The organism is Salinivibrio proteolyticus (genome assembly GCF_027286365.1).
Taxonomy (GTDB): Bacteria; Pseudomonadota; Gammaproteobacteria; order Enterobacterales; family Vibrionaceae; genus Salinivibrio; species Salinivibrio proteolyticus.
Genome location: NZ_CP114584.1, coordinates 57,672 through 173,014, shown reverse-complemented (window position 1 = coordinate 173,014; position 115,343 = coordinate 57,672). Strand labels below are relative to the sequence as shown.

Below are 115,343 nucleotides of genomic sequence, written 5' to 3'. Positions count from 1 at the left end.
CAGCTTGCCATGCACAAGCAAACCAGTGTCAATAAAATATACGATCCAGCCTGTGGCTCAGGTTCTTTGCTGCTGCAAGCAACCAAACATGTCGGGCCTTACGTTATTGAAGAGGGCTTCTTCGGTCAGGAAATCAACCACACCACCTACAACCTGGCTCGGATGAACATGTTTTTGCACAACATCAACTATGACAAGTTCAACATCCAACTCGGCAACACGCTGACAGACCCACACTTTGGTGACGACAAGCCCTTTGATGCCATCGTCTCCAACCCGCCGTACTCAGTAAAATGGGTAGGAGCAGACGACCCTACCCTGATCAACGATGATCGCTTTGCGCCTGCTGGCGTGCTTGCGCCTAAATCCAAAGCCGACTTTGCTTTTGTGCTTCATGCGCTCAGTTACCTTTCTAGTAAAGGCCGCGCGGCGATTGTTTGTTTTCCGGGTATTTTTTATCGCGGTGGTGCTGAGCAGAAAATCAGAAAGTATCTAGTAGATAATAACTTTGTAGAAACCGTGATTTCTCTGGCGCCCAACCTGTTCTACGGCACGACCATCGCGGTAAATATCCTGGTACTAGCTAAAAATAAGACCACCACAGATACCCAATTTATTGACGCTAGTGGGTTGTTTAAGAAAGAGACGAATAACAACCTCCTTACCGATGATTACATCAAGCAGATCATTGGGGTGTTTGATAGTAAAGAGAACATCGAACACTTTGCCAGAACAGTACCTTTTGAGCGAGTGGTCGAAAACGACTATAACCTGTCAGTCAGCAGCTATGTGCAAGCCAAAGAAACTCGTGAAGTAGTGGATATAAACCAACTCAATATCGAGTTAAAAACAACTGTCGACAAAATTACCCAGCTACGCGAAGACATTGATGCGATTGTGGCCCAAATCGAGAGCGACGAAAACGAAGGTGAGGAGCATACAGCATGAGCGTCGTTAACTTCATGGAAAACCTGCTGGCTGGAGCTGAGATTGGATGGCCTCTACTAGGTGAGGTAACTAAGTATGAACAGCCAACAAAATACCTTGTTAAAGCGAAAAATTATAGTGATGAATTTGCCATTCCTGTTCTGACTGCTGGCAAAACATTTATTCTAGGTTATACAGATGAGACAAGCGGCATTTATAACGCCTCAGAAAGTCCTGTAATAATTTTTGATGATTTCACAACCGCTAATAAATGGGTTGATTTTGATTTTAAGGCCAAATCATCGGCAATGAAGATGATTTCATCAAGTGACGAAACTAAATATTTGCTGAAATATGTTTACTATTGGCTGAATACGCTACCAAGTGAACTCGTAGAGGGAGATCATAAACGTCAGTGGATTAGCAATTATGCAAATAAAAAAATCCCCATTCCCTGCCCAGAAAACCCAAAAAAATCGCTGGAAATCCAGGCCGAAATCGTCCGAATTCTGGACGCATTTACCGAGCTGACCACTGAGCTGACCACTGAGCTTAACCTGCGCAAAAAACAATACCACTACTACCGCGACCAGTTATTAAGTTTTGAAGAAGGAGAAGTGGAGTGGAAGACGTTGGGTGAAGTGGCTGAGTATTCAAAGGAGCGTATTAGTTACTCAGAATTAGATGGCAGTAATTATGTTGGTGTTGAAAGCTTACTTCAGAATCGAGCTGGAAAAATAGACTCCACTCGAACTCCAGGTAGTGGAAATCTCACACAATACAATCCTGCAGATATATTAATAGGGAATATACGTCCTTATTTGAAGAAGATATGGTATGCAGATCGGGTAGGCGGTACAAATGGTGATGTTCTTGTGATTCACACTACTGATACAGCTATAAGTCCTCGTTATTTGTATCAAGTATTGGCGGACGACAAGTTTTTTGAATACAACATGCAGCATGCGAAAGGTGCAAAAATGCCACGCGGAAATAAGCCAAAAATCATGGAGTATTTGGTTCCAGTTCCATTTGCTAGCAATAGAGAGAAATCTCTTTCTGAGCAAGAACGCATCGTTACTATCCTCGACAAATTCGATGCTCTGACCAACTCCATTACGGAAGGCTTACCCCGCGAAATTGAATTGCGTCAGAAGCAATACGAGTATTACCGCGATTTATTGCTGAGCTTCCCGAAGCCGAAAACAGAGGTAGCCGCCTGATATGAGCAAAACACTAACCGAAGTAGCTGAGGAATTAAAAGCCAGCGACAAAAAGACACAGTTGATATATGCATTTAATGGCACAGGTAAAACGCGTTTGTCGCGCGAGTTTAAAGAGCTTATTTCCCCAAAGAACGCAGGCGAAGAAGGTGATGATGAAACAGAGCCTACGCGCAACAAAATCCTTTATTACAATGCATTCACTGAAGATTTATTTTATTGGGATAATGATTTACAAGGCGACAGTGAGCCCAAATTAAAAATTCAGCCAAACAGCTTTACTAACTGGATTCTTAAAGAGCAAGGGCAAGACCAAAATATCATTGCTAACTTTCAGCGTTATGCGAATGACAAGCTAACACCACGGTTTAATCAAGAATATAAAACCGAAGACAAAGATGGTAACGAAGTCACAATAAAAGAATTTTCAGAAGTAACCTTCTCTCTTGAACGTGGCGATAATGATCAATCTGGTAACCTGAAAATTTCCAAAGGCGAAGAAAGTAACTTTATCTGGAGTATCTTTTACACTTTATTGGATCAGGTAATTACTATTCTCAATGTGGCTGAGCCTGGTGAGCGTGAATCCAATCAGTTTGATCAGTTGGAATATGTGTTTATTGATGACCCTGTTAGCTCTCTTGATGAAAACCACTTGATTGAATTGGCTATCGACTTGGCAGAGTTAATACGGTCTAGTGAATCAGGGCTTAAATTCATTGTATCCACTCATAATCCATTGTTTTACAACGTTCTTTACAATGGCATTAAAGCCAAGAATGGGTATATTCTCAAGCGTTATGAAGACGGTACTTTCGACATGGAAGGCAAGCAAGGCGACTCGAATAAGAGCTTCTCTTACCACTTGTATATCAAACGCTTAATTGAGCAGGCCATCGAAAAAAATGAAGTTCAACGCTACCATTTTACGCTACTTCGAAACCTGTACGAAAAAGCAGCCAACTTTTTAGGCTACCCTCAGTGGTCAGATTTATTACCTGAGAACAAACAGTCTTATTCTAGGTTGGTTATGAATTTTTACAGCCATCGAACTTTATCAAACGAAGAAGTAGCCGAACCAACAGAACCCGAAAAACAAACAGTGAAGTTGTTATTGGATCATTTAAAGGATGAATATGGTTTCTGGAAGCAGGAAGAACAACATGGTTAATTACACAAAGCCCATCGCCGAATCGAATCGGTTTATCGTACTTGACAGATACCGCCAAGAATGGAAAGTCGCTGAAAGTTACCAGAGTGAAGGCGATCTCGAGCGGGAACTGATCCAGGATTTGTCCAACCAAGGCTATGAATACCTACCTGCTCTGAATAACCCAGAAGCCATGCTGACGAATGTGAGGGAACAACTGCAATCCCTCAACAATGTAGAGTTTTTAGAGGGTGAGTGGAAGCGCTTCGTTGAAACCTACTTGGACAAACCCAGCGATACCATCGTAGATAAAACCCGTAAGATCCACGACGACTATATCCACGACTTTGTTTTCGACGATGGCCGCATCAAAAACATCTACCTGGTTGATAAAAAGAATATCGCACGCAATAAAATGCAAGTGGTTAAGCAGTTCGAGCAAACTGGTAGCCATGCCAACCGCTACGATGTGACCATATTGGTGAATGGTCTACCGCTGGTGCAACTCGAGCTTAAAAAGCGTGGCGTCGCCATTCGAGAAGCGTTTAACCAAGTGCATAGATACAGCAAAGAGAGCTTTAACAGCGAGCATTCGTTGTTCAAATATTTGCAGTTGTTTGTTATCTCAAACGGCACCGACAGTCGATATTTTGCTAATACAACTCAGCGTAATAAAAACAGTTACGACTTCACTATGAACTGGGCGAGGTCAGACAACACGCTGATCAAAGACCTAAAAGACTTCACAGCTACCTTTTTGCAAAAGCACACGCTACTGAACGTCCTACTGCACTATTCGGTATTTGACGTAAGCGATACCTTGCTGGTAATGCGTCCTTATCAGATTGCAGCAACTGAACGCATTTTATGGAAAATTAAAAGTTCGTTTGAAGCTAAAAATTGGTGCAAGCCAGAAAGCGGCGGCTTTGTCTGGCATACCACAGGCTCAGGTAAAACCTTAACCAGCTTTAAGGCCGCCCAGTTGGCCACTGAATTGGAGTTTATCGACAAGGTGTTCTTTGTAGTCGACCGTAAAGATCTCGATTACCAGACCATGAAGGAATACCAGCGATTTTCACCCGATAGTGTGAATGGCTCCGATAGTACAGCAGGCTTAAAACGAAACCTGGACAAGGATGATAATAAGATCATCGTGACAACTATCCAGAAACTCAACAATCTAATGAAAAGCGAAGGCGACCTGTCTATTTATAACAAGCAGGTAGTTTTTATCTTCGATGAGTGTCACCGCAGCCAGTTTGGTGAAGCCCAGAAGAACTTGAAGAAAAAGTTTAAACGCTTCTATCAGTTTGGTTTTACTGGTACGCCAATCTTCCCGCAAAATGCATTAGGAGCTGAAACCACTGCCAGCGTGTTTGGCCGGGAATTGCATTCTTATGTCATCACCGATGCCATCCGCGATGAAAAGGTGCTCAAATTCAAAGTGGACTACAACGATGTGCGCCCGCAGTTTAAGGATATAGAAACCGAACAGGACGAGAATAAACTTAGTGCATTGGAGAACAAACAGGCACTGCTGCACCCGGAGCGAATTAGGGAGATATCTCAGTACATTCTGAACAACTATCGCCAGAAAACACATCGTCTGCAAGCGAACGGGAAAGGGTTTAATGCGATGTTTGCAGTAAGCAGCGTGGATGCCGCCAAACTGTACTACGAATCGCTCAATAAGTTGCAATCTGGTAGCGAAAGACCGCTAAAAATTGCCACGATTTTTTCCTTTGCCGCTAATGAAGAGCAAGATGCTATTGGTGATATAGCGGATGAAAGCTTTGAAGTGTCGGCGATGAACAGTAGCGCCAAGGAGTTCTTAAGTGCGGCCATTGCCGACTATAACGCATACTTCAAGACCAATTTCAGTATCGACAGTAACGGCTTCCAGAACTACTACCGTGACTTGGCAAAGCGAGTAAAAGCCAAAGAAATCGATTTGCTGATTGTGGTTGGCATGTTCCTCACTGGTTTCGATGCACCAACACTAAATACTTTGTTCGTTGATAAGAACTTGCGTTACCACGGATTAATGCAAGCCTATTCGCGTACCAACCGCATTTATGATGCGACCAAAACCTTTGGCAACATCGTCACCTTCCGTGATTTGGAAAAAGCCACTGTCGATGCCATCACTCTGTTTGGTAATAAAAATACCAAAAATGTCGTGTTGGAAAAGAGCTACACAGAATACATGGAAGGCTTTACCGATATTGTTACCGGTGAAGCTCGGCGCGGATTTATGGATGTGGTAAGCGATCTAGAGCAACGCTTTCCTGATCCGGCCAACATTGAAAAAGAATCGGACAAAAAGGCGTTTGCAAAACTCTTTGGCGAATTCCTGCGCATCGAGAATATCCTGCAAAACTACGATGAGTTTGCCAGTCTGAAGGCCTTACAAACCTTGGATATGAGTGATCCGGAGGCTGTGGAAGCGTTTAAAGCCGAGCACTATCTGGATGATGAAAAACTGGCAGAGTTGCAAACCATACGTCTCCCAGCCGAGCGCAAGGTTCAGGATTACCGCTCTACTTACAACGACATTCGTGAGTGGCAGCGCCGCCAAAAATCAGCCGAAGAAAAAGAGAAATCCACCATCGACTGGGATGACGTGATATTTGAGGTTGACCTGCTCAAGTCGCAAGAAATCAATCTCGATTACATTCTGGAGCTGATCTTCGAGCACAACAAGAAGAACAAGAATAAAACGGACTTGGTAGAAGAAGTTCGCCGCGTGATCCGCGCTAGCCTCGGTAACCGTGCCAAAGAAAGCCTAGTGGTAGATTTCATCAATGAAACCGACCTCGATCAGATTGGCAACAAAGCCAGTGTAATCGAAGCTTTTTTCTCCTTCGCCCAAGCCGAGCAACGACGCGAAGCAGAGGAACTGATAAACGCAGAAAAACTGAATGCTGAAGAAGCCAGACGCTATATAACCACTTCACTAAAACGGGAGTATGCCAGCGACGCAGGAACTCAGTTGAATGCTATTCTGCCCAAAATGAGCCCATTAAATCCGCAATATCTCACCAAGAAACAGAGTGTCTTTCAAAAGATCGCTGCATTTGTTGAGAAGTTCAAAGGTGTGGGTGGAAAAGTTTAATAGAGGATAACGAAAATTGGTGGTTTGTATTCTCACAGCATACTTCGGTATCCAGTATGCTATTGAACAACTCTCTGAGAATTGACTGTGTTACACTTACTGGCAGATCATCTATCGCTGGGAGAAGTAGCGGAAACCTGAATACATACGAAAATTTTCCCAGTTTCCCACTTCTCCCAGTTTGTAATTATGGCTAGTAGTTTCTTAGAACTATCCAGTAATGAGATCGTCTATGTGGGTAGTAAATTGGGTAGTGAATATAACAATAAGACCCCAAAAAATATATAAGCCATTGTTTTTATTTGGATAGTGAATTTTAGTTTATAAGCAGATCCAGAATATTGAGTAATCACTAGCGATTCTCAGCACTGACGTTCAGACAGATAGAGATAGCTCGAGCGCTATACATTAAGCTGCCTCTATCTGCTTACCCTATACTCGCTCAGCCATTATTTGCCCTACATTTGAGGCTCGTGGCGACAAAAGACACGCATCGGTCTCTAGCCTACCGCCAATTTCGCCGCTTGCTGCCACATAAAGTTTGGCATCGGAGTGACTAGCTCCCACGTAATATCCATCGGCTGAGAGCCGGTGTGTGAGATATAATTCACTTCGCCAAAATTCACAAATCCCATGGTACGCCCGAATTCATCTTTAGTTTGCTCACGTACAAACAAAAACAGGCGCTTCCCTATCTTTTGATGTTGAATGTAACCGTCATTCCGCAGCCAATTAATGAATTAAAATAGTGTGATCCAGCGATCATTTGCAGCTTTTAGTGTCACATATGTCTTGACCGTGATCCCCAGCTTTGATCTATTACTGTTATTTAACGGTCGCTTACTATGCCTGCTCCTCAACCCGTCATCAAACGTCTCGATCACCTAGGGCTAATCGCTGCTTTCTGTCGTGAAGTTGGCTTACCAGATATTATCGATCGTATCATTCCTAAGTACTCCGAGCACAAGGTTTCACATGGTGATGCCGTCTTAGCGATGATCCTAAATGGGCTGGGTTTTCACAGTAGAACCCTGCATATGTTTTCCGACTTTTTCGAAACGAAGCCTGTTTCCAAATTGCTAGCCAAAGACATTGAAGCGCACCATTTAACGGATGATGTCCTTGGGCGCACGCTTGATGCTTTATATGAAGCGGATGTGTCCGCACTTTATCAAGCGATTGCTGAGCATGTTGTTGATAAACTGGGACTTAAAACGGACTCTGTCCATCTTGATATCACAAGCTTTCATGTTGATGGAGAATACGCCCAAGACGACGATATCAATGCGATTAAACTGGTAAAAGGCTACAGCCGAGACCACCGTCCAGAGCTAAACCAAGTGGTCCTTGAGCTGATTTGTGAAAATCAAGCAGGCCTGCCTGTTTACATGCAAGCACTCAGTGGTAACACCAATGATGCGAAGGCGTTTTCTGAGGTCACTAAGAAGCATATTCACTGTTTAAAAGCGGCTCAAAATAGCCGCTATTTTATCGCCGATGCCGCCCTGTATACAGAAGACAGCATTCGCTCTTTGGATGAACAAAAACAGAAATTCATTACTCGTGTGCCAATGACGATTAAGTCTGCCAAAGAAGCCTTGCTGGCGCTTAGACCTGAACAGTTAACTCATATCGGTAACGGCTATTCAGGTTGCTGGATTGACGCTAACTATGGCGCAGTCACTCAAAAATGGTTGTTGGTTCATAGCGAGCAAGCGACGAAGCGAGAAGAAATAACGTTCTACAAGAACTTAGATAAAAATGCCGCCAAAGAGCTGAAAGCCCTGGGCCAACTTATGAAAAAAGAGTTTGCTTGTGCAATAGATGCCGAGCAGGCAATGGATGACTTTGCAAGCCAATGTCACCTCATTGGCTTTGCACAAAAAACCATCATTAAAGAGGCTGTCTATGCGGGTCGTGGTCGCCCTAAAAAGGGAGCTAAGCCAACAGGATATCGCTATTTTATTGATGCCACGCCTTATACCGATCTAGATAAAGTGAAACTGGCTAAGCTTAAAGTGGGTATGTTTATCCTCGCTACCAACGATACTGATAGTGCGGATCTGACCATGGCTGCATTGCTTGAACATTACAAATCCCAACAAAAAGTAGAGCGCGGCTTTCGTTTTTTGAAAAGCCCCGAGTTCTTAACGTCTTCGATCTTCTTAAAAAAACCTCAACGCATTGAGGCTCTGCTCATGATAATGACGCTTAGCCTTCTTGTTTACGCAAGTCTAGAGCACAAAATCAGAGAGCAACTTAACAAGACAGAAGCGTTCTTCCCAAGCATGGTGAAGAACAAAACAACGACTAAACCGACGGCACGTTGGGTATTCTTAAAATTTGAAGGGATCGACACACTCGAACTCGACGGTCAGAGCTTCATTACCGGTGTACGAGAACATCAACTACGATTGCTGAAACTGTTGGGTCAGTTATACGAAGCGGTTTATTCCTAAATTAGGTGCGGAAACTCGGATGTAATCTTTGCCGCGGCCTTTATCAGGGCGCGAGCTGTTTTGCGACTGCCAGTGAAAGCGTGACGCGTTAATCGCATAATCGTGATACATGGTCGTCGGGGAAAATTGCTTTTCATTTTTATCCAAGGTGACAAATAACAGTTCGATGTTTTGATCTTTAAGCGCATAGAGCCCCTCTCGTGCAGGCGGCTGCCGCTCCAACGTGGTAGCGCCAAACCCAACTAGAATTTGCTCACGCGCATATCGAGCATGAAGCCGTAATGGCACATCTGGCAAATCGCCCATACTCAGCTGCTCGTGCTTGGTTTGTGACAGTTTCCAGTCCAACACGTCCATTAATTCTGCTTTGATGCCCAGCTGCCTTAACGCGGCAAAGCTTTGCGCAATGGATGAAAAGCCAAGAGCTGGCCCTGTTTGTTGCCAAACATCATAATGACACATGAGTCGATGCCGTTCGCTACCCGTATCAGGCGCAAAGTCTGTTTGGCAAAGCTGCTTTAAAAACTCTAGATACGCATGATCATCAGTGGTTAAAATCCGCTGAAAAATCGCCTTCTTGATTGCTTTAAGTGCACTTTCATCAACAGGAGAATCATTGACCTGCAGATCTGCTTTGTACACCAATTCTGACCAGCAGCCTCGCTTGTATAGTTCGTTCAAATCAATATGCGGATACAAGGTTAGGAAGTTCGCTAGCGTCAGCGGCAGGTGGGTGTGCTGAGGATATTGCCGAACCATTGCCACTAAGCGTCTTAGCGTTAGCGACGCTTTGCGAATGTTATCCAAGACCATTTCTAGCGTGCGCTTCGTAAGCTCAATACGACAGCCCAAAGGCGCATGGGGGAAGCCTTGTTCAATCTCATGGTTAATCGCTCGAGCGCTCTTGCCCACCAGCGCCCGAAACTTGTTTGCAAAGTCATACTCGGGACGCGAATGACCGACAAAGTCGAGGACGGTGCAGCACTCTTTGCCCTCGGCTAACCGTAAACCGCGGCCTAGCTGCTGAAGGAAAATGGTTAAACTCTCGGTGGGACGCAGAAATAATAAGGTATCGACTTCAGGTATATCGACCCCCTCGTTGAAAATATCAACCACACAAAGCACATTGATCTCACCGGCGCGCAGCGATTGCTGCTTTCGCTGGCGTTCATGCCGATTGTCGCTGGTCAACACATCCGCCTTAAGCCCTTGCAGTGAAAACTGTTGAGCCATGTATTGAGCGTGTTCTTTACTCACACAAAAAGCGAGTGATTTCATACGGCTAAGATCCGTGATGATCTCGTTCATGCTGAGTAATATCTTATCCACCCGGGCTTGGTTGGAGGTATAGAGGTTAGTCAGCTGTGCAATATCATAGCGGCCACGCTGCCAAGGAATGGTCCTCAGATCGGTATCATCATCAATACCAAAATATTGGAATGGGCAAAGATGACGACGATTAATCGCCTCTGGTAACCGAATCTCAGCCGCAATAACGCCACCAAAATCCGCGAGAATATCGCCGCCATCGTGACGCTCAGGTGTCGCCGTCAGGCCCAGTAGTATTGACGGTGAAAAGTGGTGCAAAACCGCTCGATAACTGCTCGCGGCAATATGATGCACCTCATCAATCACAATGTAGTCATAGTAATCGGCCGTCAAGTTGAGCGTATCGAGCTGGTTGTTCAATGTTTGAATCGAGACAAACAACTGGCGGTAATGATCTGGCGTGTGACCACCGACCCACAGCTCACCAAAGGAGCTGTTGCGTAATACTCCCCGATAAGCCGCGCGCGCCTGCTTAAGGATTTCTTCACGATGGGCCACAAATAAAAAGTTGGCATCAGGATGGATTTTCAAAAAACGGGCAAAATCAAACGCAGAAATCAGTGTCTTACCTGTCCCTGTTGCCGCCACCACGAGATTACGAAAACGCTGATGCGTATGACGCTCAACCGTCAGCTGCTCCAGAATTTCATGTTGGTGTGGGAAAGGAGAGAGATCGAAGAAAAACGTAGTACCATCTTCTTCGCCACCACGCTGCTGCCGAAGGGCCTGATTCAGTTTTTCGGTACTTTTTACATCCCCGTCAAACCGCTCAAATTCATTCGACGCCCAATACGTTTCAAAAGTGCTGAGTGATTTATTGATAATATGGGGGATTTCTTGCGAGGTGATTTTAAGGTTCCACTCCAACCCATTCGTCAGTGCAGAATGTGAAAGGTTTGAAGACCCGATATAACCGGTGTGATAGCCGGTCTCGCGTAAAAACAAATAGCTTTTTGCATGCAGACGCTCGCGCTCGGTATTGTAGCTTAACTTCACCTCGGTATTGGGTAGACTGGCTAAATACTCCATCGCTTTCGCGTCTGTCGCGCCCATGTATGATGTGGTGATGACCTTTAACTCGCGACCACTGCGGGTAAATTCTTCCAGCTCTTTACGAAAAATTCTTATCCCCGCCCATTTGATGAATGATACCAACCAATAGATTTTGTCTGCGGATAAAATCTCTCTTTTCAGCTCTGACTCCAATGAAAGACCCGCATTACTGCCACAAAAAAGCTCACTTTGCGTTAAGCCGGTGAGTGGGAAAATATCTTGCACATAGCGCGCTAAATCAGATGCTATCGGGTTTTCAAACTCATAAAGGGCCGTCAGGATTTTCCCCTGACTCGCGAGCAGGTTATCGTCGATAATGTCTTTATCGTGGATCTGGGTTTTCAGCCACAGCAAGAATTGGTTAGATAGTGTGATTTGCTGCTCTAGGCGATCGTCACTGGCAGGCACGGCGTCGAGCACATGGTGCAAAACATGCGATAAAAAGCGAGACAACCAAACTGACGCCTCGTTGCTGGTAAGCGTCCGCTCGCCAACATAGAATCGCTCTCGATCAATACGGCTCTCAATAAGCTGCGTGACCAGCTGCTCGTAAATTCCGATCTGCTGCATTTTTTCCTTCCACGCTATAAGCCTGCATCACCTTACAAACCACGGGTTGTAGGCGCTATGAAAGGATCACTTTTCTATACTTTTCAAACAATAGCAACAAAGAGTTAAGTCACACTCTCGTCTGAGGTCTACACAAAGTGACGTCACAGGTAACAATGTGTAGACCTAAAGGCGGGCATAAAGGCTTTCAACCAATCAAAACTCAACGATATTTTTTGCTAACAACACTGGGTCTGCCTGGGGTGGACCCAATCATTTAAGCAAACCACTCAAGCGATTTAACAGTGCTTTACGACGGCTATTAGCGGCTATAAAGCGCTTAAACCTCTGTTCAAAGGACGCAGGATTATCGTGAAGCTGATAGGCCTCAAAGAGCTGATGCAAATAGCGTGATGCCGCATCATAGCCAGTGGGGCAAGTGCGATCCGCTTGCTCGTGCGCTTGCTGCCAGTAATGGTCACGCTGGTTGTAGAGATCTATTAAGGCTTGTTCTTTTTCTGCTTTTTCAAGCGCTAGTTTTTTTGCAAGTGCCTCGGCTTGTTGTTGCTCAAACTGTCTTTGTGCGGTTGCAATATAGGGAGCCACGAGGTCGGGGTTTAACCAATACTGATAAGTTTCGTCTTTGTTGGCTGGTTCTTTTCGCGTCAGTGCTACGGCTTGGTGACGAGTTAATTGGCCTCGCTCAAACAACGTGCGTAATAGTGTGTTTTTTTCCGCTTCCGTGAGCGTTTTGAGCCAATCTTCAAACTGCAACTGGGTGTGTTTGGCTGGGTGACTGGGTAGTTCATTCAGCGCCATCATAAGCGCTTTAACCCAAGGTAAGGGAATCGCATACAGCGCAGCAAAAGCCTGTAATCCTTCGCTGAGGCGCTCAAAATCGAATTGGATTAACGGTATCGCGTCAAGCTCATCATCGTCATCTACTGCTTTGAGCCACGCCAAGTACATAAGCCGCCAGTCACCTTGGATTAACTGATTGCGTAGACCGGGTAAATGCTGGAAAAAATCGTCAGCATCTTCATCATCAAAATACGCACCATACTCTTCGATAGAGAAAGTGAGTAATTGCCACTCATCGGTTTGACGAACCTTAAAACCATCGTTCGATAACCCAAGCATGGCATCGGGTATGGTCCCGGCAGGTAGTTTAATGTAGGCATCCATCGAGCCCCAGTTGGCATAGTAAAAACCGATATCGAAGTGCTTTAGCATGATCTCATATGCCTTAGCCTTTAGATCGCTAAAGTTGTAAACCACCTGGAAAGACGTTGCCGTGATATCGGCACGGCTTGAAATGGCTCTGAGGGCTTGGCGCGCGGTGCTGTCTAAATGCCCATCTAAACGCTCGAATTTATAGTATTGATATTCGCTCACAATGTCCTGCTATCCGTTAAGGTGGAATTGAAAGGTTTGTTCTAACAGCGGCTGAGCCTGAGCGGTGAGCGCAATGGGTTCGCCGTTTATACAACGCCTTGGATCCATCGTCACAAATCCCCAAAACTGCAAAAAGCGCTCAATAAATCGCGTTTCGATGAGTCCGCTTAACAACGCTTCCGGCGGGGCGTAATCGTTCGTTGGGAACGCCTTTAACACATCAGGAAAAGCAACCATCACTTCTTGAGTAAGCTGATCGATGCTGTGATGCGCTTGTATGCGCCACAACATGAATACCCAAAAGGTGCGCAAATCAACATCGTATTCAAAGCTATCTAAATACGCCCAGTTATATTTGCCGGTTGCCGCCGCCAGCATCGGCTTAAAAAAGGCTTGCACGCCCATGTCTTGATACTGTTTTTGCGCCGCTTTTTTCACATGATAACGGCCGCTGCGTCGGTAGATAATACCGCTAATTTCGGCCAGCACACGGGTATAGTGCAAGGCATTGAATTTGTCTTCGTTAAACCCAGCAAACTCGCTGATACTAATGTGGCGTTGGAATTGAGAAACTGAAAACTCAGGCAATAATTCACTGGCTTGTTTGACCAACTTAGCCGGTAAGTTGCCTTTGTTGGTTGCTTTAAAAGCACCGCCTTGCGCCATCGCATGTTCAAGCATCAGATCCAAATATCGCATCACTGGGCTGGCGGAAAGATCGGCGGGTGTCGTGATCGTCACCCACTGTAATTGATCAAACGGCGCATAAAGCCAATTGGTCATTTGCGCGGGTGTCACACCACAAAAATCGGGATGAGGTTGATTATTGCGATCCTGCACTTGGCGCTGTAACACAGCATTAAGTTCATCGATACTCATACCTGGGTTATTCGCCAGCATGGTTTCAGCGTCGTCAACGACTTGCGCATGTTGCTTAGACACGCCGCCCATACAACAACGTTTGAATTTTTTACCACTGCCACAATGGCAAGGATCGTTGCGACCGAGCTTCATTACTGTCCCCTCTTATTTGTTATAGAAACAGCGCGGTATTTTCCTGTAAACGGTGATAAATTACCAAACTGCTGCAAATAGCCGTCTGTATACTGAAAAAAAACACCTTGTCGATTCTGAGCCAAGATCCCTACAGCAACCTGCTCTCCTGAACTTAACGTACGGGTGACAGTAAGCTTTTGAATCGGTCTAAAACTCATCTTTTAGTACCTCATCAATACTCGAGGGCGCAGTGACGCGCTCTTTATGCGGCTGAGTGAGCTGATAAAGCCTGTCCAATGAGTCTAGAGTCTGCCAAAGCAACAGCAATTGGCGAAAGGAAATTTGTCCAGTCAGCTCAAACTTTTTAATCGTTGAGGCAGGCACGCAGCTTCGCTTTGCCAGTGCAGCTCGTGACAGTTTTGCGTGCTGACGCAACGCCCGCAAATAAGCTGCATAGGCTTGGCTTACATCGCTATCATCCAGTAAGGTGAAATTCATCTTCAATGACCATTGGACACTATTATATCCAATATAGCGGAAAATAAACCAAATTGGCTACTATTATATCCACCACTCCATATCTTCCATCAAGCTTTTGCTGATGAAGCACCCCCGATGTTGGATATCCAACTACTGGGGGTTACCTCATTTTTACCAGAGGGGCCTGGGCGTGCGCTTAACTCACCGCTTCAGGCTTTTTTTCGGCCACCGGTTGCTCGGCACGGCGCTTGTGTTTGCGGTATTTAGGATGGGTGATCGGAATGGCAGAGAGTAGCGTTTGGGTGTACTCGTGCTGCGGCTGATGGTAGACGGTTTCGGTCGGCCCCTCTTCTACCACATGACCAAAGTACATCACCGCCACCTTATCGGAGATATGACGGACCACCGATAAGTCGTGCGAGATAAAAATCATCGCCAAGTTCATCTCTTGCTGGAGTTTCAACAACAGATTAAGAATTTGTGCCTGCACCGATACATCCAAAGCGGAGACCGACTCGTCACAAATCAGCAGTTTCGGTTTAAGGGCGATCGCTCGCGCAATACCAATTCGCTGGCGCTGACCACCCGAAAACTCATGCGGATAGCGGTTTACCGCATCATGGGGTAAACCGACTTTGTCTAATAGCTCAAGTACCCACTGACGACGCTCTTTCGCGGTGCCAATATTGTGAATAATAAAGGGCTCTTCTAAGATCCCGCCGATGGTATGGCGCTGGTTTAGCGACTCGAGCGGGTCTTGAAAGACAATCTGCATGTCTTTGCGCAGTGGCCGCATCTGACGTGGCGATAAATGCGTGATGTCTTTACCTTCAAAGAAAATTTTTCCTTCGGTAGGCTCAAACAGCTTAAGCATGGTACGGCCAAGGGTGCTTTTGCCACATCCCGACTCACCGACCAGCCCGAGTGTTTCACCTTGTGACACCGAGAGCGATACGCCATCGACGGCTTTAATGGTATAGCCTTGACGAAGCAGGCCTTTGCCCGAGACAAAATACTGCTTCAGATTTTCTACTCTGAGGACTTCCTTGCTCATCTCGTTCTCCTGCAACTACGTGGATGATGGCGCAGCATCAAAGTCTTCCAACGGACGAATATCAATCATCTGCTTGGGTTGATGGTGACGCCCTGGCATTAATCCCAGCAAACGCTTGGTATACGGATGAGCTGGATGATCAAAGAGGGTGAAAATATCTGCCCGTTCGCGAATTTGGCCATCGTACATCACCGCCACATCGTCACATACCTCGGCGACCACTCCCAGATCGTGGGTGATAAAAATCACCGCCATGCCGGTTTCTTCTTGCAGCTCGTTAATCAAATCCAAAATCGAGGCCTGCACCGTTACATCCAAGGCGGTGGTTGGCTCATCACAAATCAAGATATCAGGCTTGCAGGCCAGTGCCATCGCGATCATTACCCGCTGACGCATCCCGCCGGACAGGTTATGTGGATACTCGTTCAGTCGCTTTTCTGGCATCGGGATTTTCACCTTAGCCAGCATGTCGAGCGCACACGCCGCGCGTGCTTTTTTGTCCAGCTCTGGGCGGTGTAGCGTCAAGACTTCATTGATTTGTCGGCCAATAGTGTGCACAGGGTTTAACGCTGTCATCGGGTCTTGAAAGATAATCGAGATCCGATTGCCGCGCATTGCATAGCGCTCTTTGGCGGGCAGAGTGACCAAGTCGGTCCCGCGGTACAAGATTTCGCCGCCCGTGACTTGCCCATAAGGCTTAGGGAGTAAGCCCATGATTGACATCGCAGTGACACTTTTGCCGCTACCCGACTCGCCTACCAAGCCGAGCGTGCGCCCGGCTTTGACCTCAAAGCTCACCCCGTGAAGTACCTCACGGGGGCCATCGTCAGTGGTAAAATTAACGGTCAAATCCTTAACCGATAGAATGACATCCTGCGTCATAATCGCCTCTACAGCTTGTATCTGTCATCAATGATGGTTACAGGTTCAAAGGCTTTACCTTCGTCCATTGCTTCTTCGGTGGCTTCTTTCATCGCTTCATCAATCCAGTATGTGCCAAGACCAATCACCGACCCGTTACTTATCATGGTTTCTGTGCGCTTGGTCATCGCGTTATCTGGGATTTGTACATAACGCCAAAAGCCTTGACGTACATATGGCACCATGTAACCCGGGGCAATCACGCTCGCCTCAGAAATCTTAGCGCGGATCTGGTGCGACAACTGATACTTCTTCTCCAGATCAAACTCCGTTTTGTACGCCATAATTAACGCGTCCAACTCTGGAGCGCTGTAATTGGTATGGTTATTGGTTTGCGCTTTATTGGCATTATCCGAGTGGAAGTATTCCCAATAGGCAGGAACTTCGGAAGTGCCCATATTGAGAAAGGCAATTTGGTGCTTTTTCTCCAACACGTATTTAAACGCCGATGAGCCATCGACCAAGTTAATGGTAAATTCCAGACCCGCTTTTTTAGCTTGTTCTTTTAAGTAAGCAATACGCGGCGTGTGGTGTTGATAACCATAAGTGATCGCAAAGCTTAAACGCTCGCCTTTGTCGTTGATACGAATGCCATCTGGCCCCACCTGATTAAAGCCGGCTTTTTCGAAATAGCTGACCGCTTTTTTAGGATCGAACGCAGGCGGTGTTGCTCCATCGTTGTCGTATTCACCATGACCAAAGCCCATCGCATGCGGCTTACGCGAGTAGTCACCACGGGTAATTTTTTTGATCATGCCATCAAAGTCAGTGGCATAGATGATGCCTTTGCGCACATTGATGTCATCCAGCAATGGCATGGCGGTATTTAGCCACAAGCCACCCGCACCAACCGGGATCTCGTTATATCCCCAATACTTAGTGATGTAGCCCTTTCTATAGGGTTCAGATTGGGTTTTGTCGTGCCAGATATCGGGCAGAGTCAAATCGAACACATCCAAATTGCCTTTTTCAAAGTGCTTCATGGCAATGTCATTATCTCGGATCACGCGCATTCGAATCTTATCGACGTTGTAGCGATGTTGATAATACGGGTTGGTATAACCCCACCAGTCATCCACGTGCTCAAAGGTGACGCTACGGCCTTTTTGCACTCGTCCTAACGCATAAGGCCCCACTGTAGGCTCGGCCTTAAAGTTATAGCGGCGCACATAGTCATCAGCGATACCATCTTGGTTTTCATCTTTGCGTGGGTTGGCATAAAAATGGGCAGGGCGTGGAACGAGACTGCCAAGGATATACAGCAAATCGTCATCGTTTTTCTCAATCGCGCTATGCACGGCAATGGTGTGCGCATCGATTTTTTCGACACCACCAATCGTGTTGGTGTAATAATCATTGTACCAAGGGGCAACGATGTCTTTGGAGCGATAAAACTGCATCATAAAGACAAAGTCATCCGCGGTGACGGGTTTGCCATCAGACCAGGTTGCGTCTGGGTTGAGCTTAAAGTAGATAGTTTTATGATCATCGCCAAACGCCCACTCGTTGGCCAAATCCGGGATCCATTCCAACGTGTCAGGGTGACGTTTCACCAATGAGGGCATTTCATCAAGGAAATAGCTACGTAGACCTGAGTTGGAGTCTGGGCCAACGGTGCGCAATGTCTGTGGAAAGCTCAATAAATGGGTACGCAGTGTACCACCACGTTTTGCCTCTGGTGAGCCAATTTTGGGGGCATCCCAGTTGGTTTGCCAATTGAGGTTTTCAGGCAACGAGGCTGCCCAACCGCTCAGGCTAAACATCGAGATTGAGGTCGCAAGGATCAGTTTTTTCATCGTGATGTCCCTATCGTGATTCACACATTGCTCACTGTGCTAATAATTAATCGTAACGGGTGAATTTTTTCGGATCGAAGGCGGCGCGCACCGCTTCACCAATAAAGGTCACCATCACCAATACCACCACCAGTGAGGTCACCACAGATGCAACAATCCATGGCGCATCCAAATTCGATTTGCCTTGCTGCAACAGCTCCCCCCAACTTGGCGTCGGTGGCATCAGCCCCAAGCCGAGATAATCCAGCGCTGTTAGCGCGGTAATATTGAGGGCGATGGTAAAGGGCGCCAAAGTAACAATCATCACCATGGTGTTGGGTAAAATATGACGGAAAAGGATCCGGCTGGTTGAGGCGCCTAGTGCACGCGCAGCCATCACATAATCGCGGGCCGACTCTTTATAGGTCATGGTGCGCATATACCAAGTGATCGCCATCCAACCAAACAGTACGTTAATCCCTACAAAGAGGGCAAAGGTCGGCTGAAGAATCGAGACCAATATCATGATCACGTACAGGAACGGCACCATCGACCAGATTTCGATAAAGCGCTGGAAAAACAAGTCAAACTTACCGCCCCAAAAGCCCATTGCACAACCTACCGCAGTGCCAATCGCATACGAGGCGGCCATGGTCAGCAATGCAAAGCCCATCGCGGTACGAAAGCCATAGACAAGGCGGGCGAGAATATCGCGTCCGATCTCATCGGTGCCAAGATAGTGTTTGTTTTCGGCACTTGGCGCGGTCGGCGGGAAGTCACCGCTAAAGTCTTGTTCCAGTGGGTTCCACGGCACCAATGGCATGATCACATAGTTGTCCCCTGCTTGTGCCTCAAAGGCTTTGGCGAGTTGACGATAGTTAGCTTCGCTAGTGCCCACTTGACCAAAATCACTCGCCAAGTGCACATCACTCAGTACCGGGAAATAGTACTCGCCGTCGTATTTGACCATTAACGCTTTACTGTTAATAAAAAACTCGGCGAACAGCGACAACACCAGCATCAAGGCAAGGATGATAAACGACCAGTAACCGCGTTTAATTTGTTTAAAGCTGCGGATTTTCTTTTGAGTTAAAGGGCTAAACGTCAACATATCAAGATCCAAACTTCACGCGAGGGTCAACCATAGCAACACAGATATCAGAGATAATGTTACCAGCCAGCAGTAAAAGCGCATTGATGGCGACAATGCCCATCACCACCGGATAGTCACGCTCCATAATCGACTCATAGCCAAGTAAGCCAATGCCGTTGATATTGAAAATCACTTCAATCAAAAACGCGCCAGTCATAAAGAACAATAAAGAGTTACCAAAATGGCTGGCTATCGGAATTAAGCTATTGCGCAGTGCGTGCTTGCGCACCGCCGAACGGAACGGCAACCCTTTGGCGATGGCTGTGCGGATATAATCGGCAGATAAGTTTTCCATCAGGTTGTTTTTCATCGTCATGGTCAGGGTGGCAAAATCACCAATCAGATAACAAATCAGCGGCAGTACCGCATGCCACATCACATCTTTAGCGCGCTCCCAAAAACTGGTCGCGTCGTAGTAAGCATCGCCCACAAAGCCTCCCATCGGGAACCACTCGAGGTGATAGCTAAACAAGGTGATCAGCAATACCCCGACCACATAGCCGGGCAAGGCAAACCCGATAAAGATCAGCACAGAGGAAGAGGAGTCAAACACCGAACCGTGTTTGAGGGCTTTGTAATAACCGAGCGGAAGAGAGATAAAATAGCTGATAAAGAAGGTCATCCCGCCGTAAAACAACGAGACGGGCAGACGCTCGGCGATCATGTCAGTGACTGGCTCGTAGTAGCGCGTCGACTCGCCCAAGTCGAAATTGGCAAGTTTACCCAGCCAATCTACATAGGCTTCCAGCACCGGCTTATCGAGTCCGTAAAAGGCGCGTAACTCGGCAATTTGGTCTTCCGATAACGCCGAGCTGTCACCAGCACGCTGCAGGCTAGAGCCACCATCGGCTTGTGCTTGCATTTGCGTCATCATCCGCTCGACCGGTCCCCCAGGCACAAGACGGGTGATACCAAAGATCAAAATGGTAATGCCAAGAAAAGTCGGCACCACCAATAACAACCGACGTAAAAAGTACGACAGCATAGTCCACTACTCCCTGTTAACTATGTTTCAGCTAACTGATGCTTGGGCAGGCGACATTGGCCTACCTTCTCACAAATGGTTTTATGCCATCCTAGGCGTAAAAACATTTATCCGTATGACACGCTTCAATTAAGTGGTCTATATTTATCTTGATTTGCCGACACAATCAACGATCTCCACTTGCACAGCGAGACTTTTTTTCTCTTTCGATACCAGCCACTTACAAAATAAAAAAAACAACATTCATTCACATGACAGTAAGATTACAGAATATGACAAACCTATCAATTGAGTGTTTGCTCTAGAAATTTACGCAAAAAAAGCGCATAAATTTCCGTAGACGCTATAAACACAATTGTCAAATTAATGTCATTTTTTGTTAACTCATGTCAGTTTAAAACTGGACCAACAGCTTTTTCGTTGAACATGTGAACGCTACTACTACTGATGCACGCATTAGGTAGATTATGCGGCGACAAGCCCAACAATGTTAAATAGTTGTATATTCTTTAAATTCATTCATATCCAGCATATCCACTCATCGCACAACCAAGCACACCCATCCCGCCTCACATGAAACTATTATCTAACAATAAATAAAAGACCAGTCATATAGACATGTTTGTTCGCAGCAAATCAAAATAAACCACCAAAATAAACGGGATAAGCCATGACAGCGCAGATAGAGAGTGTCGCTGTCACTTGTTTGACGCCTAGACGAAACATTCGGTATATCTGGCTGTCATGCGCGCTCAGGGATAAGAGCAGTACTGAAGATACGCGCTGAAGAAGTAGTCAAATGACAGGGAGCAATTAAGGATGAAGACAAGAACAACGGCACTGTCTGTTGCCATTGGTCTCGCAGTGGGATCACTTACATTCGCCTCAACCGCCATCGCGGACGAGCAACCAGAACAAGCGCAAGAGCTGCAGAAGCTGAAAGTAACGGGATCGCGTATATCACGTGCTGAAGTTGAAGGACCAAGTCCTATTACTGTAGTTAGCAGTGAGGATATCCAAGCTAAAGGCTTTAACAGTGCGCAAGACATTCTCAACAGCTTAACTCAAAATACCGGCGGTAACCTGTCGCAAACGAACTCTTTTAGTTTTACCCCAGCCGCACAGTCAGTGAACCTACGTGGCCTTGGGGCATCGCGCACACTTATTTTGATTGACGGTCGTCGCCTACCTCAATACCCACTAGCACAAAATGGCTCAACAAACTTCCAAGATATTGGCCAGATCCCCGTTGCTGCCATTGAGCGTGTTGAGGTACTTACAGATTCGGGGTCAGCCGTTTATGGGTCAGACGCTATTGGTGGGGTAGTGAACTTCATCATGAAAAAAGGCTTTGACGGTGTTTCTGTTAAAGGTCGCCATGGTCAAACGACCAGCGGTGGGTATTCAGCAGATCGTCTCGATGTGGTCGCCGGTAAAGACTTCGATTCAAAACGTGTATTCTTCGTTGGCCAATTTGCTGGCAACGATATTCTCAAGCAAAAAGACAAAAGCTGGGCCGGCGACGATAACTCAGCACGCTCGGCCTTGAGTGGTTACTCGAGCTACGGGGCAAGCTTCGTGGATGCGAGCGACAATATCACCTTACCGAGTGAAAACTGTAAAGATTTTCTCGAGGGGGACGGCGTCGCGCGTGCGGATGGAAAATGTGGTTTTAACCGAGCGTCACGTCGGACCTTAAAACCGGAAAACAAGCAAGCGGATCTAATGCTTCGTGGTGAATTCGATATTACACCTGATTTGATGGCCACGGCAGAAGCACGGTTTAACCACAAAGAAACCAACTCTACGTTTGAGCCTGGCGCATTAAAAGTCGAAACCGATGCGACTCACAGCCGAGGAGAAGGTACCTATACTCGACGCATGGTCGAATTTGGCAACCGTGAGAACAACACAGAATCGCGCTCTTACGGAATCACTGTCGGGCTCGATGGCTACGTGAGCGACTATAGCTGGGATGCTTATGCAAGCTACTCAGAGCAGAAAGTTGAAACGGATAATCCAGCCATTTTTGCCAGTATCGGCGATGCGGTGAAAAACGACGAAATCGATCTTCTTGCTCGTCTTTCTCCGGAGACCGTAGAAAAATATAAGGGAAGGTCGACCAAAAACGCACGTACTAAACTTTATTCAGTGAACTCCTCATTGGGTGGCGATTTAATTGAACTTCCTGCGGGGATGTCGAGCTTCTCGGTATACGGCGAGTGGAACCGAACTGATTATCTCGAAACCATCGATGAAAATACCAAAAACAGCCGTTTTGAAGGTTTAGGCGGTTCATCCGGTGGTGGCGACCGCGATCAGATCGGGTTGGGCGTTGAAGCCTTGGTTCCTATCATTGAAAACCTTGAAATGACACTCGCGGGTCGCTATGACCACTATTTTGACGATTCGTCAACCGGTGGCGCCTTTACGCCAAAAGTCTCTCTAGCTTATCGTCCTACTGATACTCTGCTATTGCGTGGTAGTTACGGGCTTGGGTTCCGTGCACCCGATCTGAAGCGCCTGTTCGGCGATGATACCAAGGCATTTGGTAGCGGCTTTGACCCTGTATTGTGTAAAAATGCAGGGGGCAATGGCCCACAGGATAGCGACTCAATCCCTGAGTGTGATACCCAAAGCTTCGATGTCACTTCTGGGCCAAACAAAGAGCTTGAAGAAGAAGAAAGCACCAATATTAACTTGGGTCTGGTGTGGGAACCTGTTGAAGATCTCGGTCTGACACTAGACTGGTATCGCATCAAGATGGAAAACGTGGTCACAGCACCAAGCTATCAAGATGTAATCAATGAGCCAAGTAAATATGCCGGTGCGGAAGTGAAGCGCAACAGTGATGGCGAGATCGATAATGTGATTTATGGTCCGGTCAACCAAGCGTCCGAGCTGCGCTCAGGTATCGACCTATCAATCTCTTATTCTTACGATACTCAAAATTACGGTACCTTCAGCCCTAAACTGTCAGTGACTAAGATCATTGACGCTGAATATCGCGAGAACGATGGTGAACCACTCATCGATGAAACCGACTTCTTACCTGAGTATACAGCCACATTGAACCTCGGCTGGGTCATGGGCGATTACAGCGTCAATGTCTTTGGTAAATATCGCGACAGTATGTGTACGGGTTATGCCAATCGATACTATTTCGATACCTGCCAAGACGCTAAAGATGCTGGACAGCAAACCAAAGTATCGAGCATGACAACTTGGAACTTAACGGCGACTTACGCCTTCAATGAGCAAGGTAAGGTCACTGTAGGTGCTATCAATATGTTTGATAAACAACCACCTGCAGACCCGCTGAGTGATACATCACCATTCTATGCGTATGACTATGACAGCCCTCTGGGACGTCAACTCTACGTTGAAGCCGAATATAACTTCTAACTCAAACCTGGCGCGGTTTCGCCGCGCCTTATTTCTCTGCAATTTAACAGGTAACAGATATGGTACGTAAGGGATTAAGTAACGCCATTCTCAGTTCTCTGTTGCTGACCAGCTCGTTTGCGATGGCTACTTCTACTAATGACGTTGTGTCGGCGGTAGAAAGTAAAAATAACGCAGGACAAGCATCGCAACAAAAAATTGATCAATACAGCGAACAAACCGAAGGCATGCTCGCGGAATATAAGGCGGTTTTACGTCAGCTTGACAGTATGCGTATTTATAACAACCAGCTTGATCGTATGGTGAGTTCGCAAAACAGTGAAGTGGCGTCACTGGAAAAGCAAATTAACCAGATTGATCAGACCGCGATGGAAATTGTTCCACTGACACTCAAAATGATTGATTCGCTCGATCAATTCGTGCAACTCGATTTACCGTTTCAGCTCAACGAACGCGAAAAACGCATTGCCAGCCTTCGCGAAATGATGGATCGCGCCGATGTCACAACATCCGAGAAGTTCCGTCGCGTGCTTGAGGCTTACCAAATCGAAGAAGGCTTTTCTCGTAACATTGAAGCCTACAAAGCCAGCATGGAACGTGACGGCGATGTCAAAACCTATGACTTTCTTCGTGTAGGGCGGACAGCGCTGTTCTACCAGTCACCTGATGGCGCAGAAACCGGGATGTGGAACAAGCAAACTAACCAATGGGAATCACTTCCTGAAGGCTATCGTGACGCGGTTGAGCAAGGTCTGCGTATCGCGAAGAAGCAAGCACCACCTGCACTGATTGAGCTACCTGTCTTTACAGGGGAGAAGTAATGATGAAGGGAATCAAGTATCTTCTAACCGGTATCACTGCCCTATCTTTATCGTTAAGCAGTGTACATGCCAACACTTTGGATGAGCTTCTCAACCAAGTGAAGAACGACCGTGTGACCGAGTCACAGCAAAACCGAGAGCGTGAAGCGGCGTTTTTGGCGGATAAAGAAAACCAAGCGGCACTCCTCGCTGAAGCCAAACAGCAATTGGCTTTCGAGACCCAACGCGGCGAACAACTTAAAGCCACATTCGATGCGAACGACCAGAAACTGGCGGAATTGGCAGATACCTTACGTCAGCGTTCTGGCTCACTGGGTGAAATGTTTGGCGTGGTTCGTCAATTCTCTGGTGAATTTAAAGGTATCTTCCATGCCTCGCAAAACGCTGTGCAATTCCCGAGCCGAGATGCGCTGCTGACCAAGCTTGCCGAGAGCAAAGAGTTGCCCTCTATCAATGAGCTCGAGCAATTCTGGCAAACGGTGATGGAGCAGATGATCGTATCGGGCGATACCTCGACGGTTCCTGCAACTGTGGTGTATGGCGAAGGCAGCGAAGCGAGCGATGAAGTCACACTCATTGGTGAATTTAACGCCATTGCCAACGGTAAATACCTGACTTACGTCCCTGAGACGGGAAAATTTGAAGAACTCGCCCGCCAGCCAGCTAGCAATATTTTGTCGAACGTGTCTGCATTTGAGTCAGCATCCAGTGCCTACGCGCCACTTTATCTTGATCCATCACGTGGTGTGATCCTTTCCCTACTGGTGCAAAGCCCTAACGTACAAGAGCGTATCGACCAAGGTGGATTGGTAGGTTACATCATCCTTGTCATGGGTGCGGTTGGTGTCCTCATCGCGCTGTTGTGCTACCTACGCCTATCTGTAATTGGCAGCAAGATGCGTAAACAGAAGAAGAGTGACGCAGTCTTGAAAGACAACCCACTGGGTGAAGTCATCCAAGCCTACAAAGAACACCAAGGCTCCAGCTTAGAAGACTTGGAAGCGAAACTGGATGAAATCATCATGCGCAATGCGCCTAAGATTGAACGCTTTATTGGCTCAATCAAGTTATTCGCATCGGTGGCACCGCTACTCGGCCTACTCGGTACGGTCATGGGGATGATTGGAACCTTCCAGGCTATTACCTTGTTTGGTACCGGTGATCCTAAGCTAATGGCTGGCGGCATTTCAGAAGCCTTGGTCACTACCATGCTTGGCCTCGTCGTCGCGATTCCGTTGCTGTTCCTCTACACCTTCGTACACAGTAAAGGGCGTCGATTGGTACAAACCCTTGAGGAACAAAGCGCTGGCTTTATTGCACGATATCAGGAAAAGCTTCATACAGCGGAAAGCTAAGGAGATGTCATGCAATGGATACTCTCTGAGTTAGCGTCGATTCGACACTTTCTCGGCATGGGTGGCGATGTACTGGTCGCCATCTTTGTGCTCAGCGTCTTTCTGTGGTGTGCGCTGTTAGAGCGTTGGTTTTACTTCATTTTTGTAGCACCTCGTGCGGCAAAATCGGTAGTCAGCCAATGGCAACAGCGTCCAGAGCATCGCAGTTGGGCTGCGCGAATGATACGGCAAGAACTGGTTTCAATCCGCGACATAGAAAATAAACGCGGATTACCCATTGTCAAAGTGTTGATCGCGATGTGCCCTTTATTGGGCTTGTTAGGGACCGTTGTGGGTATGATCCATGTGTTCGATACATTAGCGGTAGTAGGCACGGGGAGTCCTCGGGCGATGGCTTCAGGGATTTCTAAAGCCACTATCCCGACGTTAGCGGGAATGGTCGCCTCCTTGTCCGGTCTGTTTTTCAGCACACGCCTGGATCATCTTGCCAAAACATCAACGCGTAAGCTTGAAGACAAGCTTAAGCATGTCACCTCGTAAAAGGATTTAAGGTAGCGACATGAAACGACGTTATAGCAATGAAGGGAATGATGAAGCGGCGATCGACATGACACCCATGTTGGATATCGTCTTCATTATGTTGATCTTTTTTATCGTCACCACTTCGTTCGTCAAAGAAGCGGGTATTGACGTCAATCGACCCAGTGCGAATACCGCACAGACCGTCAGTAAAGGCAACATCATGGTCGCCGTCGGTCCTGCGGGTGATGTCTGGGTTGATAAACGCCGTGTTGAAGTCGGTGCGGTACGCGCCAATATTGAGCGCTTACGTGCAGAAAGCCCAGAAGGCGCGGTCGTCATCCAAGCAGATCAAGAAGCAAGTGCGGGTGTTGTTGTTGACGTCATGGACCAAATCAAAATGGCCGGTGTGGATAGCATCTCGATTGCAGCGAAAAGCAAGGACTAGCGTATGCGTTATTTGGCGTCGATTGTGCTCGCATTATTCGTCTCGCTGGGTTTGTTTTGGGGCATGGATAAAATCGTCAACAAAGAGCGCCATGAATTAACTGGCGACGAGACTCAGCGAATTATCGAGTTTGTGCGCATCAAACCTGATGAAAAGATCAAAGAAAGAAAGCGTGAGCTTCCAAAGCCTCAGCCACCGAAGAAGCCGCCACCACCACCGGAAATGAAGGTGACATCTACGGTGAAGCCACAGATGGATCAAGTGAAGCTTGATATGCCTAACTTGGACTTGCCGGTGAACATTTCCGGCGGTTCGGTACTGGGTCACTACAGCCAAGGCGGTGGCGGGATGGCCGGTAATCAGGGGCCAACCCCTTTAGCGACCTTCTTACCGCAAATGCCTCGCAAAGCGGCACGAGCAGGGTTAGAAAAAGGGATTGTGTTACTTGAGTTTACCGTCAATGAGCAAGGGGGCGTGGAAGACGTTCAAGTTCTTGAAGAAGACCCGCGCCGTATGGGACTCCGACGAGCCGCGCAAAAAACGGTGCAACAATGGCGGTTTAAGCCCAAGGTTGTAGACGGCAAACCCGTCAAGGCTCGGCTTTCTCAAGAAATAGAGTTTTCGATTAACTAGGACGGCCATCATGAAAAACACATTAACACGGATGTTGGCTTTAGCGCTGTTTGCTTTGAGCCTTTCAAGCGTGTCCTATGGTGCCAATAACCCGGAGCTATCGGACCGGACGTATCGCACCGTCAATAAAGTGCAAAAGTACATCGCTAACGAGGCCTATAAAGATGCAAAGGCAGAGCTTGAGAGCGCCCTTGATCGCAGTGGTAATAAGAAATATGACCAAGCCGTGCTACTTCAGCAGCTTGGTTATATTTACTCAATTGAAGATAACTACGCGAAAGCGACCGAGTACTTTGCGCAAGCGCTAAAGATTGATGCTTTGCCTGTAGCTGTCGCACAGCAAGTCAGATACAGCCTGGCTCAGCTCTATATGGTACAGGAGAAATTTGCTAACACGATTGCGCTGATGAAGCAGTGGTTTCAAATTCAACTGAGTGAAGGAGAGGAAAAGCCAGATGCCATGAGCTACATGACATTGGCGAGTGCCTATGTCCAACAAGAGCAGTTTAAGCAAGCGATCCCCGAGATAAAGCAGGCCATCGCCCTCAGCGATAAGCCGAGTGAGTCTTGGTATATGATGCTCATGTCTGCCTATTATCAAACCAATGATTTGGCAAACACTGCCAACGTCCTGACCACGTTGACCGAGCTATTCCCAGAGAAAAAACAGTATTGGAAGCAACTGTCGGGAATAGAAATGGAGCGCGGTAAGGATGGTAAAGCACTTGCAGCGCTTGAGTCCGCTTATAAGCTCGGCTTGCTCGATGAGGAAAAAGAAATCCTCAGGCTCACTGACTTTTTAGCCTATCAATCTATTCCTTTTCGTGCCGCTACGACACTGGCCAAGGAGATAGAAAAGGGCACGGTAGAAAAAACCAGTGAGCACTTAGACAAGCTTGGCCAGTATTGGCACCAAGCGAAAGAACTCACTAAAGCGATTACCAGTTATCGTGCAGCCTATGCGTTGGACGCCGATCCGAAAACCAAACTCAAGATCGCTCGCTTAATGATCCAAGACCAACAGTACAAGAACATTATTGACTTTGCGTCGGATAAACAGGGTGTTCCCTTCGATGTTGCTGCTGAGCTGGAGTACTTAAAAGGGATGGCCTACTTCGAGTTGGAGAACAACGCAGCTGCACTCAAAGCCATGCAACAAGCGGCGAAGTCGAACGAACTTAAGCCCATGGCTTCCCCTTGGATTGCATTCTTGACGAATAGCTAACCATGGCAACACCACTGCTTTTCTTTTATGCCGAGCTCCTTTTTTGCTCGGCTTTTTTTACCCTCATGGACTGAGCACAACTCCTATTGAAAAGGAAAACGACAATGAAAACTCCCGCACTCAGTGCCGCAGCGTTGGCCATGACCCTCGGCACAGCACACGGCGCTGATCACGCCGATCCCTTTTTATGGTTGGAAGAAGTTGAGAGCGAGCAAGCCCTTACTTGGGTAAAAAAACAGAATGCCTCGACAAACGACATGCTTACCCACCACCCAAGCTACTCGACCTTCTACCAAGATAGCCTTGATGTATTAAATGCCACTGACCGTCTCGCCTATCCGTCTCGTCGTGGCGACTACTATTATAACTTCTGGCAGGATGATACCCATGTCAAAGGTCTCTATCGACGTACCACGCCCGATAGTTATGCGAAAGCGAAGCCTGAATGGGAAACCGTCATTGATGTCGATGCACTCGCTAAAGCAGAAGGTGAAGACTGGGTACTTAAGGGCGTCGATTGCTATGCACCTGCCTACCAACGCTGCATGGTAGCACTCTCGCGCGGTGGCGCCGACGCCACAGTTAAACGCGAATTCGACCTCACGACCAAACAATTTATTGCCGATGGCTTTTCACTCAGCGAGGCCAAAAGCGACATTACCTGGTTGGATAATGATCACTTACTCGTGGCAACGGATTTTGGTGAAGGAACATTGACCGATTCAGGCTATCCACGCCTCGTCAAAAAATGGCAACGCGGTACCTCACTCAAAGACGCACCTGTGGTTTATGAAGGGAGCCCTCGCTCCGTCTCCGTCGGTATGTTCACATTGCGAGATGCCCACTCAAGGGTGACACTCGTCCGTGAAGGCGAAACCTTTTATCGCCAACAAACATTCTGGCTCGACAGGAACACCCTACGCCCCCTCACTCTGCCCGCTGACAGTGAGATCCTCGGCTACTTTGAAGGCGCTTTGTTCTTCCAGCTCAAGTCAGACTTTCACCAAGGCGACACCCGTTTCCAACAGGGCAGTATCCTCTCTGCTGAGTTGACTGACCTAACGGCAGAACAGCCACACTATCAAGCATTTCTTGCTCCCGACACAAAAACCAGTATCGAGTCCGTTGATTTCACGGCACGCCATATCATTGTCAGCGAGCTGAATGATGTCAGTTCACGTATTCGCGTGTTGCATAAAGACGCCAAAGGGAATTGGCAACAAAAGCCTGTTGCACTCGAAGAAAACACCCATATGCGTGTATTCAACACCTCGCCAGAGCATGATGACTTTTTCGTTGACGTATCAAGCTTCTTAACGCCGCCTTCTATCTACCGGGTAGACGCTCAGTCGCATGAGACGCGACATCTAAAATCAACGCCACCTAAATTTGACGCCAATGATTTAGTCGTCGAGCAACACTTTGCGACCTCTAAAGATGGCACACAAGTCCCCTACTTTTTGGTGGCCTCTAAAGCCTTAAAACGCGATGGTAAAAATCCAACCTTGTTGTACGGATACGGTGGCTTTGAAGTGAGTCTAACCCCCCACTACAGTGCGTTACTTGGTAAAAACTGGCTAGAAAAAGGTGGGGTTTATGTCCTCGCCAACATTCGCGGTGGCGGTGAGTATGGCCCTGCTTGGCACCTTGCGGCACTCAAACATCAAAGACACAAAGCCTACCAAGATTTTGAGGCCGTCGCAGAAGATGTGATTAACAAAAAAATCACCACACCTGCCCACCTTGGTATTCAAGGTGGCAGCAATGGTGGCCTGCTGGTCGGCGCTGCCGTGACACGTCGTCCAGAGCTCTATCAAGCCGTGGTTTGCCAGGTGCCATTGTTGGACATGAAACGTTTCAATAAGCTATTGGCGGGAGCCAGTTGGATGGCGGAATACGGCAATCCTGATACCGAAGCAGATTGGGCCTACCTTAAAACGTACTCGCCCTATCACAACCTCAGTCAGGATACAGCTTATCCTCGCGTGCTATTCACCACCTCAACTCGCGATGACAGAGTTCATCCTGCTCACGCACGTAAAATGGTGGCCAAAATGCAGGCGATGGGCCACGACGTTCTTTACTATGAAAACATGGAAGGGGGTCATGCGGGCGCCTCAAACAACGCGACCCGTGCTGCCATGTATGCCAGAACCTATACCTATCTCGCAAGCCAGCTGGCTTTACGCACCGATAGCGACTAATGCCCCTACAGGAAGAGGGTTGGTAATTTTCAGTAATCCTCTACAATTGGTTGGGTTATGCCGAGCATGTAGATGCTCGGCTTTTTTTCACCCTATTGACCCAAAGAGTGCCTGATGGAGTCTGTCTCTCGCGCAAAGCGCTTGTTTTCTACCACCCTGCCCATGCTATTCGGGGTGCTGTCACTGATGAGTTTTCAGTTAGTCGACAGTGCATTTATCGGCCAACTTGGGGTGCTTCCCCTTGCTGCGCAAGGCTTTACCTTGCCCATTCAAATGATCATTATCGGGATTCAGGTCGGGTTAGGTATTGCCACGACCGCAGTCATTTCACGCGCGCTTGGTGCGGATAAGTGCGACTACGCCAAGCAACTCGGCGGCTTAATCCTCCTTATGGGTACCTTCGGTGTCGCGGGTTTCGCCTTGCTTTTGTATGCGCTACGTCACCCGATATTAATACTACTCGATGCCCCTCAGAGCGTATTTCCGGTGATTGATAGTTATTGGATTATTTGGCTGGTCAGTGCTTGGGCGGGGGCGGTGCTGTATTTCTTTTACAGTATTGCGCGAGCCAACGGAAACACCTTGCTGCCCGGCTCCATGATGGTGGTCACCAGCCTGTTAAACTTGGTCCTCGATCCTGTGTTCATTTTCTGGCTCGATTGGGGCATAAATGGCGCTGCCGTCGCAACCCTGATCGCTTTTGGTAGCGGTGTGGTCATTGTCGCGCCACGGGTTATTCGCAAAGGTTGGATCTCGATGGCGTGGCACGATTTAGACATTGCCAAAAGCGTTAAATCCATCGGCCATATTATGGGGCCGGCGATGATAAGCCAACTGCTACCGCCCGTTTCGTCCATGCTGGCAACCAAGCTACTCGCCGGCTTTGGTCCTGCGGCAGTTGCGGCATGGGCGGTGGGATCTCGCTTTGAATTTTTTGCGATTGTATCTGTGCTCGCACTAACCATGTCGATGCCACCTATGGTGGGTCGCTTACTGGGTAAAGGTGATCTCACCGAGATCCGTCATTTGGTGAAACTGGCCTGTCAGTTTGTCTTAGGCTTTCAATTGCTGATCGCTGTAGTGACCTGGTTTGCCGCCGATCCACTCGCCCAACTCATGACAAGCGATCAGCAAGTGACCGACATTTTGCATTGGCACCTGACCCTAGTACCGTTTAGCTTAGGCGCTTTGGGCGTGTGCATGTTGATGGTCTCCATTACTAATGCATTAGGCCGTTCATACACCGCCTTGACCATCTCCGCCCTTCGTCTGTTCGCATTTTTCTTGCCATGCTTATGGTTGGGCGCGCAAATGGCTGAGTTATATGGTTTATTTGTGGGCGCTTTAGTCGGCAATATTCTCGCTGGCGCAGTGGCTTATGGTATGTATCGACGCGCAATGGTTAAGCTTATGACGCGCAAGCCCCTCTAAACTGACTTAACAGTCACCACTATCATCGACGAGATACCACTAAAAAGCCCGCCACAACAGGGCGGGCTTGTGAACACAACGCGCTTAACGCATACGGGACTAATAACCCAGCTTGGTCAGTGTCGCTTGAATATCTTTGCCTTCACCGCCAGAGAGAGTTTTCACCGCAAGGTTAGGACGGTTGGTGAAAAAGCCATCCACACCACGGTCACGATAGCGCTCAAAATCTACCGCTTGATCCACGGTGTAAACATGCATCAGCAAGTCTTTCTCATGGCTCATCTCTACCATCCAAGGCGCTGCAAGCTCCATGTAGCTAAACTGGCTTGACCATGCATCATCGTGCTGCGTTTGGATAGTGGATGGGCCCACACCGATCGCGCCATGCTGTTTGGCATAATCCAACCATTCTGCGTAGCCTTCTTTCGAAGCAACTTCTTGGCGCGCATAGTATTGGGCGTAAGACTCATCGTCTGCTTTCGGCGCACTGTCCTTGGTGGGAATGTAGCCATCACCCGCCCAAAGCAGCAAGATTTTTGGCACGGTTGGCATCACGCTTTGCAGCGTTTCAAGGCTCGATTTATTAAAAGTTTGTAGGATCACTTTGCCCTTGGCATCGTCATCTAGCCAGCCATGCTTGGTCAGATCGTCTTTCAAATCTTTCTCAATGCCAGGGAAGAACTCCGGCACCTTGGTCTCGATATACAGACCGGGCTGATGCGCACAGCCTTCAGCGATTTCACGCACTTGGTCTAAGGTGACAAGCTTCAAGCCACGGAAGCTTTCACGCGCGCGCTCTGGGTATGATTCATTAAACCAGCTACCCGCATCCAGTTTTTCCAGCTCTGCCCATGTAAAGGTATTGACCGGATCGTCGGCACGCTCAGGGTAGACCGTCTCGATATTAGTATTGCGCTTGAGGTTATCGTCATGCACAGCAATCAATTTGCCGTCTTTGGTGCGCTGCAGGTCAAGCTCGAGGTAATCGGCCCCCACTTCACACGCGAGCTGATACGCAGGCAGCGTGGACTCGGGGGCGTTGTAGGAATCACCACGGTGGGCAATAACGGCGTGATCGGCAATGCCAAGCTTTTCGCTAAGCGCACTGTCACTGGCTTGAACTGAAGAAGAGAAAGATAAGGCACTGGCCACACTCAGTGCGGCAACGGTCAAGCTCAGGGTCGCTTTTGATGTTGTATTCAACGGATACTCCTTAATGTCGTTGAAATTGGCGAGATAATTAAACGCTTGTTCAATTATCGAGACAGCATAGCAAAAGCCTGATTTAAAGAGAAAACAAACTCAAAACGCCCACGACAAATATGGGCATTCGCACGGTTAAACGGCCACTATCGACTGTTGTTGCCCGTTTACGTCTAAAACTATCGAGGTTTTGTCAAAGCGAAAAACGGATCGGCACTGTGACGGTGATTGTCAGCCCTGGCAAGGCATCTGGCGGCGTCGGTAAAGGGGAAGCGCGCTGTACCAGCGCCTTAGCCTCTTCGTCCAAACTCTCAAAGTGGCTCGAGGTTTGGAGTTTGACCGATTGCACCTCGCCTTGGCGATTGACGGTAAAGGTTACCCGAGGCGAGCCTTGCTGCTTAAGTCGCCGAGCAAATCGAGGATAGCGCTTATAGTGCGCCAAATGCGCGTGAACCCGTCGCTGCCAATTCAACTTGGCAACCTTCCCCTTTACGGTTAGCTGTCCTTGCGCTGGGCCAGTCACTTTTTCACTGTGTGTTGGCGCGTCAACATGTTTCGGCGCACTCGCCTCTTGCGCGACCGACGACGCACGTGACGTTTTGGGGCTTTCCTTTGGTTTAGGGCGAGGCTCAGTCATTTGCACCTTGTGGGTCTCAACCGTTTTTTTCGTCTCTACCGCTTTAGGCGGCTTCTTGACAGGGCGTGAGACAGACTGCGGTTGTTTTTGGACTTGCGCATTTTCTTTATCTTCAACCACAGGCGTCGCGTTTGGCGTCGGCATCACTTTTTCCGGCACCGTCTCAGATGCATGAGCAGGCTGACTGGCGCGTTGCGGTTTGCCCTCTTTCACATCGTGCTTTTCCACCTTTGGGGCAGACACGTCTGGTGCGATGACAGAAATAGCAATCGGCACCGCGGCGGGAGGCGGTGCGAGCGTGCGCGCCGGTGTCCAAAAGTACGCGATCGCCATCCCAAGGTGGAGACTGACGCTTACTGCCGCCCCCACCAACCAGCCTTTTCGCGTGCGGTCTAACTCAAAGCCTTGCGGCAACCCAGCCAATACCGTCATGAGGAACTCGATGCTGACTGCGCAATACCCACCAGCCCGACTTGCTGATAACCCGCTTGACTAAGCGTATTAATCACTTCCAACAGTGACTGATAAGGCAAGGTTTTATCGGCCCGCAAATATAAACGGGTTTGTTTGTTCGCCACCCATTGAGGCAACTTCTGACTGGCTTCCTCAAGGGAAAACGCAGGATGCTCATCAACTTGCAGCATTTGTCCAGAGCCTACAGACAAATACACAGGCTGACTGGGCGAGGCATTCGGCTTCGCCGAAGAGGTGGGTAAATCCACCGGCACGCTGACGGTTGCAAGCGGGGCCGCAACCATAAAAATGATCAATAACACCAACATCACATCGATAAATGGTGTCACATTGATCTCATGGTTTTCTTGTAGTTCATGGTCTGACGATGAAAATTGAAAGCTCATGCCTCTACCCTGCCTGTCGCCACGCAAGTTCAGTTTGCGCATTGCGCTCACTGTCGAGATCACGGCTCACCAGCACCAAAATAGCCACCGCTAAATCCCCCATTTGAGCACGATACGCAGCCAATGCACGGGTAAAATAGTTGTAAACAATCACAGCTGGGATCGCCGCGACCAAGCCAAGAGCCGTTGCCAGCAGGGCTTCAGCAATCCCGGGGGCCACCACGGCTAAATTAGTCGTTTGCGTATGCGCAATGCCAATAAACGCATTCATGATCCCCCACACGGTACCAAACAGCCCCACAAAGGGAGCCACGGACCCGATCGATGCCAGCACCCCTGTGCCGCGATTCATCATGCTAGCCTGTGCTACCTGTACCCGCTCCAACCGTGCTTGTATCCGCTCTTTAACGCCTTGACTGACTGCATCTACTTGTTCGGATAGGGCAAGCTCGGTTTGCGCCGCACTAAGAAACGCCAGCCCAGTACCCTGATGACACGATGCCGCCGCTTTGGCCGCCGCAAAGCTTTCAGCGTGAGCGCAAAGTGACACCAGTGGCGCTAAGCGGCGACGTGCACGACCGAGTTGCCACTGCTTAGTGACGAGCACAGCCCATGTCACGCCGGAAGCCGCCAGCAATATCAGCATGACCGCTTTGACGATAGGATCCGCAGCCTGATACATACCGAGCGGAGACAGTGCATCAACGGACAAATGGGTGGCCTGCGAGCCTAAAGCGGTCACCACTGACCCGCTCTCCGCAGGTGCCGTGGATTCACTCGCCTGCACATGCACCGTGATGACCAAGAGCCACAGGCCCAGTCCTATCCAATATCGCTTCATTTTGAGTCCTTATTATCCATGCGTAATACGCCATATCGGTTATCTACCCGCTATACCGCACGAATAACGAAAACCCGTAAAAATTTTTAAAATTGTTTTTCAAACTGTACTTGGATGCGCGTGTAATCATGGCTATAGAGCCAATCAACATTGCTTCGTGTTTGATGATACTGGCCTGTAATCACCGGAGAAAAACCCGCCACAGTGAGCGTAGACAGGCGCAAACTCAATACCAGCGTATGTTGAATATCACGCCGCTTATTCCCCAACATAGCGTTGTATTCTCGATAGTTACGATCTTGATAGGCATAACTAAACAGACCATCGAGTTCGGGCGTCGGCTGAAAACTCACCCCGACTCGTCCTCCTAGGCTGCGCCAGTCAAAGACAGTATCCTCACTTTGGCTATCCGTGTAGTTTCCACCGATAAAAGCTAACCAGTTGGGATGAAGCTGAGAGAACCATGTTGCAGACAAATAGGTTTCCTGCCCCGACAGCGCCTTCAGCTGTGCGCCTTGATAACGGATATCTTTGCTGACAACCGTTCCCTTAAACGTCGATGCAGGAGTAAGGATACGTAAGTAGTCAAGATTGACACCAAAGGTATGGGAGATCCAAGAGCCTCCTTGCCAAGTGCCTTCCAATAACGGACCTATTGAGAGTTGATTCGCCGCATTTTGATACCGATACCCAATCAACCACTGGGTGTCCCACTGGTTATAGGTATCGTTTTTATCGTAATCCGCACCATATGCCATACCACGGATAAAGCCATGGTGATGACCAGACACAGCCCATGTTTTTGCTGCCGAGAGCGTGGCTCCCCAGCCATAACTGGCAATCGCGTCCGGCGTTTTTCGTACGTAAGCACACCCTGCAGCCACCGATAGCAAACAGGTTTCACTGTGAGACGTTTTATTGATATTGGTGTGATACTCAGGTCCAATCGCCAACGAGCCTTGCCATGACTGACGCAAAGACAGTGCTTGTAAATAGGCCGAGACGGTTCGCTGAACACCAGCAGCGTGAGGCATACCGGCAATGCTTGTCGCGATAGCCTCAAAGTACTGTTTGGCCTCTCGGCTTTGGTAATCTTCAAATAACACGCGCGCTAATGCTAACTGCGCCAGTAAAAAATCAGGCTTAAGCTTAAGTAGAGCTTGATAGTAATGCGCGGCTTGGGCAAGGTTTCCTGCCTGCCGGGCTAATCCCCCCTTGGCATAAAGGATTAACATCGCATCGTGGCCGGGTAATGTTTGATAGTAAGGCAGCCCTTCAGCCACCCTATCCCAAGCGTGTTGCTGTATCGCTTGGTAGAGCGCTCTTCCCAATGCATTCACATCCAATGTTTCTAAAGGAACATGCCATGATGGTGTGCTGGGCAGTGCTAAATCGGCCTCTGCCAGCGCTTTGTCTTCCGACTGTTTTTGTTGTTGTCTCTGACGTTGTTCAATACGAAGGTCTGTTTCCGATTGGCTACTGAATACCAACGTGGGCGTGATCATCAAGCTAATAACGCCGACGACTAAATAAAACCGCATGCAACACCCGCAAATAAAAAGCAGAGGCACATCGCCTCTGCATCATAAAAAATAAACGCTATTTTTTGGTGCCGCCAAAGGCGGTATTAAGATCGCGGTCGGCAAAGGTTGCAATCCCAGCAAGGGCTGCGGCATCTGCACCAAAGAAATGGCCTTGTGTGTCCCCTACAACCCCTTGACCACTACGTAAAGCATGCGCGTCACCCTTAAACGCTGCAGTTTTCGCATCAATATCTGCATCAATGCTTAGTTTCATCGCAGCATTACTGATGGTGCCGCGAACGGTTTTAGCGGAAAAGTCTGCGTTAAACTCACCAATCAACGCATTATTGCCAGTAAAGCGGTTCAAGCCAGTCACTGCATAAGATGCAGTGCCCGATGTGGGCAGACTCGTTTGGGTGTTATCGCCCGCATAATACACACTGCGATCTTGGCCATTACCGGCAAAGTCTTGCGACCATTCACCAAACCACACGTCGCCCGCACCGGCCTGCGCAAAGTTAAACACTCCCGCATCCCCGGCATGTGATGTGCCATTGGTGTAAATATCGCCTTGCTTTTGGGTACTGCTGGCACGGGTTAACCCTTCAAAGTCCACCTTAAATGTCGAGGAGATACGGTTGTCATTACCAATCCCCGCCTTACCCATTGTATGGGGGCCAAAAGGCACATTGGATGTGCCGACTTCAATATTGGCGTCATCGCTTTGTGTGCCAACAATATCAGCCAAAGCAGATGTGGTAGTTAAAATGGCACTCAGTGCTATCACGACGGTTTTGTGCGGCATAATGTGACTCCTAGGTAAATGATTTCAACGTCCAGCAAATTATTTGCTTCATCCTCTTTACCGTTCAGTTCAGGCAAACCCGTAACCGCGTCGTTAAAATTTTGCTTTTAGCATCAATTTAATAGTGCGCCCTGGCGCCGGTACACTGGAACGCACCAGTGGGTCAATGTGGTAGACATCGGTTAAATTGGTCCCTACGACTTCAAGCGCGATGTGGCGTGATAGCTGATAATTGGCAAATGCATCAAACGTTAAGGTATCGTCGCGCTGGACCACCTCATCTGACTTGGCTTTAGCAAGGTACGCGCCTTTGATCCCAGCTTCTAACTGACGATTGAAAAAGCGATGGCCCAGTTGCAGCGACGTCGACCACGCTGGGGGGACTTGCGATTCTAAATATCCGCCAGGAAAACCGCCAAACAGACAATTGCGATAGTATTCTGGCTCGTCGGGGCGATAACGTGTGACGACGGAGCTCTCATCACAGACTTTATTGGTGAGCATGTAAGCGCCATTTAAATCGGCAAACCAATCACCATCATCGTAGTTCGCTTGCAGCTCCAACCCTGCCAGCGTCTGCGAATCAATATTGCTAAAGCGCAGCATGTCATCTCGCTCAATCACATTTTCAGTGAGGTGGTGAAAGTAAGCCAGTTTCAGATCACCGTGAGTAAAATGATGAATGTAGCCTAACTCGTGATTCACCGTTGCTTCGGGTTTGAGGCTGGTATACGCATTATTTAACGCGGAAAAGCTAAGCGTGCTTTCAAAGAGGCTTGGAAAGCGCAACATTTGGCTGTAGCGATAGTAAATACGGTCTTGCTGCGTGGGAGAAAATGCCACGGAGGCAAACGGTGACCAACCCTGCCCGTGATCGTGTGTTTTGGGACGCATGTTCACTTTGGTATTCAATTGATTGGTCGCACGACACGTCCCTTCAATGTAGTTGTCTGGTAATAGTCCATTAGCGGGGTCACAGGGGTTTTGCGCACGGCTATATTTACCGTTTCCATCGTGTAACCAAGCTTGTGTGCGCTCTTCAATTTGACCTTCTTTGCGCAGCTTGGCTTCTTCTTCAGCAAGATCAGCCAATATCTGGCTCTCAGGCACCCCAAAAAATTCCAAACTTTCGCGATAACGCTCTAACCTCGCCTGAATTTCAGCCTCACTCAGGAACACTCGCACTTTATAGCTGGCTTCAAGCCCCGGTGAGACAGCCTGCTGCGTGAACAGAGTATCGCCCCCTTCGGCTTGGCGCGCGGCAAGGAAGTCATCTTTAACATCAAAGCCTTGAAACTTCACACCAGCGTTAAGCGTCCATTGGGTATGTGGCTGCCAAGTGGCTTGTAAGCTGGCATCAAATTCTTGATAGGTCCCTTCTTGTGGAAAGTGCACCCAACCATCGGCTTTGTTCGCATCATAAGTGTCATCAGAACGTTGCTCTCGGTATTGATATCGTCCTGCGGCAGTCATAGATAAGGTGTCACTGAACGCAATGGTATTGCTGATATTCACGCCAATACGGCTATCTTTTGCATTAGACGCAGCAGTATTGCGCAACAGGGTGCTGTAGCCCGGTAACAGGTCATGGTTATTGGCATAGTTAGGAAACCCACCTCGGGTATTGGTATCACTGACGGTGTAGGTGGTCCATAACTTGGCCGTTAAATCAATCCAAGGGTCCTTTGGCGACCAGTGATAATCAAGGTTGTAAGCTTGGGCACGCACGCGGCTAAGTGGCCATTGCGCCATTTTATTGCCATCGACTAAGTCACCAGAGCGGCTCGCCATGATTTCACCATACTCGGCATCGGTGTAGCGCGCGCCAAGGCTCAATTGCTGCGCGCCCTCGAAAAGGAATGTACTTTTCAGCAACACAGATTCGGTTTCGCTGGACGTGTTGGGAATTTCCGCGCCCGGCAGATGGCGCAGTGCCAAGGTCTCTGGGTCGACCTTGGTCATATAGGCTTCTTTCGAATCGCCGCTTTTATAAAAACCGCTATCATGTTTGCCACCATAATAATTGCCTTTATAGCGATAAGCGTAAGCAGCCAACCATTCCATGCTTTCGTCTCGTTTCGCCAGCGCAAGACGGTAAGCATAGTCATCCCCCGAGAAAGGATTGTTGTTCTTGTTGTGGCTCATCGGCTGCCAAAGCGAAGGATCGGCGTAAGGATATTGGGGTGTGGACGGAAACCCGTCGACGTCTCGATAATCTTGCCCTGTGTATAAGGTCCCTAACGTGGGCGCAACCGCATTGTTGCTTCCTTCAATCAAGAACTCACCGCCAAAGTCTTTTCCCGGCAGCAAAATATCTTGTGCAGAGAGGGTATTGACGACCACCGCGCCGCCTGTGGATGTTTTGACATTCGCCACAGTATTGGGGCCTTTGATCACCTGCACACCACCAATTAAGTTGGGATCAATGTAGCTGCGATTCGAGACACCACGATAGCCACGCCAGACAGTCAGCCCTTGCTCTGTACCATCAATGAGGACAGGCACACGACCCGGCCCTTGAACACCTCGAATATTTGGGTCAATGCCTCCGCCGTTGCGCGCATCGCCACTGTAAACATTGGGCATACCTTTAAAGAGATCAGCCGCATCTTTACCTTTATATCGCTCAACCTCTTTTTTGCCCGCGTACACCGTTGACCGGTTGTCATCGTAAACAGCATATTTACCCGCTTCATCGCGACTAATCTCTCCTTCCGAAAACGACACATCTAGGGTATCGAGTGTCAGCGACTCTGTGCTGTCGGTAATTTGATAGCTGCCATCGGCTTGTTGGTGTGCCGTCAACCCCGTACTGGTCAGCAGGGTGTTGAGGCCTTGCTCTGGAGTAAACTGTCCGTCGAGCCCCGCACTGTAAAAACCTTCGGACAAACGCGCATCCAGATGAAATTCGATACCCGATGCCAGCGCAAAGGCTTTTAATACCGCATCAAGCTCTCCAGCGGGGATCTGGTAGGTATTTACCGTGTCTGTTTGGGCATAAACGGGGGAATAAAAAGGCACGCCCAAGGTTAACGATAGACACAATATCGATGACTGCAGTTTCACAATACGGCTCCACTTAAGTGAATTAACTAACCGATACACCGAACGAAGGAGTGAGATCCGTAAAGATGAGTGTCATTTTTTATTGGGCTGGAATAATTTGCACCCAGAGCGCAGTACGAAAGCGCAGGGCAATAGGCAGAATGGTTTCTAAATGCGCCAGCGTTTGCTGGATATTACGGGTGGAAAATACCCCCGTCACGGTTAGATCATTCAGTTGCGCATCTAAGCGCAACCAGCCTGAGAAATACCGTGAGAGCTCTTCAACGAGCGTCGAAAGCGGCATGCGTTCAGCCACGAGTTTTTGCTCCAACCAGCTCACCGCGTGAGTTTCTAAAGGCGCAAGATGCCGCACCTTATTGTCCGTGCATTGCACCGAATGCCCGGCGGGAATGTAACGCCGTTGACCCTGAAACGGCTGAATACGCGCATTGGTCGATAACAATTGTATGGCACTGAAGCGCGCAAACTGGCGCACAGCAAGCTGGCCTTGCTCCTCAACCCACACCTGACCGTGGGCGGTGAGAACCGATAAAGGCGATGCCGCTTCGAGCATCACTTCACCGCGTTCAAGGAAAATTTGTTTTTTCCCGCCTTGATAATCGACCCACACCCGCGAGTCTGTGTTTAACGCGACACGACTCTGATCCGGCAAGGTGAACTGTTTGAGCTCCCCGACTCGGCTTGCCAAGGCAACGCCCTGTTCGTAACGCTGCGCATTAGAGCGCCATGCCAATAAGCACCCTGCGCCAATACCAATGCCACCAAGCATCAAAAACCGCCGGCGCGACAGGCCACTTTGTCGCAATAATACCGAATGATGTCCCGAGACATCCTGAAGCTGGGATTGCACACCTTCCAGCGCTTGCCATGCCTTTTCATGATGAGGGTGAGCACGTCGCCACTGTGATAGCGCCTGTTTATCCTGCTCAGACACGTCGTCGGCCCACATACGGGCCATCCATTGTGCCGCTTGTTCAACCACGTGAGGTGATAACGACGACATAATGAATCACTCTTGTGCGGCGAGTACACAGGTCGCCAATGCCTTGGCGACATACTTCTCTACCGAGGAAATCGAGACAGAAAGCGCCTTTGCGATGTCTTTATAGCTCATTCCCTCGAGCTGGCGCATCAGCAAAGCCTGCCGCACCTTGACCGGCAAATGCCCTAATAACGCATCAACCGCCACCAAGGCTTCCATGGTTTGTTGGTGTTGCTCGGGCGAGCTGGCCATGCGTTCCGGCTGCGCTTGCAGATAGTCTAAGTAAGCTTGCTCAACGCGACGACGGCGATACCAATCGACGATCAAGCCTTTGGCGATATGAGTAAGGTAAGCACGCGCACTGTCTGTATCAGGCAAACGGCCAGAGTTAAGCAAACGCAAATAGGTATCTTGCACTAAGTCTGCCGACGTTGACGGGCATCCCATCCGTCGCTGAATAAAGCCCGAAAGCCAGCGCTGATGTGACACATACAGCGAGGTAACACCCTGATGTAACGCCTGCTGACTCCCTATCATTGAATGTGCTCCCTACACCAAAATCGACCACTCAATACAAACGCTAACAATTATCATTAATAATTGCGTATATGCAAGCATGTTCTAGACAGAGCCATGCTTTATCGACTCAGCGCACAGTTTGTGTCACACCGGCAATCGCGCACACATGTATCGAGTCAGTAAGTTCACGCTCTAGCGTTCAAATCCCCGCCGGTTCGTGCTAACCTGCGCGCCTCCCATCGGGAGACTACTATCTATTCGTCGATCTCCGTCAATACGATTGCGCTATGCTTTGGTATTGGCATCAGCCGGTTAAAGTGATCAATCCATGAGTCAAGGTACGCTTTATATTGTTTCTGCCCCGAGCGGTGCAGGCAAATCAAGCCTGATTTCAGCACTGCTGAATGACAACCCACGCTATGACATGAAAGTGTCGGTTTCACACACCACACGCGCTATGCGTCCCGGTGAAGAAAACGGCGTGCATTACCATTTTGTCGCAGTAGAAGAATTCAAGGCCTTAATTGATCAAGGCGCCTTTTTGGAACACGCAGAAGTCTTTGGCAACTATTACGGGACATCGCGCGTATGGATTGAAGAGATGCTTAATAAAGGCATCGATATCTTTTTGGACATTGATTGGCAAGGGGCGCAGCAAATTCGTCAACAGATGCCGAACAGTAAAAGCATCTTTATTTTGCCGCCTAGCCGCGAAGAGTTAGAGCGCCGTCTCACCGCTCGCGGCCAAGATAGCGAAGAGGTGATCGCCAAACGCATGCAAGAAGCACGTTCAGAGATCTCTCACTATGCTGAATATGACTATTTGATCATTAATGATGACTTTGATGTCGCATTAATGGATCTTAAAGCGATCCTCCGTGCAGAGCGGATGCGTCAGCCTAAACAAGCCAGCAAATATCATGCAATGATTGACGACTTGCTGGCCGACTAATCATGAATATTGGCGTTTGTTCGATTGCAGCGCACCCAGTGCTAGCAATGGACGGCCGCCTTTTGTATAATTTTCGGTCATTTTTAAGACCTGTTTATCACTACAGCTGGAGTCCTTCATGGCACGCGTAACTGTTCAAGACGCCGTTGAAAAAATTGGTAACCGTTTCGATCTCGTTCTGGTTGCGGCCCGCCGCGCCCGCCAAATGCAAACGGGTGGTAAAGATCCTCTAGTACCAGAAGAAAATGACAAGTACACCGTGATCTCACTGCGTGAGATCGAAGAAGGACTGATCAACAAAGAAGTGCTAGACGCGCGTGAGCGTCAAGAAAAGCAGGAGCAAGAAGCTGCCGAAATGGCCGCTGTTAGCACCATTTCTGGTCACCGTTAATCGCGTCATCATCAGGGAACAGGCCGTTTGTACCTCTTTGATAGCCTGAAAGAAGTCGCGAACCAATACTTGCCGGAATCGCAGCTTGAAGCGCTCCGGCAAGCGTATCTGGTTGCGCGCGATGCCCATGACGGGCAAACCCGCTCCACCGGTGAGCCCTACATCATCCACCCCATCGCCGTTGCTCGGATCCTCGCAGAAATGCGCTTGGACTGCGAAACCTTAATGGCGGCGTTGCTGCACGATGTGATTGAAGACACAGACGTGACCAAAGAGGATCTGCAACAACGCTTTGGTGATGTGGTTGCCGATCTGGTGGATGGCGTTTCCAAGCTCGACAAGCTCAAGTTTCGCGATCGCAAAGAAGCGCAGGCGGAAAACTTCCGCAAAATGGTCATGGCCATGGCCCATGACATTCGCGTCATTCTGATTAAGCTCAGCGACCGTACCCATAATATGCGTACCTTGGGTGCTCTGCGCCCCGATAAACGTCGCCGTATTGCCCGCGAAACACTGGAAATTTTTGCCCCACTCGCTCACCGCCTCGGTATTCACAATATTAAAGTGGAGCTCGAAGAGCTCGGCTTTGAAGCGCTCTACCCCAACCGCTATCGCGTCCTCAAAAAAGTGATTGCGCAAGCGCGGGGCAATCGCAAAGAAATGATCCAAAAAATCCATGCGGAAATTGAAGGCCGCTTGGAAGATGCCGGGATCAACGCGCGCGTGCTTGGCCGAGAGAAGAACCTTTATTCCATCTATAACAAGATGAAGAATAAAGAACAGCGCTTTCATACCATTATGGATTTGTATGCCTTTCGCGTGATCGTCGACGACCTCGACACCTGTTACCGCGTCTTAGGGCAAATGCATAATTTGTATAAACCACGTCCCGGCCGCTTGAAAGATTACATCGCCGTGCCGAAGGCGAACGGTTATCAATCACTGCATACGTCAATGATTGGTCCGCATGGTGTACCGGTTGAAGTGCAAATTCGCACCGAAGACATGGACCAGATGGCGGACAAAGGGGTCGCTGCGCACTGGGCGTATAAGAGCGGCGCCGAACGTCCATCCGGTACCACGGCACAAAAACGTGCTCAGCGCTGGATGCAAAACTTGATTGAGCTGCAGCAAAGCGCGGGGAACTCCTTCGAGTTTATCGAAAGCGTTAAATCCGATCTTTTCCCCGATGAGCTGTATGTCTTTACCCCGAAAGGGCGTATCGTCGAGCTCCCCGTGGGCGCCACGGCCGTTGACTTTGCCTATGCGGTTCATACCGATGTGGGTAACACCTGTGTCGGCGCGCGAGTCAATCGTCAACCGTATCCGCTAAGCCAACCTCTGAAAAACGGCCAAACCATTGAGATCATTACCGCACCGGGCGCTCGCCCGAATGCCGCATGGCTCAATTATGTGGTGACCGCTCGGGCACGGACCAAAATCCGCCAAGTGCTCAAAACTATGCGCCGTGAAGAATCAGTCACATTGGGACGTCGTTTGCTCAACCATGCGCTAGGTGAGAAGAACCTACCCGATGTCGATCCTGACCGCCTCAATGCAATTTTGACCGACCTGAAGCTAGAAAACAGCGATGATTTGCTCGCCGCGATCGGCTTGGGTGAGTTAATGAGTGTCGTGATCGCTCGCCGCCTGCTGGACGATGAAAACACGGACGCGGAACCTTCGGACGGGAAAATGCCTATCCGTGGCGCAGATGGTATCTTGGTCACTTATGCCAACTGTTGCCGCCCTATTCCGGGCGATCCGATTATCGCGCACGTCAGCCCCGGTAAAGGCTTAGTGATCCACCGTGAAACCTGCTCAAACATTCGCGGCTACCGTCAAGAGCCGGATAAATATATGCCTGTTGAGTGGGCAGACGATTTCGATCAGGAGTTCAGTACTCGTCTACGCGTGGATATGCAGAACCATCAAGGGGCGCTAGCGGATTTAACCAACACCATCGCCGCGACGGGATCGAATATTCAGGGACTGACGACCGAAGAAAAAGATGGCCGCTTGTACACCATCTTTGTTCGCCTCACCATCACAGACAGGGTTCACCTTGCCAATATTATGCGCCGCATTCGTGTGATGCCAAACGTGGTCAAGGTCAGCCGTCAAAAGAACTAGCCATGTTGCCATTTCGTGCTCAGGCTATCACTCGCCCGCCTTTTGGTGGGCGAGTTTGTTTCTCTCCTATCGTGTAACTAACGGAACCTCACCATGACACCAGAACGGTTTGAACGAATTCATCAAGTGCTTGCTCAGCGCCAGCCTGATCTCACCGTGTGTATGGAACAAGTCCATAAGCCAAATAATATCTCTGCCATTATTCGCACCGCGGATGCCGTCGGCGTACATCGTCTTCATGCCGTCTGGCCAAAAGGCAGTAAAATGCGCGCTTTGGGTGGCACCTCAGCCGGCTCTCGCAACTGGGTCGATGTACAAACCCATGATTCGACTGCCGAAGCCTTTGATGCGCTTCACGCTCAAGGCATGCAGATCTTAGTCACCAACTTATCCGACACCGCCATCGATTTTCGCAACGTCGATTACACCCGCCCTACCGCTATTGTATTAGGCCAAGAAAAAGAAGGCATCAGTCGCGAAGCGCTCGATAAGGCGGATCAAGATATCCTCATCCCAATGGTGGGTATGGTACAGTCATTAAACGTGTCAGTGGCGAGTGCTCTTATTCTGTATGAAGCCCAGCGACAGCGCCAATTAGCGGGTATGTACCAACGGGCTCACACCCGTATTCCGGACGAAGAAGTCCACAAGATCCTGTTTGAACGGGGCCATCCTGTTTTAGCACGCGTGGCCAAACAAAAAGGGCTGCCCTATCCACCGCTGGATGAACACGGGCAAATCGTTGCTGATGAGGCATGGTGGTCTGCGATGCAGGCAGCCAAACACAAACGTAGTAAATAACGGACTATTTTGATGCGATCATCCATGCTCAATGCTGTCTCAGTCGAAACACTGGCCGGTGTCGGCGCCAAAATGGCGGAAAAGCTGACCAAGCTGGGGTTGTATACGGTTCAAGATGTCTTGTTTCACTTGCCGTACCGTTATGAAGATCGCACACGCGTCTGGCCGATCGCCAGTTTGCTCCCCGGACAAACCGCGACCGTTGAGGGTGAAGTGACGCACAATGACACTGTGTTTGGGCGCCGCCGCATGCTGACCGTGCGGATCCATGATGGCAATGGTGCGCTGACGCTACGCTTTTTTAACTTCAACGCCGCGATGAAAAACAGCCTCGCCATCGGCAAACATGTGAAGGCCTATGGCGAGCTAAAACGCGGTAAGCATGGCCTAGAAATCATTCACCCTGACTATAAAGTCTTTTCTGAGCCTACCGAACTTGCGCTAGAAGAAACCCTGACACCTGTCTATCCCACCACCGAAGGGCTGCGCCAAGCTACCTTGCGCAGTCTAACCGACCAAGCGTTGGCATTGCTGGACAAAAGTGGTGTACAAGAGTTACTCCCTGAGGGCTTATATGATAGACAGCTTTCATTACGCGATGCCTTACACCTTTTGCATCGTCCGCCACCGGAGGTGTCACTTGAGGCCTTGCAAGCCGGACAACACCCTGCTCAACGTCGCTTAATTATTGAAGAATTACTCGCCCAACATCTGTCGATGCTGTCCGTTCGTCATCAAGCGCAAGCGGTCAGTGCCACGCCGTTGCCACCGAATGGGGCGCTGAGCCAACAATTGCTGGCCAACCTGCCATTCTCACCCACAGGGGCACAATCGCGCGTGGTCGATGAAATCAGTCGCGATCTGGCTAAGCCCGTCCCCATGATGCGCTTGGTACAAGGCGATGTGGGCGCGGGTAAGACGCTGGTTGCGGTATTGGCGGCGCTGCAAGCTATCGAACACGGTTACCAAGTCGCATTAATGGCCCCCACGGAGCTATTGGCCGAACAGCATGCGGTGAATTTTGCCCAATGGCTGGAGCCGTTGGGTATTCAGGTCGGTTGGCTCGCCGGTAAGCTTAAAGGCAAAGCGCGCGACGCTGAACTTGCACGGATTGCCAGCGGTGAGGCGAAAATGGTGGTCGGCACGCATGCGTTGTTTCAAGCCCATGTCGACTTTGACCATTTAGCCTTGGTGATCATTGATGAGCAACACCGCTTTGGTGTTCACCAACGCCTCGCCCTGCGAGAGAAAGGCGAGCAACAAGGGGCACATCCACATCAATTGATCATGACAGCCACCCCGATCCCGCGCACTCTCGCGATGACTGCGTATGCCGATCTCGATACCTCGATTATCGATGAGCTCCCCCCGGGACGCACGCCAATCCAAACCGTTGCCGTGCCAGATACGCGTCGCGATGACATTATTGCGCGTGTCAGTGCCGCCTGCAGTGAAGGCCGCCAAGCGTATTGGGTGTGTACCTTGATTGAAGAATCCGACGCTCTAGAAGCGCAAGCTGCTGAAGATACCGCCACCGCACTCAAAGCGGCACTTCCTCATCTTGCCGTCGGCCTTGTCCACGGACGCATGAAAGCGGCCGAAAAACAAGCCGTCATGCAAGCCTTTAAGCAAGGGGAGCTGCATTTGTTGGTCGCAACTACCGTGATTGAAGTGGGCGTCGATGTCCCCAATGCGAGTTTGATGATCATTGAAAACCCCGAGCGGCTCGGGTTGGCACAACTTCACCAATTACGGGGCCGTGTCGGTCGAGGCTCCGTCGCCAGCCACTGTGTGCTCTTGTATCATGCCCCTTTGTCTAAAACCGCCAGTCAACGCTTGGGCGTCCTGCGCGAGAGCAATGATGGCTTTGTGATCGCACAGCGCGATCTCGATATTCGCGGGCCCGGCGAGCTTCTCGGTACCCGGCAAACCGGCTTGGCCGAGTTTAAAATTGCCGATTTGGTGCGTGACCAAGCGCTGATCCCCGAGGTACAGAAGTTAGCGCACCACCTGCATCAACACTATCCGCAACACGCCGCCGCAATCATCGCACGTTGGCTTGGCCATAAAACCCATTATTCCAACGCATGATCGCCGATATCGCTCTCCCAGTGGGCCATGACCAACGCCATGGCCTCGGATTTGCTATATCCGGCTTGATTGGCCACCTGAATAAAATGCGCCAATGGCGCTTGTACATATTGCAACCGTTGATGAGGCTCAGCAGGACGCGCTTGCTGGCTGACTTTCATCCCAACGCCTCGCACTCGCTCTAACCATCCTTGCTCGGCAAGTTGCTGATAACTGCGCGAGACCGTCATCGGGTTCATCTTTAACTCTCGCGCCAGCACGCGTACCGACGGCAAGCGCTCGCCTGAGCGCAGCGCACCACTGGCGATCTGACGCTGGATTTGCTCAATCAATTGCTGAAATTTCGGGGTAGGATCGTTTTTATCTAAACAAAGTCGCATAGGCCATAGTGTGTGTATTAGTTCTATACGACAGTATGGTCGGCCTATCCGCCTTCGCGAATAGGCCGTGGAGAAAACGTGGCAACGCGCACACTAGCTTTTAGTACGCCCTTGATTGACCGGAAATGTCATCTGGATCCTCAGCCCTCCTTCGGTACGGGAAGACAAGCGAATATCGCCGCGCAGTTGTTCTACAATCCGTTTCACAATGGCGAGTCCCAGTCCGGTTCCCTCGCTACCACGAGCCGAATCACCCCGCGTGAACGGCTGGAAAAGCGACGCTTCTAGGCTCGCATCAATGCCCGGTCCATTGTCCTCAACTTCGACCCATTGGTGGGTATGATCGGCGGTACTGCCACAACGAATGCGTACCCAGCCGTTGCCATAGCGGACCGCGTTAACCACCAAGTTAGTCACGGCCCGCTTAAGCGCCACCGAGTTGGCATACAACTCGCCATACAAAGGCAGCAACTCGGTATCCATCTCGATACCCACCAGCTGTTGGCTATTCGCCACATCACGACAAATGCTCGCTAAATCTACCGGATCAGGGTCTTGCTGCTGCACCGCGCGCAGATAATCCATAAACTGGTTGATGATCTCGTTGCACTCTTCGGTGTCTTTGGTGATGCTATCGGCAAGGTACTCATCGTCCGGCGACATCATTTCGGTCGCCAAGCGAATGCGCGTCAGCGGCGTGCGCAAATCATGGCTCACCCCTGCCATCAGCAAGGCACGATCCTCTTCGAGTTTACGTATGCCTGCAGACATTTTATTAAACGCCACTGTCACCGCTTGAATTTCAGAGGCGCCTTTTGGAGCGACAGGCTCAGGAAACCGGCCTTCAGCCACATCTAACGCAGCACGCTCTAAGGTCACCAGTGGGCGATTTTGCATCTTAATAAACAGCCAACCACCTGCAATCACCAGCAACGCAATAATCAGGCTGTATTGGAAAAGGGGCGCAAAGTCATCTTGATGCAGTTCGGAAAGCGGAATACGCATCAAAAAGTCATCGATGGCGTCAAACTTTAACCACAGTACATAGCTGTCTTCACCGCTGACAAGGCGCACTTCGGTCGGCGTTCCCAGCTCTTCGCTCATCCGCGCACTGAGATAATCGATCTGCATCGCGTCTTGGTAGGCGCCTGCGGCGTCACTATTGGGGGCATGTAAGGTCACCCCAATTTGTTCCAGCAGTTGCCGACGCACGGGCTCACCCAAGTGCAGCACTTCCCCGTCTTTCAGCGTCCAATCCTCTTCCAGCATCAAGCGCACTTCAAAGGCCAGGATTTTATTGAACTGCTGCAGGCTGGGGAGCAGGGCATAATTAACGATGGTGAGATAAGAAAAAACTTGGCTGGCAATCAATAGGCCAGCCAAAATCAAAAGCGTGCGGGCAAAGTTGGTGCGCGGCGACATCCGCATCGCTTATACCTCGCCGTCAGGGACAAACACGTAGCCCAGTCCCCACACGGTCTGGATATAGCGTGGCTTGCTCGGATCGTCTTCAATCATGCGGCGCAATCGCGAGATTTGCACGTCAATGGAGCGTTCCATCGCGGAGTACTCACGTCCGCGCGCCATATTCATCAGCTTGTCGCGTGATAACGGCTCGCGCGCATTGGTCACCAAGGCTTTAAGGACCGCAAATTCGCCCGAGGTTAACGTCATCGGATCGTCATTACGGAACATCTCCCGTGTACCGAGGTTGAGGCGAAACTCGCCAAATTCGACCACCTTGGTGTCTGCACTCGGTGCGCCCGGCGCTTCAATGGTTTGGCGGCGCAAGACAGCACGGAGACGCGCCAATAGCTCCCGTGGGTTAAATGGCTTGGGCAAGTAATCGTCCGCGCCCACTTCTAATCCGACAATGCGGTCAATTTCATCACCCTTTGCGGTGAGCATTAAAATCGGTAATTGGTTGTTCGCCTGACGCAAACGGCGGCAGATAGATAAGCCATCTTCACCCGGCAGCATCAGATCCAAGACCATCAGGTGAAAGGCTTCCCGCGCGAGCAAGCGATCCATCTGTTCGGCATTGGCCACACTGCGCACTTGGAAGCCCTGCTCAGTTAGGTAACGCTCCAGTAGCGAACGCAGACGCATATCATCATCCACCACTAGGATTTTATAGTTTTCTTGCATGGTTAACCCTCATACTCAATGTGGTTATCTGCCGACAAATCAAGCAGTCATTGCTGTAATCATACCGGATTTTGCCACATTTGCGCGGATTGACACTGATGGTTCCGCCACGAAACAACGAAGAAATTGTTACCGAGTGTTGCCTCGACAAGCTTGCTCGGTTCTTGTAATTTGCTCATTGAAATTGCATCACTTATTGAGGCTTCGCGAGGGTTAAGGAGACGCTGCGTGAAAACCAAACTGGTCACCCGTGAAGGGTTTAACGCACTCAAAGCGGAACATGACCACCTGTGGCATGAAAAACGCCCAGAGATCACCAAAATTGTCAGTTGGGCGGCAAGTTTAGGCGACCGCTCAGAGAATGCCGACTACACCTATAACAAGCGCTTGCTGCGACAAATTGACCGCCGCGTCCGTTATCTGCGCAAGCGGCTGAATGAACTCACCATTGTCGACTACTCACCCCAACAAGAAGGGCGGGTCTTTTTTGGCGCTTGGGTAGAAATTGAAAACGAGGCGGGCGATATCAAACGCTTTCGGATTGTTGGCCCTGATGAGATTTACGATCGTAAAGACTACATCTCGATTGATGCGCCCATGGCGCGCGCCCTGCTCAAAAAAGCGGTCGATGATGAGGTGGTGGTCCGAACCCCTGAAGGCGAGAAGCATTGGTTCGTCAATACAATCACTTACCCAACCGAGACCGACTCACGGGAACCTTAACGACCACAAGGGTCAAAGAAACAGATTCAATGGCAGTGCTGCGGTGCTGCCGTGCTTGTTTACAAAAGGATATGCATGCACAGTCAACTGACTCAAACCCTGGCTAAAGAGCTCAATGTCTCACCCAACCAGGTCGCAACCGCCGTTGCGCTGCTCGATGACGGAAATACCGTCCCCTTTATTGCTCGCTATCGAAAAGAAGCCACCCAAGGGCTGGATGACAGCCAACTGCGCACGCTGGAAACACGCTTAGTGTACTTGCGCGAAATGGAGGCTCGGCGTGACACCATCCTAAAATCGATTGATGAGCAAGGTAAACTAACCGATAGCTTGCGTCGCGACATTTTATCGGCGGACAGCAAGAACCGCTTGGAAGATCTCTATCTGCCCTATAAACCCAAGCGTCGTACCAAAGGACAGATTGCCATTGAAGCAGGCCTAGCGCCCTTGGCCGAGGCCTTATGGCAAGACGCGTCGCACGATCCTGACACGCTCGCCCAATCCTATCTCAATCCCGAGCAAGGCATCGCCGACACCAAGGCAGCACTCGACGGCGCCCGCGCCATCATGATGGAACGCCTCGCTGAAGATGCCGCCTTGCTCGATAAAATTCGTCAATATCTCAACCAATACGCGGTGTTACGCGCAAGTGTTGTCACAGGCCAAGAAGAGGCTGGGGCGAAATTTAAAGACTACTTCGATCATCAAGAGCCGATCGCTAAAGTGCCTTCTCACCGCGCCTTGGCCATGCTACGTGGCCGCAACGAAGGCGTCTTGCAACTGGCCTTAGTCGCTGACCCAGACCAAGAATCAGACAGTAAAGGCAGTATCTGCGAAACCATGATTGCCGAGCATTACGGCTTATCCTTGGGCAGTGCGCCCGCCGATCGTTGGCGTAAGCAAGTTATCGCGTTCGCGTGGCGAGTCAAAATACTCATGCACCTTGAGACTGAGCTTATGGCCAGTTTGAAAGAGCGGGCCGAAAGCGACGCCATTGATGTCTTTGCCGCCAACCTGAAAGACGTTCTGATGGCCGCTCCCGCGGGCCCACGCTGTACGCTCGGCATTGATCCGGGTTTGCGTACCGGCTGTAAGGTGGCCGTGGTGGACGGTACGGGGAAATTGCTCGATACCGCCACCATTTATCCTACCGCTCCGCGTCACGACATAAATGGGGCGAGCAAAACGGTGCTCAATTTAATTAAACGTCATCAGGTCAACCTCATCGCAATCGGCAACGGCACCGCCTCCCGCGAGACCGAAGCGTTTGCCAAAACCATGCTGAGTCAGGCCGGCTTAGCCATTCAGACCGTCATGGTCAGTGAGGCGGGCGCCTCGGTGTATTCGGCATCGGAATTAGCTGCGAATGAATTTCCCGACCTTGATGTCTCGCTGCGTGGTGCCGTTTCTATCGCCCGCCGCCTGCAAGACCCACTGGCCGAACTGGTTAAAATTGACCCGAAATCGATTGGTGTAGGCCAATATCAGCACGATGTCTCTCAAAGTCAGCTTGCCAAAAAACTCGATGCTGTGGTCGAAGACTGTGTGAACGCGGTCGGCGTGGATCTGAACAGTGCATCGGCGCCACTCCTGACTCGTGTCGCTGGCTTAAGCCAAACCATGGCGCAAAATATTGTCGCTTTTCGTGATGAAAATGGCCGCTTTGGCGATCGTAAAACCCTGCTGAAAGTGCCGCGTCTTGGCCCTAAAGCATTCGAGCAATGTGCGGGCTTTTTACGGGTAATGGACGGTGCCAACCCGCTGGATCGCTCTGGCGTTCACCCAGAAACCTATTCTTTGGTCAAACGCATTGCGGAGAAAACCGGCAAAGCCGTCGAGGCACTCGTCGGTAACAGCCGTTTCTTGCAAAGCCTGAACGCGAAAGAGTTTGCGGATGATAGCTTTGGGGCGATCACGGTTACCGACGTGCTTAACGAGTTGGCAAAACCCGGCCGCGACCCGCGTCCTGAGTTTAAGACCGCCACCTTTGCGGAAGGCATCAATCAAGTCAGCGACCTGAAGCCCGGAATGCAACTGGAAGGCGTGGTGACCAACGTGACGCACTTTGGCGCCTTTGTCGATGTCGGAGTTCACCAAGACGGCTTGGTGCACATCTCCGCCCTATCGAATCGCTTTGTCAGTGACCCTCGCGATGTGGTCAAAGCCGGAGATGTGGTTAAAGTCAAAGTGATGGAGGTGGATGTACCACGCAAACGGATTGGCTTATCCATGCGTTTGGACGATACCCCTTCAGGCGACAGTGCGCCCCAAGGTCAAGGCGATAACCACAAAGCGGGACAGCATCGCCCATCACGCAAGGCGCCTCGTCAACCCGCCAAACCTATCGGCGGGAGCATGGCAGATGCCTTTGCCCGCGCCAAGCGCTCTTAATGACGCAAAAAAGCCCCGCTCGTCTTGGCGGGGCTTTAACGTCAATCGGCTCAACGGACCGAGCTTAAATCACAATTAATACTTCTGATGGCATATTCGCCACGGTCGCTTGCTGGTAGCGCATCGCGACCACCGCACGGGTGCGTTCAAATCTTTGCAGCTGCTCAATTTTCTCCAACACCTCTTCGGGCATTTTGAGCCCCAACGGATAGCCGTTTTCTGGTCGCGCCTCGTCTCCGGGCTCGCTACGTGTGATGGCATCAATGCGGTTAGCAACATTGGCGCCGTTGTAGTCGGCGTCTTTAAATGACTCAGGGGTATAGTCGAAAGAATAATTGGGGTGCTGCGACGGATCCCACGACGGATTACGCAGTTGCTTGTCTTGCTCCGTCGCTGGTTTTTCATGATCCAGCGCGGGCGGCTGTTTGGTCGGAACAATTTTTTCGCGCACGCGATTTTCCCGCGCAACTTGCTCAGTTGGCGGGTTCACCGATGGCGCGACAGTTGGGATACTGACGCTTGCTGGCGATATATTCATCTGATGCTACCTCCCAACATCAGCTGAAGGCCTCATTGTCAGTCCGGCCTCGTCTCCTTATATTTTAGACGACAACCGCGAGTATTGTGCCTATTGTTCCCAGCGCAGACAAAAATTGTCCTGCGTTATAGGCGGTATCATCGTTTTCCTTCACTTTGTCCGGATGGTCCATGCCCAACGCGCCATAAGTAAAGGATTCAACCGATGATTTCTCTTTAGACTTGTCAACGCCTTCAGCGTTTTTGGCTGCTTTCGCATCCTTGACGTCTTTCACCGCTGGGGTGGCCGCTGTCTCAGCGGGCTTTGTATCTTTGACCTCTTTGTCCGCATTTGGTTGCGTTTGCGGCGGCGATTTTGGCTTCATCGACTGAGGATGATAGGCCTGAGACTGCCCAACGTTGCCTACGTTCATTATGGTCTCTCCTCATACCAGAGCAAGTGACATAGTTAACTTATCGGCAGAGGAATGACAAGATTTAGTCAATTCTGCCAAAAATCGTTCAGCGCGCGCAGTCAGGGCGGCAATTGGTTGCCAGAAAGGCGGTGAGCCTGTCTACCACACCGTCAGGCTCAGTGACAAAAGGGGCATGGGCACTGTGTGCAAACACCTCACTCGGTGAATGCGGTAACCAAGCGTCCATCTGTCCCGCCACGGCGACAGGCACCAAACCATCGAGGCGACCGTACAACCGCAGCCAAGGTAAGCGAATTGACTGGCATGCTTGACGTAAATCCGCCGAAGCCAGTATTTGCAAACCATCGGCCAGAGCCTGAGGATCCGGTGCAGGTCGTGAAAACACTGCCTGCTTGAGCGCTTTAATGTCCTTCTTCGCAGTGGGCGACCCCATGGCCTGCAGCGCCATAAATCGCTCCACGGTCAAAGAAAAATCCTGCTCAAGCTGTGAGGCAAATGCATTCAGCACCGCGGGTTTAATGCCTCGCCATCCCGGTTCCGCGACAAACTTGGGTGAGCTTGCGACCGTCACGAGCCCCGTCAAACGATGGGGCGCGAGCAGGGCCGCTTGCGTGGCCACCAATCCGCCCAGTGACCAGCCCAACCAAGTTGCTTGCGCTGGTGATTCTTTAAGCAACACTTGTGCCAGTTGTTCTAAATCAAGCCCCGGCTGTGCGGGGCTCAACCCAAATCCGGGCAAGTCAACACAATGAACTCGGTAGTTTGCAGTGAGATACGGCAAGATAAGCGACCAAACAGCACTGTTCATTCCCCAACCATGAATGAGAACCAGATCGGGGCCTTGTCCGTAAGATTGCCAATCACATAACGCCATGCTTTACACTGCCTTTGTACTCTTTTTCATCAGGATGGCTATGATACCAGCAATTCATCCCCCTCGCCTTGCTGGCGTTTGGCAAAGCATTAGGGGCAAATCTTTGCCCCATCAGTGCCCCGTGTGTCGCTTATCCCTCCCTGCCGATCACACCTTGTGCTGCGATGCGTGCTGGGATAAACATCATCAGGCCTACGGGTGTCAATGTTGTGGCTTGCCGGTGCTCACCCCTCAAACACATTGTGGTCAGTGCCTCAGCCATCCACCTGCGTGGCATACGCTTACCGCGATCAGTGCCTACCTCGACCCGCTCCCTGATTTGGTTCACCGCTTTAAATATCAAGGAGACTTCGAGCTCGCCCTTCCGTTCGCCACGCTGCTCAGCGAGAAAATCGACACGCCAGCCCCAGTCTTACTGCCTGTTCCCTTACACTGGCGGCGACGGCTACAACGCGGCTTTAACCAAAGCGCCCATCTGGCATGGGCGCTACAACAGCGGCTCGACAGCCAAGTCGTCAATCACTATCTAAGGCGTACTCGCCATACCTCGCCTCAGCAAGGGTTGGATAGATCTGCGCGACTGAAGAACCTGCGCGGGGCATTTCGCTTGCACGGTGCATTGCCGGCAGAGCATGTTGCGCTTGTCGACGACGTGGTGACAACCGGAGAAACGGTCAGTCAACTTTGCCGTTTGTTGCGCCGAGCGGGTGCGAAACGGGTCGATATTTATTGTATTGCGCGGACCAAGCTCCCTTGAGATAAACCGCAGTGACCATAAATTAGCCACATTGAACAAGGGGTGATAGCAAGTAAAAACCGGAGTACACTGTACAAAACACACTGGATTAGTCAGGTATTTGTCGTGTCAGAAGTCAAAATTTCAGAAAATGCACAAAGCCACTTTGTGAAGTTGCTTGAGCAACAGCCCGAGGGCACCAATATTCGCGTGTTTGTGGTTAACCCAGGCACGCCAAACGCCGAGTGCGGTGTTTCTTATTGTCCACCCGAAGCAGTAGAAAGCAGCGATACCGAACTCAAATTCAACGGCTTCTCTGCTTTCATTGATGAGCTAAGCCTACCGTTTTTAGACGAAGCGGAAATCGACTTTGTCACCGATAAAATGGGCTCACAGCTGACGCTGAAAGCACCGAATGCGAAAATGCGGAAAGTGGCCTCCGATGCGCCTTTGATGGAGCGTGTTGATTACGTGATTCAAAGCCAAGTCAACCCACAGCTTGCCAGCCATGGCGGCCATGTTAACTTGATTGAAATCACCGATGACGCCGTGGCGATTTTGCAATTCGGTGGCGGTTGCAATGGCTGTTCAATGGTAGACGTGACCTTAAAAGAAGGGATCGAAAAGCAGTTGCTGGCCGAGTTCAGCGGCGAGCTAAAGGGTGTGCGCGATGTGACCGAGCACGCGCGTGGCGATCACTCTTACTATTAAGACGCTGCCCTTCCATCGCAAAAACAGGCCAACTGGCCTGTTTTTTTGTTGATAGGTCTCAGTGCGTGACGTCAAAAAAGCTATCTCGTCGCCAGTGGTAAACAAAGCACACCGCGAGACTGAGCCCTCGTAGCGCCATAAAAGTAAGCATCGCTAACCACAGGGCGTGATTGCCCCAATCTTGCGCTAGCCACCATGCAACAAAAAAGCCGGCGGTGGCGACGAACATCCCATTGCGCATGTCTTTACCCCGCGTCGCACCAATAAAGATACCATCGAGCAAAAAGCACCACATCGACACTAAAGGCATGGCCACTAGCCAAGGTAAATAACGCGCCGCTTGGTCACGCACCGCCTCGATGTCAGAAATCAGCGCAATGATGTGACGGCCTGCCACACCAAATGCCAGCGTGATAGCCAGGCAAATCACCAACGACCAAAACGTGCTACCTATCAATGACACCAACAACGCAGACTTGCTCTGCGCGCCAATCGCTCTACCCACCATTGCCTCCATCGCATAGGCAAAGCCGTCCATTGCAAAAGAAATCAGCATCAGAAAACTCATCAGCACCGCATTGGCGGCCACAATGTCATCACCGAGTGTCGCCCCTTGGAAGGTCATAAAGGTAAACGCCAACTGCAAGCTAAGGCTGCGTAAAAAGATGTCTCGATTAAGCTTAAGCAAGCGGCTCATCCCAGTTAGCCCGCGCTCAAACACCGACCGAACGGTCGGTAACTGACGCGATTGCCAGATACCTTTGACAAAATAGAGCCCCAACATGAGGCCGAGATAATCGGCAGCCACACTCGCTGCAGCAGCTCCTTCGACTTTCATATCGAGACCCACCACAAACAGCAAATCAAGGACAATATTGGCACTGTTAACCACAATCAGCAGCCACATCGGCTGGCGCGCATTTTGCGCCCCCAATAGCCAACCCATGATCACCAAGTTCATCAAGGTCGCCGGCGCACTAAAGATCCGAATGGAGAAGTACTGACTCGCGTAATGTTTCACCTCGGCGCTGGCATCACTAAAGTGCATCACCCCCTCTAAAATAGGCACATGCAGTGCGATCAACAGTACAGCCAGCAAGCCCGCTAAGGACGCGCCACGCACAAAAGTGGCCGCCAACTCACGGTTATCACTCGCGCCATAGGCTTGCGCGGTAAACCCGGTGGTCGCCATACGCAAAAAGCCCAACAGCCAAAAGGTCACATTTATCATGGTGCTGCCAACCGCCACACCACCTAAATACCATGCATGGTCTAAGTGGCCGATCACCGCGGCATCCACTACCCCTAATAGGGGGACGGTGATATTGGAGATCACCATAGGTAAAGCCAGCGATAAGACCCGCCAATGAAGCTCACGCTGAGTGAGAGACTGCCACATACTTCCTCGTTCTCAGTATTGGACGCCACGCTATACGTCAGAATGATGTATCATTTTTGATAAAGAACACGATTGCAGCGATAACCGGCAAGGTCAGCGGGTGGCCCTTATCGATGCAGCAGTGTACCATTGCGACAATCTAATCGACGAGCGGCCATTGCACTGCATCAGTTGCACTGCGCCAACTAGGCTCATCACCTCTGTAAATAAGGAAAGGTTATGCGTGTATTTTTTGCCTGTGTGTTGGCGGTATTGCTAGCGGGTTGCTCGAAAGTGACCAAGCAAAACTACGATCAGCTCGAAGTGGGCATGAGCTATGACGCGGTTGTGAGCCACATTGGCGAGCCTAGCCAATGCGACGACACCATGGGCTTAACCCACTGTGTGTGGGGCGGCGATGGTAAGCACATCAAAGTGTCTTTTGTCGCCGACAAAGCCACCGTACTGTCGGCGCAAGGGCTAAAGTAGGCCCTTAATAGCGCAACGCGTGGTCGGCAAGGAGCACCACAAAGGTCGCGAAGATATGCCATATCGAGAACTTAAAGGTCTGCCACGCGATGCCTTTTTGCGACTGGGTTTTCAGTCGCCAAGCGTAACCGACAAAGACCAGATTTAACGTGGTCGCCCCTACCAGATACAACCAACCACTCATCCCAGTCAGCCAAGGGAAAATGCCCACGATGACCAGCAGTAGGGTGTAAAGCAAGACCATAGTTTGGGTAAACCCTACCCCATGAGTGACAGGCAGCATCGGCACATCGGCTTTAGCATAATCATGGCGGCGATGTATCGCTAACGCCCAAAAGTGAGGCGGCGTCCAAGTAAAAATGATCATCACCAGCAGCAGCGCGTGGGCGTGAAGCTCTCCGGTCACCGCGGTCCAGCCTAGCAAAGGCGGCATTGCACCCGCCAACCCGCCAATCACGATATTTTGCGGGGTCGCGGGTTTAAGCCACTGGGTATACACCAACGCATACCCGACTAGACTGGCAAACGTTAGCCAAGCCGTGAGCGGGTTCAGCCACCAACAGGCAATGAATCCCATCACCATCAGTATCACCGCAAAGGCCAACGCGGCGCCTTGACTCACTCGTCCCTCGGCTACGGGGCGATGGCGGGTGCGCTGCATTTTCGTGTCAATTTTCCAGTCGATAACGTGATTAAACACCGCCGCTGCGCTGGCTTGCGCACCAATGCCAAACAATCCCACCAGCACCGCCGACCAAGGTGGCCAACCGGGAGTGGCTAAGCACATGCCCACCAACGCGGTGAGAAGCAACATAGCAACCACACGCGGTTTGGTCAGCTCGTAATAATCACGCCAATTGGCGCCAACCCGTGTCGAAACACTAGCGGTACGTTGAAACTGTGCCATCACGAGCTCCTTGGGATAGTGACGAGGAAAGAGATAAACGACGAGTGATCAGCAACGTAACCAACAGTGATAATCCCCCTAAGTTGTGTGCCACCGCCACACTCAGCGGCAGTAGCGCGACCACATTGGTCACCCCTAACGTAATTTGCATCGCCAGCACACCACTCACTGCCATTGCCAGCGCGCGCGCCCCAGCACGCCACAGCATCCATGCCCAAGCGAGCACTAATACAGTGACCACCATGGCGCCCAGACGATGGGTAGCATGGATGGTCACCCGCTCGGCATGGTTCAGCACGCCAAATTGATAGGTTTCGCTAAGAGGACTGACGGGATGAAAGGCGGAAGGGGTGAAAAGCTGCCACCAAGGGCTTTCGCAGATAGGTAGCTGAGTGCAGACGGTGGCGGCATAGTTGGCGGAGGTCCAGCCGCCGAGACCGATTTGTACAATCACCGCGACCAAAGCCAACGTGCCCACGCGGCGCGCGGATGACGACATCGAAAACACCGGCAATCGGAGCGCGCCTGTCGCCACCGCCAGCCAAACTAGCAAGCATACCGTGGTGAAACCACCGAGTAAGTGCGCCATCACCACCACCGGCATCAAACTTAAAGTCACGGTCCACATCCCTAGGGCGGCTTGCGCGATGACCACTACACTGAGCAAGGTGGTCAGTGGTCGTAAAGCCTGATAGTCAGGACGTCGCCAGCTGATCCACGCCAACGCAAAAATCGCCAGCCCTAAGGTGCCCGCCACGTAGCGGTGCAACATTTCATTCCATGCTTTATTGATATCAAGCGGCGCATCTGGGAAACGCGACATGGCGACCGATTGCGCGCTTTCACTGGCCGGTACTGCCAAATGGCCATAGCATCCAGGCCAGTCTGGGCAACCCAGTCCCGCTTCGGTAAGGCGGGTAAACGCGCCAAGTCCAACCACCAGCACGGCCAGTATCAGTGTCGATAAGACGGCGAGTTGGTAGCGACGCGTTGCCATAATCAGCCTACCTTCGACAATTTAAGAAGCCGTTTGAGATCACGCAATAAACCTTTGCCTTGCGCTACCCACTTCGTTTTATCGTCACTGACAGGATAGGCCAGCACCACATTGTTCATCGGATCGCTAAGGTAAATGGTATTTTTATCAAATGCTTGCTGCTGCCATGCCTGCGCCTGTTCCGTCGTCAGGGTTTGCCATGTCAGTACCTCCGGTGCGTTAGGGGTGGTACTTGTCAGTGCCACGCTAGTGACCCGATCGCGCTCTTTGCCGACCGCAATCGGAATTTGTGTTAACTGAAACAAGGCTTGCTCGCATACAGCGTCACATTGCTCTGGCACCCGATAAATCAACCGCCACTGGCCTTGCTCAGGCAACCAATTCAAGGTCGCCGGCTCAGCGAGAAACTGTCCGTAATTAGTGACCCCTTTTTCATACCAGCTTTGCTCTAGCACCAATTTCGCCACCACCACAGGCAGGACAAAAATACCAATCAATGCTGCGAGCGTCATGCGTCCTTTCACACCGCTTCCCTCTGTTTTGTTTTGTACCACCAGATGCCCGCGCCAATACTGACTGCGAGCGCCATGAGTGCCCATTGCAAGGCATAGCCATAATGTTTTACCGGTGGCATCACCACCGGCTGCCACACCGGCGTAATCCCCGCTTGCGCCAAGGCATCCCGACTCGGCGTGGTCACATCCATCAATGTTTCTGTCCGTATCAACCACTGCGTATTCAGCGTTGTCAGTTGGGCGTTAAGTACTTTTAAATCAATGCGCTGAACCCGAGCGGGCCAGGCGTGCGATGCCGTTTCCTCCTTGAGTACCACCCGCTCAGAGGGTGTATCGACAAAACCAGACAGCTGGTAGCGCGATGCCAACACGGGCACGGCCGGCAAGCGGCGCAATGCTGGCGCGGCCACCCAGCCCAATTCCACCAGCCACCATTGCGATGACTGTTGACTCGGCGATGGCTGTTGGCTCGGCACAAAAGGAAGAAAAAGGCGATAGCCAACCTGACCTTGGTGGGTCTGATTATCCAGCCACACGGCAAATTCAGGGCGAAACTGGCCGTCGAGCGCCAACCGTTGGCCTTTTCGCACCATGCCTGAAAGTGAGTTGGGGGCTTGATTAGCCTCAAACTGTGCCAAGTGTTGCGCTTTTTGCACGCCACGCGTCCATTGCCAATGACTTAACTTGACGAGTAGCGCGACCACAACCACAGTCAATATCAGAAACCCCATTCGCCGTCCTTGTTTCATGATTACCTATTGCGCTAAGGAGCGCTTATGCTGGTCAAAGCTATTCTGATTTGTTTGCTGATCTTTATTTTATTTAACTTATTTCGTGCCATTCCTGTCTTGCTCAATGGCGATCGCTCCGTGCCTTTATCTCGCTTTTTGGGCCGTCGCGTTTTATTTTCCGTCTGCATCTTCTTACTGCTTTTATTGGCGCTCTCAATGGGCTGGATTACCCCTAACCCGCGTCCTTACTGAGCTACAAGATATACACAAAGACAAACAAGCATAGCCAGACCACATCGACAAAGTGCCAATACCAAGCACTGGCTTGAAAACCAAAGTGTTGTGTCGGCGTGAAGTGGCCGCGTAATACACGTAACCAAATCACAAACAACATGATGGTGCCTAATGTAACGTGTAGGCCATGAAAGCCAGTTAATAAATAAAAGGTGTTGCCATAGACCCCAGAGTCGAGACGTAGATCCATTTCTTGGTAAGCATGGATATATTCTTCGCCCTGAAAAAACATAAACAATGCGCCTAATAACACCGTGGCCAATAGGAAGCTTTTAATTCGCCCCCGTTGGTTTTTCTCCATCGCGGTATGGGCAATCTGGAGCGTCACAGAAGAGGTCAGGAGGATAAAGGTGTTTAACAGCGGTAACCCCATCGCGGGCATCGCGGTGGTTTCAATCCCGCCCGGGGTCAACGTGAGTGGCCACTGAGCGACGAAATCTGGCCACAATACCGCGGCCGTCATCGCATTGTTACTCGCGCCCCCCAGCCACGGAACGGCGATAAAGCGGGCATAAAAGAGCGCGCCGAAGAAGGCACCAAAAAACATCACCTCAGAGAAAATAAACCAGCTCATTCCCTGGCGAAAAGAGCGGTCCATTTGCGCCGAGTACAGACCTTGCATGGATTCGCGGATCACGTCGCGAAACCAGCCGGTGAGCATAATCAAAATAAGCACGGTGCCTGCCAGCAACAGCCAAGGGCCGCTGCCACCAAATAAACCACCCACGGTCGCCCCCGCGCCAGCAGCGATTAAAAACAGCGCCACCGCACCGACAATCGGCCAAACACTCGCCGCTGGGACATAATAACGTTCAGGCGTCGCCATGAGCGCCTCCTTATTCCTCGGCGCTGGCGGTCACATCAAACAAGGTGTAAGCCAGCGTTAAGTGGTTAATGTCATCCGGCAACTCAGGATCCACGTAAAACACGAGGGGCAAAGCCGCATCCTCGCCACGCGGTAAAGGCTGACGGTTAAAACAAAAGCATTCAATTTTGTTCAAGTATTGCGCGGCTATCCCGGGTGAGACCGAAGGCACCGCTTGGCCAATGGTGTCATAGCGTGCGTTGTTCGTTGCGAGATAATTAATCGTGTGGGTCTCACCCGGGTGCACTTTCATCTGGTTGACTTGGGGCTCGAACGTCCAGCGCATCCCCGGGTTGATATAGGCGATAAACTCAATGGTCACCAAGCGGTCTTGGTCAATGCCCGCGCTGGATGCGGCGGCCTCGTTATCGGTTTTACCATTGATCCCTGTCACCTCACAGAACACGTCGTACAAAGGCACTAAGGCAAACGCAAAGCCAAACATGGCCACCGCTAACAACAATAATCGACGAGCGGAGCGGGTTGATTTAGTGGCCATCTCGCGTCTCCTCTAGATCCGGCGGTGTCTCAAAGGTGTGATACGGTGCGGGCGATGGCACGGTCCATTCTAGCCCTTCAGCGCCATCCCATGGCTTGGCAGCCGCTGGGGCGCCACCACGCGCGCACTTAACCACGACGACCAAGAAGATGAGTTGCGATAAACCAAAGGCAAAGCCACCGATGCTGACAATGGCGTTTACGTCCGCAAACTGTAGGGCATAATCGGGGATCCGGCGTGGCATCCCTGCCAGCCCCAGAAAGTGCATGGGGAAGAAAAGCACATTGACCGAAATCACTGAGCACCAAAAGTGCCACTTGGCCAAGGTTTCATTAAACATATGGCCCGTCCACTTGGGGAGCCAGTAGTAAGCCGCGGCCATAATCGAGAACACCGCTCCCGAAACCAGCACATAGTGGAAGTGCGCCACCACAAAATAAGTATCGTGATACTGAAAATCGACCGGCGTGATTGCCAGCATCAAGCCCGAAAACCCGCCGATGGTGAACAGCACAATAAAGGCAATTGCAAACAACATGGGTACTTCAAAGGTCAAGGATCCCCGCCACATGGTGGCGACCCAGTTAAAGACTTTCACCCCAGTCGGCACCGAGATCAGCATGGTGCAGAACATGAAAAACAATTCGGCAAACACAGGCATCCCGGTGGTGAACATATGGTGCGCCCATACCAAAAAGCTTAACCCCGCAATCGAGGCGGTGGCATACACCATCGAGCTATAGCCGAACAGGCGCTTCCGTGAAAATGCAGGGACAATGGCCGAAATAATGCCAAAGCTGGGCAAAATCATGATGTAGACCTCGGGGTGACCAAAGAACCAGAAAATATGCTGGAACATCACAGGGTCGCCGCCCCCCGCGGCATCAAAAAAGCTGGTGCCAAAATACTTATCGGTAAGCACCATGGTGGCGGCCCCTGCCAATACCGGCATTACCGCAATCAACAAAAAGGCCGTGATCAGCCACGTCCAAACAAACAGCGGCATTTTCATGTAGGTCATGCCCGGCGCACGCATATTGGTGATGGTGACAATCACATTGATGGCCCCCATGATGGAGCTGATCCCCATGATATGCAGGGCGAAGACAAACAGGCCAGTACTGTCTGGGCTATAAGTGGTCGACAGCGGCGCGTAAAACGTCCAGCCAAAGTTAGGGCCGCCGCCTTCCATAAACAAGGAACCAATAAGCAGTAAAAACGCGAACGGCAGGATCCAAAAGCTCCAGTTATTCATCCGCGGCAGCGCCATGTCCGGCGCCCCTATCATCATCGGCACCATCCAGTTAGCCAAACCGGTAAACGCGGGCATCACCGCGCCAAACACCATGATCAGGCCGTGTACTGTAGTCATTTGGTTGAAAAAGTTAGGCTCAACCAGTTGCAGGCCGGGCTGGAAAAGCTCAGCACGAATAACCATCGCCATCGCCCCACCCAGTAAAAACATGGTGAAGCTAAAAATCAGATACATGGAGCCAATATCTTTGTGGTTGGTGGTCAACACCCAACGCATGATCCCACGCGGTTTGTGGTGATGATCGTCATGCAAGGTATCTGGGGTAGTATCTGTCATCACGCGCTCCTAAAGATCTTCACCTGACTTCACCGCGTTGATTTGCGCAGCTTGTACGGTATCACCGGTGTCATTGCCCCACGCATTGCGCTCATAGGTCACCACCGCCGCCAATTCTTTGAGCGACAATTGCGGACCAAACGCTTGCATGGCGGTGCCTGCTTTGCCGTTGACGACAATATCAATATGATCGACCAACCTATCCGGCTGAATGGCAATCTCAGCGCCGGCCAACGCGGGGAACACGCCCGGCATCCCTTGTCCTTCGCTTTGGTGACACATGCCACAGCGGCTGTCATACACTTGCTTGCCAAGCGCCATCAGCTCATCCATCGGCATTTCCATGTCCAGCAAGCGTTGCTCCTCTTCGCGCGCTTTTTGCTGTGCTAGCGCCGTTTTTTGCACCCAAGCATCAAATTCCTCTTGAGGCTTGGCGATCACCACAATCGGCATAAAGCCGTGGTCTTTACCGCACAGCTCTGCACATTGGCCGCGATAAATGCCGGGCTTATCAATTTTGGTCCATGCCTCATTAATAAAACCGGGGTTAGCATCTTTCTTCACCGCAAAGGCGGGCACCCACCACGAATGAATCACATCTTGTGAAGTGATTAAAAAGCGCACCTTGCGCCCGACTGGCAACACCAGAGGCTGATCGACCTCGAGTAAATAGGTGTCACGCTTTTGTCTTTCATTGCGGATTTGTTCGGGGCTGGAGGCAAGTAGAGAAAAAAAGGCAACGTCATGGTCAAAATAGCGGTAATGCCACTTCCATTGTGAGCCCGTTACCTGCACCGTCAGGTCCGGCTCGGTGGTGTCTTCCATATCGAGTAACACTTGGGTGGCCGGAATCGCCATACCCACCAAAATCAAAAACGGCACGAGCGTCCACGCAATTTCTACCTTGGTGCTTTCATGGAATGAGGCAGGTTTAGCGCCTTTGGATTTACGATGGCGGATAATGGCCCAAAACATCACCCCGAACACCAGCACGCCAATTGCAACGCAGATATAAAAGATGGTCATGTGCAGGTCATACACCTGCTGACTGATGGCCGTGACCCCTTGGGTGAGGTTCCAACCTTCTCGTTCTGCAGCATGCACACCCACTGCAGGAAGGAGCATTGTCCCTATCAAAAGTAGTAATCGGCGCCTCAACACGGCTTCCTCCTGCCTCACTCATGATTGACGCTGACGAGAATACGCACAGATACAATCACTAACGATAGTTAACGTTTTATTTACAATTAAGTTAGGCAAGGATGGCGAAAAGGACAAAAAATCGCGGCGAAAAAGATCGTAAAGCCAGACACGTGCCCACCTTGTGTGAGCACGACGGCAGAAAAACAATAGTGCGAAAAGCTATAACTCGATATGAAGGACAACAGGCGTGAAACGGAGACGATAGCGTGGCATGGCCGCTAATGCACGTTGCCACAACCGCCAACGGGGACAGGGTTTATCGAGCGGTGATTTTTCTTCTACGCGGCACGCCCACGGCAACGCGTTCACGATCGCCATTCTCGGGTCGGCAAAACCATGTTGGTACTGTTCGCAGCCCAGCTTTTGTCCCATGCGAGTATGACATTTGTCCCCCGCCAGCACTAAACATGCTTCCATTTGCGGAAAGTGGCGGCTGATATGATGGCAAAAGGCTGAAATTTCGCGGTTACTGCACTCCAGTAAGGCTTGGTCACAAATTAGCATGGTGGGGTGACCGGCAGGTACCGCTAACTGATCCAGCCAATCAAGCTGCTTGACCGAGCCTTGCACCATCCGAAACCGTTCACTGGTATGAAAGAGTCGCTCACGCCAGAGTAAGGTTTCGTCGACATCTACCTCTAGCCAACGGCAACGGCCATTGTCGAGACGGTAAAAACGGGTATCAAGTCCGCCTCCCACGTTGATAATCCACGCTGTAGGATGCTGGGCTAAGAATTGTTTTACAATCGCATCACATTGACTGGTAAGCGTGGCATAAAGCAACTGGGTTTGATCCAAGTTGTGCCAATCACATTCGGGCTGGAGAACACATCCCTGACAGGCTGCAGCCGCCACCGGATCGTAAATCACCCCATCATCGGTAAGGCTCTCACGGCTGCGCAGCCACATCGGCTTAAATAGCTTGCTAGGAACAGAATGCTGTTGAGTACGCACGGACACCTCCACATACGATAATTATAGATGATAATAATTATCGTTTGCTTGAGCAATAATGCAAAGGTGTTTTTTTAACCGCGGTCAAATCACGGGCGAGCGACGCCCGTGCCAGAAACCAATTACATCCAATCGGCGTTACGGATCACACCCACAGCCACGCCTTCAATGGTCAGTGATTGTGCGGTTAAATCCACCGAGATCGGCATAAATTCATCATTTTCAGCGTGCAATACCACTTGCGCGCCTTTTTTCTCAAGACGCTTCACGGTCACATCGTCATCAACGCGAGCAACAACGACTTGGCCATTGTGCACATCTTGGGTCTTGTGCACCGCCAGTAAATCGCCATCTAGGATACCGATGTCTTTCATGCTCATGCCATTGACGCGTAATAAAAAGTCAGCGCGCGGTTTGAACAAGGCAGGGTCAACTTGGTAATGACTTTCGACATGCTCTTGCGCCAATATCGGCTCACCAGCCGCCACGCGACCAATCAGCGGCAAACCTTGATCTTCTGGGGCGACCACTTCTTCTTCGCAAATCAAACGAATGCCTCGTGACGCGCCGGGAATAATCTCCAGCACCCCTTTACGGGCTAAGGCTTTTAGATGCTCTTCCGCCGCGTTCGCGGAACGAAAACCCAACTGACGAGCAATCTCGGCACGGGTCGGCGGCATCCCTGTCTCTTCGATATGGGCTTTGATTAAATCAAAAACCTGCTGTTGTCTCGCGGTTAACGGCTTCATGCTCTTACCTGTCTTTTTATACAGTTAACTGTGAGTATATCCAGTAATTAAATGCTTGAAAAGGCCTAATTCGCGCAGCGAGAAGCGGATCTCATTGTGGCTTGAAACGGCGGGTTAGCGTAATTTCCCGACCTTTCGTTGCGAGTTCGCCATACTTTTCTGCTATCCTTGGCGCGCATTTTGATTTTGAGGCGCTAACCGTTATGGCTCTCTGGCAAAAACTCTATTATAAGCTATTGAATTTGCCGCTCTCTGCATGGGTAAAAACCCACTGTATTCCATCCGAACCAATTGAGCAGCTCAATCTATCGTTAACACGGCCCATCGTCTATGTGCTGCCGTTTCACTCCCACACGGATTTGCTGACCCTCAGGCGCACCTGTTTGCGTCAAGGACTACCTGATCCGTTAAAGCCCCTTACCATTGGGGATACTACCTTGCCGCGCTACGTGTTTATTAGCCACGGCCGTAAGGTATTTAGTGGTCAGCAAGATTTACCCGCCCGTTCCTTGGCGCATTTTAAAGATTTACTTAATCTTCATCGTCAAGACAGTGAGCTAGATATTCAGCTCGTCCCCGCCTCGGTGCTGTGGCAACGGGACCCGGGCAACGAAACGCAGCGTGATCAAGCGATTTTGCGCGCCATGAATGGCCCTGAGAAACTGTGGACGATTCTGACCCGTGGCCGTGATGGCATGGTGCGTATCAGCCAAGCGGTATCGCTACGCTATATGGCCGACAAGCACGGCACCGACCAAGCGATCGCGCATAAACTCGCGCGGGTGGCGATGATCCACTTCTCGCGTCAAAAACTCGCTGCCTCGGGACCTCGCCTCCCGAATCGTGCCTTACTCTTTAAGCGTCTGCTGGCGTCGAAAGCGATCGACAAAGTGGTTCATGATGAAGCCCAAAGCCGCAATGTCTCGGTTGAGAAAGTGCGCAAAGAAGCGGTCGATATGATGGAAGAGATCGCCGCCAACTTCTCCTATCGCTTGATTCGCTATAGTGATCGCCTGCTGACTTGGTTGTGGAACAAGCTGTATCAAGGCATCAACGTCAACAACGCCGAGCGCGTGCGTCAGTTGGCGCAAGACGGCCATGAAATAGTCTATGTGCCCTGCCACCGCTCACACATGGACTACTTGTTGCTGTCGTATGTGCTGTATAAAGAAGGGCTGGTACCGCCGCATATTGCCGCCGGCGTAAACCTTAACTTCTTCCCGGCTGGGCCCTTATTCCGCCGTGGCGGCGCCTTCTTTATTCGCCGCAGCTTTAAAGGCAACCGCCTGTATTCCACCGTTTTCCGTGAATACTTGGCAGAGCTATTTGCTCGCGGCTATTCGGTCGAGTATTTCTCCGAGGGCGGCCGCTCACGCACAGGTCGCTTGCTACCGGCGAAAACGGGGATGCTTGCCATGACCTTGCAGGCCATGCTGCGTGGTCAACAACGCCCAATCACCTTGGTGCCCGTCTATATTGGCTACGAGCACGTGATGGAGGTCAGCACCTACGCCAAAGAGCTGCAAGGCCAACGCAAAGAAAAAGAGAGCTTTGGTCAAGTGGTAGGCATTGTGCGTAAGCTGCGTAACTACGGACTGGGTTACGTCAACTTTGGCGAGCCTATTCCACTGAACCAACACCTGAACGACAAGGTGCCGGACTGGCATGATTACACCAATCCTATTGAGCCGCAGAAACCCGCTTGGATGAATCCAGTGGTCAATGACTTGGCTGAAAAAGTAATGACTCGGATTAACGATGCGGCCGCCACTAATGCCCTGACCCTTTGTGCCACCGCACTGCTGGCCTCCCGTCAACGCGCCTTAAGCCGCGAGGCATTGGAGACTCAACTTGCGGTGTATCAACAGCTGCTTACACAAGCGCCGTATTCGGCCTGTTGCAGTGTGCCGCAAGATAGTCCCGCGGACTTAGTCGACCATGCGTTGTCACTGAATAAGTTTGTGGTCGAGAAAGACACCATGGGCGATGTGATCTCGCTGAACCGTCAGCAAGCGATTTTGATGACCTATTATCGCAACAACGTGATCCATTTGGTGGCGCTGCCTTCATTGATTGCGCAGATCCTGATCACCCACAAAACCATCAGCCAAAGTGGCTTACGCGCCTGCGTGCAGCAGCTTTATCCGCTGCTCAAAGCCGAGCTGTTTATGAGTTTTGACCAAGCCAGCTTAGATAGCTACTTTGATGCGCTATTGCATGCCATGCAGGCACAGTCGCTGATTTGTTGTAACGACGATAAAGTGACCATGAACAATGCCAAGCTGGGTGAGTTGCAATTGCTGGGGCGTACCATCGTCGAAACCTTGCAACGCTATGCAATTACGTTGACCTTGTACACCCACCAGCCGCATATTGAAAAGCGTGATCTGGAAAAACACAGCCAAATGTTGGCACAGCGTTTAAGCCGCCTACACGGGATCAACGCGCCGGAGTTTTTTGATAAAGGCGTGTTCAGTACCTTTGTGGATACGCTTCGTGAGCAAGGCTATCTCGATGATGATGCCAAAGCCAATGCTGAGCGCATCCAAGCACTGAATGATTTGGTATGCGGGCTGATTTCACCGGAAGTCCAGCTCACCATTCAGGCCGTGCTTAATCAGCCACTGACGGGCCGCGCAGAAAACACCGAGTCCGATAGCGGGCAATAAGCATCCGATATTGAGCACTAAAAAAGGCGCATGATGCGCCTTTTTTATGTGTCAGGGTCAGTGATTGCTTAAAGGTATACGCCCGCTAAGACGCCCAGAAAAATCACCAAACCCACATAGTTATTGTTCATAAATGCCTGAAAGCAAGGCATTCTTTCTCGCTCACGCACTAAATACTGCTGGTAAACAAACAACGCGAACGCGGCCAGCAAGCTCCAATGAAAGCCTGCCGATAGGGCCAGCCAATTCCCCACCAACATCAGCAGTAACAGTGTCGATAATTGCAAACCACCAATCGCCGCTTTGTCCCAACGGCCAAATAAAATGGCGGTCGATTTCACCCCGATCTTCAAATCATCATCTCGGTCGACCATGGCATAAAGGGTGTCGTAGGCAATGATCCAACAGTTATTTGCCATAAACAAAAGCCACGCAACGGGAGGAATGGTGTCTTGTACGGCGGCAAATCCCATCGGGATCCCCCAACTAAACGCCAGCCCCAATACCAATTGAGGAAGATGGGTATAACGCTTCATAAAGGGATAGACAAACGCCAAGGCGACACCGACAAAGGACAGTTGAATGGTCAACAGGTTTTGCGTTAATACCAGCGCAAACGAGGCGAGAACCAAGCCAAAAAAGAGCGCCAGCGCCTCTTTTTCGCTAATACGTCCAGACGGCAGTGGCCTGTCCTTGGTGCGTTTAACATGGCCATCAAAATGACGGTCCGCATAGTCATTAATCACGCATCCGGCGGCACGCATCATGTATACGCCCAATACAAAAACCGCCAGCACATCGAATGGCGGTAGACCGTCGGCAGCCAAAAATAAGGCCCACAAGGTTGGCCATAAAAATAATAAGGTCCCAATCGGGCGGTCAAGACGGGCCAGTTGAGCCAGCGCCACTAACTTAGGGCTCATGCGGGGATCTCCTTTCCGTACATGGGCGAATCAGGTAAAAACAATTCCGCCACCAACATCGGACGGTTATGTAGCCAAAGCCGCGAGCGACGCGCCTGAAGGCCACCCGTTGGCATCGTTACTTCCGCCACTTCAATCGCATCACGGCGCGATGCGCGCTGTTTAAAGACATGCTGGCCTAACGGCACGGCGCCTAGTGCGTTCAAGTAACCGCCTTGTCCTTCAAGCGTGGAAGCGGGCAACAGCGTGCGCCCACAAACCCATGCGTGGCCGTCTCCCTTTAAGATCACTTCACGCACCACGCACGCCTCGTGACCGATTAATGCCACTTCATCCGTGGTCAGTTTATCCGGCGTCAGTTGATACACGTTGACCACATCCACATCAAAGCGCTGACAGTGGCGCTTGAGTCGAGCCGTCATCGAATGCGATTCGAGTAACCAACTCCCATGTTGAGAGCGTTTTAACGCGGCGATATCTGGTCGTTCCCAGCGCGCTTGTTTCAGCGCCGCCAAATAGGTTTGATTTAAATCCGACATTGTTTCCTGTGCCACATCGCGCAAAATTCGCCCGCTTCATCCCCTCGGTGGCTTACAATATTGCTATACTCGGCTGGCAATTGTAGCAAGCCAGTCCCGATTGGAGAATGCAGGGCGGCCTAACCCTATCATATGAGCAACTGAATTGCTGGGTGGATATGAGAAAGATTCAAACCTTATGGATGGCCTTGGTCGGCCTATTATTACTGACCAGCTCGGCCGTGTTCGCTGAAGCAGAGGGTGATGGACAAGCGCCCAAATACAGCTACTTTTCCCTAGAGCCTGAGATCACCACCAACTATGTCACTGAGGGGAGCCGGCTCGGCTTTATCAATGTCAAAGTGGAGCTGATGGTCGATGACCCGAAACTGGTGCGTGAGCTGGAATACCATGCGCCGCTGATCCGTGATGCCATCATCGAGACCTTGAGTCAGCAAACCGTCACCAAGATAAAATCGCTATCCGGTCGAGAAGCAATCCGTAAAGCCTGCCTAGAGCGCGTCAATGAGCTCTTATTAGCAGAAACCAATCGACGCATTCTCGCCGATCTCTTGTTTACCAAGTACCTATACCAATAAGCGATCGTTATCCGCTACGCGGATAACGCATCTTGCTCAGCATCACTGGGCACCACTTCAAGGTGGCCACCTTGCGCTAACAGCATATCGCGCACATTGCTCGGTGGCTCGGCATCGGTAAAGACCATATCGAGTTGGGTAATGTTGCCAAGATTCACCATGGCATTACGACCAAACTTGGTATGGTCGGCAGCCAGCATCACACAGCGGCTGTTATCTAGAATCGCTTTTTTGACACGTACCTCGTGGTAGTCAAAATCAAGCAGCGACCCATCATCATCAATGCCACTGATCCCCAAAATGCCGAAGTCGAGGCGGAACTGGGAGATAAAATCGAGGGTAGCTTCACCCACAATACCCCCGTCACGGTTGCGCACTTCGCCCCCTGCAATAATCAGGGTGAAATCCTGCTTGGGCATTAAGATAGCAGCGGCATTTAAGTTATTGGTCACCACCCGTAAGTTATGGTGATTGAGTAACGCGCGCGCGACCGCCTCCGGTGTGGTGCCGATATCAATAAACAAGGTCGCGCCATCCGGAATGTGCTTCACCAAAGCTTGAGCAATGGTGTCTTTTTCGTGCTGCTGTAAGACCTTACGCGTTGCATACGCAGTGTTTTCCGAACTCGACGGTACGGTCGCCCCACCGTGATGGCGGCGAATGTGGTTCTCTGCGGCCAATTCATTGAGATCGCGTCGAATCGTTTGCGGGCTGACATTGAAGCGCTCAACCAAGTCTTCCGTGCTCACGTATCCTTGTGACTTAACCAGATCAATGATTTGCTGATGACGTTTGTTTTGCTTCACTGCATCTCCCCTTACAAAAAGCCCCCGCGGTCACGGGGGCTTTCTAGTTTACTCATTGCCTATGGGCAATGCCAAGACTGATTGTTTAGGCAGCATGTGCCGGTGACTCACGACGCACTCGGCTCTCACCTACCCATGCTAAGCATAGGAAGAAAATCGCCAAGATACAGCCACCGGTAAGGAGCATAAAGCCACCGTCCCAACCAAAGTGATCCACGGTATAACCCAATGCAATATTGGCCACCACAGCACCACCGAGGTAACCGAATAGTCCGGTTAAACCTGCCGCCGTACCGGCCGCTTTTTTCGGTGCAAGCTCAAGCGCATACAAGCCGATCAGCATCACAGGACCATAAATCAAGAAGCCAATCGCCACCAGCGCGACCATATCGACGCCCGGATTGCCTGCAGGGTTAAACCAATAGACTAATACCGCCAAGGTGACTAAGACCATGAACAGCACACCCGCCGGCGCTCGTGCCCCTTTGAAGAACTTATCTGACATCCAACCACACAGCAGTGTGCCCGGAATCCCCGCCCACTCGTAGAGGAAGTAAGCCCATGAGGACTTATCGACGGTGAAGCCTTTGGCTTCATCCAGATACACAGGTGCCCAGTCCAATACGCCATAGCGAATCAAGTAGACAAAGGCGTTAGCAATCGCGATGTACCACAAAAGACGGTTTTTCAGTACATACGTCACGAAGATATCTTTGGCGGTCATTTCCTTCTCAAAGGCTTCTTCGTCGTAGTTTTCTGGATAGTCGTTTTTGTATTCTTCAATCGGTGGCAAACCACATGATTGCGGGGTATCGCGCAGGGTTAACCAGATGAATACCGCGACCAAGACTGCAAAAAACGCCGGGACATAGAAAGAGGCACGCCAGTCGTCATTGAACAGCCACAGGCCAAGCAAGAATAGCGGACCAATCAAGCCGCCCCCCACGTTATGTGCCACGTTCCAAACAGACACCAGCTCACCACGCTCGCGGCGTGACCACCAGTGCACCATGGTACGCCCGCAAGCCGGCCAGCCCATGCCTTGCACCCAACCGTTAATAAACAGCAGGATAAACATGATGGTAATACTGCTGGTTGCCCACGGCATAAAGCCAAAACAGAACATCACCAACGATGACATTAACAGGCCAGCACTCAAGAAGTAGCGAGGGTTAGAGCGGTCAGACACGCTGCCCATGAGGAACTTGGACAGACCGTAAGCGATCGAGACAGCAGCTAATGCAAAGCCAAGATCACCGCGGCTAAAACCATATTCTTCAATAAGAAATGGCATCGCCAAGCTGAAGTTTTTACGCACTAGGTAGTAACCGGCATAACCGATAAAGATACCAATAAACAATTGCCAACGCAGTCGGGTGTAGGTTGAGCCGACTTGCGATTCTGGCAATCTTTGCCGGTGAGGTGCCGGACGAAAGATTCCAAACATGAGAGGGTTCCTCAGTAAGATGTACGCGATGGATAGGTAAAAGGGTTACAAATCAAAAGAGTGAGCATTGAAATATTCGAATACGCTCAACGGGTGGAATATTTACTCAAAATGAAAACAAAAACCGTGAATCCGAACATAAATTATCGATCTAGAACAATAAAAATGTGCGTTCGAATAAAAAAAGAGCAGTAATCTGCTCTTTTTCGTTTGCGTTTGTTTGACGGACAATGTTAGGCCGCGCGTTTGGCATCCCAAAGGCCGAGTAAGCAACCGACGCCTAAACCAAACACGTGCGCCATATTGGCGATATTCATACCCAGTGGTTGGAAGAACCCAATCACTAACCATGCCAACATAAACACGACATACGGTTTCTCAATGGTTAACCCGCGCTCGGGGGCGAGCCACGTTAACCACCATAAATAGCCTAAAAGCGCGTAAACCACGCCGGATAAGCCGCCAAAATAAGGCCCTTCCAGCCAATATTGCCCCAGACCGGAAAAAAGGGCGGCAAAGAGGAAAATCTGCATCAGCTTGCTGCCACCAGCCCGTTGCTCGATACGTCCCCCAAGTACCCACCACCACAGCAAGTTAAAGACGATGTGTAGCGCCGAGAAATGAAGCAAGGCGTGACTAAACAACCGCCACAATTGCCAGCGCTGCTCGCTGTCAGCGGGAAACAGCAAGCTGCGCACGACGACCTCAAACCCGCCCAAGATCATCATGGCAAACAAGGCGGCACACGCGATCATCACGGTAATCGTCACTGGTCCAGATTTGTCTTTCACCGTTTGCCATAACCCTGCGGAGGGATAATGAAACCGAGCGTGACGGGTTTCCGCTACCTGCCAAGACGCAGCTTGATAGCGGCTATGCATAGGCTCCGCCACAAAACGGGCCAGTTCTTGTTCAACCCAGGCGGCTTGGCTGTCATCGACCAGCCATAACGCCACTTGGGCATCCGCTTCCGGAGCCAGTTCAATCGCCACCTTATGCGCTGCTGCATAATCGACAAATGCCTGCGCCAGCCGAGCGTTAGGCAGTACCGCCATTTTTTGCATAGAGGCTCCTTGCGCCTATTCCAGTCCTGACTCAGTCGGCAGGGCCTGACGATGCCAAGCCTCAAAGCCACCATCGACACTGTAGACAGACTCGAACCCTTGGTTAATTAAATACTGTGCCGCCCCTTGGCTGCTAATGCCGTGGTAGCACATCACCAGTACGGGTTGATCAAAGTCGACCTGATCCATAAAGGCGACCAAGGTGTCGTTGGTTAAGTGAAAGGCACCTTGAGAGTGCGCCACTTGAAAGGTTTGTGGATCGCGAATATCCACTAATACTGCATTTTGCTGATCATCACGCAGCATTTCCCACGCATCGGTCACAGAGATATGAGCAAACTGATCCATACCTAATTCCACTCCACTCACAGAGTTATTCCCAAAGTTATGTAGCACGATGCTATCGCGCCGCTCGTTATAAGCGGCATTGTACCTGAGTTTAGGCCGCCTCGCTTGTTAGACAGGTTAGGTTATGGTTATTTATTGATCGTCTGTGGAAAAAGGTGTGGATTGCGTTGATAAGCGAAGATCGTCGAAGAGGATCCACTAGATATAGATCTGATCATGGATAAGCTGTGAATAAGTTTCGTGAAACTATCCAACTCTGATGATCAACAGATATAAAAAAACCGGCCCGCAGGCCGGTTTATTCGCATGGATAGCGCTATAGAGCGTCACCCATGGCGTGTTTCAATTTCTTCATCGCATTTTTTTCAAGCTGGCGAATCCGCTCAGCCGACACTTGGTAATGATCCGCCAAGTCTTGCAACGTGGCCTTGTCATCATCCAACCAACGTGCGCGAACAATGTGTTGGCTTCGCTCATCCAATGCAGCCAGTGCATGGGCAAGACGACGGTTCGCGTGCGATTCCCAGTTTTCCGCCTCTAGCGAGGCCGCAACGTCAGAGCTCTTGTCTTCTAAATAGTAGACTGGAGCCATGGCGGCGCCATCACGCTCATCATCGGCGTTTGCTGGGGCTTCGAAGGTCGCATCTTGCGCGGCGAGACGTGCTTCCATCTCGCGGACTTCTGCTGCATCAACACCAAGTTGCTCCGCCACCATGTTCACTTCATCGTTGTTAAACCACCCCAAGCGCTTTTTGTTTTTGCGAAGGTTAAAGAACAGCTTACGCTGTGCTTTGGTGGTTGCCACTTTAACGATACGCCAGTTACGCAGCACGTACTCGTGAATTTCGGCTTTGATCCAGTGCACCGCAAAGGAGACAAGGCGAACGCCGACTTCTGGGTTAAAACGTTTGACCGCTTTCATCAAGCCGATGTTACCCTCTTGCACTAAATCTGCCATGGGTAAGCCGTATCCGGTGTATCCACGGGCGATATGAACAACAAAACGCAAGTGTGAGAGGATCAGCGATTTCGCTGCCTCAAGATCACCATGGTAATGGAGACGCTCGGCCAACGCATGCTCCTCTTCGGCAGTGAGCATGGGGTGGCTATTCACCGCCTGCAGGTAACTGTCTAAGTTATCCTGTGCGATGGGGGCCAGTGCGTACATCTCTTTTGTCATTCAAACCTCGTTTCCGAATCGTCGAAGACCGAATTGCTGATTAAGCATGCAAAAATATACCCAAGCGGGGTAAAACTGCAAGCCCTGTTGTGTGTCTCGTGCTCTATGACCGCAATAAGTCTACACAGGTTCAATTTCTTTTAGATGACGACGTGTCGCCAACACCGCGGCCAACACCCCTAATAAGGTGGACACCATCAACAATAGCAAAGATTCATCCCAACCAAGTCCGGTGAGCGTAAAGCGATTGTCATAAAGCTGTGCCAATTGACTAACCGCCGCATCCATTAAAAACGTATTTAATGCGGTAATCACCCATGCCAACACCGCTGCCAATCCGCCTAACCAAGCGCCCATGTAGAGATAGGGACGCAAAATAAAGCTGTCGGTTGCCCCCACCATCTTCATCACTTGAATACGGGATTGATGATGGAGCACCTGTAACCTCAGGGTATTGCCGACCACTAGCAGCACCGCTGCCAGCATCAGCCCCGAGAACAACCAAGCCAAGGTGATAGCAATGTGCTTGATCGCTTCCAGTCTGGCTAGCCAATCGCTGTCGAGACGTACCTCTTCGACACCATCCAATGCAGTGAGCTTCGCCGATAACCCTTGCGCCACTTGGCTGAGCGCAACCTGTGTTCCGCTGTCAGAGGCAGACACATCGACGCGCGGCACGACCACTAACACCGCCGGAAGTGGGTTGTTGTCGAGCAAGCTAACGGCCTGTTCAAAGCCACGTTGGACACGCAAAGTATCGAGCCCTTGTGAAGGCGAAATATAGGTCACACTGGCCACATCAGACCAACCGCGAATATCGCTAGCAAGGGCTTGCGATTGTGCCTCGGTCTGCGCTTTATCAAGATAGACACTCAACTCCGCTGGGTTGTGCCATTGGTCGGTCACTGCCAAGACGTTTTTAGCCAGTAAGTAGAAAGTGACTGGCAAAGACAGGGCAACGGCCAGTACCGTCAGAGTGAGCAAATTCCCAACCGGACGTTGAAAGAGATCTTGCCATGCCGCGCGTGCGTGTCGGCGCTGGGTTTGTACAAAGCCTTCAGCCATGACGTACCTCCGCCAAGCTGCCTTGATTGAGTTCAAAACGACGCAAATGGCGATATTGTTCAAGCAAGGATGTATCATGGGTGGCCATTAGAATGGTAACGCCCACTTGGTTGAACAAGCGAAAGAGCTCCATGATTTGCGCCGATAATGCAGCATCCAAATTACCGGTTGGCTCATCGGCCAGCAGCACTTGGGGACGATTCACCACCGCACGGGCAATTCCAACACGTTGCTGTTCACCCCCTGACAACTGAATAGGATAACAACGCGCTTTATCCAGTAAGCCGACTTTATCCAGCGCCGCCGAAACCCGCTTTTTTATCTCGTTGTCTGACTGTTGCTCAATACGCAAAGGGAGCGCGACGTTTTCATACACAGTCGCGTCCATCAATAGCTTGTGATCTTGAAAGATGATCCCTAAATGACGGCGCAAAAAGGGAACATCTTGACGAGGGATCCGAGAAATATCATGACCATTGAAAAAAATCTGCCCATCACTGGGCCGCTCAATGGCACAAATCAGCTTCAGCAAGGTGCTCTTTCCCGCGCCAGAGTGGCCGGTAAGCAGCGCCATATCACCCTTAGGCAAGTCGAAATTCACTTTTTGCAGTGCTTGGCGGCCGCCCCGATAGGCTTTGCTGACCTGCTGAAACTGGATCACGGTTACTCCTCCCGGCTAAATAAGGCCTCGATAAAGTCATTGGCATTGAAGGTGCGAAGATCCTCAATGCCTTCGCCTACCCCAATATAGCGGATGGGAATATTAAATTGTTCAGCCACGGCAAAAATGACGCCACCTTTGGCGGTCCCGTCCAATTTTGTGAGGGTAATACCGGTTAGCGGCGCAATGTCATTAAACAGTTTCGCTTGGCTGATCGCGTTTTGTCCGGTGCCAGCATCAAGGGTCAGCATCACTTCATGCGGCGCGCCAACATCCAGTTTTTGCATTACACGCACAATTTTACGCAGCTCTTCCATCAAGTTGGCTTTGTTTTGCAAGCGTCCCGCGGTGTCGGCAATTACCACATCCACATTACGGGCTTTCGCCGCCTCAATCGCATCATAAAGCACAGAGGCACTGTCAGCGCCGGTGTGCTGGGCAATCACAGGTACGTGATTACGCTCGCCCCAAGCCTGAAGTTGCTCGACAGCGGCGGCTCGGAAGGTGTCACCAGCAGCTAGCATCACCGATTTGCCTTGGTCTTGGAATTGACGCGCCATCTTGCCGATAGTGGTGGTTTTGCCCACCCCGTTCACGCCGACCATTAAAATCACATAGGGCTTTTGATCGCTAATCACCAGCGGCTGTTCGACTTTTTCCAGCATCTGCGCCATTTCTTGTTTGAGAATGCCATACAGGGCTTCCCCATCTTTCAGATCGCGACGGCTAGCTTTATCGGTCAGGTTATCAATGATTTTGGTGGTTGCTTCCATGCCCACATCGGCAATCAGCAACTGTTCTTCAAGCTCTTCGAACAGTTCATCATCGATCTTTTTGCCACTAAATAGGCCAAAGAACCCAGACCCTAAGTTGGTCTTGGTTTTTTGTAAGCCACGTTTTAGGCGGGCAAAAAAGCCTTCGCGCTGCGGTCTTTCCCGCTCGCGAACCGCAGCAGATTGTGAGTCTGGCTCTGGCTCTGGCTCTGGCTCTGGCTCTGGCTCTGGCTCTGGCTCTGGCTCTGGCTCTGGCTCTGGCTCTGGCTCTGGCTCTGGCTCTGGCTCTGGCTCTGGCTCTGGCTCTGGCTCTGGCTCTGGCTCTGGCTCTGGCTCTGGCTCTGGCTCTGGCTCTGGCTCTGGCTCTGGCTCTGGCTCTGGCTCTGGCTCTGGCTCTGGCTCTGGCTCTGGCTCTGGCTCTGGCTCTGGCTCTGGCTCTGGCTCTGGCTCTGGCTCTGGCTCTGGCTCTGGCTCTGGCTCTGGCTCTGGCTCTGGCTCTGGCTCTGGCTCTGGCTCTGGCTCTGGCTCTGGCTCTGGCTCTGGCTCTGGCTCTGGCTCTGGCTCTGGCTCTGGCTCTGGCTCTGGCTCTGGCTCTGGCTCTGGCTCTGGCTCTGGCTCTGGCTCTGGCTCTGGCTCTGGCTCTGGCTCTGGCTCTGGCTCTGGCTCTGGCTCTGGCTCTGGCTCTGGCTCTGGCTCTGGCTCTGGCTCTGGCACGGTATGCGTGTCGCTTTCTACCTCAGGCGCAAGGCTTTCTTGTTCATTTTGTGATGCAGCCTGATCATTGAGGCTATCAACCGATGTGGCTGACTCCACCGCGTCTTCCGCCACGTCTGACGGCTGAGTATGCGATTCTTGTTCTGGTTCTGGCTGTTCTTTTTTGCGGCCGAAACCCAGCCACGACATTAATCCACGTTTCTTTTTTTCTGCCATTGGCAAATCCTAAAGCATGCTTGGTACAATCAGCGGCACATTACCGAATCGGCATAGTCTATCACCTTCTTTACGGTCAAAAAATCTATGGTTAAACGCGCCTCCCGGAAACCTTCATCTGCTTCGCCATCACGTGCGGCAGGTACTGTAAGAATTATTGCTGGCCGCTGGCGTGGTCGTAAGTTGGCAGTACAGGATGCGCAAGGCCTGCGCCCCACCACAGACAGAGTCAAAGAAACGGTGTTTAACTGGTTAGCCCCCTATCTACCTGGTGCCCGCTGCTTGGATGTTTTTGCCGGTAGCGGCGGGTTGGGGTTTGAAGCTCTCTCACGCGGTGCTGCATGGGTCACATTTTGCGAAATGAATCCTCAAGCGGCCAAACAGCTGAGCACCAACCTCACCCAGTTACAGGCAGCACAGGCGAATGTGGTACAAGGCGACGCCGTAGCCAAATTGCGCGCAGGCCATCAGGGTGAACCGTTTGATATTGTCTTTGTTGATCCTCCCTTTCGAGAAGGATTACTGGCAGACACCCTGAATGCGCTAGAATCGCAAGGTTGGCTGTCACCCGATGCCTGTATTTATGTCGAAGCCGAGAATGAACTCAGCACACACGATGCACCGGCGAATTGGCGGTTGCACCGAGATAAATCCGCGGGCCAAGTCAATTATCGACTGTATTTTAGAGAGGATGCATGAAAGCACTGATTATTCTGGCTAAAGCCGCCATCGCCTTTGTCTGGTTGGTATTGATTGCCAATATGTTTCACCCCTTCCCGGGCGTGGCCGCGATGGCGCTGTATATTATGACTGGCTTTTTATTGGTGATGCATGGATTGCAGATGCTGATCTTCTTAGGCGCGTTTGGCGATAAAATTGCGATGACGCGTTGGGAGAAGTGGTCCATTTTGATTTTTGGTATTTTCGCGCTGCTCGATATTCGTCGAAAATATATGGTCTGAGCTAGTCATCACGGTTGTGTTGGCATTGCCAGCACAACTCAAAACTGCCCGCATTATCCTCACCACAATGACCGCACACCCAGCGCGTCTGACTTTGTGCTTCGTACTCTTGGAGTAACACGCGCGCTTGATGGATATGCTCTGGTGCCACCCAAAGCGTGACACCTTGTACGTCGGTCGGCAGCTCACCGACTGCAGCGCTTAAAGCCTCACCTTTTAGCAAACACGGGATATTATGGCTCGCCAGCAACCCCTTCAGGCTGTGTGCTTCAAGTGTATTACTGGCTTGATAGACCTTTTCCATCCCGTCGCCTCACGATGCGTAAATCACTGACGCGGTGATCAGGGCTTGAGCCATAAAGTAGGTCGTCATCACCACTGCCTGAGAAGCACGAAATTCACCTTTAAAGCGTGAAAACGCCAACACCGTATCTGAGATCATAAACAAAATGGCCCCGCCAAATGCCAATGCTGCAGGCGTCGAGTGGGTATTGAGCCAATACTCGCCGGCCGCCCAAGCCATTTGTACGATCACGGCAATATAAACAGCCACTGGCAACGCTAACTTACCGAGACTGGGCAGCAATAACAAAAAGACAATGATCCCGAGCCCGGATAGCAAGGACGGCAACCACCACACAATATGGCCATCAAACTGATACCAGAACGCGACGGTATAGACGATATGGGCAAACAAAAAGCTGGTGAGCCCCTGCACAAACCGATCTTTGGGCAGCATTAAGAAGATGTCACCGACCAGCGAAAGCAGCAGTGCCGAGAGCACGAGCTGAGCGTAAGTCGACTCGGTAATCTGGGTACTGCCAATCAGTACCAGCAGCACTATAGTGAGCGGCTTAAACAGATAAAACTGCCAGCGAGGGCCACGGTAGGCTGCGGAGATATGTAGCAGTCCAGAACAACAGACAGCGAACCAGCTCCACATGATTATCATTCCTTTCACGACAAGGACGCCAAGTCTATGCCGCGTTGGGCAGATGTCCAGCTACCCTTGGTGAGAACAAGATCCAGTTAGAAAAAATGATGGTAAGAGAAGGCAACGCCATTCGCCTTTGGTGTTAGCCACTCCACTGAGGCCATACTTGTGCATAAAACCAAAGCGCGCCGGCGGTAAAGAGAAAAATAAGACCGGCTGCCAGCCGCCAAATCAAACGATGACTGCGCGGGACCAGCTCCGCTTCACACGCTTTGCACACGGACACGAATTGGCGTAAGTCGTCCACTTCAAAGCCTTCTTCATGTACCACTTTGTTACGGATCGTCGCCACAAAACGCAGCTTGCCGATCACATCATTGGGCAAACGTTTTTGGCAGCTATCGATAAGCTGATGCAAGCCTTTTCCATCCGCGTGGTAATGCTGACGCAGCAGGCTTTCTAAACGCCGACTGTGTTTGATCACCACTGCTACTTCATCCATGGTTTCTCCCTTCGCTGGTCACTAACCAGTTTATACAGTATGGCGGTTTTTGTGTCGATTGGATGGCGGGTCTATCACGATTGCGATCTTGACCAACAGATTAACCCTGCACGTCTAACCGCTTGGCCGCCCATCAAGGAACCAGCCAAGCAGTGCCTCGGTGGCGCTGCAGCCACGCCGTGACTAAGGCGGCGCCACTGAAGGCATACAAAGTGAGCACTGGGATCCACCACCACGCTGGCGATAACGTGGGCCAATAAGCACGTATTGGCCACAAAAATAGCGGATGGAGAAGGTAAATGCCCAAGCTATAACGACTCAGTTTCGCGAGCCATGCCGGGCTTGCCCGCCCCGCCATCAACGCACGCATAGCCAGAAACACTGCGGCGCTGATTAAAACGGTATTCACCGTGGTGTATGACAGCCAACCTTGGGTGATATAGCGTTGATGGGCAAGGCTGGTCGCTAAAACCTGATACATGGTTGCACCCAGTGCCGCCACGCCCAAGCCCCACCACAACACCCGAGCACGCGGGTACTGGTGCAACCAAAAACCTAGCCATAAATAGCCACCATACAAGATGAAGTCGTTACGCCACCAGCCTTGTCCTCCGGCTAAATACCAAGCTGTCACGCCAATCCACAGTAAGCCGACCAGTGCGACGGCGACAGATGGCAAACGGGCTAATACCGGCCGTAACACCGGCACCCACAGCAGCAAGGGAATGTAGTAATAGAAAAAGCCCAAGTGGTAATAGGTTTCATTCCATGGCGCCGCTTGTAGGGTCGAGAGCGTGGTCGCCAGTGAAAAGCCTTGCGCTGAAAGCCCCGCAATCACCGCAAACACGCCAGACCACACCGCAAAAGGCACCACGACTTTCATCACCCGCCGACGCAAAAAGTGTGACCAGTTAAAGGGTTTACTCGCAGACAATAGCAGCAAGCCCGAGATCATGATAAACACCGGTACCGCCCAGCGGCTGGCGGTATTGAGTCCTACCGCCACCAGCCAATCACTGTCTGGAATTTGACCCAGTTCCATACGATAGGGGCCCAATACATGAATCGCCACCACAAACAAGGCGGCGAGCACACGTAATCCATCGAGATAGTCGATATGCCCTTGGGAAGAATCATCCTGCATTTGTTAACACCTTTTTACGCTTTAGGCTGTCAGACGCTCCCAACATATTACGCGAACTTACGGTGAGATAACCGACAAATGCGCAAAGATACAGTCAAATATGTCAGTTTTTATCCATAAAACCAGTACACGGATCGGGTTATTAAGTTAAAAATTAGTGTTTAATCTTGCAATATAGTTAAAAAAACAATTAACATCCGGCCTCCTTTTCCCAGAGACGGGAAAATGCAGTTCAACCAAGGAGACGATGACATGCACTCAAGTACCACTGAGCAACAAGGTGGGCCGCACAAGCGCACGCTGTTTACGCGCTTTCTCGATACCGTCGAATGGCTCGGCAACTTGCTTCCTCACCCAGTGACACTGTTCGCAATCTTCTGTGTCGCGATTCTACTCGCGTCCGGTATTGCCGGTTACTTTGATCTTGCCGTCGCCGACCCTCGCCCTGAGGGCGCGAAAGGACGTGCCGCTGATGGCATGATTTATGTGCAAAGCCTACTAAACGCCGAAGGCTTGCAAATGATAGTCACCAACTTGGTGAAAAACTTTACAGGCTTTGCCCCACTCGGCACCGTGCTGGTCGCCATGCTGGGTGTATCGGTCGCAGAGCATTCGGGGCTATTGTCGGCCTCGATGCGCGGGCTGGTAATGGGGGCATCGCGCCGTACCGTGACCTTTACCATCGTGTTTGCCGGTATCGTATCGAATACCGCTGCGGAGCTAGGTTATGTCGTTCTGATCCCACTTGCCGCAATGATCTTCCACTCATTAGGTCGTCATCCATTGGCTGGCCTTGCCGCCGCGTTTGCAGGCGTATCCGGCGGTTACTCGGCGAATTTATTGTTAGGCACGGTCGACCCTTTGCTGTCTGGGATCACCGAGTCGGCAGCACAAATGATTGACCCAGACTACAGTGTCGGCCCAGAGATGAACTGGTACTTTATGTTCGTTTCTACCTTCTTCATTGCTATTGTTGGTGCGTGGATCACCGATAAGATTGTAGAGCCTAAGCTCGGTCAGTATGACCACAGCCAAGCCTCGGAAGATGTCACTGCTGCCTCTGCCAGCAAACTGAGTGAGGACGAGAAGCGCGGTCTTCGTAATGCCGGCATTTCGATGTTGATTGTCAGCGGTATCTTGGCGCTGACCATCGTCCCAGAGTGGGGACCACTTCGTCACCCAGAAACCGGTGAAGTGGCAGGGTCGCCGTTTTTGAAAGGGATTGTTGCCTTTATCATGGTGTTCTTTGCCGTCCCAGGTATCGTGTTTGGTCGCACCGTCGGCACCATCAATAACGATCGCGACGTGATTGATTCAATGTCTAAGTCGATGAGCGCTATGGGCATGTACATCGTATTGGTGTTTTTCGCCGCCCAATTTGTCGCCTTCTTTAAGTGGACCCATTTCGGCCAAGTGATTGCGGTCGGCGGCGCTGACTTTTTACAGACCATCGGTTTAACCGGGCCAGCATTATTCTTTGCCTTCATCTTGATGTGTGGCCTGATTAACCTCTCGCTCGGCTCGGCGTCCGCGCAATGGGCTATCACCGCACCGATTTTTGTGCCTATGTTGATGCTGGTGGGGTATGCCCCAGAAACCATTCAGGCGGCGTATCGGATTGGCGACTCCGTCACCAACATTATTACGCCGATGATGAGCTACTTTGGCCTGATTCTGGCGGTCGCCTCCCGTTATGTGAAAAATCTCGGTATGGGCACCTTGATTGCGACCATGCTGCCCTACTCGATGATCTTTATGGTGGGATGGAGCATCTTGTTCTACGTCTGGGTCTTTGTGCTAGGTTTGCCTGTCGGCCCCGGCGCAGAAACGTATTACAACTTCAATCAGTAATTCCCCCAGTAGGATGATTTCGGCAAGCATGCAGTCATGCTTGCCTTTTTCTTTTCATTATCCCGTCATTTTCATCCCTACCCGAAGGCGGTTATAGTAGCTTTATCACAGCGATGGTAAGCAATGACAATGACAACCCCAGCTCATGCCGATAAACCGGCGGCCTTTGACCCTGACGCAATGGCGCGGGAAGCCCAATTTACCGATGCCTTTAAAGACGCCATTACCCCCTTTTGGCAACAGCGCGAACAAGGCACATTTCATGGCGAAGGCGGCCTGAGACTGCATTGGTGCAGTTTTACTCACCCCAAGCACACCAAAGCGGTGGTGGTGATTAATGGCCGGATTGAAAGCGTGATGAAATACCAAGAGATCTTCTACGATCTCTTTCAGATGGGCTATGACGTCTACAGCTTTGACCACCGCGGCCAAGGCTTGTCTCAACGCTTGGTCTTAAAACCACGCGATCTGGGCCATGTCGAACGCTTTGATGATTATGTCGCGGATGTGGCGACCTTCATGCAACAAGTCCGCGCCCACCGTCATTATGATGATTGGTTTATGCTCGGCCATTCAATGGGCGGGGCAATTGCCACCTTATACGCCCACCAGTATCCGGGGGCTGTGCAGGCTATCGCGCTGACGGCCCCCATGTTTGGTGTGCAAGTGAGCCCTTGGCTTGGACGTATCGCACCTTGGTTATGTCGCTCCTTAGCGCGCTATCAACATCCTCCACGCTTTGGACCCGGGCAAGTCGGCTATCGCCACGTACCCTTTGAGCAAAATCGTCTCACGCATTCTCGTGCCCGTTATGCGTGGTTTCGCCAGCTTTATATCAACCAGCCACAGCTACAAATCGGTGGGCCCAGCGCGCGTTGGATAGCGGAAGGATTAGCCGCGGGGACGCGCTGTCTGGCCCTTGCTCCCTCGCTGACCACCCCGACGTTTATCTGCCAAGCGGGCGAAGAATTGATCGTTTCTAATCCAGCGATGTCACAATTTCACGCCGTGCGTAAACAAGCCGGTCAATCCAGCCAATGGCGAACGTTCGACGGTGCTCGGCATGAAATTTTATTCGAAACGGATAATCACAGAGTCACAGCACTGCGTGAGATTGATGCCTTTTTCTCGCGCTATGTTGGCGAGTAAAAGCGGAAAAAAGACAGTGATACTGTTCCCTTTTTAACCCCAATAAGTTGCAGTAGACTCAGAGCATACTGTGATTATGATCGCCTGAACCAATGAGGACATGATGTACAAACTCGTCGCTTCTGATTTGGACGGTACCTTGCTAACCCCCGAGCACCGTATCGCCCCCTATACTAAGCAGGTGCTGCAACAACTCCACCAGCAAGGCATTCACTTTGTGTTCGCCACCGGACGTCATCATGTTGATGTGGCAAGCATTCGTGAAACCGTGGGGATCCCTGCTTACATGATCACCTCTAACGGTGCCCGTGTACACGACAGCAATGACCAACTGGTGTATCAGCACAACGTTGATCCCGCGATCGTCGCAAGCCTGATTAACGAGGTGAAGCACGACCCAACCGTCACCATTCACCTATATCGCGATAATGATTGGCTGTTGAGCAAAATGGATGAAGAGCTCGCGCGTTATCACCAAGACTCTGGCTTTAACGCCAAAGAGTTTGATGTGGAGAATCCACCGGTCGATAACATCGCGAAGATTTTCTTTATTCGTCATGATCACGACCACTTACTCAAATATGAGCATCAGTTTTTGTCGCAATACGGCGATAGCATCAGTATCGCTTTCTCGACTCCCTTCTGCTTGGAAGTGATGGGCAATGGGGTGTCCAAAGGAGCCGCACTCGAGGAAGTCGCGCGTCGTCATCAGCTCAATCTGGCCGACTGTATCGCGTTTGGCGATGGCATGAACGATGTCGAGATGCTGCGCGCCGCCGGTCGCGGCTTGGTGATGGCTACCGCACAAGCGCGCGTCAAAGCCACCTTGTCGGACAACGCAATTATTGGCAGCCACGCCGATGAGGCAGTTGCACGCTACTTAAACGCGCATCTGCTCGCACCACAATCCTAAGCGGTTGGCTCACACTGTGAGCCAAGGATGTCATCTGACGATGCACGACTCCCCCGCCATCGTCAGAATGGCCTGCCATTGCGCTGCGGTAACCGGCATCACACTCAGCCGGTTACCTTTTTTCACCAACGGCATCTCAGCCAGCGCAGGGTTTTGCTTCATCTGCGCCAGCGTAATCAACGGTAAATGACGCTGATACGCCACATCCACCATAAACCAACGCGGGGCTTCTGGGGTAGCTTTAGGGTCAAAGTAGCCACTGTCTGGCTCAAATTGGGTATGGTCGGGATAACACTCGCGAGTCACGGTCGCCACACCAGCCACTCCAACATGCTTACAAGAGGAATGGTAAATCAACACCTGATCGCCTACCTTAACCTCATCACGCAACATATTACGCGCTTGATAATTGCGCACCCCTTCCCAGCATGAAACCTTTTGCTGCTTTAAGGTGTCTATCGAAAACGTATCTGGCTCTGTTTTAAATAACCAATAACCCATGTTGGCTCACTCTCACTCGATACAGTTGTCGGCAATCTTGCCCGTCAGTGTGTGTCGGTGCAAGTCTGGCACGAGCCCATTATTCACAAGGAGTGTCGTGTGCAACGTCCCCATCGCTTACTGGTGATCGCCACCGCTAGCCTACTCACGTTAGTCGGCTGTACCTCATCGAAAGGCCCTATTGAACTGGGGCATCGCAGTGACACGCTAGACTCAGGGCTCAGCCATACACCGACCCCGTTTATGCTCAGTGGTATGGTCTCTGTCAGCCCTGAAACGGCCAGCTTCACACCCTGTGGCAGTCAAAAGCAATACTGGCTGAACTTAAGCCATGAGCAACGCACGGCACTCGATCAACTGGGTGGGCCTGTGTATGGTGAATTTGAAGGCTTCTTTACCCCAGTGGAAAGCCGCGGTTTTAGCGCGGACTACCCTGCGTCAGTCACCATGACGCGTATCAATCTAGTCACTACCGAACTCAATAGCTGCGCGCAACCCCGCCACGCCGTCTTGGCGGACGGACAATCACCACGCATGTGGTCCGCCGCCGTTGGCGAACATAATATGGCGTGGGAAAGCGACGGAGATAGCCAAGAGATACCGCTGACAGGAAAGCAGATGGATGACAGCACCGCCCATTTCCGTGCGCGCAATGCCGCATTAACGCTAACCGCAACTGGCTGCCAGCAAAGTGATACCACCTTGTACGGTTGGCGCGCGACCCTGAAAACGTCCCAACGCACCTACCAAGGCTGTGCTCTGATGCCCTCGTATGATCACTCGCAGCATTGGGCGGGCGAATATCAAGGGCAAAGTCAAAGTCCCGGTCAGCCGGTTTTAACCACACAGCTTACCTTGCTGCCTGATCATAGCGCCATCACCACCTACCACCCGCAAGGGGAAACGGTGACTAAAGAAACCGGGGTTTGGCAGCCGGTCGGGGACAATCAAGTCCAAGTGCTCACTACCCGCAGTGGTGAGCAAATGGTAGTGTCTGAGCGCATATATACACGCAACGGGTTTACCCTCACCGCCTCCGAGGAAACCTTTAATGGCAACACCTATTCACTGGGTCATGACGGGTTAACGCTAAGGCTCAAAGTCGGGGATGCCGTGAACGTATCGAACCAAACCGGCGTTAAAGGCAGCGCCGAGAAAAACCCACGCGTTGAACAAGCACTCAGAGACTACCTTCGCGATAACGGTCAAGCCGGCCCACTCACTTATCGCTGGCTTACCCACGACCTTAATCAAGACGGGCAACCTGAGCTATTGGTCTTAACCGACAGCTGTGGCAGTGGCGGCTGCACCTTATTGGTGTTTAAGGGCGAGGCGCAAGGCTGGCAGTTTAATAGCCGCATGACACTGGTGCATGTGCCCCTTTTATTAGCTCGCAGCCAAAGCCAGGGTTGGCATGATTTGGTCGTGCCGGTCGGTGGTGGCGGTGCGCCTGCCGGCCACCATGTGATGCGATTTGATGGGCAGCGTTATCCACTCAACCCGAGCACCGCGCCTCGCGCGCCCAAACCGGATGGCTCAGACACCGCATTATTTGCCGATGGCATCTATGCCACCCAGCAAGGCGTGGTATTGGGAGAAGAATGACGCAGACGCGCGCGCCCGTGCCACGCGGGCTCGCATTCCTTGTCGGACTTGCGCACAATAGCAACCTGACACCTTGAGGAGAGTCTGATGGCCCGTTCGCCCTGCCGCCAGTGCGGTTTTACCTATCACTGTATCTGTCACTGCTATTGGCCGCTAGAAAGCCAATTGCAATGCGTGCTGGTGATGCACGAAAACGAAGCGGCGCGCCAATCCAACACCGGCAAACTGGTTAAAGCGGCGCTACCCCACACTCAGATAGAGATTTGGCAACGCAAACAACCACCGCAAGCCTTGCTCGACAGCTGGGCGCGCGGTGATGTATCACCTTGGTTGTTGTTTCCCAGTGATGATGCCGTCCCCGCCGATAGACTATTTGCTGACGCGGTTCGGTCTATCTCTTGCGCGGATAGGTCAGTTTCTCGCGCGCCGTTACAGTTTGTGGTGCTGGATGCAACCTGGCAGCAGGCGCGAAAAATGCTCAATAAAAGCCCGTGGCTCCATCGTCTGCCGCGGGTCAGTTTGCCGTCGACTGCCGCCTCGCAATATACGCTTAGGCGCAACCAGCCACCGGGACACCTGTGTACCAGTGAAGCGGTGAGTGCATTACTACGAAGCCAAGGCGACGTGAACGCCGCCACGCAGCTGGACCATTTTCTTGTCCACTTTATGGAGAGCTACGAGGCCGATCGCCACCATCACACTACACCGCTCCCTGCCCCCAAGGTGCTGACGCCAAACACGTGAACAAAAAAACGCCGAGCACAGCGCGCTGCCATGCTCGGCGTTTACGTCGTTTATGGGCTACAGCTTAAAGCGGCTGATCTCTTGCTCGAGGCTATGAGAAAGCTCGGATAACGTCGCGGCTTGACGCGCGGCTTCATCCGCTTCGGTCGATAGCTCATTGGACACATCGCGAATGCCCTCTGAGTTACGGGTGATCTCCGCGGTGACGCTCGATTGCTCTTCCGCTGCCGAGGCAATTTGGGTAGCCATATCGCTAATTTGGCTCACCGCCGCGACAATCTGGCTCAAGCTTTCGTTCGCCGCGCTAGCATCTTCTACACTGGCATGAGCACGCTGCTGGCTGTCTTGCATCATGGTCACCGCGCGACCGGTTGCCTGTTGCAAGGTATCAATCATCTGCTGAATCTCGGTGGTTGAGGCATGGGTGCGCTGGCTCAGAATCCGTACCTCATCGGCCACTACCGCAAAGCCACGGCCATGTTCACCGGCGCGTGCTGCTTCAATCGCGGCATTCAACGCCAGCAGATTAGTTTGCTCGGCCACTTCTTGGATGGTCGACAAGATGCTAGTAATGCTGTGCGCATGCTGGTCGAGCTCACCAATCACACCGGTCGCCGCTTCCACTTCACGGGCAAGCTCGGTGATCGAGTGCTTACTTTGCTCCACTTGCTGGCCGCCATCGTTGGCGACGCTTTCGGTCTCCTGGGCGGTGCGGGCGGTGTTATCGGCATTGCCGGCAATATCTTGGGTCGCCGAGGCCATTTCATGGATAGCAGTCGCCACCATATTGATTTCATCTTGCTGATGACCAATCCGGGTAGAGCGCTCTTCCGCTTGCGCCGCGGTTAGCTCGGCTTGTTGCTTGAGCGAGCCAGACAGCTGGCGCAAATGCGACACCATGGCGTGCATGTTGCCGACAAAGCGGTTGAAGTTATTGGCGAGCTTACCAATTTCATCATTGCTGTGTGGCTCAAGGCGCTGGGTTAAGTCCCCTTCACCGGAGGCTATTTCTTCTAGCGCAGCGGATACATTGAGCAAGTCACGGAACAACACGTGCATCAACCACGTCACGGCACCGGCCACCAACAAAGTGATCACCGCCGCGGTTAACACCAGATTGAACAAGGTATCACGCTGGCTGGCGTATTCGGTGCGCTTATCCAGCTCAATCGCCAGTACCCAATCAGTGTTAGGAACCGAGGCAAAATAAAACAGTTTATCAACCCCATCGACAGGCAGTTCCACCAGCGATTGCTGTGCCAACGCCTGACGCACGCGGTTTTCATTCAGCTCAGGAGACAGGCTACGATACGGCTTTAGCAAGCGCGCTTTGTCTTTGTGGGCGAGGAAGGTGCCATCGGCGCCTAACAGCATCGCGTTCGCATTTTTGCCCACTTTTAGTTGGGTCACGTCACGGATCAGCTGGTCAATCAACACATCTGCGCCCACCACACCGATCAATTCGCCATTGCGACGTACTGGCTCGGCCAAGGTCACCAGCATCGCACCGGTAATCGCATCACTGTAGGCGGTGGTAATAATCGGGCTACCTGCACTCACGGCTTGCTTGTACCACGGACGGACGCGAGGGTCATAATCATCGCGGTTGCGTTCTGGGCGCGAGCGATACATGGCGCCTTGAGGCGTACCATAATAGATATCGTCAAACCCACCGGCCTCACGCGCTTGCTGTAAATAGCTCACACGATGGCTACTGCTGGTGTAATCGGTAAAGGCACTGGTGATATCAGCACGGATTTGCACCCAACCGCTGATCGATTCAGTCGCCGCATCGGCGATACCACTGACGCGGCTATAGATGCTCGACTGGGTTTGGGCTTGAATTTGGCTTACAGCAAGCCAGGTGAGAAAGGCGGCCATCAGCAATACAGCAGATAAGCATGCCCCAATTAATTTTTGTTTTAGTGATAACTGCATGGGAACGGCTCTCAAAGCAACGACAGGTTAATTCCAAACTCCCCGATAACCGAGGTAGCAATAGTGAACAGCCGTCACCCCGTCCCTAGGGTACCGCGAGCCCATCCTGCGCGTCGCGGGTTCACAGCGCCGGATAATTTTTATCCGACATGGCAAGCGCGCGCTAATGTAACAGCGCGCAACAAAGATTGCCATTTTTTAGACAAAAAACAGTCAACTAGAGAATATTTAGAACAAAGATCACATAAACCAACCATAGCTTATGATATGCGGTTTGTTGCAAACAACACAAAAGCAAGTAAACACCTCTGTAAGTTTCCGTAGTGAAACCTACTCTTAACCTTCTATTTTTTCATAATCATACTGGTCTTTAATGAAGTCATTAAAATAAGTGCCATGACTCGATGCATTAATAAAAGCGTTCCCAATATACTCAGGGACATCATAGTATCGGTAGCCACCACCATATTTAAAACGCACATCCAACATGTGCGAGATCTCTGAGTAGCCAATATTAGAAATGGCCGAAGACGATACTCGATGTTGCTCAAACATAGGATATGGCGTCAAGCCATTAACAGTATCGATAATTCGTTGAGCGATAACGGGCGCACTGCGGTTATTAAGATACGCTGCTTCTAGGCCATGCCCAGTAGGATCAGATAGTAGATTCGCATATACCGAATATTGAACACCCTCGAAGGAACTGCGCCGTATGCTAAACGTACTGCCAACATAATCAAGTCATTCGCATTAGTGAACGTTTTGGCAATTTCTGGCACCTGCTGCCCATAATAGCCCCCAACACTATAAGTTGGATTAGCGATACCATATAACCGAGCATAGGGTAATCCGACAGTGCAGCTTGATTGGGATAAACATAGGAGTAGGACACACTCGTACAAACCGCATTCCCATAGAAGTTACCTTGTGAATGAGTAACTAATACTGTTCTAGCACACTTTCCAACTTGGCTCTCCACGACCCTTTCAGCCGCAGTGTAGTCATACTCTTGCATTAATGAATCAACTTTTTCAATGACGGTACTGTAGAACCAAGCTAGCATCTCGGCAGCATCTTCCAAAACCGAAACATCCTTACCACTAACAAGTCGATTCAAGAATCTCCCGTAGCCGGCTTCATATTGCTCATCGGTCATTTTATGAAAAGCGACCTCAGCTATTTGCAACAAAAGTGTCTCCGAGTAGTTATAGGAATATTCGACGCCCGATGCCTTTTCAAAAGTATAAAGATATTTGTCTTGGAATCGATTTAAAGCATTCACGTTTTGCTTAGCCGCTTCTGAAGAAGTAAACATTCCGTTGATGTAGACAAGTTGAAGTTTATCAACGTTAACTTCACACTGAGCCGCACTCGTACTAGCATAAAATAGTGACATCAAACCAAGAATAGTCGCGAGCTTTTTCATTTAACCGCCTCCTCTGCCATTGTCCCTACACACGGTTGATCAATCGTCAAAATCGCATCAAGATCGTGCTCCATCTGCTCGAAAATACGCTCTTTTCCATTTCGGTAGGTTAACGCTCTGTACAAGGTATCGGTATGCAGCTCTAGTGGCGTCATTTCAATAACACCTGTTTTCAGCAACTCCTCAGCACACTCTTCCAACACCAAAATTTCGTTGTACTTTTTAGTCGCATCCTCAACTGACAGCTGGATGGATTTATCAAACGCAATTTCATTGATATCGGTATACTCAAGACCGAGGTTAATGGCCAGCTGAACAATTTGGGGGTTTTGATACGCCTCTGTTACAGCCACTTCGTAACTATCACGAACTCCATTGTTATCTTTATCCACTCCCACAATTGCCTCAGGGGATTTAGGGTCTAAATCTGGGTCTGGGCCTGGATTTGGATTTGGATTTGGTTCTGAGTCTAAATAATCGAGTAAACGCCAAGCACTAGAATTAGAAGGATACTCTCCTTGAACCCACCATTTAGCTAGGTAAATATCTCCTTCAAAGTTCACGACTGAACCACCTGAATAGGGTCTTTCATGCTTATAGTTGTCAATCGTATCTGCATTGATGTGAATCCAACCATCCCAAGAGATATCATTTACTACTGGCTCAGTTCCTTGTGTCCAATGAGAAGATACAAATGACTCTCCATGGTGCGTGACTAGGTCACCCGAATTGTAAACAGTATCTTTATTCCATGGCTCCATCGCATGTGCTACCAGTGGGATACTTAAACTAACCGCTATTAAAATAACGTTTTTATTCATGCTTCATCCTTAAATACTATGTCAGCGCATACTTTATAGGGTGAGTAGAGATTTTATGTGAAAACCTTTCTTGTTCATTAAATGTAAAAACAAAACACCTGAAGTTATTTAGCATTACGCTAGATTCAATCTTTAAAATAAAGAAAGCCTCTCTTCAAGTTTAGTGTGTAGTGATGATTTAGACGGGTCGCGCCATATGAATAAAATTTAACTACATAAAAACATATTTTCTATCAACATAAACGGGGATGTGTTATGGATTTCATCGAGATACTAAAGGGTTGCATGCAAATTTCACTGCACATACAGTAAACTTGGAATATGTTTGCGATTTTTCCATCGACATTATTATTAATTACATAACAAGCATTATCTAACTCGCACCTTTTTGTATTAATCTAATTTTTAAACAGACACGTCTTGCGTTTATTTCGCTGTTTTTCAAAAAATATCATCGACACATAGCTAATGGCTGCGATATATGCAGTGTCGCTCATAGAAGTACTGAATGTATTTTTTAAGCTTTTCTCGAAAAATAGAACACACGACTTTTTCAGGAAAACTTTATTGTCACAGCACATTTACACATGCTGCCCGGCTACCCAGCCGGAGCTCCAAGCCCATTGGAAGTTATAGCCGCCGAGCCAGCCGGTGACATCAAGCACTTCACCGATAAAATACAGGCCGGGAATATCTCGCGCTTCAAGAGTTTTAGAGGAAATTGCGTGGGTATCCACCCCACCAAGCGTCACTTCTGCGGTGCGGTAACCTTCAGTGCCATTTGGGGCAATGGACCACTGGTGAACGTAGTGATGAAGTTGATCGAGCTGCTTGTCATCGAGCTGCTTGAGCGGTTTATCCGGCAAGCTATCGCGCGCAATCAAGACCTCGACCAAGCGTTTGGGGAATAGGCGAGACAGTGAGGTTTTTAAGGTTTGGTTGGGGTGCTTATCACGCATGGCTACCAGCACGTCTTTTAGCGACTCACTGGGGAGTAAATCGATAGTGACCGCTTCGCCCGGTTGCCAAAACGAGGAGGTTTGCAACACCGCCGGTCCCGATAAGCCGCGGTGGGTAAAGAGCAGGTTCTCGCTAAAGCAAACGCCAGACTCGGTGGTGATCGAACATGGCACCGACACCCCGGAAATATCGGCAAAGCGCGTTTTGTCCTCTTGGTGCAAGGTATACGGCACCAAGGCGGCGCGAGTGGGCAGCACTTTTAGACCAAATTGCTCAGCAAGCTGGTAACCAAAAGGGGTGGCGCCAAGCTTGGGCATCGAAAGGCCGCCCGTGGCGACCACTAACGACTGGCAGCGTACCGGTTCGCCATTGAGTTTAAGGCGAAAGCCGGCTTCTTCTTGCTCGATATCATGCACTTCACAGCGATAGCGTTGACTGATGGTGGCTTGGTCGCATTCGGCCAAGAGCAGGTTAACGATATCTTTAGCGCTGTCATCACAAAATAGCTGGCCGTGGTCACGCTCGTGATAGGCCACACCATGGGTGGCCACCAATCCAATAAAGTCCCATTGGGTGTATTGCGCCAATGCGGATTTGACGAAGTGCGGATTCTCACACAAGAAGTTATTGGCGGTGACGTCATAGTTGGTGAAATTGCAGCGCCCGCCGCCCGAGATCAGGATCTTGCGGCCCGGTTTTTTGGCATGGTCCACCACCAAAACACGGCGGCCACGTTGGCCAGCTTGTGCCGCACACATCAATCCTGCCGCACCGGCGCCAATCACAATTACATCATACTCAGTCACACGCTTACCTGTTTATTCTCTGCTCACCCTGTGGGAGCGGCATTGTAGCAGCCCGCACGTGAGCGGCAAGCGTGTTTTAACGCGCCTGCACCTCAGGCGGTGCCATCATGGCACCTGCGTGTTGCTCAATCATACGAGGGTCCATATGCAACGTACGGGTTGGGAAGGCAATATCCGCACCGTGCTGATGAATAATACCAATCACTTGCAGTAGTACGTCCTGCTTCACGCGGTGATAACGTTGCCAGTTCACCGTTTTGGTGAAGGTGTAAATAAAGAAATCGAGCGAGTGTGGGCCAAAGCTGTTGAAGTTCACAATCAAGGTTTGTCGCGTTTCAATGTCTGGGTGGGCTTCAAGCATGGCATACACATCATCAATCACCGCGCTGATTTTATCGGCGTCTTGGTAACGTAGCCCGATGGTTTCATAGATGCGGCGGTTGAGCATCCGCGAGGGGTTCTCGACCACCACGTTACTGAATACCGAATTGGGCACGTATAAAGGGCGCAAATCAAAGGTGCGCACCACCGTCATACGAATACCAATTTTCTCCACTGTGCCCTCAATGTTGCGATCGGGGGAGCGTACCCAGTCGCCCACTTTAAATGGGCGATCAAAGTAAATCATTACCCCACCAAAAAAGTTCGACAACAAGTCCTTGGCGGCAAAACCAACAATTAACCCCCCGACCCCACCAACGGTCAGTAGGCCGGAAACACTGACCCCGAGGCTTTGCAGCAGGGAAATAATCCCCACGCACACAAACAGCGCACGCAGCACATTACCCATGGTGTTGATGGTGGTGTGATCACGATTGCCAGTTTCAATCATGACTTCTTCACCACTGTTGACCAAGCGCAGCAAAATCCAAATGACCACCCACACCACCACCAAGTCTTGCACCAAGGTGAGCCAACTGAGCGAGACATCGCCAGCGGTATTGTCAATGATAATTTCAATGGAGTGCGAGGCAGGCCATAGCCAAATCAGCGTACTTAGCGGTGTATCGATAGCCGGCCAAATAATATCGTCCCAGCGGGTAATGGTCTTTTCCGCCAGCGCTTTAAGTCGCCCCACCAGTACATGCCAAATCGCCCACGCGATAGCACTAAAACCAGTTAAAGTGACCACATCGGAAATCCATTCCCACGCGGCGGCTTGATGTAGGGTCTGCCACCAGTCAATTAGGCTTTGCATGCTTTCCTCAACAGACGGTTTTTCTCAGAATGTTGTCAGCCTAACAAAAAAAATGCTGACCTGAGTCAGCATTTTGTTGGATATGAGAGCGTTCGCTTACCAGCCCGCAAAAGCGACAAGAAAAAAGGTCGCGAGCAAGGCACCGGACAATGCCACATTGAGCATAAACAGGTGACGAACTTTGTTGCACTTACCCACAAACAGCTCGTCATGATGGTGCAAGTACTCTTGGCTACGAATGTACTGGTACAGGCGCTTTTGACGAGAAATATCGCCTTGGGGTGAGAGTGAGAAAAAGTTGTTATCTCCACGACAAATTTGCTGATAAAGCAATGGATTGGCGTCGCGTAACATCACAACCAGTGCGCGTAGTGAAGACAAGTAGCGCGCAAAATTAACCAATGTGACGGTAAACACTGCCACAATTAGGATATCACCGTTCATATACATCTCCCTCCGCAACCCAGTGAGGCGGCCGAGGGAGAAAGATAAACTTACAGCCCTGCGGTGCCGTCCATCACTGACGATGAGTCCTCTTGAGCCATGGCAGACAAGTCTTTATCAATAAAGAACAAGGCCTTGCCATCTTCGCCCACCAACTCGATCTTATCGAGTATGCCTTTAAACAGCTTTTCTTCCTCGTGCTGCTCAGCCACGTACCACTGCAGGAAATTAAAGGTCGAGTAATCCTGAGTCGTAAACGCAACGTGCGCTAGGCTATTGATCTTTTCCGTGATTAAACGCTCGTGTTGATAGGTTTCACGGAACACTTCGCCCAATGATGCGAACTCGTGGCGCGGTGCGTCGATTGAGCCCAAAATAGGCATCGCACCAGTCTCGCTCACGTAGGTGAAAAGACGCTGCATATGCTGCATTTCTTCCTGCGCGTGCTTATGGAGGAATCGCGCAGCGCCTTCAAATCCTTTGTCTTCACACCAAGCACTCATTTGTAAGTATAGATTTGATGAGAAAAACTCCAAATTGATCTGCTCATTGAGCCTGTCAACCATGGCGGGTGCTAACATATAAACGTCCTCTTTATTTGGGGTTAGCTGTCATTCTGACCAGCAGCACGTCCCTTTTCAAGCGGATATCGCCGACAAACGTGTGTGGTGCCGAGTCATCTGCCGAATTTATGACAAACATCATTGTCGAATTCTTAATCGGAATGCGATCGCAGTGACTGTTTTTAATACGCAAGCTCGCTAGACTGCGATGACAACCTCACATAAAAAGGATAACTCTATGTCATATAAGCATATTTTGGTTGCTGTTGATTTGTCGGAAGACAGCGAACGTTTGGTTGCCAAAGCCGATTCTCTTGCCCAAGCTGTCGGCGCGAAATTATCGCTGGTCCACATCGATGTGAATTACGCCGAGCTTTATACCGGACTTATCGATATTAACTTGGTCGAATCGCGTAACCGCGTCATTGAAGAAGCTCAGCACAAACTGAATCAACTGGCGGGCAACGCACAGGTGCCTGTGACGCATACCCTGGTTAGCAGCGGCGACCTTGCTGAAGAGATTACAGAATCGATTCAAAACATGGGAATTGATTTGGTTGTCGTTGGCCATCACCAAGACTTTTGGAGCTCGCTGCTCTCATCGACCAAGCAACTGCTCAACAAAACACCGGTCGATCTGTTGATGGTGCCGATCCGCGACTAATTTCTGGCGTCACACAGGGCGATGAAGGCGGTCAATCCGCCTTCTTTTTGACCTTATTGCACTGTGTTCAGCGAACCAATTGCGTCCCCGTGATGAAACGGTACACTGCCTTTTTATTTACGATATCGAAGGAACCGAGTCATGGGGTATCTTAGCGGGGTCACACTGCTGTGGGCCTTTTCATTTAGTTTGATTGGGGTGTATCTCGCCGGCCAAGTGGACAGTTATTTCGCAGTCCTGATGCGGATTGTACTCGCTGGGTTGGTTTTTTTACCCTTCTTGCGTCCTCGCCAAGTAAGACCGGCCTTTGCCGCTCAACTGATGCTGGTCGGGGCATGTCAGCTCGGCATCATGTACTGCTTCTTCTATCAGTCTTTCCTTTTCTTGTCGGTGCCAGAAGTGCTGCTGTTTACCGTCTTTACCCCGCTCTACGTCACCTTGATTTACGATGCTTTGAAGCGTCAGTTTAGCGCGTGGTATCTGGTCACCGCGGCGATGGCGGTGCTCGGCGCCGTGGTGATCCGCTATGCCACCGTCAATCCAGACTTTCTGGTCGGCTTTTTGGTGGTGCAAGGGGCGAACCTTTGCTTTGCGATTGGCCAAGTCGGTTACAAATACCTGATTGAGAAGGAGCAAACGCCCCTTCCCCAACATGCGGTGTTTGGTTGGTTTTATCTTGGCGCCTTAGTGGTGGGCGTGCTGGCTTTTGCACTGTTGGGCAACAGCGACAAACTGCCTGCTACGCCAACCCAGTGGGGTGTATTAATTTATCTAGGCACTATCGCGTCAGGGCTGGGCTATTTCTTTTGGAACAAAGGCGCTACGCAGGTCAACTCGGGGGCACTCGCGGTGATGAACAATGCGCTTATCCCAGCCGGAATTGTGGTGAACGTGCTGATTTGGAACCGCGATGCGGATCTTCTGCCGCTACTCAGCGGTGGGATACTGATTTTAGCCGCGCTGTGGTTTAACCAAACGTGGGTAAAGCGCCGCGTCGAGGCACAGCGGGGTGCCGCCCAGCGGAGTGCCGCCCAGCGGTAGGTAGGCCGTCCCAAGACCTCAGTCACCCAAGTACAAAACAGGCAGGGAAATCCCTGCCTGTTTACTTAGCCGATAAAGAAGGCTCAATCAGATAAAGGCAAACGCGTCTGAGTAGAGATGATCACGACTCACACCGCGCTCTTTACAGAACATGTCGCGTGCCACACCTGCCATTTCAAAACGGCCCGCGATATAAATGTCATAAGCGCCAAGGCTGACAAAATCTTCCATCACCGCTTCTAACACATTGCCTACTTTACCGCGCCACTCGCCTTCAGCTTGCTCCACGACAGGCATAAAGGTAATGTGCGGATGCTGTTCCGCCAATGCTTGCATCTCGTCATGGGCATAAAGCTGACAAGGGGTACGGGCGCCCCAATAAATAAAGATCGGCGACTGTATCTTCTGGCTAATACAGTGATCGACCATGCTGCGCACGTAAGAAAAACCGGTCCCGCCAGCAATCAGTAGCAAGGGACGATCGCTCTCTCGCAGCCAAGCATCACCGGCAGGCTCAGTAATTTCAAAGCCCGCTTCACCGCTTTCTAGTACGGCTTTGGCTTTCTCAACCACTTCTAACGCAAACGGATTCTCGTCCGCCGCACCAACGTGCAGCTCGAGTTCACCGCCATTTTGACGACAAGGGCTACTTGCCAGCGAAAACGGGCGCTTATCTTTCTCGCCCATCACCGCCATCACGTATTGCCCTGGCTGATAACGCACCGCTTGCTGCGGCTTCAGGACAATGCGGTAGGTGTGACACGCCAACGGCTCAACGGCTGTCACTTCACATAGTATCGACATTCTGTTCCTCTGTTCGTTTTGCTACAGCCGATGAGGTTATAAGAGGCGGCATCACTACCGCCTTGGGCTGTGTTTTTATCGTTAACGGTGAATGCTAGCGCATTCCAATAGGATTAGTCTAAGATCCCTAATTCATCCCAAATCGCGTCGATGCGCGCAACCACGTCTGGGTCTTTAGCAATGGGCGTGCCCCACTCGCGATCGGTTTCCCCTTGCCATTTGTTGGTGGCATCGAGGCCCATTTTCGAGCCCAGCCCCACCACAGGTGAAGCAAAGTCGAGCGAGTCGATAGGGGTATTTTCCACCATCACGGTATCGCGCGCGGGATCCATACGCGTGGTAATCGCCCAAATGACGTCATTCCAATCACGTGCGTTGACGTCATCGTCACACACTATCACAAACTTGGTGTACATAAACTGACGCAAAAACGACCACACGCCCATCATCACCCGCTTGGCATGACCGGGGTATTGTTTTTTCATGGTGACCACCGCCATGCGATATGAGCAGCCTTCAGGCGGTAGGTAGAAATCGACAATCTCTGGGAACTGCTTTTGCAAAATCGGCACAAACACTTCGTTAAGTGCCACGCCTAAAACGGCAGGTTCATCCGGTGGACGCCCCGTGTAGGTGCTATGGTAAATCGGTTTTTTGCGCATCGTCAGATGCGTCACAGTGAACACATGGTGACGCTCAACCTCATTGTAATAACCGGTATGATCGCCATACGGCCCTTCATCCGCGTATTCATTGGGATCGATATAACCTTCCATCACGATTTCCGCACTGGCCGGCACATCCAAATCGTTGCTGATACACTTAGCCACTTCGGTTTTACTGCCGCGCAATAAGCCAGCAAACGCGTATTCCGATAAGGTATCAGGCACCGGTGTCACTGCCCCGAGAATGGTGGCAGGGTCAGCGCCATAAGCCACGGTCACCGGAAACGGCTCATTAGGATGGGTTTGCATCCAATCATGCAAATCTAACGCGCCGCCGCGATGAGCCAACCAACGCATGATCACTTTGTTTTTGCCGATTTTTTGCTGACGATAAATGCCAAGGTTTTGTCGCTTTTTGTTGGGTCCACGGGTAATGGTCAGCCCCCAAGTCAGCAAGGGTGCCACATCACCGGGCCAGCAGCGCATCACAGGAATTTTATCCAGATCGACCTCATCGCCGCTCAGCACCACCTCTTGGCAACGCGGACGCCGCACGGTTTTCGCTGGCATGTTGAGCACTTGACGAAACACGGGCAGTTTATCGAGCGCATCTCGAAAGCCTTTGGGCGGCTCAGGTTCTTTCAAGTAGGCAAGCAGTTTACCCACCTCTCGCAGCTCAAGCACATCCTCACGCCCCATGCCCATCGCAACGCGTTTTGGGGTTCCAAAGAGGTTGGCAAGCACGGGCATCTCATAGCCAATCGGGTTTTCGAACAATAACGCCGGACCGCCCGCTCGCAGGGTACGGTCGCATATCTCGGTGATCTCCTGATCAGGGTCCACCGGTTGGGCGATGCGTTTGAGCTCGCCTTGGGCTTCAAGATAATCGATAAAATCGCGCAGATCGGAAAATTTCATATCAGGCTCAACGGGTTAATAAACGCCTTAATGATACCAAGCAAACCGGTATCCGGATCGGTGAAGCGGTGACATTAGCGCGACGACAACGCAGATGCAATGTGCTGACGGCCTAGCGGACCCAACTCGGCTTGTAATCCGGTTAGCCATTCCCCTTTTCCTGCCTCGACGAGCAGTTGCGCTACCTGATCACCTTGGCGCAATGACAACTGTGCCACGAGAAAATCCGCAACCGGCGCTGGCAACGGTGACAAGCTGGCAAGCTGGCGAATCGCGGTGTCGCGCAAAGAGGGATTTCTCGCCGCTGCCATCATTTGGCTCACCGAAAAGCTATCACTCACCTGTCCTTTCAAGGCATGTAAGGCCTCTAAACTATACGCATCCGTGCCTCGACGCCATAATCGGGCGTACAGTTCCGGATGCTGCGTTTTCTCAGCAAGCACCGCCAAGATCGCGTTGTCAGGCAGCCAGAGTAATCGTGGGTCATGCAGGTATTGCTCGGCCAAATAGGCCAAACCATTGGCCTCATAGTCACCAATCATCGCTACCAAGGCATCACGGCGCCGCGCATAATCTGCACCGTCAGGTTTCACCCAATCAGCAATCACCAACTGGCGATAGCTTAATAACATGCCGAGTTCTTGGGTCAGTTGCTCGTGCTGATAACGGTTTAATTGCTGACGTGCCGCGGCCGCATAGTGGAAAGCGGGGGTGGTAACCCAATAGCCGTCTTGCTGATGACGTAATAAAAAATGCGGTTGCTGGTGACTAAGATCGCGCAAGAAAGTGCGCCAATCGGGGTTATCCAAACGTGTGGGTGTGGAAAGGAGTCGGAACAAAGTCGCCTCTTGGATCAACGGCGACAGGCTTTGTAGGTGAGCACGCAATCCGTCAATATCATCAGCCATTTGTCGCTGAAACGCGATCGCCATGGCTTGCTGGGTAGAAGGCGTCTCTAATAAGCCATCAATAAACGCCTGCGTCACGATTTGTCCGCTCGGCGTTGACGCCTCCGTGACCGCTGCGCGGCTGGGCATTGTGCCTACGACTAGGCATGCTATCAGCACTAACACGCGAAAACATCTTGCCATCCGTTGCAATCCTGTACCACTTGTAGCAATCCGGCTACATCCATGTAGGGTGAGACCATTGTGCGAAGTCAGCGTTCAATAGGCAATAAAAAAGCACTGCCCGCAGACAGTGCTTTTCACAATTACGATCCGGATCAGGAGTTTTGACGTCGCATGGCGTCAAAGAACTCATCATTGGTCTTCGACATGGCCAGCTTATCAATCAAGAATTCCATGCCTTCGATTTCCCCCATTGGGTGGACAATCTTACGCAGGATCCACATCTTCTGTAGTTCATCCGCTTTGGTCAGCAACTCTTCGCGACGGGTGCCAGAGCGCGTGAAGTCGATGGCTGGGAAGACACGCTTCTCGGCAATCTTGCGTGACAGGTGCAATTCCATGTTACCTGTCCCTTTAAATTCTTCGTAGATGACTTCGTCCATCTTCGAGCCTGTATCCACCAGCGCAGTCGCGATAATGGTCAAGCTACCACCTTCTTCCACGTTACGGGCCGCACCAAAGAAGCGCTTAGGACGGTGCAAGGCGTTGGCGTCGACACCACCAGTCAATACTTTACCGGAAGACGGTACAACTGTGTTGTAAGCACGCGCCAGACGAGTAATTGAGTCCAGCAGGATCACCACGTCTTTTTTGTGTTCGACTAAACGCTTAGCTTTTTCAATCACCATATCGGCCACTTGTACGTGACGGCTTGCTGGCTCATCAAAGGTCGATGCAACCACTTCCCCTTTCACCAAGCGCTGCATCTCGGTCACTTCTTCCGGACGCTCATCGATCAACAGCACCATCAACTCACATTCTGGGTGGTTGTAAGCGATGCTTTGCGCGATGTTTTGCAGCAGCATGGTTTTACCCGCTTTTGGCGGCGCAACAATCAAACCACGTTGACCTTTACCGATTGGCGAGGCTAAGTCGAGCACACGGGCAGTGATGTCTTCTGTCGAGCCGTTTCCGCGCTCCATCACCATACGTTCGCTGGCGTGCAAAGGGGTTAAGTTTTCGAAGAGGATTTTACTGCGGGCGTTGTCTGGTTTGTCGCTGTTAACTTGGTTAACTTTCAATAGCGCGAAGTAGCGCTCGCCGTCTTTAGGGGGACGAATTTTACCCGCGATGGTATCGCCTGTGCGCAGGTTAAAGCGACGAATTTGGCTTGGCGACACATAGATGTCATCTGGGCCGGCCAAATACGAGCTGTCTGCGCTACGCAGGAAGCCAAACCCGTCTTGAAGAATTTCCAGCACGCCATTGCCGAAAATGTCTTCACCGCTTTTTGCGTGCTGTTTGAGGATCGAGAAAATGATGTCCTGTTTACGCAAGCGAGCTAGGTTTTCGAGTCCCATGCTTTCGCCAAGCGCAACCAGCGTCGAGACGGGTTGAGTCTTCAGTTCGGTAAGATTCATAGTGGTGAGTGTCTTGTTTGTCAAAGTTGAGGTCTGAAATTAGTTAGCGTGTCGAGACCAGTGGCATGTTCGAGAGATGAACAGAAGTACAATTTCCGTGCAATAAGGTAGCACCAAAATGGGGTATCGTCTAGTTGACAGAAAAACAACCGCCACTGGGAGGCAGTGGCGGCCGTCTTAATATTATAGGTTAGCGTCAAGGAACTCTTTCAACTGAGTTTTTGACAATGCACCAACCTTAGTTGCTGCCACGCCGCCATCTTTAAATAGCAGCAATGTCGGGATACCACGGATGCCGAACTTAGGCGGTGTACCTGCGTTCTGGTCAATGTTCAGTTTTCCGATGGTGACTTTACCTTCGTACTCGTCGGCGATTTCGTCCAGGATTGGCGCGATCATTTTACATGGCCCACACCATTCTGCCCAAAAATCAACCAGTACAGGTCCTGCAGCATTTAAAACGTCTGCGTCAAAGCTGTCGTCGGTTAGCTGCAAAATTTTGTCGCTCATCTTCTACTCCAATACATGTTTTTGTTACTGGCTAAATTGCGACCAGTAAATAATGGCACTATTTGACTGGATTCGCTTCCGTATTGCAAGCCTAAGCTGATATTCTATCCGGATGAAAATGACGCATATCACAGAGCAGAAATTTGCCGAGCTCGGCTTGCACGCCGATGTTCTCAAGAGCTTGGAGGCCAAAGGGTTCACCCAATGTACGCCTATCCAAGCAAAGGCATTGCCGGTCCTGCTCACCGGCCAAGACATTGCAGGACAGGCGCAAACGGGGACAGGCAAAACCCTGGCGTTTCTGGCTGCGACGTTTCATCACTTGTTAACCACTGACGCACCAGCGTCACGGAAAACTAACCAACCACGGGCAATCATATTAGCTCCTACGCGCGAATTGGCCATTCAGATCTATAACGATGCGGAACCATTACTTGCGCATACTTCGATCACCGCAGGGCTTGCCTATGGTGGCGAAGGCTATGACAAACAGCAACAAACACTTGAGCAAGGCGTTGATATTTTAATCGGAACCTGCGGCCGTATCATCGACTTCTACAAGAAGAAAGTGATTGATTTACATGGCATTCAGGCAGTGGTGTTGGATGAAGCGGATCGCATGTTCGATTTAGGCTTTATCAAAGACATTCGCTTCTTGTTTAACCGTATGCCTGCGGCTAACAAGCGCTTGAACATGTTGTTTTCTGCCACCTTGTCTTATCGCGTTCAAGAACTGGCCTTCGAGCACATGACCAATCCTGAGCATGTGGTGATCGAGCCAGAACAAAAAACCGGCCATCGCATTAAAGAAGAGCTTTTCCAGCCTTCTAACAACGAAAAAATGCCCTTGCTGCAAACCTTGATCGAAGAAGACTGGCCGGAGCGCGCGATCATTTTTGCTAACACCAAGCATCGCTGCGAGTCAATTTGGGCCCACCTTGCGGCAGACGATCATCGCGTTGGTCTACTGACTGGTGACGTTCCGCAGAAAAAGCGGGTGAAAATCCTCGAGCAATTCACCAAAGGTGAGATTGATTTGTTGGTGGCCACCGATGTCGCTGCGCGCGGCTTGCATATTCCGCAAGTCACCCACGTGTTTAACTACGACTTGCCCGACGATGCTGAAGACTATGTGCACCGCATTGGCCGTACCGGTCGTGCTGGCGCCAGTGGTAGCTCCATCAGCTTTGCCTGTGAAGAATACGCCATCAATTTGCCCGCCATTGAGGAATACATTGAACACAGTATTCCGGTCAGCGAATTTGATCGCAGCGCACTGCTCACGGATTTACCGGCCCCGAAAAAGATAGCCAAACGTCAGGTGAACAGTCGTCGTAATACTGGCAAAAACAACAGCGGCAACAACCGCAATCGTCAACGTCGACGCCCACAAAAGTCGGCATAACATTCGGCAGTTATGAGGTAAGGTCGCGCCATGCGTCGTGATGGAACCACCGCTCACACATCGTCGCTTTATGCGGCGATTGATTTAGGCTCTAACAGCTTTCACATGCTGGTTGTGCGTCAAGTGGCTGGCAGTGTGCAAACACTGGCCAAAATTAAGCGCAAAGTCCGCCTAGCGGCGGGAATGAACGCACAACGCCAGCTCAGTGATGAAGCCATGCAGCGCGGCTGGGAATGCCTCGCGCTTTTCTCTGAACGCTTGCAAGACTTTGAAGCCGATCATATTCGGGTGGTGGCGACGGCCGCATTACGCCGAGCCTCGAACGCTGATGCGTTTCTCGCCAAAGCAAACCAACTATTAGGCCACAACATCGAGATCATCTCTGGTGAAGAAGAAGCGCGCACCATCTACCAAGGGGTAGCCCATACCTCGGGCGGCCCAGGAAAACGCTTGGTGGTAGATATTGGTGGGGCCAGCACCGAGCTGATCATTGGCCAACAATTTGAGCCCGCGCTACTGCAAAGCCTTAATATGGGCTGCGTGACCTTCCTTGAAGACTACTTTGCCGACCGTGTCCTCAATCAAGCGGCGTTCGATGCCGCAATTGCCGGAGCTAAAGCGGAATTAGCGCCTCATATGGCCGCCTATCGCGCCCTCGGGTGGGATTGTTGCGTAGGCGCCAGCGGAACAGTGCAAGCCTTGCAAGAAATCATGGTCACGCAAGGCATGGACGAAGTCATCACGCTGGAAAAACTCCATCGTTTGCGCGACCAAGCCATTGCGTGCGGGCAAATGGATGCACTCGACATTGACGGCCTCACGCTTGAACGCGCCTTGGTTTTCCCAAGCGGCTTATCGATACTGATCGCCATTTTTGAATGCTTGGATGTCACCAGCATGACACTGGCTGGCGGCGCACTCCGTGAAGGTCTGGTGTATGAAATGATGACCGCAATGCGCCACAGCGATATACGCGCGCGCACCATCGCCAGTATTCAATCTCGCTATCAGCTCGATGAAGCGCATGGCATGGCGGTGGCACAAACGGCGTTGGATTTACTTCACCAATGCCCGCCTGACTGGGTGCCAGAGCCCCACGCCAGTAGCTTGCTTCATGCCGCAGCCTGTGTGCACGAAATTGGCTTAAGCATTGGCTTTAAACAAGACGGCGACCATGCGGCCTATTTGATCACCCATCTCGACTTACCCGGCTTTACGCGCGCCCAAAAGCAGCTGATTGCCACCTTGCTTCGCTACTACCGTGAGCAACTGGTTCGCATTGATGGCCAACATGCTTTGTCAGCGCAAAGTGCCAATCGCCTCCTGCGTTTGCTGCGTTTGGCGGTGATTCTGTGCCACCGCCGAGACAGCCGCGTACGGCCACTCAGTCGCCTTTGTGCAGACGGTGATGCGCTCACCTTAACCTTAGACTCCACGTTGCTGGATAGCAGCCCATTGCTGAGTGCCGAGCTGGAGCAAGAAGCCTTGCGTCAATCCAGCCTTGGTCAACCGCTGGTCGTGATCACCCACGCCGATGGCGGTGTCTAAATCGCACTCACCCATCCCGTTGAGCACAAAAAGGCCCGCATTGCGCGAGCTCTTACTTGGTCAATCGTCGTGTGACTACGCGGAAATACCACTGTGGCGCAGCAGCGCATCAGGGCTTGGCTCACGGCCACGGAAGCGAACAAACAACGCCATCGGCGCTTCGCTTCCCCCACGACTGAGGATATGGTTGAGGAAATCTTCACCGGTTTCGCGATTAAAGATCCCTTCTTCTTCAAAGCGAGAGTAGGCATCGCTCGACAGCACTTCAGCCCATTTGTAGCTGTAATAACCTGCGCTGTAGCCCCCTGCAAAGATGTGCCCAAACGCATGCGGGAAGCGATTCCACTCCGGCGTGGGCACCACAGAAACCTGCTCACGTACGGCATTGAGCGTTTCCATGATCCGTGGACCCACCTCGGGGTCAAATTGACTGAACAAGCTAAAGTCGAACAAGCTGAATTCGAGCTGGCGCAACATCGCCATCGCTGAATTGAAGTTTTTCGCCGCCAGCATCTTCTCTAGCATATCGTCCGGCAAGGCTTCTCCGGTTTGATAGTGGCCCGAGATAAAGCTCAGCGCCTCTTGCTCCCAGCACCAGTTCTCCAAAAACTGACTCGGCAGCTCTACCGCATCCCAAGGCACACCGTTGATTCCCGAGACATCCGCCACTTCGACTTGTGTCAGCATGTGGTGAATGCCGTGACCGAACTCGTGGAACAGGGTTTCAACTTCGTCATGGGTAAACAGCGCAGGATCATCACCGACCGGTGGGTTGAAGTTACAGGTCAAGTACGCCACCGGCGTTTGTAACTCGCCATTTGTTTTACGGCGACGAACGCGACACTCATCCATCCATGCACCGCCACGCTTATTCTCACGTGCGTACAAGTCTAAATAGAAGCTCCCGCGCAGCGTGCCCTGACTGTCGTGAATGTCATAAAAACGCACATCTTTATGCCACGTATCGACACCTTGGCGTTCGGTTACCGTCATGCCAAACACACGCTTCATGACTTCAAACAGGCCACTTAGTACGCGCGATTCTGGGAAGTAAGGACGTAGCGCTTCATCAGAAATCGCATAGCGCGCCTGCTTGAGTTTTTCGCTGTAGTAAGGGATATCCCAAGGCGCCAGCGTCTCCACCCCAAACTCTTGCTTGGCGTAAGCTTTTACTTCCGCGAACTCTCGCTCGCCTTGTGGACTGGCTTTGCTAACCAGCTCATTCAAAAAGCCCATCACCTGCTCGGGGCTCTCTGCCATTTTGGTCGCCAGCGACAACTCGCTGTAATTGTTAAAGCCCAACAAGCGCGCCAGTTCATATTTTAAACGTAGCGACTCGTTCATCAGCTCGGTGTTGTCCCACTGGCCGGCCTGCGGGCCACGATCAGAGGCTCGCGTTGAGAAAGCTTCATACATTTCTTGACGTAATGCTTGGTTATCGCAGTACATCATGACTGGTAAGTACGAAGGAATATCGAGGGTCAGTAAGTAACCTTGCTGAGATTTACTCTCAGCTTGCGCTTTCGCTGCGTTCAGCGCTGATTCGGGCAAGCCCGCTAACTCACTTTTATCACTCACCAGCTTGCTCCACCCCATGGTGGCATCCAGTACATTGTTGCTAAATGAAGAGGAAAGCTCCGACAAGCGTTTTTGAATTTCACCAAAACGGTGTTGTTGATCGGCAGGCAGCGCAATGCCAGACAGCTCGAAATCACGCAGCGCATCGGTGATGGCTTTTTGCTGGGCCGTATCGAGTGATGAAAAGTCCGCGCTGTCTTTGATGGCTTTGTAGGCGTGATACAAGCCTTTGTGCTGACCGCGCCACGTCGAATATTCCGACAACAGCGGCAGACAGCTTTCGTAGGCTTCACGTAGTGGTTTGCTGTTAACTACCGCGTTCATATGGCTCACTGGCGACCATAAACGGCTGAGACGATCTTCGACTTCGGCGAGCGGAGCACAAACCGTCTCCCAACTTGGCGACGCTTGCTCAGCCGCCTGCTCGACTGCTTGGCGACAATCGGCAATTGCGGCGTCCACTGCCGGCTTAACATGCTCTGGATTGATCGCTGAAAATGGAGGTAAATCCTCAAACTGAAGTAGCGGGTTGGACATAATGCCTTCCTTTTTGCTGACGAGACGCCCGTGCTTCGCGCGTCTAAACGATAAGTGACCTCATGTATATGCCGTCTGTGAGAACGCTTTTCAATCCCCGCACTCCAACTTATACAGATTGCGACCGTTACAAAATGATTCTGAGACTGCCGCCACACCAAAGGTTTGATAAGCTTACATTCACTCAACCTCAATGGTCAGCGCGGCGCCACTTTACAAGCGACCTGAAACGCGACAAGCTGACCACGAAACAAAAGCCAGAAGCACGCTCGTGCGTATAAGATGGAGAAAGACATGGCGAAGCATTTCGACTACATCTGTATCGGTGGCGGCAGCGGCGGTATTGCCTCTGCCAACCGTGCCGCGATGCACGGTGCCAAAGTCGCCCTGATTGAAGCAAAACACCTCGGTGGAACCTGTGTAAACGTGGGCTGTGTGCCCAAAAAAGTGATGTGGCATGGCGCGCAAGTAGCCGAAGCCCTCAATCTTTATGCCCCGGATTATGGGTTTGATGTTGAAGTGAAAGGCTTTGACTGGTCAACCTTGATCAATAACCGCGAAGCCTACATCGGCCGTATCCACAAAGCCTACGAAAACGTGTTGGGTAAAAACAACATTGATGTCATTCACGGCTTTGCGCGCTTTGTCGATAACAAAACCGTCGAGGTGGACGGCGAACACTACACCGCCGATCATATCTTGATTGCGGTTGGTGGCACCCCCACGATTCCGAACATTCCCGGTGCTGAACATGGCATCGACTCAGATGGTTTCTTTGCCCTCACCGAACAACCTAAGCGTGTCGCCGTAGTCGGTGCTGGCTATATTGCGGTTGAAATCGCAGGCGTACTGCATGCGCTAGGGTCAGATACCCACTTGTTTGTGCGCAAAGACCGTCCGCTGCGAAGCTTTGACCCCTTGGTGACTGACACCTTGGTCGAAGTGATTGAAAAAGAAGGCCCGACTCTGCATACCCAGTCGGTGCCTGTCTCTGTCACCAAAGAAAGCGACGGCAGCCTGACCCTTGCGTTCGAGAACGGCACCACGCATAACACAGACACACTGATCTGGGCGATTGGCCGCCATCCAACCACCGACAAGATCAATTTGGCCGCGACCGATGTACAAACCACCGCGGACGGCTACATTAAGGTAGACCCTTACCAAACCACCAGCGTGCCGGGCATTTACTGTGTCGGTGACATTATGGATGGTGGCATTGAGCTCACCCCTGTGGCGGTAAAAGCAGGTCGTCTGCTCTCGGAGCGCCTATTCAATGGCCAGAGCGAGGCAAAAATGGACTATGACCTCGTCCCAACCGTGGTATTTAGCCATCCGCCAATCGGCACTATTGGCTTGACCGAGCCCGAAGCGCGCGCCAAATATGGGGATGACAATATCAAGGTCTACACCTCGACGTTTGCTGCGATGTATACGGCCGTCACCCAGCACCGCCAACCTTGTAAAATGAAACTAGTGTGTGCCGGTGACGATGAAAAAGTCGTGGGCCTTCACGGTATCGGCTTCACCGTCGATGAAATGATCCAAGGATTTGCCGTCGCGATGAAAATGGGAGCGACAAAAGCAGATTTTGACAGTGTGGTCGCGATTCACCCGACCGGTTCAGAAGAGTTTGTTACCATGCGCTAAACCCGGTATCGGTAAGAGCAACGCCGAGCACTGTGCTCGGCGTTTCTTTAGAGGGTAATTACAATCTTTCGAATAAGCTATTTTTAATCAATTTAATCACTTCAGATACCGGGACTTACCTCAGCAGGGAATTCTGTCGTATCTGTACGGAAAGACAAGTAATCTAAATGAAATCTAGTCATACCTTCCAAGGCAGCCATGCTAATCTGCTTTTTGTCCTTAACAATTGCATGTGTAACGTTGATTCCTGCGTTTTGTAGTATTTCTTTATGGCGATCAATCATACTTTGAGCAATTTGGGTATCTCCGTCATTAGTCAAAGCTCCGAGCAGTTGTGCATCATACTGCTCACCTTCAGCAAGATCGCGGTTTGGGTTGAGGCCAGGGCAAGATCACGAACGAATTTTGAGCAAAGTAGATCAGTTTGACGATCACTTATCGCTGTGATCATATACTCCCTTTTTGACGGGAGTTCACGATGTCCATCGATGCTTTTTCTCAGTACTTTTCTGTTATCCAAGACACACGACAATCAGCCAAAATTTCGTACCCTTTGTTCGATATCTTATTCCTAACGGTGTGCGCCAC

At 50.8% G+C, this 115,343-nt stretch carries 102 protein-coding genes and 4 pseudogenes (2 of these 106 cut by a window edge); 40 read left to right on the top strand and 66 right to left on the bottom strand.

Features of this window, described 5'->3' with window-relative positions; genetic code table 11:
- The 4 genes in view from N7E60_RS00815 to N7E60_RS00800 are tightly spaced (at most 1 nt apart) and all read left to right on the top strand, a layout consistent with a single transcriptional unit that may run on beyond the window.
- Positions 1-948, top strand: partial view of a type I restriction-modification system subunit M gene (locus N7E60_RS00815; RefSeq protein WP_269597882.1) — the 3' portion only. The gene continues 624 nt to the left of window position 1, outside the view; only the last 948 of its 1,572 coding nucleotides appear in the window; its start codon lies beyond the left edge, outside the window; its stop codon occupies positions 946-948.
- Positions 945-2,150, top strand: a complete 1,206-nt coding sequence (locus N7E60_RS00810; protein WP_269597881.1) for a restriction endonuclease subunit S — start codon at positions 945-947, stop codon at positions 2,148-2,150. The genes N7E60_RS00815 and N7E60_RS00810 overlap by 4 nt, the downstream gene beginning before the upstream one ends.
- 1 nt (position 2,151) lies before the next feature.
- A complete protein-coding gene (locus N7E60_RS00805) occupies positions 2,152-3,321 on the top strand; it encodes an ATP-binding protein (RefSeq protein WP_269597880.1) in 1,170 nt (389 codons plus the stop codon).
- On the top strand, positions 3,287-6,415 hold the full coding sequence (locus N7E60_RS00800; RefSeq protein ID WP_269597879.1) for an HsdR family type I site-specific deoxyribonuclease: 3,129 nt from the start codon (positions 3,287-3,289) through the stop codon (positions 6,413-6,415). Before N7E60_RS00805 ends, N7E60_RS00800 begins: the two co-directional genes overlap by 35 nt.
- 500 nt (positions 6,416-6,915) lie before the next feature.
- Here N7E60_RS00800 and N7E60_RS00795 read toward each other — a convergent pair.
- A pseudogene (locus tag N7E60_RS00795) lies at positions 6,916-7,128 on the bottom strand (hypothetical protein); the annotation flags it as partial.
- Positions 7,129-7,260: 132 nt separating this feature from the next.
- Between N7E60_RS00795 and N7E60_RS00790 the strand changes: the two are divergent.
- Entirely contained in the window at positions 7,261-8,874 is a 1,614-nt protein-coding gene (locus N7E60_RS00790; RefSeq protein WP_269597877.1) for an IS1634 family transposase, read from the top strand.
- On the opposite strand, the gene N7E60_RS00785 is transcribed toward N7E60_RS00790, so the two are convergent.
- The 10 genes and pseudogenes from N7E60_RS00785 to N7E60_RS00740 form a co-directional block, all read right to left on the bottom strand.
- Positions 8,851-11,826, bottom strand: a complete 2,976-nt coding sequence (locus N7E60_RS00785; protein WP_332301851.1) for a DEAD/DEAH box helicase — start codon at positions 11,824-11,826, stop codon at positions 8,851-8,853. The genes N7E60_RS00790 and N7E60_RS00785 overlap by 24 nt on opposite strands.
- Before the next feature lie 252 nt (positions 11,827-12,078).
- A complete protein-coding gene (locus tag N7E60_RS00780) occupies positions 12,079-13,200 on the bottom strand; it encodes a hypothetical protein (RefSeq protein ID WP_269597876.1) in 1,122 nt (373 codons plus the stop codon).
- Positions 13,201-13,209: 9 nt separating this feature from the next.
- Entirely contained in the window at positions 13,210-14,214 is a 1,005-nt protein-coding gene (locus tag N7E60_RS00775; protein ID WP_269597875.1) for a YecA family protein, read from the bottom strand.
- A 44-nt stretch (positions 14,215-14,258) separates the two neighbouring features.
- Positions 14,259-14,414 (bottom strand): annotated as a pseudogene (locus N7E60_RS00770) (type II toxin-antitoxin system HipA family toxin); the annotation flags it as partial.
- Positions 14,404-14,694 carry a helix-turn-helix domain-containing protein gene (locus N7E60_RS00765; RefSeq protein WP_269597874.1) on the bottom strand — a complete coding sequence of 97 codons (291 nt, stop codon included), beginning with the start codon at positions 14,692-14,694 and terminating at the stop codon, positions 14,404-14,406. The pseudogene N7E60_RS00770 and the gene N7E60_RS00765, both read right to left, overlap by 11 nt.
- A 178-nt stretch (positions 14,695-14,872) precedes the next feature.
- Complete coding sequence (locus N7E60_RS00760) at positions 14,873-15,730, bottom strand: ABC transporter ATP-binding protein (RefSeq protein ID WP_269597873.1); 858 nt, start codon at positions 15,728-15,730, stop codon at positions 14,873-14,875.
- A 15-nt stretch (positions 15,731-15,745) separates the two neighbouring features.
- Positions 15,746-16,612, bottom strand: coding sequence for an ABC transporter ATP-binding protein (locus N7E60_RS00755; RefSeq protein ID WP_077666400.1), 867 nt, complete (start codon positions 16,610-16,612; stop codon positions 15,746-15,748).
- Positions 16,613-16,620: 8 nt separating this feature from the next.
- Positions 16,621-18,447, bottom strand: coding sequence for an extracellular solute-binding protein (locus N7E60_RS00750; protein ID WP_269597872.1), 1,827 nt, complete (start codon positions 18,445-18,447; stop codon positions 16,621-16,623).
- Positions 18,448-18,493: 46 nt separating this feature from the next.
- Positions 18,494-19,537 (bottom strand): ABC transporter permease, encoded by a 1,044-nt coding sequence (locus tag N7E60_RS00745; RefSeq protein WP_167313839.1) that lies wholly within the window; start codon positions 19,535-19,537, stop codon positions 18,494-18,496.
- Position 19,538: 1 nt separating this feature from the next.
- Positions 19,539-20,564: an ABC transporter permease gene (locus tag N7E60_RS00740; RefSeq protein WP_077455045.1), complete on the bottom strand. Its 1,026-nt coding sequence runs from the start codon at positions 20,562-20,564 to the stop codon at positions 19,539-19,541.
- Between the two features lie 819 nt (positions 20,565-21,383).
- Between N7E60_RS00740 and N7E60_RS00735 the strand changes: the two genes are divergently transcribed.
- The 9 genes from N7E60_RS00735 to N7E60_RS00695 all read left to right on the top strand — a co-directional run bounded on the left by N7E60_RS00735 (position 21,384) and on the right by N7E60_RS00695 (position 32,605).
- Complete coding sequence (locus N7E60_RS00735) at positions 21,384-23,969, top strand: TonB-dependent receptor plug domain-containing protein (protein ID WP_269597870.1); 2,586 nt, start codon at positions 21,384-21,386, stop codon at positions 23,967-23,969.
- A gap of 59 nt (positions 23,970-24,028) precedes the next feature.
- A complete protein-coding gene (locus N7E60_RS00730) occupies positions 24,029-24,790 on the top strand; it encodes a DUF3450 domain-containing protein (protein WP_269597869.1) in 762 nt (253 codons plus the stop codon).
- A gap of 2 nt (positions 24,791-24,792) precedes the next feature.
- Positions 24,793-26,145: a MotA/TolQ/ExbB proton channel family protein gene (locus N7E60_RS00725; RefSeq protein WP_269598525.1), complete on the top strand. Its 1,353-nt coding sequence runs from the start codon at positions 24,793-24,795 to the stop codon at positions 26,143-26,145.
- Between the two features lie 9 nt (positions 26,146-26,154).
- Positions 26,155-26,685: a MotA/TolQ/ExbB proton channel family protein gene (locus N7E60_RS00720; protein WP_069588959.1), complete on the top strand. Its 531-nt coding sequence runs from the start codon at positions 26,155-26,157 to the stop codon at positions 26,683-26,685.
- A gap of 19 nt (positions 26,686-26,704) precedes the next feature.
- Positions 26,705-27,112: an ExbD/TolR family protein gene (locus N7E60_RS00715; protein ID WP_069588961.1), complete on the top strand. Its 408-nt coding sequence runs from the start codon at positions 26,705-26,707 to the stop codon at positions 27,110-27,112.
- 3 nt (positions 27,113-27,115) lie between these two features.
- A complete protein-coding gene (locus tag N7E60_RS00710) occupies positions 27,116-27,745 on the top strand; it encodes an energy transducer TonB (RefSeq protein ID WP_069588963.1) in 630 nt (209 codons plus the stop codon).
- Positions 27,746-27,755: 10 nt separating this feature from the next.
- The gene (locus N7E60_RS00705; protein ID WP_269597868.1) at positions 27,756-28,970 is read left to right on the top strand and encodes a tetratricopeptide repeat protein; all 1,215 of its coding nucleotides are present in this window, start codon (positions 27,756-27,758) and stop codon (positions 28,968-28,970) included.
- A 104-nt stretch (positions 28,971-29,074) separates the two neighbouring features.
- Positions 29,075-31,174, top strand: a complete 2,100-nt coding sequence (locus N7E60_RS00700) for a prolyl oligopeptidase family serine peptidase (RefSeq protein ID WP_269597867.1) — start codon at positions 29,075-29,077, stop codon at positions 31,172-31,174.
- A gap of 114 nt (positions 31,175-31,288) precedes the next feature.
- Complete coding sequence (locus N7E60_RS00695; protein WP_269597866.1) at positions 31,289-32,605, top strand: MATE family efflux transporter; 1,317 nt, start codon at positions 31,289-31,291, stop codon at positions 32,603-32,605.
- Positions 32,606-32,704: 99 nt separating this feature from the next.
- Here N7E60_RS00695 and N7E60_RS00690 read toward each other — a convergent pair whose 3' ends face one another.
- The 9 genes from N7E60_RS00690 to N7E60_RS00650 all read right to left on the bottom strand — a co-directional run bounded on the left by N7E60_RS00690 (position 32,705) and on the right by N7E60_RS00650 (position 43,059).
- Complete coding sequence (locus tag N7E60_RS00690) at positions 32,705-33,808, bottom strand: glycerophosphodiester phosphodiesterase (RefSeq protein WP_241836753.1); 1,104 nt, start codon at positions 33,806-33,808, stop codon at positions 32,705-32,707.
- 193 nt (positions 33,809-34,001) lie between these two features.
- Positions 34,002-34,877: an energy transducer TonB gene (locus tag N7E60_RS00685; protein ID WP_269597864.1), complete on the bottom strand. Its 876-nt coding sequence runs from the start codon at positions 34,875-34,877 to the stop codon at positions 34,002-34,004.
- On the bottom strand, positions 34,874-35,305 hold the full coding sequence (locus N7E60_RS00680) for a biopolymer transporter ExbD (protein WP_069588974.1): 432 nt from the start codon (positions 35,303-35,305) through the stop codon (positions 34,874-34,876). The genes N7E60_RS00685 and N7E60_RS00680 overlap by 4 nt, the downstream gene beginning before the upstream one ends.
- A gap of 4 nt (positions 35,306-35,309) precedes the next feature.
- Positions 35,310-36,146, bottom strand: a complete 837-nt coding sequence (exbB, locus tag N7E60_RS00675) for a tonB-system energizer ExbB (RefSeq protein WP_269597863.1) — start codon at positions 36,144-36,146, stop codon at positions 35,310-35,312.
- Positions 36,147-36,232: 86 nt separating this feature from the next.
- Positions 36,233-37,687, bottom strand: a complete 1,455-nt coding sequence (locus N7E60_RS00670; RefSeq protein WP_269597862.1) for a surface lipoprotein assembly modifier — start codon at positions 37,685-37,687, stop codon at positions 36,233-36,235.
- 58 nt (positions 37,688-37,745) lie between these two features.
- On the bottom strand, positions 37,746-38,474 hold the full coding sequence (locus N7E60_RS00665; RefSeq protein ID WP_269597861.1) for a Slam-dependent surface lipoprotein: 729 nt from the start codon (positions 38,472-38,474) through the stop codon (positions 37,746-37,748).
- Between the two features lie 93 nt (positions 38,475-38,567).
- Positions 38,568-41,540: a TonB-dependent receptor gene (locus N7E60_RS00660; protein ID WP_269597860.1), complete on the bottom strand. Its 2,973-nt coding sequence runs from the start codon at positions 41,538-41,540 to the stop codon at positions 38,568-38,570.
- Positions 41,541-41,619: 79 nt separating this feature from the next.
- Positions 41,620-42,543 carry a DUF4880 domain-containing protein gene (locus tag N7E60_RS00655; RefSeq protein ID WP_269597859.1) on the bottom strand — a complete coding sequence of 308 codons (924 nt, stop codon included), beginning with the start codon at positions 42,541-42,543 and terminating at the stop codon, positions 41,620-41,622.
- Positions 42,544-42,549: 6 nt separating this feature from the next.
- Positions 42,550-43,059 carry a sigma-70 family RNA polymerase sigma factor gene (locus N7E60_RS00650; protein WP_069588980.1) on the bottom strand — a complete coding sequence of 170 codons (510 nt, stop codon included), beginning with the start codon at positions 43,057-43,059 and terminating at the stop codon, positions 42,550-42,552.
- A gap of 310 nt (positions 43,060-43,369) precedes the next feature.
- Here N7E60_RS00650 and gmk point away from each other — a divergent pair, with 310 nt between their 5' ends.
- The 5 genes from gmk (at position 43,370) to recG (ending at position 49,409) form a co-directional block, all read left to right on the top strand.
- The gene (gene gmk, locus N7E60_RS00645; RefSeq protein WP_069588981.1) at positions 43,370-43,993 is read left to right on the top strand and encodes a guanylate kinase; all 624 of its coding nucleotides are present in this window, start codon (positions 43,370-43,372) and stop codon (positions 43,991-43,993) included.
- Positions 43,994-44,111: 118 nt separating this feature from the next.
- Positions 44,112-44,384, top strand: coding sequence for a DNA-directed RNA polymerase subunit omega (gene rpoZ / locus N7E60_RS00640; protein WP_069588983.1), 273 nt, complete (start codon positions 44,112-44,114; stop codon positions 44,382-44,384).
- Positions 44,385-44,411: 27 nt separating this feature from the next.
- Positions 44,412-46,517, top strand: coding sequence for a bifunctional GTP diphosphokinase/guanosine-3',5'-bis pyrophosphate 3'-pyrophosphohydrolase (spoT, locus tag N7E60_RS00635; protein WP_269597858.1), 2,106 nt, complete (start codon positions 44,412-44,414; stop codon positions 46,515-46,517).
- A 93-nt stretch (positions 46,518-46,610) separates the two neighbouring features.
- Positions 46,611-47,318 carry a tRNA (guanosine(18)-2'-O)-methyltransferase TrmH gene (gene trmH / locus N7E60_RS00630; RefSeq protein WP_269597857.1) on the top strand — a complete coding sequence of 236 codons (708 nt, stop codon included), beginning with the start codon at positions 46,611-46,613 and terminating at the stop codon, positions 47,316-47,318.
- Between the two features lie 12 nt (positions 47,319-47,330).
- A complete protein-coding gene (gene recG / locus N7E60_RS00625) occupies positions 47,331-49,409 on the top strand; it encodes an ATP-dependent DNA helicase RecG (protein WP_077455030.1) in 2,079 nt (692 codons plus the stop codon).
- Here the strand turns inward: recG and N7E60_RS00620 are convergent.
- The 3 genes from N7E60_RS00620 to ompR all read right to left on the bottom strand — a co-directional run bounded on the left by N7E60_RS00620 (position 49,394) and on the right by ompR (position 51,937).
- Positions 49,394-49,789: a GntR family transcriptional regulator gene (locus N7E60_RS00620; protein WP_077479794.1), complete on the bottom strand. Its 396-nt coding sequence runs from the start codon at positions 49,787-49,789 to the stop codon at positions 49,394-49,396. The two genes, recG and N7E60_RS00620, sit on opposite strands and share 16 nt — an antisense overlap.
- Positions 49,790-49,882: 93 nt before the next feature.
- A complete protein-coding gene (gene envZ, locus N7E60_RS00615) occupies positions 49,883-51,217 on the bottom strand; it encodes a two-component system sensor histidine kinase EnvZ (RefSeq protein WP_269597856.1) in 1,335 nt (444 codons plus the stop codon).
- 3 nt (positions 51,218-51,220) lie between these two features.
- Positions 51,221-51,937 carry an osmolarity response regulator transcription factor OmpR gene (ompR, locus tag N7E60_RS00610; protein ID WP_167313823.1) on the bottom strand — a complete coding sequence of 239 codons (717 nt, stop codon included), beginning with the start codon at positions 51,935-51,937 and terminating at the stop codon, positions 51,221-51,223.
- Between the two features lie 228 nt (positions 51,938-52,165).
- Here ompR and greB point away from each other — a divergent pair, with 228 nt between their 5' ends.
- Positions 52,166-52,660: a transcription elongation factor GreB gene (gene greB, locus N7E60_RS00605; protein ID WP_069588996.1), complete on the top strand. Its 495-nt coding sequence runs from the start codon at positions 52,166-52,168 to the stop codon at positions 52,658-52,660.
- Between the two features lie 75 nt (positions 52,661-52,735).
- Positions 52,736-55,051 (top strand): Tex family protein, encoded by a 2,316-nt coding sequence (locus N7E60_RS00600; RefSeq protein ID WP_269597855.1) that lies wholly within the window; start codon positions 52,736-52,738, stop codon positions 55,049-55,051.
- A gap of 64 nt (positions 55,052-55,115) precedes the next feature.
- On the opposite strand, the gene N7E60_RS00595 is transcribed toward N7E60_RS00600, so the two are convergent.
- From N7E60_RS00595 to bioH, 3 genes are all read right to left on the bottom strand, one after another.
- A complete protein-coding gene (locus N7E60_RS00595) occupies positions 55,116-55,589 on the bottom strand; it encodes an ATP-dependent Lon protease (RefSeq protein WP_069589003.1) in 474 nt (157 codons plus the stop codon).
- 64 nt (positions 55,590-55,653) lie between these two features.
- Entirely contained in the window at positions 55,654-55,953 is a 300-nt protein-coding gene (locus N7E60_RS00590; protein WP_371414238.1) for a hypothetical protein, read from the bottom strand.
- A 136-nt stretch (positions 55,954-56,089) separates the two neighbouring features.
- A complete protein-coding gene (gene bioH / locus N7E60_RS00585) occupies positions 56,090-56,878 on the bottom strand; it encodes a pimeloyl-ACP methyl ester esterase BioH (protein ID WP_077455026.1) in 789 nt (262 codons plus the stop codon).
- A gap of 40 nt (positions 56,879-56,918) precedes the next feature.
- On the opposite strand from bioH, the gene N7E60_RS00580 reads away from it, so the two are divergent.
- Positions 56,919-57,635, top strand: a complete 717-nt coding sequence (locus N7E60_RS00580) for a ComF family protein (RefSeq protein WP_269597854.1) — start codon at positions 56,919-56,921, stop codon at positions 57,633-57,635.
- 105 nt (positions 57,636-57,740) lie between these two features.
- Positions 57,741-58,325 carry a Fe-S biogenesis protein NfuA gene (nfuA, locus tag N7E60_RS00575; protein WP_077455024.1) on the top strand — a complete coding sequence of 195 codons (585 nt, stop codon included), beginning with the start codon at positions 57,741-57,743 and terminating at the stop codon, positions 58,323-58,325.
- A 58-nt stretch (positions 58,326-58,383) separates the two neighbouring features.
- Here nfuA and dinF read toward each other — a convergent pair whose 3' ends face one another.
- The gene (gene dinF / locus N7E60_RS00570) at positions 58,384-59,724 is read right to left on the bottom strand and encodes an MATE family efflux transporter DinF (RefSeq protein ID WP_269597853.1); all 1,341 of its coding nucleotides are present in this window, start codon (positions 59,722-59,724) and stop codon (positions 58,384-58,386) included.
- Between the two features lie 219 nt (positions 59,725-59,943).
- Between dinF and N7E60_RS00565 the strand changes: the two genes are divergently transcribed.
- A complete protein-coding gene (locus tag N7E60_RS00565) occupies positions 59,944-60,192 on the top strand; it encodes a DUF3862 domain-containing protein (RefSeq protein ID WP_069589015.1) in 249 nt (82 codons plus the stop codon).
- A gap of 4 nt (positions 60,193-60,196) precedes the next feature.
- On the opposite strand, the gene cyoE is transcribed toward N7E60_RS00565, so the two are convergent.
- The 4 genes from cyoE to N7E60_RS00545 are packed head-to-tail and all read right to left on the bottom strand — an operon-like array spanning position 60,197 to position 63,342.
- Positions 60,197-61,099 carry a heme o synthase gene (gene cyoE / locus N7E60_RS00560; RefSeq protein ID WP_077455022.1) on the bottom strand — a complete coding sequence of 301 codons (903 nt, stop codon included), beginning with the start codon at positions 61,097-61,099 and terminating at the stop codon, positions 60,197-60,199.
- The gene (locus N7E60_RS00555; RefSeq protein WP_269597851.1) at positions 61,074-62,096 is read right to left on the bottom strand and encodes a COX15/CtaA family protein; all 1,023 of its coding nucleotides are present in this window, start codon (positions 62,094-62,096) and stop codon (positions 61,074-61,076) included. The genes cyoE and N7E60_RS00555 overlap by 26 nt, the downstream gene beginning before the upstream one ends.
- A gap of 2 nt (positions 62,097-62,098) precedes the next feature.
- A complete protein-coding gene (locus N7E60_RS00550) occupies positions 62,099-62,620 on the bottom strand; it encodes a hypothetical protein (RefSeq protein WP_269597850.1) in 522 nt (173 codons plus the stop codon).
- A complete protein-coding gene (locus N7E60_RS00545) occupies positions 62,617-63,342 on the bottom strand; it encodes an SURF1 family protein (protein ID WP_269597849.1) in 726 nt (241 codons plus the stop codon). Before N7E60_RS00545 ends, N7E60_RS00550 begins: the two co-directional genes overlap by 4 nt.
- Positions 63,343-63,387: 45 nt before the next feature.
- Between N7E60_RS00545 and N7E60_RS00540 the strand changes: the two genes are divergently transcribed.
- Positions 63,388-63,594 carry a DUF2909 family protein gene (locus N7E60_RS00540; protein ID WP_077455019.1) on the top strand — a complete coding sequence of 69 codons (207 nt, stop codon included), beginning with the start codon at positions 63,388-63,390 and terminating at the stop codon, positions 63,592-63,594.
- Between the two features lies 1 nt (position 63,595).
- On the opposite strand, the gene N7E60_RS00535 is transcribed toward N7E60_RS00540, so the two are convergent.
- From N7E60_RS00535 to lexA, 6 genes are all read right to left on the bottom strand, one after another.
- A complete protein-coding gene (locus N7E60_RS00535; RefSeq protein WP_269597848.1) occupies positions 63,596-64,462 on the bottom strand; it encodes a cytochrome c oxidase subunit 3 in 867 nt (288 codons plus the stop codon).
- 10 nt (positions 64,463-64,472) lie between these two features.
- Entirely contained in the window at positions 64,473-65,000 is a 528-nt protein-coding gene (locus N7E60_RS00530) for a cytochrome c oxidase assembly protein (protein ID WP_269597847.1), read from the bottom strand.
- Positions 64,990-66,591: a cytochrome c oxidase subunit I gene (gene ctaD / locus N7E60_RS00525; RefSeq protein WP_269597845.1), complete on the bottom strand. Its 1,602-nt coding sequence runs from the start codon at positions 66,589-66,591 to the stop codon at positions 64,990-64,992. Before ctaD ends, N7E60_RS00530 begins: the two co-directional genes overlap by 11 nt.
- 9 nt (positions 66,592-66,600) lie before the next feature.
- Positions 66,601-67,716, bottom strand: a complete 1,116-nt coding sequence (gene coxB, locus N7E60_RS00520) for a cytochrome c oxidase subunit II (RefSeq protein WP_167313816.1) — start codon at positions 67,714-67,716, stop codon at positions 66,601-66,603.
- 237 nt (positions 67,717-67,953) lie between these two features.
- Positions 67,954-68,748: a class I SAM-dependent methyltransferase gene (locus N7E60_RS00515; protein ID WP_371414194.1), complete on the bottom strand. Its 795-nt coding sequence runs from the start codon at positions 68,746-68,748 to the stop codon at positions 67,954-67,956.
- A 122-nt stretch (positions 68,749-68,870) separates the two neighbouring features.
- Positions 68,871-69,497 (bottom strand): transcriptional repressor LexA, encoded by a 627-nt coding sequence (gene lexA, locus N7E60_RS00510; RefSeq protein WP_069589035.1) that lies wholly within the window; start codon positions 69,495-69,497, stop codon positions 68,871-68,873.
- A 203-nt stretch (positions 69,498-69,700) separates the two neighbouring features.
- On the opposite strand from lexA, the gene plsB reads away from it, so the two are divergent.
- Positions 69,701-72,166 (top strand): glycerol-3-phosphate 1-O-acyltransferase PlsB, encoded by a 2,466-nt coding sequence (plsB, locus tag N7E60_RS00505; RefSeq protein ID WP_269597844.1) that lies wholly within the window; start codon positions 69,701-69,703, stop codon positions 72,164-72,166.
- A 68-nt stretch (positions 72,167-72,234) separates the two neighbouring features.
- Here plsB and ubiA read toward each other — a convergent pair whose 3' ends face one another.
- Positions 72,235-73,089 carry a 4-hydroxybenzoate octaprenyltransferase gene (gene ubiA / locus N7E60_RS00500; RefSeq protein ID WP_077765121.1) on the bottom strand — a complete coding sequence of 285 codons (855 nt, stop codon included), beginning with the start codon at positions 73,087-73,089 and terminating at the stop codon, positions 72,235-72,237.
- Entirely contained in the window at positions 73,086-73,628 is a 543-nt protein-coding gene (locus N7E60_RS00495) for a chorismate lyase (RefSeq protein WP_069589039.1), read from the bottom strand. The genes ubiA and N7E60_RS00495 overlap by 4 nt, the downstream gene beginning before the upstream one ends.
- A 158-nt stretch (positions 73,629-73,786) precedes the next feature.
- Between N7E60_RS00495 and N7E60_RS00490 the strand changes: the two genes are divergently transcribed.
- On the top strand, positions 73,787-74,206 hold the full coding sequence (locus tag N7E60_RS00490) for a flagellar basal body-associated protein FliL (protein ID WP_069589058.1): 420 nt from the start codon (positions 73,787-73,789) through the stop codon (positions 74,204-74,206).
- Between the two features lie 14 nt (positions 74,207-74,220).
- Here N7E60_RS00490 and N7E60_RS00485 read toward each other — a convergent pair whose 3' ends face one another.
- From N7E60_RS00485 to ftsY, 8 genes and pseudogenes are all read right to left on the bottom strand, one after another.
- The gene (locus N7E60_RS00485; RefSeq protein WP_077480948.1) at positions 74,221-75,012 is read right to left on the bottom strand and encodes a DeoR/GlpR family transcriptional regulator; all 792 of its coding nucleotides are present in this window, start codon (positions 75,010-75,012) and stop codon (positions 74,221-74,223) included.
- Between the two features lie 85 nt (positions 75,013-75,097).
- A complete protein-coding gene (glpT, locus tag N7E60_RS00480; RefSeq protein WP_167313813.1) occupies positions 75,098-76,459 on the bottom strand; it encodes a glycerol-3-phosphate transporter in 1,362 nt (453 codons plus the stop codon).
- Positions 76,460-76,692: 233 nt separating this feature from the next.
- Entirely contained in the window at positions 76,693-77,523 is an 831-nt protein-coding gene (gene glpG, locus N7E60_RS00475; protein ID WP_077639817.1) for a rhomboid family intramembrane serine protease GlpG, read from the bottom strand.
- A 15-nt stretch (positions 77,524-77,538) separates the two neighbouring features.
- The gene (gene glpE, locus N7E60_RS00470) at positions 77,539-77,871 is read right to left on the bottom strand and encodes a thiosulfate sulfurtransferase GlpE (protein WP_069589045.1); all 333 of its coding nucleotides are present in this window, start codon (positions 77,869-77,871) and stop codon (positions 77,539-77,541) included.
- Positions 77,872-78,187: 316 nt separating this feature from the next.
- Entirely contained in the window at positions 78,188-79,051 is an 864-nt protein-coding gene (gene rpoH / locus N7E60_RS00465) for an RNA polymerase sigma factor RpoH (protein ID WP_069589047.1), read from the bottom strand.
- Between the two features lie 120 nt (positions 79,052-79,171).
- Positions 79,172-80,194, bottom strand: a complete 1,023-nt coding sequence (gene ftsX, locus N7E60_RS00460) for a permease-like cell division protein FtsX (RefSeq protein ID WP_408642330.1) — start codon at positions 80,192-80,194, stop codon at positions 79,172-79,174.
- Positions 80,109-80,777: a cell division ATP-binding protein FtsE gene (gene ftsE / locus N7E60_RS00455; RefSeq protein WP_069589049.1), complete on the bottom strand. Its 669-nt coding sequence runs from the start codon at positions 80,775-80,777 to the stop codon at positions 80,109-80,111. Before ftsE ends, ftsX begins: the two co-directional genes overlap by 86 nt.
- A 2-nt stretch (positions 80,778-80,779) precedes the next feature.
- A pseudogene (gene ftsY / locus N7E60_RS00450) lies at positions 80,780-81,802 on the bottom strand (signal recognition particle-docking protein FtsY); the annotation flags it as partial.
- A gap of 765 nt (positions 81,803-82,567) precedes the next feature.
- Between ftsY and rsmD the strand changes: the two are divergent.
- Both rsmD and N7E60_RS00440 read left to right on the top strand, forming a co-directional pair.
- The gene (rsmD, locus tag N7E60_RS00445; protein WP_167313809.1) at positions 82,568-83,179 is read left to right on the top strand and encodes a 16S rRNA (guanine(966)-N(2))-methyltransferase RsmD; all 612 of its coding nucleotides are present in this window, start codon (positions 82,568-82,570) and stop codon (positions 83,177-83,179) included.
- Complete coding sequence (locus tag N7E60_RS00440) at positions 83,176-83,442, top strand: DUF1145 domain-containing protein (protein WP_069590257.1); 267 nt, start codon at positions 83,176-83,178, stop codon at positions 83,440-83,442. The genes rsmD and N7E60_RS00440 overlap by 4 nt, the downstream gene beginning before the upstream one ends.
- A gap of 1 nt (position 83,443) precedes the next feature.
- On the opposite strand, the gene N7E60_RS00435 is transcribed toward N7E60_RS00440, so the two are convergent.
- The 4 genes from N7E60_RS00435 to N7E60_RS00420 form a co-directional block, all read right to left on the bottom strand.
- Positions 83,444-83,746, bottom strand: coding sequence for a putative signal transducing protein (locus N7E60_RS00435; RefSeq protein ID WP_269597841.1), 303 nt, complete (start codon positions 83,744-83,746; stop codon positions 83,444-83,446).
- A gap of 9 nt (positions 83,747-83,755) precedes the next feature.
- The gene (locus N7E60_RS00430) at positions 83,756-84,385 is read right to left on the bottom strand and encodes a lysoplasmalogenase (protein WP_077454998.1); all 630 of its coding nucleotides are present in this window, start codon (positions 84,383-84,385) and stop codon (positions 83,756-83,758) included.
- Positions 84,386-84,518: 133 nt separating this feature from the next.
- Positions 84,519-84,878, bottom strand: coding sequence for a DUF4145 domain-containing protein (locus N7E60_RS00425; RefSeq protein ID WP_069590252.1), 360 nt, complete (start codon positions 84,876-84,878; stop codon positions 84,519-84,521).
- A gap of 133 nt (positions 84,879-85,011) precedes the next feature.
- On the bottom strand, positions 85,012-86,022 hold the full coding sequence (locus N7E60_RS00420) for an acyltransferase (protein WP_269597839.1): 1,011 nt from the start codon (positions 86,020-86,022) through the stop codon (positions 85,012-85,014).
- A gap of 252 nt (positions 86,023-86,274) precedes the next feature.
- Here N7E60_RS00420 and N7E60_RS00415 point away from each other — a divergent pair, with 252 nt between their 5' ends.
- The 3 genes from N7E60_RS00415 to N7E60_RS00405 all read left to right on the top strand — a co-directional run bounded on the left by N7E60_RS00415 (position 86,275) and on the right by N7E60_RS00405 (position 89,935).
- Positions 86,275-87,873, top strand: coding sequence for an AbgT family transporter (locus tag N7E60_RS00415; RefSeq protein WP_269597838.1), 1,599 nt, complete (start codon positions 86,275-86,277; stop codon positions 87,871-87,873).
- A 129-nt stretch (positions 87,874-88,002) separates the two neighbouring features.
- Positions 88,003-89,022 (top strand): alpha/beta fold hydrolase, encoded by a 1,020-nt coding sequence (locus N7E60_RS00410; protein ID WP_157891153.1) that lies wholly within the window; start codon positions 88,003-88,005, stop codon positions 89,020-89,022.
- A 103-nt stretch (positions 89,023-89,125) separates the two neighbouring features.
- Positions 89,126-89,935, top strand: coding sequence for a Cof-type HAD-IIB family hydrolase (locus N7E60_RS00405; RefSeq protein WP_269598524.1), 810 nt, complete (start codon positions 89,126-89,128; stop codon positions 89,933-89,935).
- A gap of 30 nt (positions 89,936-89,965) precedes the next feature.
- Here N7E60_RS00405 and N7E60_RS00400 read toward each other — a convergent pair whose 3' ends face one another.
- Complete coding sequence (locus N7E60_RS00400) at positions 89,966-90,436, bottom strand: EVE domain-containing protein (protein ID WP_269597837.1); 471 nt, start codon at positions 90,434-90,436, stop codon at positions 89,966-89,968.
- A gap of 99 nt (positions 90,437-90,535) precedes the next feature.
- Between N7E60_RS00400 and N7E60_RS00395 the strand changes: the two genes are divergently transcribed.
- A complete protein-coding gene (locus N7E60_RS00395; protein WP_269597835.1) occupies positions 90,536-92,041 on the top strand; it encodes a hypothetical protein in 1,506 nt (501 codons plus the stop codon).
- An 87-nt stretch (positions 92,042-92,128) separates the two neighbouring features.
- Positions 92,129-92,785, top strand: a complete 657-nt coding sequence (locus tag N7E60_RS00390; protein WP_269597834.1) for a tRNA-uridine aminocarboxypropyltransferase — start codon at positions 92,129-92,131, stop codon at positions 92,783-92,785.
- A gap of 57 nt (positions 92,786-92,842) precedes the next feature.
- Here the strand turns inward: N7E60_RS00390 and N7E60_RS00385 are convergent, their stop codons facing one another.
- The 8 genes from N7E60_RS00385 to ftnA all read right to left on the bottom strand — a co-directional run bounded on the left by N7E60_RS00385 (position 92,843) and on the right by ftnA (position 100,962).
- Positions 92,843-94,723 (bottom strand): methyl-accepting chemotaxis protein, encoded by a 1,881-nt coding sequence (locus N7E60_RS00385; RefSeq protein WP_269597833.1) that lies wholly within the window; start codon positions 94,721-94,723, stop codon positions 92,843-92,845.
- A gap of 336 nt (positions 94,724-95,059) precedes the next feature.
- Positions 95,060-95,212: a KTSC domain-containing protein gene (locus N7E60_RS00380; RefSeq protein ID WP_269597832.1), complete on the bottom strand. Its 153-nt coding sequence runs from the start codon at positions 95,210-95,212 to the stop codon at positions 95,060-95,062.
- Positions 95,213-95,462: 250 nt separating this feature from the next.
- On the bottom strand, positions 95,463-96,152 hold the full coding sequence (locus N7E60_RS00375) for a hypothetical protein (RefSeq protein WP_269597831.1): 690 nt from the start codon (positions 96,150-96,152) through the stop codon (positions 95,463-95,465).
- Complete coding sequence (locus tag N7E60_RS00370; RefSeq protein WP_269597830.1) at positions 96,149-96,973, bottom strand: carbohydrate-binding protein; 825 nt, start codon at positions 96,971-96,973, stop codon at positions 96,149-96,151. The genes N7E60_RS00375 and N7E60_RS00370 overlap by 4 nt, the downstream gene beginning before the upstream one ends.
- A 581-nt stretch (positions 96,974-97,554) precedes the next feature.
- On the bottom strand, positions 97,555-98,691 hold the full coding sequence (locus N7E60_RS00365) for a BaiN/RdsA family NAD(P)/FAD-dependent oxidoreductase (protein ID WP_269598523.1): 1,137 nt from the start codon (positions 98,689-98,691) through the stop codon (positions 97,555-97,557).
- A gap of 124 nt (positions 98,692-98,815) precedes the next feature.
- Complete coding sequence (locus N7E60_RS00360; RefSeq protein WP_269597828.1) at positions 98,816-99,937, bottom strand: mechanosensitive ion channel family protein; 1,122 nt, start codon at positions 99,935-99,937, stop codon at positions 98,816-98,818.
- A gap of 96 nt (positions 99,938-100,033) precedes the next feature.
- Positions 100,034-100,381, bottom strand: a complete 348-nt coding sequence (locus N7E60_RS00355; protein ID WP_069590232.1) for a hypothetical protein — start codon at positions 100,379-100,381, stop codon at positions 100,034-100,036.
- A gap of 50 nt (positions 100,382-100,431) precedes the next feature.
- A complete protein-coding gene (ftnA, locus tag N7E60_RS00350; RefSeq protein WP_069590230.1) occupies positions 100,432-100,962 on the bottom strand; it encodes a non-heme ferritin in 531 nt (176 codons plus the stop codon).
- Positions 100,963-101,182: 220 nt separating this feature from the next.
- Between ftnA and N7E60_RS00345 the strand changes: the two genes are divergently transcribed.
- The gene (locus N7E60_RS00345) at positions 101,183-101,608 is read left to right on the top strand and encodes a universal stress protein (RefSeq protein WP_077479558.1); all 426 of its coding nucleotides are present in this window, start codon (positions 101,183-101,185) and stop codon (positions 101,606-101,608) included.
- A gap of 141 nt (positions 101,609-101,749) precedes the next feature.
- A complete protein-coding gene (locus N7E60_RS00340; protein WP_269597825.1) occupies positions 101,750-102,649 on the top strand; it encodes a carboxylate/amino acid/amine transporter in 900 nt (299 codons plus the stop codon).
- Positions 102,650-102,736: 87 nt separating this feature from the next.
- Here the strand turns inward: N7E60_RS00340 and fre are convergent, their stop codons facing one another.
- The 5 genes and pseudogenes from fre to trxA all read right to left on the bottom strand — a co-directional run bounded on the left by fre (position 102,737) and on the right by trxA (position 108,037).
- Positions 102,737-103,453: an NAD(P)H-flavin reductase gene (gene fre, locus N7E60_RS00335; RefSeq protein WP_069590225.1), complete on the bottom strand. Its 717-nt coding sequence runs from the start codon at positions 103,451-103,453 to the stop codon at positions 102,737-102,739.
- Positions 103,454-103,614: 161 nt separating this feature from the next.
- Positions 103,615-105,036, bottom strand: a pseudogene (gene ubiD, locus N7E60_RS00330) (4-hydroxy-3-polyprenylbenzoate decarboxylase); the annotation flags it as partial.
- Positions 105,037-105,110: 74 nt separating this feature from the next.
- Positions 105,111-106,022: a hypothetical protein gene (locus N7E60_RS00325; RefSeq protein WP_269597823.1), complete on the bottom strand. Its 912-nt coding sequence runs from the start codon at positions 106,020-106,022 to the stop codon at positions 105,111-105,113.
- Between the two features lie 239 nt (positions 106,023-106,261).
- Positions 106,262-107,527, bottom strand: a complete 1,266-nt coding sequence (gene rho, locus N7E60_RS00320; protein ID WP_077674499.1) for a transcription termination factor Rho — start codon at positions 107,525-107,527, stop codon at positions 106,262-106,264.
- A 183-nt stretch (positions 107,528-107,710) separates the two neighbouring features.
- Positions 107,711-108,037 (bottom strand): thioredoxin TrxA, encoded by a 327-nt coding sequence (gene trxA, locus N7E60_RS00315; protein WP_069590219.1) that lies wholly within the window; start codon positions 108,035-108,037, stop codon positions 107,711-107,713.
- A 112-nt stretch (positions 108,038-108,149) separates the two neighbouring features.
- On the opposite strand from trxA, the gene rhlB reads away from it, so the two are divergent.
- Both rhlB and gppA read left to right on the top strand, forming a co-directional pair.
- Positions 108,150-109,442: an ATP-dependent RNA helicase RhlB gene (gene rhlB / locus N7E60_RS00310; protein ID WP_069590218.1), complete on the top strand. Its 1,293-nt coding sequence runs from the start codon at positions 108,150-108,152 to the stop codon at positions 109,440-109,442.
- A 30-nt stretch (positions 109,443-109,472) separates the two neighbouring features.
- Positions 109,473-110,990: a guanosine-5'-triphosphate,3'-diphosphate diphosphatase gene (gene gppA / locus N7E60_RS00305; RefSeq protein WP_269597822.1), complete on the top strand. Its 1,518-nt coding sequence runs from the start codon at positions 109,473-109,475 to the stop codon at positions 110,988-110,990.
- Between the two features lie 75 nt (positions 110,991-111,065).
- On the opposite strand, the gene prlC is transcribed toward gppA, so the two are convergent.
- The gene (gene prlC / locus N7E60_RS00300; protein ID WP_269597821.1) at positions 111,066-113,105 is read right to left on the bottom strand and encodes an oligopeptidase A; all 2,040 of its coding nucleotides are present in this window, start codon (positions 113,103-113,105) and stop codon (positions 111,066-111,068) included.
- A 294-nt stretch (positions 113,106-113,399) separates the two neighbouring features.
- On the opposite strand from prlC, the gene gorA reads away from it, so the two are divergent.
- Both gorA and N7E60_RS00290 read left to right on the top strand, forming a co-directional pair.
- Complete coding sequence (gorA, locus tag N7E60_RS00295) at positions 113,400-114,755, top strand: glutathione-disulfide reductase (RefSeq protein WP_077456821.1); 1,356 nt, start codon at positions 113,400-113,402, stop codon at positions 114,753-114,755.
- A 478-nt stretch (positions 114,756-115,233) separates the two neighbouring features.
- A protein-coding gene (locus N7E60_RS00290; RefSeq protein ID WP_269597162.1) for an ISAs1 family transposase crosses the window boundary here: on the top strand, positions 115,234-115,343 show its beginning. Its footprint extends 1,015 nt past the window's final position; 110 of the gene's 1,125 nt are visible here — the first part of the coding sequence; it begins with the start codon at positions 115,234-115,236; its stop codon lies off the right edge, out of view.

Excerpts from the sequence above, each read along its gene's own strand:
- N7E60_RS00810 (WP_269597881.1), top strand. The coding sequence starts at position 945 with ATGAGCGTCGTTAACTTCATGGAAAACCTGCTGGCTGGAGCTGAGATT.
- N7E60_RS00805 (WP_269597880.1), top strand. The coding sequence starts at position 2,152 with ATGAGCAAAACACTAACCGAAGTAGCTGAGGAATTAAAAGCCAGCGAC.
- N7E60_RS00800 (WP_269597879.1), top strand. The coding sequence starts at position 3,287 with ATGGTTTCTGGAAGCAGGAAGAACAACATGGTTAATTACACAAAGCCC.
- N7E60_RS00790 (WP_269597877.1), top strand. The coding sequence starts at position 7,261 with ATGCCTGCTCCTCAACCCGTCATCAAACGTCTCGATCACCTAGGGCTA.
- N7E60_RS00785 (WP_332301851.1), bottom strand. The coding sequence starts at position 11,826 with ATGCAGCAGATCGGAATTTACGAGCAGCTGGTCACGCAGCTTATTGAG.
- N7E60_RS00775 (WP_269597875.1), bottom strand. The coding sequence starts at position 14,214 with ATGAAGCTCGGTCGCAACGATCCTTGCCATTGTGGCAGTGGTAAAAAA.
- N7E60_RS00765 (WP_269597874.1), bottom strand. The coding sequence starts at position 14,694 with ATGAATTTCACCTTACTGGATGATAGCGATGTAAGCCAAGCCTATGCA.
- N7E60_RS00760 (WP_269597873.1), bottom strand. The coding sequence starts at position 15,730 with ATGAGCAAGGAAGTCCTCAGAGTAGAAAATCTGAAGCAGTATTTTGTC.
- N7E60_RS00755 (WP_077666400.1), bottom strand. The coding sequence starts at position 16,612 with ATGACGCAGGATGTCATTCTATCGGTTAAGGATTTGACCGTTAATTTT.
- N7E60_RS00750 (WP_269597872.1), bottom strand. The coding sequence starts at position 18,447 with ATGAAAAAACTGATCCTTGCGACCTCAATCTCGATGTTTAGCCTGAGC.
- N7E60_RS00745 (WP_167313839.1), bottom strand. The coding sequence starts at position 19,537 with ATGTTGACGTTTAGCCCTTTAACTCAAAAGAAAATCCGCAGCTTTAAA.
- N7E60_RS00740 (WP_077455045.1), bottom strand. The coding sequence starts at position 20,564 with ATGCTGTCGTACTTTTTACGTCGGTTGTTATTGGTGGTGCCGACTTTT.
- N7E60_RS00735 (WP_269597870.1), top strand. The coding sequence starts at position 21,384 with ATGAAGACAAGAACAACGGCACTGTCTGTTGCCATTGGTCTCGCAGTG.
- N7E60_RS00730 (WP_269597869.1), top strand. The coding sequence starts at position 24,029 with ATGGTACGTAAGGGATTAAGTAACGCCATTCTCAGTTCTCTGTTGCTG.
- N7E60_RS00725 (WP_269598525.1), top strand. The coding sequence starts at position 24,793 with ATGAAGGGAATCAAGTATCTTCTAACCGGTATCACTGCCCTATCTTTA.
- N7E60_RS00720 (WP_069588959.1), top strand. The coding sequence starts at position 26,155 with ATGCAATGGATACTCTCTGAGTTAGCGTCGATTCGACACTTTCTCGGC.
- N7E60_RS00715 (WP_069588961.1), top strand. The coding sequence starts at position 26,705 with ATGAAACGACGTTATAGCAATGAAGGGAATGATGAAGCGGCGATCGAC.
- N7E60_RS00710 (WP_069588963.1), top strand. The coding sequence starts at position 27,116 with ATGCGTTATTTGGCGTCGATTGTGCTCGCATTATTCGTCTCGCTGGGT.
- N7E60_RS00705 (WP_269597868.1), top strand. The coding sequence starts at position 27,756 with ATGAAAAACACATTAACACGGATGTTGGCTTTAGCGCTGTTTGCTTTG.
- N7E60_RS00700 (WP_269597867.1), top strand. The coding sequence starts at position 29,075 with ATGAAAACTCCCGCACTCAGTGCCGCAGCGTTGGCCATGACCCTCGGC.
- N7E60_RS00695 (WP_269597866.1), top strand. The coding sequence starts at position 31,289 with ATGGAGTCTGTCTCTCGCGCAAAGCGCTTGTTTTCTACCACCCTGCCC.
- N7E60_RS00685 (WP_269597864.1), bottom strand. The coding sequence starts at position 34,877 with ATGACGGTATTGGCTGGGTTGCCGCAAGGCTTTGAGTTAGACCGCACG.
- N7E60_RS00680 (WP_069588974.1), bottom strand. The coding sequence starts at position 35,305 with ATGAGCTTTCAATTTTCATCGTCAGACCATGAACTACAAGAAAACCAT.
- exbB (WP_269597863.1), bottom strand. The coding sequence starts at position 36,146 with ATGAAGCGATATTGGATAGGACTGGGCCTGTGGCTCTTGGTCATCACG.
- N7E60_RS00670 (WP_269597862.1), bottom strand. The coding sequence starts at position 37,687 with ATGCGGTTTTATTTAGTCGTCGGCGTTATTAGCTTGATGATCACGCCC.
- N7E60_RS00665 (WP_269597861.1), bottom strand. The coding sequence starts at position 38,474 with ATGCCGCACAAAACCGTCGTGATAGCACTGAGTGCCATTTTAACTACC.
- N7E60_RS00655 (WP_269597859.1), bottom strand. The coding sequence starts at position 42,543 with ATGTCGTCGTTATCACCTCACGTGGTTGAACAAGCGGCACAATGGATG.
- N7E60_RS00650 (WP_069588980.1), bottom strand. The coding sequence starts at position 43,059 with ATGATAGGGAGTCAGCAGGCGTTACATCAGGGTGTTACCTCGCTGTAT.
- gmk (WP_069588981.1), top strand. The coding sequence starts at position 43,370 with ATGAGTCAAGGTACGCTTTATATTGTTTCTGCCCCGAGCGGTGCAGGC.
- rpoZ (WP_069588983.1), top strand. The coding sequence starts at position 44,112 with ATGGCACGCGTAACTGTTCAAGACGCCGTTGAAAAAATTGGTAACCGT.
- trmH (WP_269597857.1), top strand. The coding sequence starts at position 46,611 with ATGACACCAGAACGGTTTGAACGAATTCATCAAGTGCTTGCTCAGCGC.
- recG (WP_077455030.1), top strand. The coding sequence starts at position 47,331 with ATGCGATCATCCATGCTCAATGCTGTCTCAGTCGAAACACTGGCCGGT.
- N7E60_RS00620 (WP_077479794.1), bottom strand. The coding sequence starts at position 49,789 with ATGCGACTTTGTTTAGATAAAAACGATCCTACCCCGAAATTTCAGCAA.
- envZ (WP_269597856.1), bottom strand. The coding sequence starts at position 51,217 with ATGCGGATGTCGCCGCGCACCAACTTTGCCCGCACGCTTTTGATTTTG.
- ompR (WP_167313823.1), bottom strand. The coding sequence starts at position 51,937 with ATGCAAGAAAACTATAAAATCCTAGTGGTGGATGATGATATGCGTCTG.
- N7E60_RS00600 (WP_269597855.1), top strand. The coding sequence starts at position 52,736 with ATGCACAGTCAACTGACTCAAACCCTGGCTAAAGAGCTCAATGTCTCA.
- N7E60_RS00595 (WP_069589003.1), bottom strand. The coding sequence starts at position 55,589 with ATGAATATATCGCCAGCAAGCGTCAGTATCCCAACTGTCGCGCCATCG.
- N7E60_RS00590 (WP_371414238.1), bottom strand. The coding sequence starts at position 55,953 with ATGAAGCCAAAATCGCCGCCGCAAACGCAACCAAATGCGGACAAAGAG.
- bioH (WP_077455026.1), bottom strand. The coding sequence starts at position 56,878 with ATGGCGTTATGTGATTGGCAATCTTACGGACAAGGCCCCGATCTGGTT.
- N7E60_RS00580 (WP_269597854.1), top strand. The coding sequence starts at position 56,919 with ATGATACCAGCAATTCATCCCCCTCGCCTTGCTGGCGTTTGGCAAAGC.
- dinF (WP_269597853.1), bottom strand. The coding sequence starts at position 59,724 with ATGTGGCAGTCTCTCACTCAGCGTGAGCTTCATTGGCGGGTCTTATCG.
- N7E60_RS00565 (WP_069589015.1), top strand. The coding sequence starts at position 59,944 with ATGCGTGTATTTTTTGCCTGTGTGTTGGCGGTATTGCTAGCGGGTTGC.
- cyoE (WP_077455022.1), bottom strand. The coding sequence starts at position 61,099 with ATGGCACAGTTTCAACGTACCGCTAGTGTTTCGACACGGGTTGGCGCC.
- N7E60_RS00555 (WP_269597851.1), bottom strand. The coding sequence starts at position 62,096 with ATGGCAACGCGTCGCTACCAACTCGCCGTCTTATCGACACTGATACTG.
- N7E60_RS00545 (WP_269597849.1), bottom strand. The coding sequence starts at position 63,342 with ATGGGGTTTCTGATATTGACTGTGGTTGTGGTCGCGCTACTCGTCAAG.
- N7E60_RS00540 (WP_077455019.1), top strand. The coding sequence starts at position 63,388 with ATGCTGGTCAAAGCTATTCTGATTTGTTTGCTGATCTTTATTTTATTT.
- N7E60_RS00535 (WP_269597848.1), bottom strand. The coding sequence starts at position 64,462 with ATGGCGACGCCTGAACGTTATTATGTCCCAGCGGCGAGTGTTTGGCCG.
- N7E60_RS00530 (WP_269597847.1), bottom strand. The coding sequence starts at position 65,000 with ATGGCCACTAAATCAACCCGCTCCGCTCGTCGATTATTGTTGTTAGCG.
- ctaD (WP_269597845.1), bottom strand. The coding sequence starts at position 66,591 with ATGACAGATACTACCCCAGATACCTTGCATGACGATCATCACCACAAA.
- coxB (WP_167313816.1), bottom strand. The coding sequence starts at position 67,716 with ATGCTCCTTCCTGCAGTGGGTGTGCATGCTGCAGAACGAGAAGGTTGG.
- lexA (WP_069589035.1), bottom strand. The coding sequence starts at position 69,497 with ATGAAGCCGTTAACCGCGAGACAACAGCAGGTTTTTGATTTAATCAAA.
- plsB (WP_269597844.1), top strand. The coding sequence starts at position 69,701 with ATGGCTCTCTGGCAAAAACTCTATTATAAGCTATTGAATTTGCCGCTC.
- ubiA (WP_077765121.1), bottom strand. The coding sequence starts at position 73,089 with ATGAGCCCTAAGTTAGTGGCGCTGGCTCAACTGGCCCGTCTTGACCGC.
- N7E60_RS00495 (WP_069589039.1), bottom strand. The coding sequence starts at position 73,628 with ATGTCGGATTTAAATCAAACCTATTTGGCGGCGCTGAAACAAGCGCGC.
- N7E60_RS00490 (WP_069589058.1), top strand. The coding sequence starts at position 73,787 with ATGAGAAAGATTCAAACCTTATGGATGGCCTTGGTCGGCCTATTATTA.
- glpT (WP_167313813.1), bottom strand. The coding sequence starts at position 76,459 with ATGTTTGGAATCTTTCGTCCGGCACCTCACCGGCAAAGATTGCCAGAA.
- glpG (WP_077639817.1), bottom strand. The coding sequence starts at position 77,523 with ATGCAAAAAATGGCGGTACTGCCTAACGCTCGGCTGGCGCAGGCATTT.
- glpE (WP_069589045.1), bottom strand. The coding sequence starts at position 77,871 with ATGGATCAGTTTGCTCATATCTCTGTGACCGATGCGTGGGAAATGCTG.
- rpoH (WP_069589047.1), bottom strand. The coding sequence starts at position 79,051 with ATGACAAAAGAGATGTACGCACTGGCCCCCATCGCACAGGATAACTTA.
- ftsX (WP_408642330.1), bottom strand. The coding sequence starts at position 80,194 with ATGATACATCCTTGCTTGAACAATATCGCCATTTGCGTCGTTTTGAAC.
- rsmD (WP_167313809.1), top strand. The coding sequence starts at position 82,568 with ATGGTTAAACGCGCCTCCCGGAAACCTTCATCTGCTTCGCCATCACGT.
- N7E60_RS00440 (WP_069590257.1), top strand. The coding sequence starts at position 83,176 with ATGAAAGCACTGATTATTCTGGCTAAAGCCGCCATCGCCTTTGTCTGG.
- N7E60_RS00435 (WP_269597841.1), bottom strand. The coding sequence starts at position 83,746 with ATGGAAAAGGTCTATCAAGCCAGTAATACACTTGAAGCACACAGCCTG.
- N7E60_RS00430 (WP_077454998.1), bottom strand. The coding sequence starts at position 84,385 with ATGTGGAGCTGGTTCGCTGTCTGTTGTTCTGGACTGCTACATATCTCC.
- N7E60_RS00425 (WP_069590252.1), bottom strand. The coding sequence starts at position 84,878 with ATGGATGAAGTAGCAGTGGTGATCAAACACAGTCGGCGTTTAGAAAGC.
- N7E60_RS00420 (WP_269597839.1), bottom strand. The coding sequence starts at position 86,022 with ATGCAGGATGATTCTTCCCAAGGGCATATCGACTATCTCGATGGATTA.
- N7E60_RS00415 (WP_269597838.1), top strand. The coding sequence starts at position 86,275 with ATGCACTCAAGTACCACTGAGCAACAAGGTGGGCCGCACAAGCGCACG.
- N7E60_RS00410 (WP_157891153.1), top strand. The coding sequence starts at position 88,003 with ATGACAACCCCAGCTCATGCCGATAAACCGGCGGCCTTTGACCCTGAC.
- N7E60_RS00405 (WP_269598524.1), top strand. The coding sequence starts at position 89,126 with ATGTACAAACTCGTCGCTTCTGATTTGGACGGTACCTTGCTAACCCCC.
- N7E60_RS00400 (WP_269597837.1), bottom strand. The coding sequence starts at position 90,436 with ATGGGTTATTGGTTATTTAAAACAGAGCCAGATACGTTTTCGATAGAC.
- N7E60_RS00390 (WP_269597834.1), top strand. The coding sequence starts at position 92,129 with ATGGCCCGTTCGCCCTGCCGCCAGTGCGGTTTTACCTATCACTGTATC.
- N7E60_RS00385 (WP_269597833.1), bottom strand. The coding sequence starts at position 94,723 with ATGCAGTTATCACTAAAACAAAAATTAATTGGGGCATGCTTATCTGCT.
- N7E60_RS00380 (WP_269597832.1), bottom strand. The coding sequence starts at position 95,212 with ATGTTGGATGTGCGTTTTAAATATGGTGGTGGCTACCGATACTATGAT.
- N7E60_RS00375 (WP_269597831.1), bottom strand. The coding sequence starts at position 96,152 with ATGAAAAAGCTCGCGACTATTCTTGGTTTGATGTCACTATTTTATGCT.
- N7E60_RS00370 (WP_269597830.1), bottom strand. The coding sequence starts at position 96,973 with ATGAATAAAAACGTTATTTTAATAGCGGTTAGTTTAAGTATCCCACTG.
- N7E60_RS00365 (WP_269598523.1), bottom strand. The coding sequence starts at position 98,691 with ATGTGTGCGGCACAAGCTGGCCAACGTGGCCGCCGTGTTTTGGTGGTG.
- N7E60_RS00360 (WP_269597828.1), bottom strand. The coding sequence starts at position 99,937 with ATGCAAAGCCTAATTGACTGGTGGCAGACCCTACATCAAGCCGCCGCG.
- N7E60_RS00355 (WP_069590232.1), bottom strand. The coding sequence starts at position 100,381 with ATGAACGGTGATATCCTAATTGTGGCAGTGTTTACCGTCACATTGGTT.
- ftnA (WP_069590230.1), bottom strand. The coding sequence starts at position 100,962 with ATGTTAGCACCCGCCATGGTTGACAGGCTCAATGAGCAGATCAATTTG.
- N7E60_RS00345 (WP_077479558.1), top strand. The coding sequence starts at position 101,183 with ATGTCATATAAGCATATTTTGGTTGCTGTTGATTTGTCGGAAGACAGC.
- N7E60_RS00340 (WP_269597825.1), top strand. The coding sequence starts at position 101,750 with ATGGGGTATCTTAGCGGGGTCACACTGCTGTGGGCCTTTTCATTTAGT.
- fre (WP_069590225.1), bottom strand. The coding sequence starts at position 103,453 with ATGTCGATACTATGTGAAGTGACAGCCGTTGAGCCGTTGGCGTGTCAC.
- rho (WP_077674499.1), bottom strand. The coding sequence starts at position 107,527 with ATGAATCTTACCGAACTGAAGACTCAACCCGTCTCGACGCTGGTTGCG.
- trxA (WP_069590219.1), bottom strand. The coding sequence starts at position 108,037 with ATGAGCGACAAAATTTTGCAGCTAACCGACGACAGCTTTGACGCAGAC.
- rhlB (WP_069590218.1), top strand. The coding sequence starts at position 108,150 with ATGAAAATGACGCATATCACAGAGCAGAAATTTGCCGAGCTCGGCTTG.
- gppA (WP_269597822.1), top strand. The coding sequence starts at position 109,473 with ATGCGTCGTGATGGAACCACCGCTCACACATCGTCGCTTTATGCGGCG.
- prlC (WP_269597821.1), bottom strand. The coding sequence starts at position 113,105 with ATGTCCAACCCGCTACTTCAGTTTGAGGATTTACCTCCATTTTCAGCG.
- gorA (WP_077456821.1), top strand. The coding sequence starts at position 113,400 with ATGGCGAAGCATTTCGACTACATCTGTATCGGTGGCGGCAGCGGCGGT.